Below are 115,343 nucleotides of genomic sequence, written 5' to 3'. Positions count from 1 at the left end.
AAGAAAGTCGATTTATGAGTCCATTCCAGCAGCATTTAAAAGAGCAGAAGATGCGTGGAAAATTTATGAATCTTTAGAAAAATCTGAAGAAGAACAAAAAATATGGCAGAAGTTTGTAAATGATTGGAATGTTTGGAAAGATGCTCATGAATCTGTTATTAATACTTTAAAAAAGATTGATAATTTAAGATCTCAAAATGTAGATGAAAATAGTCCAGAAATTTTAGCATTACGTCAGGAAGCAAGTAATTTATCCATAAAAGCACTGGAAAGATTTGATATTGCAAAGATGAATCTAAAAGAACTTGTAAGAATAAATGAAGAAAGAGCAAAAAGTTATACAGAATCAACACTTAATGAAGTCTCAACTGCTAAGTCAAGAACATTAATATTCATTTTGATCTCTTCTGTAATTGTATTTTCTTTTATTCCAATTATAAAGAAAACAATTGTTGAACCTATTAATACTCTGGATAAAGAGGCAAAAAAAATAATAGAAGGCAACTATGATATAACGATTAGTAATAAAGATCGTAAGGATGAAATTGGTGATTTAAATAAATCATTTGAAATAATGATTAATAAAATTCAGGATGAAATTGCACGAGCAACAAGTTTTCAAATTGGTGTGAATGGTGCATTCTTTATTGTTGATAAAGATTTAAATCTTAGATTTATAAATCAAGCAGCCTGTGATATAATAGGTCTTGAAAAGACACCAGAAGAAATTATTGGTAAAATGAAAGTTAAAGAAGTTTTTGGAACGGACTCAGTTAGTAGAAGAGCAATTGAAGGTATATTCTTAAAAGGAGAGAAAATTTCTTTAAGAAATAGAAGAGGTGAAGAATTTCCGGTTTTAGTTCAATCTGGACCAATTTATAATAGTAAAAAAGAATTTGATGGAAGTTTTGTATTCTTTACTGATCTTAGAGAAATTGAGGAAAAAAATAAAGAATATTTAAGAGAGCAAATCAAACCAATTGCAGAAATAATTGAACGATTGGCTAATGGAGATTTTACACAGGAATTAGAATTAAAATCTGATGATGTTTTGTATGAATTAGGATTGAAGATTAATAAAATGATAGTTGAATTAAGAAATGCTTTGGGAAATGTAAAAGAAGCAATCCAGTCAACAGCAAGTGCTGCAGAACAAATATCATCATCATCAGAAGAAATGGCAGCAGGAGCACAGGAACAAAATTTACAGGTCAATGAAATATCTCGTTCAATTGAGCATATGACAAAAGCAATAATAGAAATGTCAAAAAATATAACTGAAGTTGCTCAAATGTCGCAAAAATCCAGTCAGGCTGCAAAAGAAGGAACTGAAAAAACACAAAATACTAAAGAAGGAATGAATAAGATAGTAAATGCTTCTCAGGAAGCTGCCGATATCATTGCATCACTTGCAAATAAAACAGATCAGATTGGGGAAATAACTAAAGTAATAGATGATATAGCAAATCAAACAAATCTTCTTGCATTAAATGCTGCAATTGAAGCTGCAAGAGCCGGTGAGCAGGGTCGTGGTTTTGCAGTTGTTGCAGATGAAGTAAGAAAACTTGCCGAAAGAACTACTAAAGCTACTAAAGAAATTGCAGAGACAATTAAATCAATTCAATCCGAAGTTAAAGAAGCAGATAAATCGATGTCGAATGCTAAATCTTCTGTTTATGATGGAATGAAATTAACAGAAGAAATTGATACTGTATTGCAAGAAATTTATAAGTCAGCTAAAAATGTTTCTGAATTAATTGATAATATTGTTGCAGCAAGTCAACAACAATCAATAGCTGCGGATGAAATAAGTAAAAATATAGAAAACATTGCCAGTGTTTCTGAACAGAGTACTACAAGTACAGGACAAATAGCCAGTGCTGCTAATAATCTTGCACAATTGACAAATCACTTAGAAGAATTATTTAATAGATTTAATATTGGTGAGAATTTATTAACTTCTACAAAAAGAGCTTTTATGCTTGAGAGTTTAAATGTATAAATATTGTAAACATACCTTGAAGGAGAAATTTAAAACTTTTCTTTCGAGGTATGTTTACTTTTCAATTAACTCTACATTAAACATTAATTCATTGCCGTCTCTTAAAACAGTAATCTCAACTATATCACCAGCTTTATAACTTGATAATGCATACATAAAATCATAAATGTTATTAATCTTTTTCGAACCAAATTTAATTATTATATCACCACCTTTTAAGCCAGCTTTTTCAGCAGGTCCACCTTCGGTAACGCCAGAAATTTTATAACCTTCTCCGTTATAACCAAATTCTGGAATCGTACCTACTGTTACTCTTGAACGAGCAGTGTTGCGATTAAGTTGTTCAACTTTTACAAAGTCAGGTTTAATTTCACTGGATTGAATTTCGTTTGCTATGTCAAATACAAATTTTAGAATTTCTGCTTCCCCTTCATAATTAATTTTATCTGGGTCATCGCTGGGTTTGTGATAGTCCGAATGTATTCCAGTAAAGAAGAATAGAACAGGAATATTTTTATTTAAAAATGCTTGATGATCACTACCACCAGAACCTGCATCGCTGAGAGATAATTCAAAACCATATTTGTTATATTTTTTTAGCAACTCTTTCCAGATTGAAGATGTTCCAGCTCCAATAATAGTAAGTTTTTTTATTGAATCTAATCTCCCAATCATATCCATATTCAACATTGCAATTATATTTTCTTTTGGTATGGGTAAATTATTTGTGAAGTATGTAGAACCAAGAATTCCTAATTCTTCTCCAGAGAATGCAATAAATATTATACTTCTTTTCAAATGTTCTTTCTGTGAGCAAAATTTTTCTGCAAGTTCAAGTAAACCACTTGTTCCAGAAGCATTGTCATCAGCTCCATTGTGAATTTGTTTATCTTTACCTTTGTAAAGTGATGAAGAAAGTAGTTGATCAATTCCCAGATGGTCATAATGAGCACCTATTACAATATATTCATTCTTTAATAATGAATCATTCCCTTCTAAATAACCTGCTACATTTCTTGCAGTATTTTCTATTTCTTTAATCTCTGTACTTAATGATATTTTTATGTTACTCAACTCAAATGAATTAGGTATTTTTTGTTTATCTATTTGTTCCTGAATTTTTTGAAATTCAAAACCTTCTCTTTCCAGAATATTGTTTATAATATCTCTTTTGATTTGAATAACAGGGAAATCTTTTATAGCTGGTGCACCATCATATTGAAGTTTAATGAAATTATCTTCTTTTTCAGATAAAATTCCATTAACAAATATTACTCCTATTGCACCATTTTCTTTGGCAGTTAAAGCTTTATATCTAAGTGAAGAATAATTATCAAATTCAGATTGACTGCTATCATGCTCAGGATGTCCACGCATAATAAGAACAATTTTATTTTTTACATCCAGTCCTTCGTAATCATTATAATTTAATTTTGGAGCAGATATACCATAGCCTGCAAATACAAGATTTGATTCTTTCTTGGCTTTCCCGGAAAAAGGTGCTGTTATAAAATCTTTTTTTGGAATTAACTTAATTTCTTTATTCTTTATTTTAATTGTAACATTGTTGTTTTTTGTTAATTCAATTTTTTCTATAAATTGAAATTCCTGGAAATAGGAGTTTTTGAATAAAGGCTTTAATCCATAAGTAGAAAATTGCTCTTTTATATAATTGCCAGCCTTCTTTTCTTCTTTAGTTCCTGAAAATCTTCCTTTCATTTCATCAGAAGCTAAGTAAAATAAGTGTGCTTTAATATCTTCAGGAGATATTTCTGAATTGAGCCAATTCTTTTGTGCTAAAAGAGATGCGGAAAGAATAAATGTTAAAAATAGGAATGAAAATTTTTTCATATCGTTTTTCTAAGATTTATAAAAAAATTATTGGGGTACATGAACTAAAAAATATTCTTTTGCAGTTTTTCCAATTGTAGAAGCCTGTTCAATTGTCATATGGAGTTCGGTTGTAGATTCATCGTGAGCTCCTGCTTCTATTATTGCTAAATCTGATCCTTTAGCCATTTTTACAAGATTTTCACAAAATGCAGTATCGCCACCATAACAAATTGATTTAGAATCATAGAAAAATTTAAAACCGAGTGAAGGAACACTTACATATTTTCCATCTGGACTAATTTCTCTATGGTTAACTTTGAATGGTTTGATTTTTACTGAGTGTCGTGTAAATAATTTTTCGTCATTAATAGGTTTTAGAATTATTTCGTATGAAAGTTCTTTTTTATAAACTTTCAGGAATGCTTTATAAATACTTTCAATTTCAATACAACCTTTAGGATAATAAATTGAAAGAGGTTGTCTTCTTCTTAAAACAGATAAATATGTTAAAAGTGACCATACACCACCAACGTGATCATGGTGACCATGACTTATGAATATATCCGAAACTCTTAATATAGTTTCTGCCCCTACATCTTGATTTAGATCTCTTAGAATTCCATCCCCGGGATCAATAATAAAAGTAGTTTTGCTTGTAGTAAGCAAAATGCCTGTAGATACATTAGGAATTGAACTATAAATTTTTATAAAGAAATCATCTTTTCGCCAGACGAGGGGATATTTATGCAAATTAGTTTGAGTCATAATGATTTATACAATTATTTGTGCTATTATTCCACCAATTAGAAATGCACTGATCCATGTTCCAATCCATATTGAAAGACCTTCTTTCCATCCCCTTTCTTTTAACATAACAACAAACGATGCAATGCAAGGTACAAATAAAGTTATAGTAATTATTGCTACTGTAATCTGCATGGCATTTAAATTTAGATCAAAAAGTCCAGCTGCACCAAAATCTCTTCTAACCATTCCCATTACAAAAGCATTAGCAGCTTCTTTTGGAAGTTTCAACCAATAAACTGTAAGTGGTGCTAATAAATTTTGCCATACAGTTAATAAACCAGTAATTTCCATTAAGCCTATTCCAAGTGCCCCAACAAAAAACCAGAATCCTGCTTCTTTCATAAAACCATAACTACGATAAAAAGTTTTTTTGAAAACATTACTAAGTCTTGGAAATCTCATCATGGGCAAGTCAATTAAAAGTGGGGAGCTTTCACCTGGTATTAATTTATTTAGAATAGTTGAAAGTAATATTAAAACAGTTCCAATAACAGATACATAAATTAGAAGTGGTGTAATACCAGCACCGCTTAATAATACAGTAATTACTGCTAACTGAGCTGAACAGGGAATAACGAATTGAAGTATCGCAGTTACTATTGATTTTTCTCTTTCACTTCCAAGTAATCTTGTTGTTATATTTGCCATTGTAATGCAACCAAATCCAAGTATAATTGGAATTACTGCTTTCCCATTCAATCCAATTTTATTAAATGTTCTATCGAGCATTGTTGCTAATCTTGGTAAATAACCACTATCTTCCAGAAATGCCATAACAAAGTAGAATCCAATAACCAGAGGTAAAAGAAGAAAGAGCAGATAAGTTGTAGTCATTGTGATAATACCAAATTCACCAAATAATAATCTTAAGACAGGATTATAGAAATGGAAATTTGTTTCCGTATTAGTAGAGTTTGATAAATTTTTAAATTCATTTCGTAATACATAATTTTTGTGCATACCTTCAGGGAAGTAAAAACTCTTTGTATTTATTTTTTCTCCGTTATTGTTTAGGATATCTACAGTGATTTTACAATTAGAATAATCAGCTATAAAAGATTTTAAATTATATTCGAAATATCGTTTACCAAGCGTATTTTCAGTAAAATTCACAACTCTTTGCGATATAAAATCTCCAATAAATAAGTAAACAAGAAAAAGCATTACAGCCAGGATTGGAATGCCAGTTTTAGGATTAAGTGATAATCTTCCTAAATGACTGAATATCTCTCCCTTTTTTGAATCTTCATATTCTACCTGATCTACTATATCATTAACTCTATTTCTTCTACTTATATAAATTTTTTCTCGTGATTCGTGTGTATCGATTTTAATATTATATTTTTGTGCAGTATCTTCATCTCCTTCTAAGATTAAAAGGGCTTCGTCTTGTGGTATTGATTTTTCTATTAGCTGTTGTAATAATGGATAAAGCTCAAGCTGTTGATTTCCTGTTCTTGCTTTTTCAATTGCATAATCGATTTTATCAAAGCCATATTTTGATACTGCTGCTGTTTCAATTACTTCGACACCAAGAAGTTTGGAAAGCAGATTAGTATTTATTTTGATTTTTCTTTTTTTCAACTCATCAGAAAAATTTAGAAGTACAGAGACTTTTTTTCCCATATCAATTAACTGAAGTGTAAGGAAAAGATCTCTTTCAAGATGTAATGCATTAACAACATTTAAAATAATATCTGCTGAAAGGATTATTTCTTTTGCTACTTTTTCTTCGTCATTAAAAGATGAAACTCCATATATGCCAGGTGTATCGTAAATCTCTTTATCTTTATAATTACTTTTATTAATTGAGATTGTTGTTCCAGGATAATTAGATACATCTACATACATTCCACTCATATAGTTAAATACACAGGATTTACCAACATTTGGATTTCCAACTAAAACAACTTTCTTTCTATGTGTTTTTGTTGAATGATTATATGTTAATTGTTCTTGTGAACTTATATATTCTGGTTTATCATATTTCATAGCTTTTACTCTAAGATAATTTTAATTTTTTTAGCTAAATCATAACCAATTGCTATTTCCTGTCTATTTTTTTTAACTACAATTGTACCACCAGGTAATCTTTCAGAACATAAAACAGAATCTCCTTCAGAAATACCAAGCCGAATAAATTGAGCTTTTAATTTTCCTGGTGGTAAATTTACTATGGTTACTCTATTTCCTTTTTTTGCTTTATCAAGTGTCATTTTTATTATCTATTCTGTGTTTGCAATTTATGTTTGTGCATTTACCAAAAATATTGAAAGAATGTCCACTGGGTTCGAATCCTAATTTAGCAGAAATTTCTTTTACAATAATTTCTATTGTTGGTTCAGAAAATTCTACTATTTTACCACAGGTTGTACATATTAAATGGTCATGACTTTTTTTGCCATATTTTGCTTCGTAACGTGTTTTGTTCTCACCGAAATTTCTTTTGGAAAGTAAATTACATGCTGCCAGAAGTTCGAGTGTATTATAAACAGTAGCTCTCGAAACATTCGAATTATTATTTTTCATTTTCAGAAATAACTCATCTGCACCAAAATGACCATCATACTCTAAGGCATAGTCCAGTACTTCGAACCTTTCTGGCGTAATTCTGTGGTTCTCTTTTTTTAGAAATTTTCGAAATTCTTCATGTGCCGAGTTGTGATCAATGTTCATTTGTCTATAATTTAGATTAAGTCTACATAAACATACAAAGAGAGTGGAAATTTAGCAAGTTTTAAAAATATTTCTTTAATTTTTTTTGGTAAAAGAGTAGGAATGAAACTTAAATTGTTCAATTTCTGTTAACTTTTGTAAATAAACATTATGATATTTTTTAAATTTAACTTACATTTTAGTCGAATACTATTAAATAAAATTTGCAATTAAAAAAAGGAGAAAAACATGGCACTGAAAATAGGAGACATCGCACCGAATTTCACACTAAAAAACTTTAATAATGAATCTTTTTCACTTTCAGATTATAGAGGCAAAAAAAATGTAGTTATTTTATTTTTCCCTGCAGTAGGAACATCTGTTTGTGAAAAAGAATTGTGTTCTACAAGAGACAGTATGAAAGATTATGAAAATTTAGATGCACAGGTTTTTGCAATAAGTGTTGATGGTCCTTTTGCCCAAAAATTATGGGCAGAGAAGCATCAATTTAATTTTCCTTTATTGAGTGATTTTAATAAAGAGGTCTCTCAGTTATATGGAGCATTTTATGATGTTTGGCTTCCAGATAAATTTAATCTCAAAGGGGTATCAAAAAGAGCTGCATTTGTTGTTGATAAAAATGGTGTTATTCAATATGCTGAAGTTTTAGAAAATGCAGGAGAAGAACCAAACTATGAGGCAATTAAGAATACACTGAAAAATTTATCTTAAGATTTATCTGTAGAAGAAGTTATTGGAGTAACAATGCTTGAGGTAGGTAAAAAAGCACCTTCATTTTCTTTACCAGATTCCAATGGGAAAAAAGTATCACTTAAAGATTTCTTGGGACAGAAACTTATCTTATACTTTTATCCCAAAGATATGACAAGTGGATGCACAAAAGAAGCATGTGATTTCAGAGATAATTTCCCTAATTTTGAAAAGCTTAATGTGCAAGTAATAGGAATTAGTCCAGATTCGGTTGCTTCACATAAAAAGTTTGTGGAAAAATATAATTTACCTTTTATATTACTTAGTGATGAAAAGAAAGAAGTTGTTCAAAAATATGGTGTCTGGAAAGAAAAATCTTTATATGGGAAAAAATATATGGGTGTTGAACGGACTACATTTATTATTGATGAAAATGGGAAGATAATGCATATCTTTCCAAAAGTTAAAGTGAATGGACACGTTGAAGAAATATTAAAAATATTAGGATAGTAACAGTAATGATTTATTTAACCAGAAGAGAAGTATTTAGTGCTTCTCATAGAATTTATAATCCAGAACTTTCTGACGAAGAAAATTTTAAGCTTTATGGCAAATGCAGTAATCCTAATGGACACGGGCATAATTATGAAATTGAAGTTACTGTAGCTGGCGAAGTTAATCCAGAAACAGGTTATGTAATTGATCTCAATCACTTAAAAGAAATTATTCGTGAATATGTTATAGAAAAATTAGATCACAAAAATTTAAATGTAGATGTCGATTTTTTAAAAGGTAAAATACCAACTGCAGAAAATATATTGATTGCAATATGGGAACAACTAAAAGATAAAATTCCTGATGGTAAGTTATATTCTATTAAACTTTATGAAACAGAAAATAATTATGTAGAATATCGAGGAGAATAAAATTGAATCACGAATTAGTTGAAGAAAGCATAAGGACATTACTTACCGAAATTGGTGAAGATATAAATAGACCAGGATTATTAAGAACTCCCCACAGGGTAGCAAAAGCTTATGAGTTCTTAACACAGGGATATCATAAAAATGTTGAAGAAATTCTAAATGGTGCAATCTTTGAAGAAAAATATGATGAAATGGTTATGGTTAAGGATATCGATTTTTATAGTATGTGTGAACATCATCTTTTACCTTTTTTTGGGAAAGCACATATTGCATATATCCCTGATGGTAAAATAATTGGCTTAAGTAAACTTCCAAGAATTGTTGATGTATTTGCAAGGCGACTCCAGGTTCAGGAGCGAATGACACAGGAAATTGCTGATACTATTGATAAATATCTTGCACCAAAAGGTGTAGCAGTTGTAATCGAAGCATATCATATGTGTATGATGATGCGAGGTGTTCAAAAGCAAAATTCAATTACAACTACAAGTGCAATGCATGGTGTTTTTGCTGAAGATACAAGAACACGTGCAGAATTTTTAAACTTAATAGCTCAAAAAAGAATATAATGAATCTAAAAAAAGCAATCTGGATTACCGGGGCAAGTTCTGGTATAGGAAAAGCTTTAACACTTGAATTTGCTCGCAATGGTGAAATTGTAATTGCTACTTCTCGTAGAGTTAATTTAATTGAAAATTACAAACAAGAATTTGGTGATAATTCATTAAATATTATACCAGAAGAAGTAAATTTAGCTGACTTAAATTCAATAGAGAATTTTTATAATAAATATTCCGGGAAATACTTTTTTAATACCTTAATTAACAATGCAGGCATTTCATCATTCAAAAATGCTTTGGATGATTCCCTTGAAGATATTAAAAAGATTATAGAAGTTAATTTACTTGGAGCTATTTACTCAATTAAAAAAGTTCTTCCTAAGATGATCGAGATGAATAATGGAACTATAATAAATATTCTTTCTGTAGTTACACAAAAAATATTTTCCGGAAGCAGTGCATATTCAGCAGCAAAATCTGGATTATTGGCATATTCAAATTCATTACGAGAAGAAGTAAGAAAAAATAATATAAGAGTAATTAATGTAATTCCCGGTGCTACAAAAACTCCAATCTGGGATAGTAAAGTTCTGGAAAAATATTCACACAGAATGATGTCTCCAGAAGATATTGCAAAATTAATTTATCAGATTTATTCTATTAAGAACAACATAGTAACAGAAGAAATAGTAATAAGACCTATTGAAGGAGATTTAAATTAAAAAGCCCTGCATTAGCAGGGCTCTTTTTTTAACGACAACCTTTCATTCTTTGTCTATCAAAAATTTTGTTTTTAATTATCACTTTCTTGCCAAATCCAGCACCATAAGCCCAATGTTTTGCCCAGATTTCTTTTTGTTCGTCATTTAATATTTTATAAACAGCAAGCCAGTGATTAATTGAAGCAGTTCTAATATCAGATAATAATTTATTATTAGCCTGTACAAGGTCTAAAAGTTTTTTCTCATCGATCTTATTCTGCAACATCATATTTTTAATATCGAGTCTATTCTTTTGTATTTGTGCTCTTAAATCAATCATTTTTTTCTGATGTTCATTTTGCAAATTTGAAAATTGTTTCTTCTGTTCATCTGTTAAATTAAGCTTATTAATTAATCTTTCACGCATTAATCCTTTATGAATTTGCATTCCACCTGGCAGAGAAAATTCAATTACTGATTCATCAGTATCAATAGGATTATCAATAAATTCTTCTTCGCTTTCAACAAATTCATGATCAAAATCTTCATCAATGTTTTCAAAAGGTAAAGGTTGTGAATAACTTCTTATTGCAAAAAGAAAAAATAATACAACTGAAAGATATGTTAACTTTTTCATAACTACTTCTCCTTATTTGATTGGATAATCTTTTTACACGACTTTGACATCAGTTCTTATTAACCTGGTTTAATTATTTTTAATTGTTGGAAACATTTTATTAAAGATTATTTTTAAACCTTATTAAAAATATAATTGTCTATAAATTTGAACTAAAGGTATAAATGAGTTTAGATAACGATTTTGAACTTGTTCGTAAATTTAATGCAGGTGATGAATCTGCATTTAACGAGATTGTTCGAAAGTATCAAAAAAAGATTTACTGGCATGCCAGGCAAATGCTTGGAGACCATTTAGATGCAGATGAAGTAACACAGGAAGTATTAATTGTATTGTATAAAAAGTTAAAGACTTTTAATTTCAGATCATCACTTTTTACATGGATTTATAGAATTGTAACTACCAGGAGTTTGAATCAAATAAAAAGAAACCAATTAAAAAAATATATACCTTTTGAAAATACTAATGAATCTGAATTAACAGAGAAAAAAGATATAATTGATGATATTATTAATAAAGAAAAGTTGGAAAGATTAAATAAAATATTGCAAAAGATTCCACCAAAACAACGACAAATTTTTATACTCAGAAATTTTGAACAACTTTCTTACGAAGAAATATCCAAGATTACAGGTAAAAGTATTGGCGGTTTAAAAGCAAATTATTTTCATGCATTGAAAAAAGTGCTGGAGTATGCAAATGAAAAAGAATAAAGAATTGATTTTAAGATACTTAGCCGATTTAATGGACGAAAAAGAGAAGTTGGAATTTGAAAACCAATTAAAAGTATCTGAAGAATTAAAAAATGAATTTGATGAAATATCAAATATACTGGAGAACTTTCCAAAACCTGAAGAAATAAAACTTGACGAAAGATATTTTAATACTTTGTTACCAAAAGTTTATCAAAAAGTATCATCTGTTAATAAACATTTAATAAGAAGAATTGCTTATGTAATACCTGTAATAATAACTTTGCTTGTATATTTATTCTATCATAATTCTTCAGAAAATTTTGATGAACAATTACAATCACTAACACAGGAAATGATTTCATATTACAATGATTCTGAAAATCCAGAATATATTGAAGACATAACGGATGAACAGATGATTAAATTACAGGATGTAAATAATTTTGATGCAGCTTATCTTGAAGAATTAAAAATTCCAGGAGAATATGTTCAAAAATATATTCCTGGTATATATGAAGAATCACAATTTCTGCATAATTTTACTGATGATGAAATATATTTAATCTATAATAACTTAGATAAGTTTAATATTACACAGGTGAATAAATGAAAAAGTTAGTATACATACTATTTGTATTTTTTATAACTTATAATTTTATAAACGCACAGGAAGGGAAAGGAATATTTGAAAAGAGAATGTTTCATGATAAAAAAGCATTGAAAAAATTAGAGCTATTAGAAAAGTCGAAATTAATCGAATTATTAGATTTAGACGAAGAGACTTCTATAAAATTTTTTGCTCGAAGGAATGAACATTTAAAGAAGATGAGAGATATATTTGATGAGAGAGAGAAACTAATTAAAGATTTAAAAAACAGTATAGAAAATAATAAAGGCAGTGATAGTTATTATAAAGAGCAATTAAGTAAATTATTAAGCTTTGATGATAAGATGAACAACGAACGAGAAAATTATTATAATTCATTATCAGCAATTTTAACTCCCAAACAGATTGCAAAATTAGCTGTATTTGAATTTATGTTTAGAAGGGAATTGACGCATACAATTATTAAGAGAATTCCGAAAGAATAAACTATGTTCCGAAAGTTTCTATTGCATTTTTTTTCTGTGCAGTATATCTTGCAACACCAAATTTGCGGAAGTGGTGAAATTGGTATACACGCTACTTTGAGGGGGTAGTGCCCGTAAGGGCGTGCGGGTTCGAGTCCCGCCTTCCGCACAAATTATTTAATAAAAGGATATAATATGATTAAAAAAACATTATTAATTTTCCCTCTATTAATTTTATTTGTATCAGTTATACTCCCACAAGAAATGCCACCTGAAGCAGCTAAAGCTTATAATGAGGGAAATCAGTTTCTTAAATCTGGTAATTATGATGAAGCAGTAAAAAAATATAAAGAAGCACTTAATCACTCAAAAGATTATAGAATCTATTATCAACTGGGTGTAACATTAAAGAAACAAAATAAACTTGACGAAGCCGAAGCTGCCTTTAAATCTTCTATTGAAAGCAATCCTAATTTTGATTTAGCATATAATGGTTTGGGAGGAACATATTTCCAGGCTGGTAAATATCAGGAGGCAGTAGAAAGCTTTAAAAAGTTTGAGCAATTGACAAAACAAAAAGCTATTAAGGAACAGGCACAATTAAATATTGCTCGTTCGTATGTAAAACTGGCAGAAGCAAATAAAAAAGATGGCAACTATCAAAAAGCAATAGAAAATTTAAATGAGGCTATCAAATATAATAAGCTTGATGCTGCATATGTATTATTAGCTACAACTTATTACGAAAATGGCGATTACGATAAAGCTATTGAAAATGCAGATATTGTCATAAATATGAAAACAACAAAACTTAAAGGGGCAGCTTATTATTATAAAGGTCTTGCATTCAAACAAAAAAATGATATCACAAAAGCAAAAGAAAATTTTGAACTTGCCAAACGAGATCCACAATATAAGCGATTAGTTGAATATGAATTAAAACTCCTTAAATAAAATTAGCCCTCGTTAAGAGGGCTTTTTAATATTCTCTTTCATTTATTCCCTTTTTATATTTTTTTAGAATAAAATTAGAACTTTCTATAAATTATTTTTTATAAATACATAAATTTTTGATAAGAGATTAAATCATAATTATGCGTAGAATATTAATAGTTTTTTTCTCCCTAATTTTACTTAATCTTCAAGCTGCATCAAATGAAGATTTGTTTTATAAAGCACTTAAGTTTTATGATAAGAAAGAGTATGCTAATGCTTTTAAGATTTTTGAAAAATATTATTTAGATGATAACACTAACGAGATAAAAAGGCTTACTTCTAAATTCTATGCTGGTGATTGCCTTTTAAAGATGAAACAATTCGATGCAGCTGCCATTACATTTGAATCACTTTTAAATGATGAACTAATTATCTCCTACTTACGTGAAGAAACTTTATATAAGTTAGGTGAAATATATTTTAAAATTGGTAGCTATAGAAAATGCAGGGAAAGATTATTAACATTAACAATAACTTATCCACAAACAAAATTTAAAGGCTCTGCATATTACTGGATTGCAGAATCTTTTGCTGCAGAAAAAAGATATCTTGAAGCAGAAGAATATTTTCAAAAAGCAATTGAATATGATAGTAGTAATGAATTTATTGTGAATACTATTTATTCATTTGGTCAGCTTTATGAAAATATGGGAAATTATAGAAAGGCAGTTGATTATTATGATCAATTATTATCATATTACAAGACAGATACTCTTGCACCAAAAGCACAATTTAGAATAGGGATATCATATTTCAATCTAAAAGAATATGATAGTGCTATTCTGGAACTAACAAATCCTCTGATTAAAAATTTATCAAAGGATGATTTAATTCAAGCAAAATATTATCTGGCAAACTCATATCTTCGTCTTAAAGATTATCAAAATGCAATTTCGATTTTAAATGAACTTTCAAAAGAAAACTTATCATTAGAATTAACGAGAAAAATTAATTATAACATTGCCTGGGCTAAATTCCAGCTTAATGATTATGAAAATGCATTCAAAATATTTTCACAATTATCTGAACCAGAAATTGATACGATTTCTATAAATGCTTACTTCTGGAGCGGTGAATGTAAAAGATACTTGGGCGATATAAAAACAGCAGATGAAATTTATAAGAAGTTTTTAGAAAAATATCCATCGCATCCTTTAGCTTCGAAGGCACAATTGGGTAAAGGGACTGTCTATTTTACTTCAAATCAATCAAAGGAAGCTGAATCATCTTTAATAAATGCTACTGTGCTTGGTGATAATGCTACAAAGTGTAGAGCTTATACATTACTTGGCGAAATGAAATTAAATGCAAATAATTACATCGAAGCAAAAAATTATTTTACTTCAGCATTGAAATATTTTACGAATGACATCCAGCTTGCTAATCGTGCTAAACTTGGACTTGCTATAAGTGAATTTTATCTCAATAATTTTAATGCTGCTTTGATATATCTCGAAGAATTATTTAAAAAGTATAATGATTTTGAAAATGACAAAGTTAATTTTTATCTGGCAGAAACTTATTTTGCAAAAAAAGAATATGCTGCATCATTAAAGCATTATAATAAAATCAATTCTTCAAATAATTTGATAATTAAGCAAACATTGTTAGGTAAAGCATATGCATATTTTAACTTAAAAGATTTTGCTAATGCCGTCTACTTCTTTAACGATTATGTGAATAAATATCGTAACGATAAAAATATAAATGAAATAAAACTAAGACTTGCTGATAGCTACTATGCACTTAAGAATTTTGAAAAAGCAAGTATGATTTACAGTCAGTTATTCTCAAGTAATAAAACTTTTCTTGAAAATGATCAGGCTTATTATCAATACTGTCAATCATTGTATAAAGCAGGTAAAATTAATGATGCTATAAAGGAATTTTCTAATCTTCAGAAAAGATTTCCAAATTCAAAATACTCGGATGTTTCTCAATATGTTGTTGGATGGATATATTTTCAACAAGGTAATTTTTATAAAGCAATTGCAAATTATTTTCATTTAATCGAAAAATTTCCTAAATCAGATTTAATTCCTGTAGCATACTATTCAATAGGAGATTCATATTATAATCTTGGTAATTACGATTCAGCAATTGTTTTTTATAATAAAGTTCTTGATGAATTCCCTTATACACAATATGTAATAGATGCTGTAAATGGAATTCAATATTCTTATATAGCTAAAGATCAACCTGTTGAAGCAATAAATTTTATTGATCATTTTATTAAGCAAAATCCAAATTTAAAACTGAGCGATCAAATTTATTTTAAGAAAGGAGATATTTACTACAGCATCAATGATTTTAATAATGCTATAAGTTCATATAGAGATTTTATACAATTGTATCCCAAGAGTGAACTTGTTCCGAATGCTTATTTCTGGATAGCTAAAAGTTTTGCTAATATGAAAAAAGATAATGAAGCAATTGAAAATTTCAACAAAGTTCTGGAAATCTCAAAGAAATCTGATATTGGAATTTCTGCTACAATTGAACTTGCAAATATTTATTCGAATAAAAAGCAATATTCTTCTGCTATAAAAGTACTTAATTCTTCAATTGATGCTGCTCCAACATCCAATCGTGTCCCTGAGCTTTTATATTTAAGAGGAGTAGCTGAAGCAAAGAATGGAGATCTTCAATCTGCTTACTCAACATTTGAACAGATTATTACATATTATGAAGGAAATATATTTGCAGCTAAATCAAAAGTTGAATTGGGAATTCTTGAACTACAAAGAAATAATTACGAAAATGCAATTCAATTATTAAAAGAAGCAGCTGAAAATAGAATTGATGATATTGGTGCACAGGCTCAATATTATTATGGACTGGCATTGTTTAATCAAAATAAATTTGAAGAAGCCATTACTGCATTTGTGAGAGTTAGATCAATTTTTTCTGCTTATGATGAGTGGTATACAAAAGCATTACTTAGACTTGGAGATTGCTATGTAAAATTAAATGATAAAAAACTTGCTCGTGAAATGTATAGAGCAGTTCTTATTAGACATCCAAAAGGTGAATTCGCAGTAGAAGCTAATAAAAAGTTGAAACAACTATGAAAAAATTTTTATTCATTTTGTTAATTGCTAATATCTGTTTATTTGCTCAATCTGAACAGAAAAGTGTTGAACTGCCTGATTTTGTAATATTGGGTAGACAACGAATTGATGTTCCAACAATCAGTAAAAACAAACCAGAATTAGTTGGAATTGTATCCGAAGATTTTTTATTACCTAAATATTCTCCTGAAGAATTACCATTACTTATCTCCAATTTTCCTAAACCTGTTATTCCAGTAATTGATGATCTTGATAATTCATTCTTTGGAAATGTGAATTTTGGATTAGGTAGATATACTTATCCATTGGGTGAATTAAATCTTAACAAAATGCTAAATTATTATTTATTGCATGTTAAAGTTTGGGGAACTAATATTAAAGAATACATCCCATTTGCAGGTTATAACGTTTCGGGTATTAGTATTGACAATAATTTTTTTGTAAGCACAAATTCAAATTTACTTCCAGGTAGCGAAATAAAATTAAATGGAATATATACAAGAGATTCATATCATTTCTTTGGTTCAAATTCCCCTGATTCTATACGTAATACAGGTAAAAGCTCATTTAATTTTTCTTTTACTAATAATTATAATAAATGGGTTAATGCTGGTATTAATCTTAAAGCAAACTTCCTGAATATCAGAGAGAATAATTTCAAAGAAAAATTATTATTTGGTTCTGGTTATTTTGAATCAAGAATACAAAGATTCTTAATTGGTGGAAACTTTATCTATCAAAAGCAAATTCTTACAAATAATTTAAGTGGGATTGATAGCTATAACAATTATTTAGTTGAAGGGTATTCAAAAATTAATGCACTAAAAAATATTATTCTTAAATTAGGAGTAAGTTATTCAAGTACAGATAATGATAATTTTATTTCTCCTTTTGCATCTGCAAATATTAAGATTAATAATGAACTTGCTTTTAATGTTGAATTTAATCCGCATTCGGAATTTTTAACTATATCAAATTTTTTGGAACGAAATCTTTATATAACTACTAATGATTCTTTAGATAATGTCTTTATGAAAGTTCCAATCGATCTTAATGCATCTTTAAAATATGAATATAAAAATCAAATGATACTAAAAATATGGAGTGCATATAAATCAATTAAAAACTATCCATATTTTGAAGATAATAAGCAAAAAGGATTTTTCAATGTTTATACGCAAGATAATATACAATCATATGAACTTGGAACTGATATTTTATTAAATTCTTCAATATATGGTTTTATTGATGCGACTTTTAGGCTTAGCAGTATTAAAAATGAGGATAATAAATATATTCCTTACAAACCACTTTATAATTTTAATATTACTTATGGCTATAACTTTCCGATTAATATCGGGATCAATATAAAATATAATTTTATGAAGCATTATTATGCTGATTTGAATAACAGTAAATTAATTCCTGATTACCACAATCTATCATTTGGAATAAATTATAATATTAGTAATTTGTCTTTCAAAGCAGACTTTCATAATATTTTGAATAGAAGTAATTTTGTATTTGACGGATATCAAGAAAAACTCTTTGATATAATTTTAGGAGTTGAATATCGCTGGCAATAATAATGAAAAGTGAAGATGACTATTAGTGATTTGCAAACAAAAATAGCTGAAGCATTGGGTGTTTCTGTTTCTGAGAAGGAATTAGCATATGAAATTTTTATTTCCAGAATAGCAAGTCTATTAACTAATGAACTGACTATTAAAATACCTGGCATTGGTTTCTTTCAATTAAAAAAAAGCACACAACAGCATAAACCAGAAATTATTTATATACCATTGCAAGAGAATTATTTTACTGATGTAAAAAATACCTACATAGAGCTTGAAGTTCCTGATAGTTTATCATTTAAAAATAATGATGAAAATTTAGAAGATATATTTAGTATAGGAGTGGGAAAACCTTATATCCCTTTAGAAGAAAAAGTTGATAATAATATTGAAGCTTCATTTTTATCTTTAAGAAAATCTATAGAAGAAAGAGTAGAAGAAATTATTTCGGAAGCAGAGAATATTCCAGGATTGAATTTAATTGAAGAATATGAGAAACATTCCGAAAGTGAACCAGAAATATCAACTCAAGAAAAACTTTCTGAACTTACATCGGATCTACAGTTTGAAGAAAAATTAACTGAAGTAAAAGAAGATATCCTGGCAGAAAGTATTACAAAGAGTATTCTTGAAGATGAAAGGAGCAATTCTGTAACAGAAAAAATAGATGAAAGTAAAGATGAAAATTTAGAATTAACACCTACAGATTTACTACAGGATTATAAGTTTGATAACAAAAGTGAAGATGAAAAATCGATTTCGCAGGAAGTATCCAGTAAAGAAACAAGTGATGATACTGAGAATAATGAAATAGAAATTGAACTCGGTAAACACAGAAAGACAATTGATGATGAAATATTTTATGATTCTGAAATCAATTCAATAAACACAAATCATGATGTAATCGACGATGATAGAAAACCTAAATCTGATTATGATGAAATTATTGATTCTTATCTTGGCCTGAAAAAGAAAACTCCACAAAAAATTGAGTGGAATTGGGGAGATGAACTTCGAGAAGAACTTGAATCTTATTCTAATGAATATTATTCTGATAAAAAATTGATGAAAGAACCAGTAGATTTTAAAAGAAAAGAGATTGAAAACGAAAAAGTTGATGATATATTAAAGACAACAAGACCAGTATCATCGAAACTATTTGAAGAATTAGAAAGTACTATTAAAAAGGAAATAGAAAAAGTAACAAAAGAAATATCAGATTCAGAAAAACCAATTAATCGAACTAAATATGAATTTGTTGAAGTAGAAAATGAAGATAAACACTTAGATAAAATTACTCATCGAACTTTTGATGAAGAAGAAGAGAAAAGATATTATTCACGTGAGTATGGTAACAAAGAAAACTACTTTGGTAAAACATTTATAATTTTGTTTTTATCTTTTGTAATATTGAGTGGTTTAATTGTTTATCTATTTTTACCAAATAAAAATGCAAATAATTCTTTAATAACATCTAAACAAAATGTTGATAGCTCAAATAAATCAGAAGAATTAGTTACTGCATTACCAGAAACGGATTTATCTAAAACAGAAATTGTAGTACCTGAAGAGAACGATTTCCCAAGAGTTCCAGTTTTACCATCTACTAAAAAAAATGAACAGGAAGTTTCGACGTATACATCAGAAATATTAGAAACTACAGACAAAAGTTTATACAGAAATATATTAAATGATACCAGAATAAATAAGAATATCTATTTTGATGGTAAGAGTTATAATGTACAGGTTTCTTCCTGGAGAAACAGATTAAAAGCAGAACAAGAAGTTAAAAGATTACGCAACGAAGGTTACGATGCTTTTGTTTTAATAGCTAATCTTCCTGAAAAAGGTGGCATATGGTATCGTGTTAGAATTGGTTCATTTAAATCACTTGACGAAGCAAAAGAATTTTCTTCTAAAAATAATTATTAATAAAACGGAAGGTAACTATGGATTTACTCTCAATTTTTCTTAAAGGCGGATGGGTAATGTATTTTATCCTTCTTTGCTCAATAATTGCTGTAGCTGTAGTAATTGAAAAATTTATAGTTCTTCGAAAAGCAAAAATAAATGTGCCAGCTTTTCTGATTAAAATTAGAACATTATTAAAGAAGAAAGATATTGAAGGTGCTATAAATTTTTGTATGCAAGAAAGAACTCCAGTTTCAAATATTGTTCGAAAGGGACTCAGGAAATTTAGATTTGGACATCAAAGAGTCGTAGAAGCTATAGAGAGTGCAGGGAGACAAGAAATTGGTAAGCTCGAAAAAGGACTTTCTACTTTAGCAACTATTTCGGGCATAGCTCCATTACTTGGTTTTTTGGGCACAGTTACCGGTATGATAAATGCATTTATGAAAATACAGGAACTTCAAGGTTCAGTGAGTCCAGCTGATTTAGCTGGAGGTATTTGGGAAGCATTAATAACAACAGCATTTGGTTTAATTGTTGGAATTCCTGCACTGGCGTTTTATAATTATTTTGTTAATGCTATAAACAAATTAGTAATGGATATCGAACTTATTACAAATGATATTATAGATGTTCTGGATGATACATCTAAACATGGTAGCACCGAAGAAGATGAGGAAGAAATTAATTTATAGGAGTTTATAATGAAATTTGAAACATCAAATAAACCATTAAGTATTTTTGCTTATTCTTCTTTAACTGATATTGTAATGTTACTTTTAATATTTTTCTTACTAACTTCTCAATTTGTTATTCAAACAGGGGTAAAGGTTAAATTACCCGGTGCTAAGAATAATGAACAAATTGCTCCGGCTAAAATGATTGTTACAATAACTGAACAGGGTAGAATATTTTTAGGTAGTGAAGAAATCGGTATTGATAAACTTGCTGGTAAACTTGAATTAACAAAACGAACAACCAGAGAAAATAATTTAATAATACGAGCAGATAAATCTGTAAAAATCGATTTAATAATTCGAGTAATTGATGCAGCTAAAGGTATTGGTATCGATAGATTTACAATAGAAACAGAAAAAGAAACATTCTGATATGAATAAAAATCCAAGAAATATTTCATATATTATTTCAATAATTCTACATGCAATACTAATCGTGGTTTTTGCATTTATTAATTTTTCTACTGGATTGGGTGAAGAGGAATACGTTACAATTGGTTTTGGAAGTGGAATAAGTGCTGGAACTTCTGGTCCACCGGGGCAGGATATTGGAACACTTCAGCAACAACCAAAACAAGAACCATTAAAAAAAGACGAACAACAAAAAGTTGAATTACCAAAAGCTCGAACATATGATGAAGAAAACGTAATAACAAAAACTGATAAGAAAAATCAAAAAGATTTAGCTAAAGAAAAAATAAGATCGCTAAATAATAATCAACAAAAATCCGGAGGTACAGAAAACTCAGGTCAAGGAATTGGAGGATTTGGTTTTGAACTTGATTTTGGTGGTAAAGGGATACGCAAAATTTATAGTTACATTTTACCAGAATATCCAGAAGGAGTATCAAAAGAAATTGATGTTAAATTAAAGTTTACTATTTTACCTGATGGAACAGTTGGAAAAATATTTCCTTTAATAAAAGCAGATGCACGTTTAGAAATGGCTGCTATCAATTCTTTAAGACAATGGAGATTTGAGCCACTACCACCTAATGCTAAACAAGTTGAACAAACAGCAATTATTACATTTCCTTATCGTCTTCAATAGATTCATCTTTATAATAAAAGCGATAGAAAAAGAATTCTGCAATTGAAAGTAATGTAAGCGAAATTGTATCTGCATTAAAATGTATGCCTAAACCTTTTTCGTCAAAAAATATTTTAACAACAGTTGTACTAATTGACCAGCCTACAGAAAAAAGAATGATTATTAAAGCCACATTGATCAAACCAGCACTTAAAGATTCTTCCTGCCATTTTTTTGTGAATATATAAGTAATAAAAATTAGATGTGCTGCTAAAATTATTGCTGAGATCATTTTATTCTACTGTTTATTATTTGTGCACTTATTAAACCGCCAATAATACCAAAAATTGTATTTATGATAAAATTATTGATTATTATAGAAAGAGTGTAAATAAAAGAAAATCCATATTGAATAATTTCATCTCTAACAATTTGTAATAAACTTATTACCTGAGTTTTTACATTTTCATCAAAAGGGAAATTATTAATCATTCTCTGCAACTCGGGAAGCATTTCAACAATATCATTATTCTTTGTGATGAAAGTAATGATTATGTCAAACATTGTCCCAAACAATGCTGCATAAATACCAGTCATTAAGCCAATCATAAAAGCGTGCTTGGTACGTACAATACCAAAATTTTTTGTTGCTTTCCTATCTAATAGAATGGCAACATATGATGCTATTGGTATTATTAAACAACAGGTAAAACTTTTTATGAAAGGTACGACCTGTAATACTCCAGCTCCAAATCCTGCTACGAATGAGGAAAGATATTTTTTCATTTGTTAATAGATTCACTAAAAAGATTTATCAAACTTTTGTAAAAATATAAAAATAGAATTGAACCAAAAAATAGACCTGTAAAAAAAGCTAAAGTTCTGGAATAATTGTACAAATGAATTGTTGTTGATAGTGCATCTGTAACTAATAGAATTAATGCTAAATAAAAATATCTTTTATTAACAGAAGGAATCTTTTTTGTAAAAAGCAAAACAAATGAAATGATTAGTGATCCTGCATAAATTCCAGTACATCTTGAACATACGAGTAAATTGCCGCAACTAAGCTCAATTAATTTTTTAGAATCCTGATGGCATACTAAAGAATAAGTTTTTTTAATAAATGGATAATAAGAAATTAGGAATGGGAAAAATCTAATTAAACATTCATATAAAAATCCAATGCACCATATAAGTGTGATTAAAAATAATATCAGTCTAATAGTTAATTTCAAATTATTATTAATCGTTTATTAATTGAAATACATAAATAGTTTTTGGGGTAAGTATATATAGATTGTTTTTAAAAATTAAACAGTCAGTAATAAGTTCTTCAAGCAGGGGATTGAATGTTTTAAAGTCAAAATCAATAAAGTTATTTGTAATTAAAGAGTAATAGATTTTATTATCGCTACAAAATGTTACTCCCCAGTTTGTTGCATTAATATTATTAGGCTTTTCTTTCAGTTGTAATTTTGAAATTCCATTCCCAAATATATCATATATTAAAAGTAAATTATCATCAATAACCAGAATTTTATTATCTGTTATTGCAAAAGTTTTGGGATTCTTAAGAGCATATTCTCCAAATTCATTACTACCTATTTCAATAAGAAAATTTCCAGCCGATGTAAATTTCAGTATTCTTGAATTATCGGAATCTATTAAAAAAATATCACCTTGATTTGATACTACTACTCCAACTGGATATCTAAATTTGTAAAGTTCATTATCGAATGAATTAGAAGAAAGTGAAGAGATATAGTTTAGATCTTTATCAAAGATTTGTATTCTATCGTTGTACTTATCTGCAATATAAACATTTAAAGTCGTTGAGAAAATATCAATCGGGAAGTCAAATGAATTATTGTCAAAACCATAGCCACCGATTGTTTTTAGAATATTGCCAAGAGTATCTAATTTAATTATTTCATTTGTTGAAGCATCTGTTACATAAATAAAGCCTGCTGGATTAATACTAAAAGATATAGCAGAAGTAAAAGATCCAATTTGTTTTAGAAGCGAAAAAGATTGAGCATAAATTTTTACATTTAAGGAAATAAGGTTAGCTATAAGTAAAATTAACATGTAATAAGTTATTCCCCTGATTTTGGATAAATTGTTCATCGGGAATCTATAAAGTAATTTATTTGTCATTTTTTATTTTGTTATTAAAAAATAAAAATTAATATTCGATTATGAATTATGAAAATATATAATTGATTACAGGCACAAATTATGCAAGATTTTTCTTAATTAAAATAAGTTTATTTATTAAATTTAATTAAATCAATGTGGAATTATAGCCGAGGGGAAGATGAAACAAATCATATTTATATTAATTGCTATAATAGTAGTTCTTTCTTCCTGTAAGTTAAAAGAGGAAGGTGATCTTACAGGACCAGATGGGCAGGATGTTACTACCCAATTAAAAGTTTTATCCCCTAACGGAGGCGAATCAATTATAGAAGGAAGTTCTTTTGAAATAAAATGGAGCGGGAAAACCAATTCACTTATTAAAATTTTATATTCAGTAGATAATGGCTTAAACTGGACTATGATTGCTGACAGTTTGAAAAATCTCGGCATTTATATGTGGTTTCCTGTTCCAAGTATAATATCAACACAGTGCAAAATTAGAGTTGCAACAGTTGATGGAACTACGGCAGATGAAAGTGATGATGTATTTAGTATTATAAGAAGTACAAATGAAAGTTTGAAAATTACATCTCCAAATGGTGGCGAAGAATGGGAAGCAGGTAGTTCAAAAGAAATTAAATGGTTTAGTACTGGAATTGATTCAGTTGTAATAGAGTATACTACTGATAATGGGAATCACTGGAATTTAATTGCAGTCGATAGAAAAAATACAGGAATATATTATTGGGAACCAATTCCAAATACACCTTCAACATTAGCTAAAGTTAGAATCAAAGATGCAAAAGATGGAATCCCTTCGGCAGAAAGTGAAAAACCATTTAATATTTTACCAGAACCTAAAATAGCTGTAAAAATGCCTAATGGTAATGAGGTCTGGCTTGCAGGCTCATCACAAAAAATTGAGTGGGAATCAGAAAATATTGAGAATGTAAAAATTGCATACACTACAAATAATGGCTATAACTGGAATACTATAGTTGAATCTTATCCAAGTATTGGTTTCTATGAATGGAAAGAAGTCCCAAATGTAAATTCAAAATTATGTAAAATAAGAGTTTATGATGCTAAAGATGGCGAACCCTGGGATGTTTCCGATAATACTTTTGAAATAACAACTCAACTTACACAGGTAATAAGAATTATTAGTCCAAATGGTGGAGAAACCTGGCAGGCTGGAACTTCGCAAAGTATTTCCTGGTCTTCTGTTGGTATAAAAAAAGTTAAAATAGAATATTCATCAAATAATGGTTTAACCTGGAATGAAATTGTAAATAATCTAACAAATTCAGGAGCATATGAATGGAACGTCCCAAATACATTATCTACACAATGCCTTGTTAGAATTAGTGATGCAGAAGATGGCGAACCAGTGGCACAAAGTGAAAAAGTATTTAAGATAGTTCCGAAACCAGAAATTAAAGTTATATATCCTAATGGTGGAGAAAACTGGGTAGCTGGGGTGGTTGATACAATAAAATGGGAATCAATTGGAGTAGAAAATGTTACTATAATGGTTTCTGCAAATAATGGAATCACCTGGGATAAAATTGTAGATAAGACACCTTCTAATGGGATGTATGTTACAAGTTTTACAACTCCATCAAATCAATATAAAATAAGGATTTTCGATTACGAAAAAGGCTCACCCATTGATGAAAGTGATGGAACATTTACAGTTCTACCAGAACCCAGAATAACAGTATTAACACCAAATGGAAATGAAGAATGGTATGCTGGTTCAAGTGATAATATAAAATGGACATCTACAAATATTGAATATGTAAAAATAGAATATACAACTAATAATGGAGCAGTGTGGAATACAATTGTAAGTAGAACAGAAAGTGATGGAGTTTATAGCTGGAGTTCAATACCAAATGTGAGTTCGTTGCTATGCAAAGTGAGAATTAGTGATGCAGATGATGGAATTCCAGCAGATGTTTCAGATGAAGTATTTACAATAATTAATAAAGGGAATCAATTAATTAAAGTTACCAGTCCAAATGGAGGAGAAAGTTTAATAGCAGGTTCATCATACAGTATAAAGTGGGAGGCAGCAGGAATAAATGATGTTAAAATTGAATATACAACAAACAATGGAATTTCATGGAATACAATTGTAAATAGTACATCAAGCACAGGATTTTATAATTGGTCAATAATTCCAAATACTGCATCGACAAATTGTAAGATAAGAATTAGTGATGCATCGGATGGATTCCCATCTGATGAAAGTGATAATTTCTTTGTAATCGAGCCTGAACCAAGAGTTAAAGTATTGGAACCCAATGGAGGTGAAAGCTGGCATTATGGAACACCTGAAGAAATTAGGTGGGAATCAGAGAATATAAAAAATGTTAAAATAGAGTATACAACAGATGGAGGAGGTAGCTGGACAACAATTGTAAATGGTATACCGAGTACAGGTTCATATATATGGAGAGATATACCAAATATAAATTCAAATCAATGCAAAATAAAGATTAGCGATGCGGATGATGGAATACCTTATGATTTGTCTGATAATAATTTCCAGATTTCAAATCTTGTAATCCAATCGATAAGAGTAATATCACCAAATGGTGGAGAAGTATGGCAAGCTGGAACTTCAAAAAATATAACATGGGATTCAAAAGGAATAAATAATGTTAATATTGAGTATACAGTTAATAATGGTTTAAGCTGGATACCAATAGCACAAAATATTTCAAGTTCAGGTTCATATGAATGGAATCCAGTACCTGCAGTTAATTCTACTCAATGTAAAGTTAGAGTAAGAGATGCTGAGGATAATGAGCCTTCTGATGAAAGTAATGGTACATTTACAATTCAACCGAGTCAAACAATTGAAGTGGTATATCCATATTCTGGAGTTGAAATAATATCTGGTGAGAAATTCAAAATAAAGTGGAAATCAACAGGAATTGAATTTGTTAAGATCGAATTTAATCCATATAACTCTACCAATGATTATGATTGGAAAGTATTGGTTGATAGTGTAGCAGGAGTTGACGAAGGAAATGGAATTCGTTCATACGAAGCAAGCTTTTCAATTGTATCGGATAATTATGTAATTAGAATTAGTGATGCTGTGGATAGTTCACCTATGGATTATTCTGATGGTGTATTTAAAGTTAAACCTGCTCCTACAATAAAAATATTAGTACCTAATGGTGGAGAACAATGGCTCGTAAGTAAAGCCGGAGTTCCAACATCGGATGTGCAAAATTATCATCCATATGAAATTAGATGGAATGCTAATAATATTCAAAAAGTAAAAATAGAATGGTCCACTAATGGTGGTGGTTCTTGGTATGTTGTTCCTGGTGCTTCGAGTACAGAAAATGATGGAATATTTGTATGGGCTCCAGGTCATCAGGATCAAGTTAAACCTGATAGTTCTGATAATTGTAAAATTAGAATCTCTTCAGCAGATCCAGGCATAACAGCTTTAGATGAATCTGATGATTATTTCTCAATTCATTCAAGTAGAAAAATTAGAATTGAATATCCAAATGGTGGTCAATACTTTTATTTGACTCAAGATGAAATGACAGATCCAAAACCATCTGAACACTGGCCAATGTTAATTACATGGACAAGCTATGCAATATCTGGAAATGTGAATATTTATTACAGTATACAAAATGGTGCAGAAGGTACTTGGTATCCAATTGTAACAAATTATCCTTCTACTGGTGCTTATGGTTGGGATTTTGTATTTGGTTCAGTAAAAGTAACATTACCATCTACACAATTAAGAATTAAAATTGTCGATTCTTCTAATTCAAAAATATGGGATGTAAACGATAACCCAGTTAATATAAATATAATTAAGTAATTCACTATGATATAAAAAATCAATTGAGAGATTTTGGTTCGTTAAATAAACTTAGTTAATTTTGTAATACAAAATTTGCCCCGTGGTGTAATTGGCAACACGTCTGACTCTGGATCAGAAGTCTCCAGGTTCGAGCCCTGGCGGGGCAGCAATTAAAAAATCTATTTACTTACAAATCAAAAAGCCTTCTATTTTGTTTGTTAAAAAATTTCTGGAGATAATATGAATACACGTCAATTAGGTAAAAATGGTCCTTTTATTACTACTATTGGTTTTGGTGCATGGGCTATTGGAGGTCCATGGCAATACGGTTGGGGAAAAGTGGATGATGAGGAATCTATAAAAGCAATTCATACAGCATTAGATAAAGGAATTAACTGGATAGATACTGCTGCCGTTTATGGATTTGGTCATTCGGAAGAAGTTGTTGGGAAAGCAATAAAAGGAATTCGTGAAGAAGTATTTATTGCAACAAAATGTGGAATGATCAACGATGGTAAAGGTAATGCAGTTGTAAACTTAAAACCAGATAGTATTAGAAAAGAAATTGAAGATAGTTTGAGAAGATTACAAACAGACTATATCGATTTATATCAATTTCACTGGCCTGATCCAAATACTCCTGTTGAAGATTCTTGGGGAACTATGATTCAATTACAGGAGGAAGGTAAAGTAAGATATATTGGTGTTTGTAATTTTGATGTACCTTTACTTGAAAGATGTATGAAAATTAAACATGTACAATCGCTTCAGCCACCATATAGTTTATTGCGTAGAGATATCGAAAAAGAAATATTACCTTATTGTTTGAAAAATGAAATTGGAGTTGTTGTTTATAGCCCAATGCAAGCTGGTTTACTTACAGGTAAATTTGATATGAGTAAAGTTGCAGAAGACGATTGGCGAAGAAAAAATAGAATGTTCCAGGAACCATTTCTTTCAAAAGCACTCGAATTTGTAGAAAAACTTAGACCAATTGCTGCAAAAGCAAATAAAACAGTAGGAAATCTTGCTGTTGCATGGGTTCTAAGAAATAAAGCAGTAACTGCAGCAATTGTTGGAGCTAGAAATAGTCAGCAGGTACTTGAAAATATTAATGCAGATGATTATCAATTAGATGAAGAAGATGTAAATAAAATCTCAGCATTGCTGGAAGAAATGGGATTATAAAATTTTTTTATAATTGATATTAGAGATTTGTAATTCTATTTTTGAATTGTAAATATTAAATCAAAATTGTTGTTGAATTTTTTTAAACTTTGTGGTAGAATAAAACAATATCTTAATGTAATTAAGTTTTTTATGGCGCATTCGTCTAGTGGCTTAGGACGCCGCTCCGACAATGTCGGGACGGAGATCACGGGTTCTCCCAAAGGGATTCCAATGGAAGAATCCCGTATGCGCTTGGTAATAAGAGACTTGTAAAATGTTTTATGCATATATATTAAAGAGTAAAAAAGACGGGACTTATTATTACGGTTCGACCAATAATCTACAGAAAAGAATAAAGTACCACAATGCAGGGAAGATACGGTATACGAAGGGTCATATGCCATATGAAATACATTATTATGAAATGTATGAAACAAGAAAAGAAGCAATGCGGAGAGAAAAATATTTTAAGACGGTAGAAGGATATCGTTGGCTAAAAGAGAATAAAATTATTTAATTTGTTTTTTAATAAATGGCGCATTCGTCTAGTGGCTTAGGACGCCGCCCTCTCAAGGCGGAGATCACGGGTTCGAATCCCGTATGCGCTACCAATTATTTTCATTATTATGAATAATCTTGCAGAAGATAAAAAACGTATTGCTAAAATTATCAATATTCTATTAAAAGAATATCCAGAACCTAAAACAGCACTTAATTATTCTAATCCATTTCAATTATTAATTGCTACAATTCTTTCTGCACAATGTACTGATGAAAGAGTAAATTTGGTCACAAAAGATTTATTTAAAAAATATAAGAAACCACAGGACTTTTTATCAATTCCTCCCGAAGAGTTAGAAAAAGATATTTATTCAACTGGCTTTTATAAACAAAAAGCTAAAAGCATAATAAAATGTTGTACTGCACTTGTAGATAAATATAATGGTAAAGTTCCTGATAACTTTGAAGAACTTTGTAAACTACCAGGAGTTGGCAGAAAAACTGCATCTGTAGTAGCAGGTAATGCATTTAATATTCCTTCAATTGCAGTAGATACACATGTAACAAGATTAACAAATTTACTGGGTTTTGTTAATACATCAGATCCACTTAAAATTGAACTAAGATTAAGAGAGTTACTCCCTGAAAAATACTGGATTGCTTCTTCAAATCTTTTAATACTACATGGAAGAAAAGTTTGTATTGCTCGTAGACCTAAATGCGAACAGTGTGTAATTTGTAAATATTGTCCTTCATGTAAACTAACAACTAATTAAATTAATTTTATGAATAACGATCAAATGCATAATCGAGATTATTGTTTATCATTATTAAAAGAATACACAAAAAGCGAAGCATTAATTAAACATGCTCTGGCAGTTGAATCATGTGTACGTGCATATGCAGAAAAATTTGGTGAAGATGTTGAATATTGGGGCAATGTAGCTTTGTTGCATGACTTTGATTACGAAAAATATCCAACTGCAGAAGAGCATCCTTATAAAGGTGCTGAAATATTAAGTCAACTTGGTTTTGAAAAAGAATTTATTGAATCAATTATGTCACATGCAGAATATACTAATATTCCTCGCAATACATTGCTTAAAAAAGTTTTATTTGCATGTGATGAATTAGCAGGATTTTTAACTGCTGTTGCTTATGTAAGACCTTCGAAAACTATAGATGAAGTTGAAGTTAAATCTGTTATCAAAAAAATGAAAGATAAGGCTTTTGCTCGTGCAGTTAGCAGAGAAGATATTATCAAAGGAGCTCAAGAACTGGGAATCCCTCTCGAAGAACATATTCAATTCTGTATTAATGCAATGAAAAAGATTAAAGATAAATTAGGCTTATAAACTGCTTATTGAATGTTTTACTTGACAAGTAGTGTTTATTTTCTCTAAATTTGGTCTCAAAATTTGCGGAGAGATATTATAGAGAATTTTTTTACTGCTGTTGAACAATTTTGTTTATTATTAAATGTTATTAAATACTAAGTTAATTGTGATGAAAAAAAAATTCTCTATAATATTTCTCTTTTGTGTTTTAAATACTGTGGCTTTTTCTCAGGATATTAGAATTCTTTCTTCAAGTACCTCTTCACTAATATTTGAATATACTCCAGTAATATCTGATACTAATTTCTTTCAAATAAATAATGAAAAATTTATAAACATCACAATTCCTCATACTTATTTATCTAAGTTAGATCAGGGTATTGAATTACCAGTAAGAGAAGTAAACATTGGTGTCCCTTCTGAATTTGGAAATTCTATAAAAATTATTTCAGCAGAATTTACAGAGTTTGATGGTATATATATTTCTAAAAAAGATTCAGCAATTTCACTAATAAATAATTACAAAAATTTTACTTTAGAAAATGAATTAGTAACATTTGGTGAGTATGGATTAATTAGAAATCTTCCTGTGCAAAGTTTAATTATTTATCCAATTCAAATAGATTACCAGAAAAAAGTTACAAGAGTTTACAGGAAAATTGTTGTAAGCATCGATTTTAATAAACTAACTGAAAACAGAGAATTAATAAAAGATGATTTTCTTAGATATGCAGTTTTAAACTGGGATGTAGCTAAATATTGGGGATTGCCTAAAAAGTTTTATAAAACTGCAGGACCTATACTTGGCAGTGGTCAATGGTATCGTTTCGAAGTGTTAGAAGAAGGAATCTATAAAATTGACAGAAATTTTCTTCAGAGTTTAGGGATTGATGTTAATTCAGTAGATCCAAGAACAATACAGATTTTTAGTATTTGTGGTTATGCTTTACCAGAAAACTATATGAATCAAAGTAATATTGGATTTAATGAAATTGCTATTTTTATAGAAGGTGAGAACGATGGTAAATTTGATCAATCAGATTACATTTTATTTTATGGAAGAAATACAGAAGCATGGGAATATAATTCTTCAATGAGAAAGATTGTTAGAGTTAAGCATCCATATACAAAAAAAAGTTATTACTGGTTAACTTTTGGTAAGACAAACGGAAAAAGAATTAGTAAAAAAAATTCATTGAGCATCCCCAATGCTTATCAACAGCAATTTACTTTATCATATAAAAGTTATGATAAAGATAGCATAAAAGTTGGTCCTTCTGGTAGAGAATATTTTGGTGACGAATTTAGCGGTACAAGAAATAGTCGAAATTACTTAACCACATTAAATGGAATATTACCTAACTCGAAAATTAATTATAATTTTAGATTGATAAATACATCTACAGCAAATGTCTTTTATACTGTAAGTGAGAGTAATAAAATTATTTATAATGGAATGATTCCAAGAATATATGATTATTATTATGGAAGAGCAGATGCAGGGATTGCTTCTTATGAAGGAAATCTTGCAGACGAAAGAAGCAATCTTAAATTTACTCTGGGAACAACTTCAAGTGGTGTGAAAGTTTATCTTGATTATTTTGAAATTGAATATAAAAGAAAATTAGAAGCTGTTGGAGATTATTTATTATTCTTTTCAAAAGATACTTCAAGTATAATTGAATATAGAATAACAAATTTTTCTAATAGTAATATTTTAGTTTTTGATGTAACTGATAGCTGGGATGTTAAATTAATTGATGGAGCTACAATAAGTGGCGGGGAAATAAAATTTCAAGCCAGTGAGACAGCAAACAAAGTATCAAAATATATTGCAGTAAATCCAAGTGTATTTAAAACACCACAAAATGGAACAAGTATAACAACTGTGGATGTGAAAAGTAATATTTCAGGGAGTGAACTAATTGTTATTTCGAATAAATATTTCCGCAATCAAGTTGAAAGATATGTAAATTATCGAATGACTCAATCACCAAATAAAATAAATACATCAGCTTTTTATGTGGATGATATTATGAATGAATTTGCTGGTGGAATGTTAGATCCAACTGCAATTAGAAATTTTCTTAAATATGCTTATGATAACTGGCAAACTAAACCTTTATATGTATTGTTGTTTGGAGATGGCGATTATGATTATCTTAATACAATAAAAGAATCAACAGATAAAAACTTTGTCCCAACTTATCAAACTGTTGAATCGCTTGATGAGATAGCATCTTATGTTTCTGATGATTATTATGCTCGTGTATCCGGGAATGATAAAAAGGCAGATTTAGTAATGGGTAGATTACCTGTCCAATCAGAAAGCGAGGCAGATGCTGTAATCAACAAAATTATTGAATACGAAAATAACCTCGAAAAAGGTATTTGGCGATCTACAATAACACTTGTAGCAGATGATGGACCACAGGCAGTTGGAAGGGATGATGGTGATATGCATACAAGACAATCTGAGTATCTATCATTAAATATTATTCCAAAATATTTTTATCATAATAAAATATATCTGGCAGCTTATCCAACAGTTTACACTGGTTTGGGTAGAAGAAAACCTGATGTTAATAAAGCAATTATAAATTCTGTAAATAATGGTACATTGATTTTGAACTGGATTGGTCATGGTAATCCAAATACATGGGCTCATGAATATGTATTTGAAAAAGTATCCACTATACCACAATTAAAAAATAAAAATTATTTCTTTTTAACAGCTGCTACTTGCGACTTTGGTAAATATGATGATCCAAATGAACAGAGTTCTACTGAAATTATGATTGCAATGCCAAATAGTGGTGCAATTGGAGCTTTTACTGCTGCAAGGGTTGTTTATGCAGATCAAAATGCTGAAATTAATAATACATTTTATACTAATCTTTTCACTCGTGTTGATGAGAATAAATTACCAGTTAGAATTGGAATAGCATACTTCCTGACCAAACAAATACGTACACAAATGAACGATGAGAAATTTCATCTATTTTGTGATCCTACGATTAGACTGGATGAACCTGTTTTAAATACTTCAATAGATTCAATTAATGGGAAATCATTAAATACTTATGTTCAAATTAATGCACTTGGCGAAGTAAGAATTGAAGGGACTGTAAGAAATTCTAAGAATGAACCAATGAATTATAATGGTGAAGCAATTATAAGTGTCTATGATTCAGATAGACAAATTGAATTTACTGAAATGAATTATACAGTAACTATGCCTGGTGGATTAATCTATCGAGGAAGAACTACAGTTAATGACGGGAAATTTCAAACTGAGTTTGTTGTACCTAAAGATATTTCTTATGAAAATAAAAATGGTAAAATAACGGCATATATTTTTAATGACGAAGTTGATGGAATTGGATATACAAGCAATATAATTGTTGGAGGAACTAATCCTTATGCAATTAATGATGGTAAGGGACCAGAAATTGAGATCTTTTTTGATGATGAGAATTATGATAATTCCTACCTTGTCAATCCAGATTTTACTTTGATAGTAAAACTTAAAGATCAAACAGGAATTAATACAACAGGAACTGGAATTGGACACAAACTTGAAGGAATAATCAACGATGATGAAAACAATGCTATTGATTTTACAAATTATTTTATTGGAGATTTGAACTCGGCTGGTAAATCAGGCGTGATAAAATACAAATTTACTTCATTTCAGCCAGGTGATTATAAAATTAAAATTAAAGCCTGGGATGTGTTTAATAATTTTTCTTCCGAAGAAGCTTATTTTACTGTTTTATCTCCAGAAACTGGATTAAGTATTCGAGATATTTATAATTTCCCTAATCCTTTTTCTTCGAATACAACTTTTACATTTCAGCAGAATATTGCAGCTCCAATTAATGTTAAAATAAAAATTTATACAGTTGCAGGAAGATTAATAAAAGAAATAGAAGAAAGAAATATAAACGATAAATTTGTAAGAATTGATTGGGATGGCAGGGACGAAGATGGTAATTTAATTGCAAATGGAACATATCTTTACAAAGTAATTGTAGAATCTGAAGATGGCAAATTTAAGAGTAGTGCACTTGGGAAACTGGCAATTATCAGATAAATAAATTTTATATTTTAAGTCAGAAAAATTTTTTAGTTAATATTTTACAAAATATATTTAATCAGGAGGCAAGAATGAAAAGAATATTGATGTTGATGATATCGTTATTAATGATTTGGAGTTATGGAAACATCAAAGCACAAGGTGAAGCTGCTTTACCATTTTTATTGATTGCACCAGATTCAAGAGCAGGTGGAATTGGTGAATCAGGGACAGGTTTAGCTGATAATTCTGCTGCAATCTTCTGGAATCCTGCAGGAATTGCTTTCTTAACAGGAGCTGAAGTTAGTTTTACTCATAGCAATTGGTTACCAGAATTTCATCTTGATTTATTTTATGACTATGCTACTTTTCGTAAATATATCGAAGATATAAGTGGTAGCATTACTGCAAGTATTACTTATATGAACTATGGAGAATTTGTTCGTACACTTTCAAATTCACCTGAGCCTGTAGGTACTTTTAGATCTTATGATGCAGCTTTGACTGTAGGTTATGCTACAAAATTAAGTAATGATTGGGGTTTGGGTTTAAATTTTAGATTAATTCATAGCCGCCTTGCAGATAAACCAACAGAAGCCGAACAGGGGAAAGGTGTTGCTACTACTGTTAGTTTTGATATTGGAACTATGTGGCGTCCCGAACATCTTAACTTACCTTTTATAGGTGATATGGGAAATCGTTTTAGTCTTGGTATAAATCTCAGTAATATTGGTCCAAAAATTTATTATATAGATCAAGCTCAAGCAGATCCTATTCCAACTAACTTTCGACTTGGATTGGCAACAAGGTTATTCCAGGATGATTTTAATTCATTAACTCTTACTCTTGATTTTAGTAAGTTGCTTGTTGATAAAGGTCAAGCTTTCAGAGGTCAGGTTGATACTACAAATACTGTTAAGAAAAAGAGAAAAGATTTTTACGAAGCAATATTTACTGCCTGGGCAGATCAATCATTAGGTGAAGAAATTCGTGATATCAACACATCTGCTGGATTAGAATACTGGTATGGTCAGCCTGGTGATTTTATGTTTGCTTTACGTGCTGGATTTTTCTATGAAGATCCAGCTTTTGGAAATAGAAAGTTTGTAACTCTTGGTGCGGGTATTCGATATGATCTTTATGGCTTTGATTTTAGTTATTTAACAACCGATGTATTTAAGAATGGTGAAAATCATCCACTCAATAATACCTTGAGATTTACTTTATTAATTGGCTGGGGTGCTGTCCCACAAAAACAATTAGGATTTCCTCGAGGAATTTAATTCCCTATGAAAAAAATAATTTTATTTTCTTTTTTAATAGGATTGGGCAGCTTATCTGCCCAATCTTTTAATCTTACGACAAATAATTTTTCTGGTAAAGCAAAGTTTCTTAATTCATCGGATACATTGAGAATTCTTGCAGTTCTTGTTGAGTTCAAAGAAGATAATGATCCAAATACTTTTGGTAACGGAAAATTTGGTTCAATTTATTCAAAGGATTATGGTGATACAATCTTAGATCCATATCCACACGATGTAAGATATTTTGAAAATCATCTCGAGTTTGCCAAGAATTATTTTAAAAAAGTTTCTAAGGGCAAATTAAATATTTCATATACTGTATTACCTGAAATAGTTACTGTTTCTCAAATTATGAGAAATTATTCTCCACCACCAAATAACTTAGATGATTTATCGAATCTTGCAAAATTTGCTCAGGAAGTCTGGCATAAAGCTGATTCTATTTATGCAGATTTTGATTTTTCAAAGTATGATCTATTTACAATCTTTCACGCTGGTGTAGGAAGTGCATATTATCCCAATGGAAGATTGGGAATTGAAAGAGATTTGCCTTCTGTTTATTTGAGCGAAGAAAAATTAAAATCAATTCTGGGAAATAATTTTAATGGATTTAAAACCAGTAATTATTTAATTAAAAACACAATTATACTTCCTACAACAGAATCAAAAGAAATAGAATCATTCGGAGAAAAGATTTTATTTCAAATGTCGATTAATGGTTTAATAGTTGGTAACATTGCAAGTTATTTAGGATTACCAGATTTATTTGATACAAAAACTGGTGTTACTGCTATTGATAGATTTGGTTTAATGGATGGGAATGCTTTATTTGCATTCAATGGAATTTTTCCACCTGAACCTTCTGCTTGGGAAAAAATTTATCTTGGCTGGATACAACCTGTTGTAATTGATAAAGTTGATAAAAAAATAAATTTAGTTGCTCAACTGGCTGCTCAACTAAACGATACAACTGTTGTTAAAATCCCTATAAATTCTACTGAATATTATTTAATAGAAAATAGACAGCGTGATGTAAATAAAGATGGTGTGAATGTAACTTATAAAATTGGAAATACTATTCACACATTTCATGTTGATAAAGATAAACCAAGATTTAATTTTAGTAACGTTGACACATTGGCTGGTGTAGTTGTGGATGTTGACGAATTTGACTGGGCTTTGCCTGGTAATGGGATCGTGATATGGCATATCGATGAAAAAATAATTAATGAAAAAATTTCTATAAATCAAATTAATGCTGATATTAAAAACAGAGGTGTAGATGTAGAAGAAGCTGATGGAATTCAAGATATTGGTGAACATTTTACTTCGATTCTTGGAGATTTTTATGGAATTGGTAGTGAAGAAGATTTCTGGTTTGCGGGCAATAAAGCAAAATTATATAAAAACAAATTTGGACCTGATACAAAACCAGATACAAAATCAAACAGTGGAGCTCACAGTTTAATTACTATCGAAAATTTTTCTGCTTCCGATAACAAAATGTCTTTTGAAATTAAATTTGGAGATAATTTTGTAAAGCCCGTGTATTCTAATTTTATTGATTTATCTAACATAAAGGCTTTAAGCGTTCCAGCTGGAAATTATAATTACTATTATATTCTAAATGGAAATGATTTAATTGTATTTACTCGAAATGGGGAACTTTTAAATAAATATGATAATTTCAGTCAGAAAAGTATTGCATCAATCAATTATAATGGATACGATTATATCTTTGGTTCATCTGGGAATAAATTAAATTATTTGATAAAAAATCTTACGGACGAATTTTTTAAAAGTATTGACTTATCGATTGAAATAACCTCTCCAATTTTAATTTCAATTGAAGATAATCAACCTGTTGCATATGCAGGTACTTCTAATGGTTCGATATTAAAAATTTATATCCAATCATTGCAAAGTGATAAAGAAATAAAATATGAAGTTATTAATATCGCAGATGAAGAAATTCTTCAAATCAGTAAACCATTGATTAATAATAAAAATTATTTTTCATTAATTACCAGTTCAGCTTTTTATGATTCAGATAATTTTAAATTAGTGTTGCCATATAAACCATTGAGAATAGCACTACTTAATGACCAGACAAATTCAACTATTACGAATATTGTTTTATCAGAACAGAATCATTTTTATGTAATTAATAATGGAATTGTTAGTAAGGAATTTACCATTAATTCAGAAAAACAAATTAATTCTTTTTCATTGTTTGGAAATTCACAAAATGGAGAAGGGACAATATTAATTACTAATGGTAATCGAATAGAAGCATACAATCTAAATGGAGTACTATTAGATAATTATCCTATTACCGAGCCGAATGGAGAAGATTTTTTATTTGTACCATTAACTACAGATTTAAATAGCGATGGAATTATTGATATTGTTACTGTTTCAAAAAAGGGAAATCTTTATGTCTTTAATTCTGAGACTGGAAAAGTTATTGATCCTTTTCCCATTTCTATAGGTAGTGAAATAGTTGCTACACCAGTGATATTTGATTTTTTACCTCTCTCAATGTCACCAATATCATTACAATCAATTATTTTAATTGATAAAAAAAAATATATGATTCAATGGATAATAGGATTGGCTAATAGTTTAAAATCTAAAAGCTGGAATAGTGAATTCTCAAATTCAACTAACAATTCATCTATGGAGTATTCAAAAATTAATTCGAACGATAATAGATTTTTCCCGGAAGAAAAAGTTTATAACTGGCCAAATCCAGTTTATAACGATGAAACATTTATTCGTTTTTATGTTTTAGAAAATTCAGAATTTAAGGTAAGGATATTTGATTTAGCAGGAGATTTAGTTGATGAACTGAGTGGTTTTGCAAATGGTGGTTATGATAACGAAATTAAATGGAATGTTAAAAATGTATCGAGTGGTATTTATTATGCAAACATTGAAGTCAAATCGTCTTCAGGAAAATTTGCAAGTAGAGTTATAAAAATCGCAGTGGTCAAATAATCTAACACAAATCATAATTACAGATGAAAAAATTTTTATACACAATACTTTTTATACCTATTCTTATTTATGCACAATTTAATGAATACGAACCGGAATATGAATGGTTAACAATTAAAGGTGAGCATGTATTTGTACATTATCATCCAGAAGCAGAAAGAACAGCAAAAACTGTTTTAAAAATTGCAGAAGAAGTATGGGAACCAATTACTTCTCTTTATGAATATGAACCAGAACCAGTTCATTTTGTAATTAAAGATATAGATGATTATTCGAATGGAGCTACATATTTCTTTGATAATAAAATTGAAATATGGGCTTCTGCACTCGATTTTGATTTAAGAGGCACTCATAACTGGCTTCGAAATGTAATATCTCATGAGTTTACTCATATGGTACAAATACAATCAGCAATGAAATTAGGTAGAAAAATTCCTGCAATTTATTTTCAATTTATGAATTATGAGAAAAAAAGAAGGCCTGATATACTCTATGGATTTCCTAATTTTATTGCTTCGTATCCAATTGCTACAGTAAATGTACCGGCCTGGTTTGCAGAAGGAACTGCACAATATATGAGAAAAGAATTTGGTTATGATGACTGGGATACTCATCGCGATATGATTTTGAGATGTTATGCACTCGATAATAAGTTGCTAACCTGGAACCAAATGGGAGTTTTTGATAAAACAAGTTTAGGAAACGAATCAGTCTATAATTCTGGATTTGCACTTGTACGTTATATCTCACAAAAATATGGTGAAGACAAAATTCAAAAAATTTCTCGTCTTCTTGGTAAACTTTCTAACTTTACTATTGATGCTGCAATTAAAGATGTTTTAGGTATTACTGGCGAAGATTTGTATAATGAATGGACAGAATTTATTAAAAAAGATTATCGTGATAGAATAGCAGATGTAATTAATAATAAAATTGAAGGAGAAATTATTACTCCTGTTGGTTTCGGTAATTTTTATCCTGTTTTTATTGATAATACTAAAATTGCATACATATCAAACAAAGAAAACGACTACTTTGGCCTCTCCTCAATTTATTTGCTTGATCTGAAAACAAAAAAAGAAAAATTACTTGTGCCTCAGGTTCGTTCTACTATATCTAAAATTCCTGGTGAGAATAAATTAGTATATGCAAAGTTGAGTGACGATAATCCAAGATGGAATAATATTCATGATTTATATGTCTATGATATGAATACTGGTAAAAGTAAAAGACTTACTTTTGGATTAAGAGCAAACAATCCCAGTGTTTCTCCTGATGGGGAAAAAATTGTTTTCTTATTTCAAAGAGATGGAACAACCAATATAGGTATTGTTAATATTGATGGGAAAGGTTTTAAACAACTCACATTGTTTAATAGTGGCGAACAGGTTTATAATCCAAAATTTTCTCCAGATGGTAGTTTTATCGTTTTTGGCTATTCATTAAAAAACACAAGAGAAATTGCAAAAGTTAATATTGATGGATCTGATTTTTCGATATTAATTCACAATGGTTACGATAATCGAGATGCTGTATTTGATAACGAAGGGAATTTAATATTTTCATCTGATGAAACTGGAATCTTTAACTTATACAAAATGAATTTGTCTACAAAAGAAATTCATCGAATTACTAATGTTGTAGGTGGAGCTTTTCAACCAGCAATAGATAACTCAGGAAATATTGTTTATTCAGGTTATACATCTGATGGATTTAAGATTTTTTATTTATCAAAAGAAGATCAGAAAAAAGTTGATGAATCAAAAAAATATGTCTGGAGAAATAATCCTCCTCTTTCCAAAGATCAACCAAAAGGTGATTTAGATAAAGATAAAATTTATCATCTAATAAACTATGATGATACAAAATTATTGAATGCAGAATCAAAAAAATATTCAGGTTATTTTTCTCGTGTTAGTATAATTCCATTTATTCGTTATGATAATTATACAACATCAAATAATGCAATTGATAGAATTAAACCTGGCATTTACATAGCATCGAGTGATTACTTAAATAGATTCAGCTTTTTTGCAGGGGGAGCAATAAACAAACTTTTTGAGCGAGATTTATTTTTATCTTTTGAGTATAGAGATAAACTACCAATCCTTTTTAAGTTAGGTTTAAGACCAGAAGCTGGCGTTGAACTTTATAGCGTAAGTAGAAAAGCTAATACTTTGATAATCTTTGATTCGCTCGATGCTTCTTACAATACACGTACAGATGTAACTTATAATTTGTTTGAAAGTGATTTCTTTTTACGACATAAAATTATTACAGAAGGAAATAATCTTGAATTTAGATTTATATTTAGCAGCTATACTGCAACTCTTAGTAGTTTTATTTTTCCGAATTCTACATTGTTGTATCCAACAACAAATGATACTTATTTTATTGGAAAAGATTTTCAAGTCAAATATGTTCACGAAGCAATTAAACCTACAATTGATTCGGATATAAACCCTGTGGGTAGAAAAATTGAATTAAAATATGATTATGAATTTAATCGATATAATCCTGATGGTAAGTATAATGTTGAAGATGGGATTTTAAAACCAGTCTATGATAATTTTAATTTTCATCGAATCGAACTTAACTGGAAAGAATATATAGAAATATTAAAAGATCATACACTTACAGCACAATTGAGAGCTGGAACAATCTTGGGACCAACTGTTCCAGACTTTTTTGATTTTTATCTTGGTGGATTAATTGGAATGAAAAGTTATCCATTTTATTCGATTAGCGGGAATGAACTTGGATGGATTAATTTAACTTATCGATTCCCATTATTTAAAAATATCGATAAAAGAATTGGACACCTTTACATTGATAAAATTTATATGTCAGTATATGGAGATCTTGGGAATGCATGGAATGGTAAAATTCCTTCGATTAAAAATTTCAAGAAAGGAGCTGGTATAGAATTGAGAATAAAAATGAATTCATTTTATTTATTCCCGACAAGTTTATTCTTCAATGCTGCTTATTCATTTGATAAATATTCCAGGAAAATTTTAGGTGAAAATGTTACTTATGGTAAAGAATGGAATTTTTATGGTGGTATATTATTCGATTTTAATTTTTAAGTAAAGAGGTAAAAAATGAAAAAACTAATTTTATTTTTTGTTTTAAGCATAACACAATTAATTGCTCAAAAAAATGAATTAACAGGCATTTTAAAACTGGATTCTCAAATTTCATTTGAAAATTCTTTCAATAATAAATTCACTCCTTCAGGAGGAATAGAAAAGAAATCTCCATTAGTTGGTGCAGCTTTGTCTTTTGCTCTACCTGGTGCAGGACAATTTTATTCAAAAAGTTATGTAAAAAGTGTTATTTATTTTGCAATTGAAGCCACAGCAATAACAGTTGGATTAATTTATGATAAAAAAGGTGACGATCAAACAAATTATTTCCAGAACTTTGCAAATCAACACTGGAGTGTAAATCGTTATGCACTCTGGACAATAACAAATGCTACAAAAATTAATCCAGATATAAATATAAATAATTATAAAGTTTTTAATTCAGATGGTACTGTTAACTGGGTTGAGCTAAATAAGCTTGAAAGTGCAATTGGGAATTACTATTCACATCATTTAGCTCCTTTCGGAGATCAACAATATTATGAAATGATTGGTAAGTATCCTCAATTTAATGTTGGCTGGGATGACTTTGGTGATGAAAATACACCATTTAATTACGGCGATCCTTTAACACCTAATTTTATTTACTATTCTAAAGAAAGAGGTAAAGCTAATGACTTTTATAATATAGCTTATAAAGCCGTTTTAATTATTATTACAAATCATATTATTAGTGCTCTTGATGCAGCCTGGAGTGCAAGCAGATATAATAAAAGATTACAAGTATCTGCAGAATTAAAAAGATATGAAATTGGATATAGAACATTCTATTATCCACAATTAAATTTGCAATATAAATTTTAAAGTAAACTATGAAAGAGCCAGTTGTAGTTATTGTAGGAAGACCTAATGTAGGTAAATCGACTTTGTTTAATAGATTGACTAAAACAAAAAAGTCGATTGTTGATGACGTTGCAGGTGTGACTCGTGATAGAATTTATGGCGATGTTGAATGGAATGGTAGACATTTTAGATTGATTGATACAGGAGGTTTTGTACCAAATTCAGAGGATTTGTTTGAAGCCGCAATTCGTGAACAAATTAAAATTGCACTCGATGAATCTGATGTAATTTTATTTGTTGTTGATGGAAAAAGTGGGCTAACACCACTTGATAGAGAGATTGCTAATTTAATTCGTCGATCTCCAAAGCCATATTACTTGCTGGTAAATAAAGCAGATGCTCCAGAAATGGAATCGCATAAAAATGATTTTTATTCACTGGGTATTGAAAAAGTTTTTGATATATCTGCTTTGAATGGTAGAAATCTTGGAGATTTTTTAGATGATTTATTAAAACATTTACCTCCACCTCAAGAAATAGAAGAACCAGATTATAGATTGCGTCTTGCAATTATTGGTAAACCAAATGTAGGAAAATCTTCTTTAGTAAATGCTTTGCTTGGTTATGATAGAACTATTGTTACAGATATTCCTGGAACTACAAGAGATAGCATCGATTCTGTCTTAAAATATTATGGTCAGGAAATTGTGCTGGTTGATACTGCAGGTTTGAGAAGAAAATCAAGAATCAAAGAAAATATAGAATTTTTTGCAAATGTTAGAACTTATCGTGCTCTATGGGATTGTGATGTTGCTATTTTACTTTTAGATGCTGAACTCGGTCTTGAGCATCAAGACCAAAAGATTATTCAAGAAGCTGTTAGAAGAAGAAAAGGTTTAATAATTGCGATAAATAAATGGGATTTAATCGAAAAAGATACTAATACTGCAAAAAGATACGAAGATGCAATTCGTGCAAAAATGAAAACTGTTGACTATGCTCCAATAATAACAATCTCTGCTTTAACAAAACAAAGAATTTTTAAATTGATTGACCTCGCATTAAAAATTCATGAAGAAAGAAAAAAGAAAATACCTACAAGTCAATTAAATGAAGTATTACTTCCAGAAATTCAAAACACTCCTCCTCCTGCAACTCCTACAGGTAAAGAAATAAAGATAAAATACATTACTCAAGTGGGAAAACATTATCCAATATTTTTATTCTTTGCAAATCAGCACAAATATATTCCTGAATCTTATAAAAGATTTCTTGAAAGATTGATTCGTCAACATTTCGGCTTCGAAGGAGTACCAATAACAATTTCATTCAAAGAAAAATAAGTAATAATATTTCTTATCTAAACATTTTTACCATTCAGAAAGAAATTAATTATATTTCAGTTAAAATTATAAAATATTGATGTTCCCAAAACCAAATAAGATATTAGTTGTAGGGGGAAACGCTGCTGGTCCAGCTGCAGCAGCAAAAGCAAAAAGAACTTCCCCTGAATCTGATGTGATAATGTTTGAAGCAGGAGAATTTATTTCTACCGGTACATGTGAATTACCTTATGTCTTATCAAATGAAATTAAGGATTGGAAAGAAATTATTTTTTTTGATCAGCACACTTTTGAAAAAGAAAAAGGGGTTAAAGTTTATTTAAATCATTATGTTGAAAAAATAGATAGAACAAAAAGAACAATTACTGTTCTTAATAAATTATCAAATCATCGATACGAAGAACAATATGATAAATTAATCCTTGCTACAGGTTCTATTGCAAAATATATTCCTTCTTTACCAAAAAATTTGCAAAATGTATTTACTCTAAAAAATGTTAAAGATTACCTTGCTATAAAAAATTTTATTGAGAACAATCATGTAAGAAAAATTCTGATTATAGGAGGTGGGTATATAGGACTCGAAGCTTCAGAAGCATTTCATAAATTAGGTTTTGATGTTACAATTCTCGAAAAAGAAAGCTTACCAATGCCTTCTTCAGATATTGAAATCAGTCATTTGATAAAAGAAATTCTCGAAAAAAATAAAATTAATTTTCTGGGTGATGCACATGATGTGAAGTATAAAATAAGTGACGGGAAATTAAAAGCAATTACATATAAAGGCTGGGAATTTGATTTTGATTTAATTTTAATTGCAATTGGATTTGGACCAAATAATTTTTTAGCTGTTTCTTCTTCGCTTCAGGTTGGTAAATATGGTGGAATAAAAGTAGACCAAAAACTTAAGACAACAGATTTTAATATTTATGCTGCAGGAGATTGTATAGAGATTAAAAATAAAATAACAAATAAAGATGATTATATACCACTTGCAACCATAGCATATAATTCTGGACATATTGCTGGCGAAAATGCAGCTGGTGGAAATGCATACATTAAACCTGTTATAAAAAATGCAGCAGTAAAAGTATTTGATAAATATTTAGCTTATGTTGGAATTAATTCTGTAGAAGCAAAGGAAAATAAATTTAAATTTGAGTCGATTTCTGCAACAGCAAATAACTTGGTTCATGTTATGCCAGATTCACAAAAAGTTTTTGGTAAAATAATTTATGAAAAATATACACAAAAGATTTTGGGAGCATTTTTCCTTGGTGGTAAAGAAGTTTCTGGCTATGCAGATTTAATTTCATCATTTATTAATAACAATATAAAAGTAAGTGAATTGTCGAATATTAGTTTCAATTATACACCACCACTTTCTCCATTTATTAATTTAATGACAATTCTCGGTAAAAAACTCAATAAGGACTCATTATGAAAAATTTAATTATAGTAGATAATCCACTTATAAAAAGAGATGTTACAATCTTGCGTGATAAAAATACTCAACCTGCTGAGTTCAGATATGCTTTGAGTCGTATTTCATTTTCACTTGCAATTGAGATTTCTAAAAATTTTGAGCTGGAAGAATATGAAGTGGAAACACCTCTTGAAAAAACAAAAGGTTATAAATTAAAGTATCAAATTGTTTTAGTCCCTGTACTCAGAGCAGGATTAAGTATGATAGAATCTTTTTTACAAATAATTCCCGAAGCAAAAGTAGGACACATAGGATTACAAAGAGATGAAAAGACTTTGAAACCTGTAGATTATTATTATAAAACACCAAACAATCTTCATCAGTCTATTACAATACTTCTTGATCCTATGCTTGCCACAGGTGGAAGTGCAGCAGCTTCGTTCAATTTTTTAAAGAAAAATGGAGCTGGAAAATGTTTCTTAGCTTGTTTAATTTCTGCTCCAGAAGGCATTGAAAAAATGAATAATGAACATCCAGATATACTTATTTATACTGCAGCTTTAGATCGGAAACTAAATGATAATGGATACATTCTGCCTGGACTTGGAGATGCTGGAGATAGAACTTTTGGTACTTTCTAATTGAACTAAATTTATGTTTTTTTGTATAAGATTTTGAAAAATAACTTTTATGTATAAGGAATGGAAACCTCCGTTAAAATAAAACATGAACGAATGTTAGATGAATTACTTGCTGTATGTAGAAATAATTTACATTCTGTTGATGAAAATCTAATTCGTAAAGCCTTTCAATTTAGTTATGAATGTCATAAAAATGATTTCAGGGCATCTGGAGAGCCATATTTTAACCATCCATACGAAGTTGCAATGATTATTGCTAAAGAAATTCCTCTCGATGATATTTCTGTAGTGAGTGCTTTACTTCATGATGTAGTTGAAGATTCAGATATTAAGCTCGAATTCATTGCTAAAGAATTTGGTCCCGATGTAGCAGAAATTGTTGATGGCGTTACAAAAATGGGTGGTATATTCAAAGAACAAGAAATTCAGAAAACTGAAGATCAGAAAAAAGCAGAAAATTATAGAAAATTACTTTTATCGATGATAAAAGATGTGCGAGTAATACTTGTTAAATTTGCAGATAGACTTCATAATATGCGCACTCTGGAATTTGTATCACCTCAAAAACAATTAAGAATCGCAAAAGAAACTCAGGAAATTTATGCACCGCTTGCTCATCGTTTTGGATTGGGAGCAATTAAATGGGAACTCGAAGATCTTGCTTTCAAATATTTAAATAGAGAAGCTTATAATAGTTTAGCAAAAAAAATTAATGATACTCGAAAAGAACGAGAAGCATTTATTAATAAAGTTATTAAACCAATCGAAGAAAGACTTAAAGCAGAAAATCTCAAATTCGAAATTAGTGGTCGCCCCAAACATCTATTCAGCATTTATCGTAAAATGATTAAACAAAATTTACCTTTCGAACAGATTTATGATATACTGGCTATTAGAATAATTTTGGAAACTGAAGATAAAAATCAATGTTATCTTGCTTATGGAATAGTTACAGAATTGTTTAAGCCAATCCCGGACCGATTTAAAGATTTTATTTCAGTCCCTAAAAAAAATAATTACCAGTCACTTCATACTACTGTAATTGGACCAGAAGGGAAATTAGTTGAAATACAAATTCGAACAAGAAAAATGCACGAAATTGCTGAGCGTGGAGTTGCTGCTCACTGGAAATATAAAGAAGAAATCACAACAACAGATAAAGAACTTGAAGAATGGGTAAGTTGGGTTCGAGATATTTTTGAAAATGCATCTAAAGATGAAGCCACAAAAGAAATTTTAACAAGTTTTAAACTGAATTTGTATCAAGACGAAATATATGTATTTACACCTAAAGGTGAGTTAAAGCGTTTACCTATTAATTCTACTCCTGTTGACTTTGCTTATGAAATTCATAGTAATATTGGTGACCAATGTATTGGAGCAAAAGTTAATGGAAAAATTGTACCTCTTGATACAAAGTTACATAGTGGTGATATGGTCGAAATTATTACTTCGAAAAATCAACATCCTAATAAAAGCTGGTTGCAATTTGTTCAAACACAAAAAGCAAGAAACCATATAAGAAAATATCTTAATAAAGAAGAAGAAAAATTAGTTGAAGCAGGCAAAGAAATATTAGATAAAAAATTAAAAAAACTGAAGCTATCGCTTACTCCTGATGAAATAGTTAAAATATCACGCAAACATAAATTTGATAATATTAGAAGTTTTTATAAGGCAATAGCAGAAAATAAAGTTAACCTTGATGAAATTTTCAAACCTCAAGAAGAAGTTGAACAAAAACAAAGCATTGAATTACCATTTGATAAATTTGCAGACATTGCAAGATTTACAGCAGGTGGTGTTGTTGTTGAAGGTGAACAAAAAGGATTGGCAATTAGTTACGCTAAATGTTGCAATCCAATTCCAGGAGATCCAATAATAGGTTATGTAACAATTGGCGAAGGAATTAAAATACATCGTAAAAATTGTAGAAATTTAATTGATAAACTTAAAGCTGGTGATGATAGATTGGTTCCAGTAACCTGGCCAAAAGCAGATGGTTCTTATTTTATTGCTGGACTTATTATTAAAGGCGAAGATGTACCTGGAATATTAAAAGATATTTCTAATTGCATTACAAATTATGAGAATACAAATATAAAGTCAGTCAATATGAGTGCAGAAGATTCGATATTTAAAGGAACAATAACTGTGTACGTTAAAAATCTGGATCATTTAAATAAATTAATTGAAAGACTAAAAAAAATAAATGGAGTATATTCAGTAGAAAGATTTGACTCTAATAAACATTAGAAAAGAGATTATGAATCAAAATAACGAAGAAAGAATTCTTGCAATTGATTATGGCGAAAAGAGAATAGGATTAGCTATTACAGATCCATTAAATATTTTTGCATATCCACTTATAACATTAGAAAATAATAAAAGTATTTTTGGTGAATTAAAAAAAATAATTGAACAATATAATGTAAAGAAAATTATCATTGGCAATCCTTTGAAAGAAAATGGGAAACAATCACAAATATTTCCAAACATAATTAAACTAAAAGAAGAAATAGAAAAAATTTTTAATCTACCTGTTGAATTGGTTGATGAAAGATATTCATCACTAATAGCAAAGCAAAGAATAATTGAATCTGTGCCATCAAAGAAAAAAAGGAGAGACAAAGGATTATTAGATAAAAATTCTGCAGCAGTAATACTTGAAGATTACTTAAGAGAAATTTCAAATAAAAAATAAATGAAATTGACATTTTTCACTATAAAAACTATTTTGAACATAAAAATTAACCAATATTGGGAGCAAATTTATGTCACTTGATGCACTTGGAATGATCGAAACCAAAGGATTAGTCGGGGCAATTGAAGCCGCCGATGCTATGGTAAAAGCAGCAAAAGTAGAATTAATCGGTAAAGAAACAATCGGTGGTGGATATGTTACCGTTATGGTTCGTGGTGATGTAGGAGCAGTTAAAGCTGCAACCGATGCTGGAGCAGCTGCAGCTCAAAGAGTAGGTGAATTGGTTTCGGTTCATGTAATTCCACGTCCTCATTCTGATGTTGAAATGATTCTTCCGAAACGACCTAAATAATTTTTTATAATATGGAATTAGCACTCGGTTTAATAGAAACCAAAGGCTTAATTGGTGCAATCGAAGCTGCTGATGCAATGGTTAAAACTGCAAATGTGCAGTTGGTTAGCAAAGAAAAAATTTCTGCAGGACTGGTTACTGTAAAAGTAATTGGAGAAGTGGCAGCAGTTAAAGCAGCAGTAGAAGCAGGAGCAGCTGCAGCTCAAAGAGTTAGCCAATTAATTTCTGCACATGTAATACCAAGACCAGATGATCAACTGGATAACTTAATTTTTAATGATAAAATTGTTACTACTGAAAAGAATGATAATATTGCACCAAATAATAATTTAAATAATCCTACATTTTTTGATGAACAACAAATTTCCACTGATGAGCTATCTCCAAAAAAGCAAAAAAAAGAAGTAAATTCTAAAAAAGAAAAACATACTGAATACAATTCACATCTAAATAAATTGAAAACAGAAGCTTTAAAAGAATTAACAAACAACCTTCCTGAAACTGATGGCAAAGAAGCTGATGTATTAACAGAAATCCCACCTGAAGAAGAGCTTTCAAAACTAAATGTGCACAAGTTACGTCATCTTGCCAGAAGTTTTAAAAACTTCCCGATTAAAGGAAGAGAAATTTCACGAGCAAACAGGGATCAATTAATAAATTATTTTAATCAACTCAGATAACAAAATTTGGATGAACAGATTTTATAACTCCACACAATAGTGGAGTTTTTTTTATATTTTTATGTATATGAAGAACAAAATTATTCCTATAGTATTTATAATTCTTTTCTCATTAATATTATGGGGATCGGTCTCCCTTTCAGATTATTATGTCGAAACAATTACTGTCCCGATCGAAATTGTTGATTTACCAGAAAATTATACTCCAAGTTATTTATCAAATAATGAAGTATTACTAAAATTAAAAGCAAGAGGCTGGGAATTAGCAAAATTAACTCTGACCAGTAATAATACGTTTAAGGTATCAGTCCATCATAAAATTGGTAAATATAAAGTTAACTTGAGAGATGAATTAGAAAATAATATCTGGCTTTCATCTTTAGTGACTGTCCTTGAAATTAATCCACCTGTCATTTCGATAGAAATTGATAAGACTGTAACAAAAAAAGTACGTATAAAGCCTAATATTAAAATAAATTTTGCAAAAGATTATGCACTGGTTTCTGATATTATAATTACTCCCGCAGAAATTGAAGTTTCTGGACCAGCCAGTATATTGCAATTTATTAATGAAGTTGAAACAGATTCCGTAGTTTTTAATAATGTCAGTGAGAAAATTATTTCAGAAGTTAATTTAAAAAGTATTGAAGGAGTTACATTTTCGGTTACAAAGTGTAAAGTAGAATTTGATGTCCAAAAAATAGTTGAAAGAGCTTTTGATGATTTATTTGTCGAGGTAAGAAATGTTCCTAATTCGAAACAATTAATTTTATATCCACCTAAAGTTAGCATTGTTTTAAGAGGAGGTATTAACAAACTTGGAAGACTTACGAATGATAGTTTAAAAGTATATGTAGATTACTGGGATGCAGTAATGAGCGAAGAAAATGTAATTCAACCAAAAATTGAAATACCAGATTATACTGAACTGCTGGATGTTAAACCTAATAAACTTGAGTTCATAATAAAACAATTTTAAATATGTTTATAACATTTGAAGGATTAGATTTTTGTGGTAAATCCACACAGGTAAAACTTCTTGAAAATTATCTGAAAGAAAAAAAACATAATGTTATAGTAATACGAGAACCTGGCGGCACAACTATTTCAGAACAGATAAGAAATGTTTTACTTGATAAATTAAATGATAAAATGCAAAATGAAACAGAATTATTACTCTTTGCTGCAAGTCGTGCACAACTGGTTCGTGAAATTATATTACCTGCACTTGAAAAAAAATATTATGTGATTTCAGATAGATATCATGATTCGTCAATTGCTTATCAGGGATTTGGAAGAAATATGCAGATTGAATTTGTAATTCAACTTCAAAAATTTGTAATAAATAATGCAATCCCCGATATTACTTTTTTCATTGACATACCTGTTGATGAAGTATTGAAAAGAATGTCGAAGGTTAAAAATATAGATTTAGATAGAATAGAAACATCCCCAAATGGAATTGATTCAGAAAAAATTAATTTTTATGAAAGAGTAAGAAAAGGTTATTTATATCTTTGTGAAAAAGAAAAAAGAATAAAAAAAATTAATGGCTTATTGACTATCGAAGAGATACATAATATTATAATTAATCATATTGAAAATTTTAATTAAGTTTTGAAAGGAGTACTATGATGAGGAATAAAATATTATTTGCTGGAATGTTTATTCTAATATTTTCTGGTTTTGTAAGATATGATTCTGATTTTTATTTCGAGATAAATAAAAGCATCGATATCTTTGGTAGAGTCTATAAAGAAGTAGCAATTAATTATGTCGATCCAATTAATCCAAAAGAATTTATGTTAGCTGGAATTACAGGGATGCTGGAGTCATTGGATCCGTATACAAATTTTATTGATGATGTTCATCAGAAAGATATTGACATAATAACAAAAGGTAAATATGGAGGTATTGGAGCAACAGTAGGTCTAAGAAATGAAAATGTTACGATTGTAGATTTAATTGAAGGATACTCAGCTCAAAGACAGGGATTAAGAATTGGTGATGTAATTATTAAAGTGGATGATACACCAGTTAATAAAGATAATTATGAATCACTGAGTAATTTATTAAAAGGTGAACCAGGTACTACAGTTAAACTAACAATCAAAAGAGAAGGAGTAAACGAAGAATTAATATTCAATTTAATTAGAGAAGAAATTGAAGTAAAAAATCTGTCGTTTTATGGATTTGTTCCTGAGAATTCCAATAATGTTTATCTAAAATTAAGTGGTTTTTCAAGAAGTGCAGGAGAAGAAGTTAAAAAAGCTTTACTGGAATTAAAATCGAAAAAAAATATTGAATCAATAATTCTGGATTTGAGAGGTAATCCAGGAGGTTTACTTGATGCTGCAATTGATGTGTGTGAAAAATTTTTACAGAAAGGGGCATTAATAGTAACTGTAAAAGGGAGGGATAGTTCCAGTATAAAAAAATATTATTCTAATGAAGAACCAATTGCAGCAAATCCAAAATTAGCTGTGTTAATTGATGAAGGTTCTGCATCTGCATCCGAAATTGTTGCTGGTGCAATTCAAGATCATGATAGAGCTGTTATAGTTGGAACTAATTCTTTTGGCAAAGGATTGGTTCAAACAGTTATTCCACTTTCATATAATACTTCTTTGAAAATTACTACTGCAAGATATTTTACTCCAAGTGGACGATGTATTCAAAAAGTTAATTACTCTGAAAAAAATAAAGTACTTCTGCAAAATACTGTTCAATTTCAGAATGAATTTAAAACTGATAATAAAAGAAAAGTTTTTTCGGCAGGTGGAATTACACCAGATTCGATAGTTTATAATAAATCAAAATCAAAATTAATTCAGAGATTGCTTGCTGATGGAATGTTCTTCAGATTTGCAACTCATCTTTATAATAAAAAGCCTATAAATAATTTAAACGTAATTTCAGATAGCTACTTAATTCAAGAATTTAAGAATTATTTAAAAGATCAAAGATTCCAGTTTGTATCCCCAATCGAAAAAATGATTGAACAACTCAAACAATATGCAAGAGAAGAAGGATTAGGAGAGAATTTTGTAGAACAATTAAATAAAACACTCGATAAAATATCAGAGAACAACTTTATCGAAATTGATAGGTTTAAAGATGAAATTGTAAGTTTAATTAAAGAAGAATTAGCAGCAAGAACTGTTGGTAGAATAGGCAGGATTCTTGAATCATTAAAATATGATAAACAATTTGAAGTTGCTCTTTCTATTCTCAATAATTCACAACTCTATAATAAATTACTGAATGCCAATGTTCATTGATATTTTATTACTTGTCATCATATCAGCCTTTGCAGGATTATTAGGTTCATTAGTTGGGATTGGTGGTGGAATTATTATAGTTCCAGCTTTAACACTCATTTATAAAGTTCCAGTCCACAATGCAATTGCTGCAAGTCTAATATCTGTTATTGCAACATCAATAGCAGGTGCTAATAAATATGTAGAGCAAGAAATTACTAATATTAAATTAGGAATGTTTCTTGAGATATCGACTACTCTAGGAGCATTGTTAGGTGCACTTTTAGCTCTTGTGTTGCACGGCTGGATATTAAGTATAATATTTGGACTGCTGGTTTTTACGATGGCTATTTATTCTTATATAACTCGTGCAGCTGATGATTCTAATAATTTTAATACTGAGTTTAATACCGAAGACAAATTAGAAAAATTAATATCAATAAAAGATTCTTTTTATGATTTAGCATTGAATAAAAAAGTAGAATATGCAGTTCATAAACCATTAAGTGGTAGTTTTGTATCTTTATTAGCGGGCGTTGGCTCTGGATTACTAGGAATTGGAGGAGGTATAATAAAAGTTGCTGCAATGAATAGTTTAATGAAAGTACCAATGAAAGTCTCTGTAGCAACAAGCAAATTTATGATTGGAGTTACAGCAGCAACAAGTTCCACATTGTATTTTTTGAGTGGGGCAGTTGATTCGCATTATGTTGCACCTGTAGCAATAGGAACAATAGCGGGGGCAACTTTTGGAAGCAGTATAATGAATAAATTCAAGAGTAGATTTATAAAGCTTTTGTTTACAGCTGTAGCAGGTTATCTATCGATTAGAATGATTTTAAAAGGATTATCTGATGGAATGAATCTTAACATCTTTTAGAGATTATTTTATGGAAAATGCTCAATTAAATAAAACCGTATCAAGAATACTTTCTACTGGAATTTATTTGACTATATTTTTTTATGTAGCTGGACTATTGCTAATGCTCTTAAAATATGATAACTTTAATGCGGTTCAAGAAAATAAGATTCATAATTTTATTGAATTTATTCAAAATATCCTGAGGCTAGAACCAGAACCATTTTTATATTCAGGCACCATTACTTTAATAATGACTCCAATTCTGAGAGTTTTTATTTCAGTAATTTATTTCTATAAAAATAGGGATATAAAATTTTTTTATATAACATTAATTGTTTCAGTAATTTTAATTATTAGCATATTAATGGGAATATTTTTTTCATTAAAATTAGGATAGGAACAATAAAATGAGGGCATTCAAATTATTTACAAATATTAATCCATTATACATAAAATGCCCGGAATGTAAATCGGCATTAACACTTCATAGTTCTCATTCAAGAAATATGAAAGAACAAATTATAAAGAGATTGACTTTTTTTAAGATTTATAGATGTAAAGAATGTGGCTGGCGTGGTTATCTTTCAACTTATAGATTTACAAAAGATTCATTAAAAGTTTTGTTGCTCTATGGTTTAATTGTTTTATTATCAGCTTATATAATTCGTTATTTAATTATGAGGTTTGTTCCCTGATAAGGATAATTTAATTAACGATATAAAAATAATAAATCTTTAGCAAGCTCTGTTATCCCTGAATATTTACTAAGATAATGAATTTTAATTCTCTGCCTGTTTTTGCTTAACCAGCTTAAAGAAATTTTCATTTTTTCAAGATCTGCCGGTGTAACTTCATCAAAAAGATTTTTGGTACCTTCAAAATAATCTTCTAATTTTTCATCAAATAAACTTTTTTCATCAATTATAAAATTTCTAATATAAAGTTTTCCTTCAAGCATTAGAATATAATCGTTGTGCTTTGTCCCGGCAATTTCAATCAATACCTTTGCTTTATTTATGGGTTCTGAGAGTATCGAGGCTTTATGTAATTGATTCAAGATCGAATTGATTGTATCTCGTGTGGCAGCTGCTTCTTCATATTTTTTTTGTTCACTATACTGCTTCATTTTTCTTAAAAGTCTATCGATGGCAGATTGATTATGTCCACTTAAAAAATCATTCACCAGATTTAATTCGTTTTCATATTTATCTTTGATATCATAAACACAAGGGGCAAGACATCTTTCAATTTCACTTAAATAACATTTTTTCTTTTTATTGAAATCTTTATCGGTGCATTCTCTGAGTAAAAAAGTCTTATCAATTATTTCTTTAATTGAATTAGCAATATCTCTATTTGGATAGGGTCCATAGTAATCATTACCATCAAAATCGAAAGTGGATACAACTTCAACTTTAGGGTATTCATGGTTATTAGTAATTCGAATAAAGTAATTATTGGAATACCTTTTTAATAATGTGTTTAAATTTGGTTTATACTTTTTAATCAATTCGGCTTCTGCAAGAAGAGCTGTTAATTCTGTATTTGTTTTTTGAAAATCTATTCGGTGAGCTTTTCTAATAATTTCTTTTGTTTTACGGGGAACATTATTTAAAAAGTAATTGCTAATTCTCTGCTTAAGTGATTTTGCTTTCCCAATATAAATTATTTCATCTTTTGAATTCTTAAAGAAATAAACTCCTGGAGAATCTGGGATTGATGCATAATCACTTGCTAATTTCTTTTTGATAATTTTGAAAGGTTTGGATGCAGGAATATTTTGAAAATTTATGATATCAGCAACAGTATCTGCATTATGATCGTTTCGTAGATATGGAAACATTTTTAAGAATATCTTTGCAGTTGCTAAGGCATCTCCCAACCCTCGATGAATATTTTTATGACGGATTTTAAAATGTCGGGTTAAACTGCCAAGAGATTTACTTGGTAACTCAGGGAATAATCTCTTTGCAAGTTTTAATGTACATACAGTATAATTGTTTAGCATTTCCAGATTTGCATTTGCACATTCATTTCTTAAAAAGGAATAATCAAAATTTAGATGATGTGCTACTAAAATAGAATCACCTACAAATTCCTTTATTTTATAATATACTTCTTCAAAGTATGGAGCATTTGAAACATCCGAGTTTGTTATTCCAGTCATTAATGTTATAAAATATGGGACTGGTCTTCCAGGATTTATAAATGATTGAAAAGTATCTATAATTTTCCCTTTACTTATTTTCACTATACCAATTTCTATTACTTTATCTAATGATGGAGAAGTTCCTGTTGTTTCAAAATCAAATACACAATAATCAGCTTTTTCGAATGGGATTTCTTTTAAATCCATAGTTATAATTTTTTTATTGACAAATTTAATAAACACTTATTTAATTAGAGATTATAACAAGAATAAAACAAAATAATTAATGAATCGATATTAATTCTTACAAAATTTTTTTTCTTTATTTACATAGTAATTTCGTTATTCTTTCCATTTTCAATATATTTCTTATTAAAAGTTTTAGATATGGATATAAACATACTTTTTATTGGAGATATAGTAGGTCAACCAGGATTAAACATAGTAAACATGTGGCTCCCATCATTACAAAAAAAGTATAGAGCTGATGTTACTATTGTTAATGGTGAAAATGTATCTGATGGTAAAGGTTGCACCGAAAAAGAAGCCAAAATTCTTTTTGAACTTGGTGTGAATGTTATTACTGGTGGGAATCATACCTGGGATAAACATCAATCTCAAGAATTTCTTAAAAAAGATCCAAGAGTTTTACGACCACTCAATTATCCAAAAGGAACTTTTGGGAATGGATATTTTATATTAGAAACTCCAAAAGGAAAAGTGGGAGTAATTAATTTGCAAGGAAGAGCATTTATGGCTGCAATTGATTGCCCATTTAGAACAAGTGATTGGATAATTCCTAAAATTAAGCAGGAAACAAATGTAATAATTATAGATTTTCATGCCGAAGCTACAGCAGAAAAAGTTGCTCTTGTTAATTATTTAGATGGAAAAGTTTCCGCTATTATTGGTACTCATACTCACGTGCAAACAGCAGACGAAAGAATCTTTCCTAAAGGAACTGGTTATATTACTGATTGTGGAATGACAGGTCCTTATGATTCTGTTATTGGTATGAAAACAGATGCGGCAATAAATCGGTTTCTGTATCAAACTCCTCAAAAATACCAGCCGGCTGTTGATAATGTTCACTTATGTGGAGTTTTTTTAAGGATTGATTCTAATAATGGTAGAACAAAAGAAATAGAAAGAATTTTTTTCCCGGATTTTGAAAAAAAAGTTGAGCGATAAAATGGCTATATTAATCGATGGTAAAAAAATCTCAGAAGAAATTAAAAAAGAATTAAAATTAAAAATACAGGAAGTAAAAGATAAAACTGGTAAAGTACCTGGTCTTGTAGCTATACTTGTTGGTGATAATCCAGCTTCTCAATTATATGTTTCATCTAAAAGTAAAGCTTGCAATGAAATAGGTATGAATTCTAAAGTAGAAAAACTATCATCTAATATTAGTGAAGAAGATTTAATAAATATTGTAAATCAATATAACCATGATGATAATTATCATGGAATTTTAGTTCAATTACCTCTGCCTGGACATATTAGTGAGCAGAAAATCATAGAAACAATTTTACCTTCGAAAGATGTTGATGGTTTTCATCCTGTTAATGTTGGTAATCTTGTAATAGGTAACGATACTTTTTATCCTTGTACTCCTTATGGCATAGTTGAATTACTTAAAAGATATTCAATTGAAACAAAAGGTAAACATGTTGTTGTAGTTGGCAGAAGCAATATTGTAGGTAAACCTATTGCCAATATGTTATTACAAAAGAAAGATGGAGCGAATGCAATTGTAACAATTTGTCATTCAGCTGCAAAAGATTTAAACAGATATACAAAAGATGCAGATATTTTAATTGCTGCAATTGGTAAAGAAAATTTTATAACATCTGATATGGTGAAAGAAGGAGTGGTAGTGATTGATGTTGGGATTAATAGAATAGAAGATAAAAATTCGAAAAAGGGTTACAGAATAGTTGGTGATGTAAAATTTGATGAAGTAGAAAAAGTAGCATCATATATTACTCCCGTTCCAGGTGGTGTTGGACCAATGACAATAGCTATGCTTTTGAAAAATACTTTTTTAGCTTTTATAAAATCTTTAGAAAAAAACTATGGATACATCATTAATTGAAAAAATAATTTCTCAAGTGTTAATAGAAAAAGCTTTACAGGACTTTTATTGTAAAGAAGGAACCTGTGCTGGTTGGGAAAGAAATGTAATCGATCAGCCAACTGCAGTTAAAAATATAATCGAAAATGGAGCAGAAAGAATTGCAGCAGGTCCAGGCATTGGTGATGAATTGACAAATCGAGATATTGCAAAGATGATTGATCATACGCTATTAAAACCAGAAGCTACTCCAGATGAAATTAAAAAATTATGTGAAGAAGCTAAAACTTATGGATTTGCTTCTGTATGTGTTAATCCATGTTATGTAACATTATGCAGAGATTTATTAAAAAATTCTGATGTAAAAGTCTGTACTGTAGTTGGTTTCCCTTTGGGAGCAACAACAACAGAGGTAAAAAGATTTGAAGCTGAACAGGCACTTCAAAATGGTGCACAGGAAATTGATATGGTGATTAATGTTGGAATGCTTAAACAAAAAGAGTATCAATATGTTTTTAATGATATTAATCAAGTTGTATTGGTTACTAAAAAGCATAAAGGAATATGCAAGGTAATTATTGAAACTGCTCTATTAACTGATGAAGAAAAAGTAATTGCGTGCTTGATAAGCAAAGAAGCAAAAGCAGATTTCGTAAAAACTTCTACTGGCTTTAGTAAAGGAGGTGCAACCGCCAGCGATGTTGCTTTAATGAAATATGTTGTTGGTTCTTCTGTGGGTGTAAAAGCTTCTGGAGGAATAAGAACAGCAGAAGATGCTCGTTTGATGATTAAAAGTGGTGCAGATAGAATAGGAGCAAGTGCAAGTGTTAAAATAGTAAAAGGTGAATCTCAATCAGGTGGTTACTAGTGGTTTTAGATTTAATTGTTACAAAAACTGATGACGGATTTACAGCCGAAATACCTTCTTTAAAAGGTTGCGAAAGCTGGGCTCACATCGAAGAAGAAGCTATAAACAAAACCATTGAACTTTTTAAATTCTATATTCAGGCAGAATCAAATCTAAAATTAAAAATTGATAAAGCTCGAAAAGAAGGGAATAAAATTGTGTATAAAATTATATTCGATAAGAATCAATGAAAAGATTCAGAACACCTGAGAGACTAAAAAAAATTACAGCAGCTGCTACTGCAAGACAATTTTCATTAAGAGTTGTAATTGAAAATATTCATGATGCACATAATGTTAGTGCAATTTTTAGAACATGTGATGCAGTAGGTGTACCTAAGATTACTTTATTATATACAAAAGAAACTTTCCCTAAAATAAGTAAAGTTACTTCAGCTTCGGCAAATAAATGGATTGATATAGAGAAATTTGATAATGTTAATGAGTGTATTCAATCATTAAAAAATGAAGGTTTTACAATTTATGCAAGCTATCTTGATAAAAGTGCTAAAAATTTGTATGAAATAGACTTTACAAAAAAAATTGCATTGGTTTTTGGTAATGAACATCGTGGTATATCTGACGAATTAAAAATGCTTGCTGATGAATTGTTTTATATCCCAATGCGTGGAATGGTTCAAAGTTTGAATGTATCTGTAGCTGCAGCTGTTACATTATATGAGTGTCAACGTCAAAGAACTTTAGCTGGTATGTATGAGAAATCTGAATTAAACGAGAATGAACTTAATGAATTAATAGATAAATGGTGTCAAAAATGATTCAGAATTTTCATTATGTAGAAAATCTTTATGGTCAATTGTATCTACCAGGAGATAAATCAATATCTCATAGAGCAATAATGTTCTCTTCTATGGCAGAGGGGAAATCGATTGTTAAAAATTGTTCTAATGCTGATGATGTTAAGTCTACTATATCATGTTTTAAAAAGCTTGGTGTTCAATTTAAATATGATGAAGATAAAATTATTATTGAAGGAAGAGGATTTAAAAATTTCTTAAAGCCAGATGGTGAATTATATGCTGGTAATTCAGGTACTACAGCAAGATTATTAAGTGGATTATTATGTGCACAGAGTTTTGAATCAATAATTACTGGTGACGAATCACTTTCCAAAAGACCAATGATGAGAGTTGTAGAACCACTCAATTCTATGGGAGCAGATATAATTGCATCAGAGAAAGGAACATTACCACTGATAATCAAGCCTTCAAACAAATTACATCCTATTAATTATAAAATGAAAGTTGCAAGTGCTCAGGTTAAAAGTGCAATTATATTATCAGCTCTTCATCTTGAGGATGAATCGATAATTATAGAGCCAGTTCCTACAAGAAATCATACAGAAAAATTACTTGGACTTAAAACTGAAATATCAGATGAAGGGACAAAAATTTTTGTATCCAAGAAAAATTATCCAACTTGTATTGATATTACTGTACCTGCAGATATATCAACAGCAGCATTTTTTATTGTACTGGGTTTGCTATCTAAAGATTCAAATATTCTTATTGAAAATGTTTCTCTTAACGAAACGAGAACTGGTATCCTTAGTGTATTGAAATCAATGGGTGGCAAAATTTTTATCGAAAATGAATTAATTGAAAATGGAGAAAAGAAAGGTGATATAAGAATTATGAGCAGTGATTTAAAGAATGTTGATATTCCTGTTGAATTGATCCCAAATATAATTGATGAAATTCCAGTTCTTTCAATTGCTGGAGTATTTGCAGATGGGAAATTTAAAATAACAAATGCTAAGGAACTTAGAGTAAAAGAATCTGATCGCATAAAAGCTTTGTGTACTAATTTTAAAAATGCTGGCTTGAATGTTAACGAATTTGAGGATGGATTTGAAGTATATGGAAAAGTAAATGTAAAAAAGCCTGTATTTGAAAGTTATGGTGATCATAGAATTGCAATGGCTTTTGCAGTTATGTCAATGCTGCTTGAAGAAGGAGGTGATATAAATAATTTTGAGTGCGTATCTGTATCTAATCCAGAATTTTTAAATCAATTGGCAGCATTAGGCTATAATTCTAAAATCTGATGCTCAAATTTGTTAATTGCTAATTCGTTATAAATCCATTTTAGAATATCAAAACCATATTTATTTGCAAAATATATAAAGTTTAGTTCTCTTTCCTGTAAGTTATTATTTGGGTAAATAATATTTCGCACTTTTGTAATCTGGCGTATAGTTATTTCGTGTTTACTTTTTTCTAATTCCTGTGCTTTATTTTTCAAGTAAGATAAATTTTCTTCCATTCTGATCTTGGTTTTATTTGTTATATCGGATAATGATTTATCAACTTTAACTAAATTTTCTCTTAATAGTGACATTAATTGTTCAAGATTATTCAGTGTATCTTCAAATAATTTATTTATATCGATGTTAGAATTTTGATTTACGATTTTTGTTATCAGTTCATCTTCGCTTGTAAAAAGATTGATAAAATCCAAGTTATATTTTTCAAGAACTGTTTTAATATTTTTTTCTACAATTGTAGCAGAAGCACGTGGATAAATAATTGGTGGAATAATATTATAAATTTTATAAAGTGGTGTTAGCTGTGCAAAATAGCTAATCTCCGATGGCCCGGCTACATAAAATGCAGTAGGGAATAGATAATCCTGGCATATTGGTCTAAGTAAAACATTTGGACTGAATTTTTCAGGATTTTGGTTGAGTTGATTTAATAATTCTTCTTTTGTGAATCTTTTTCTTCTCCCTTTTAATCGATATTCATCGTCAACAGGTTCAATTAATAATCTCTCATTATTATCTATATAAAATAAATTAATAGGTTTAACTTTTACCTGAGCGTGATAAATTTCTTCGAGTTCAGCACTCCTATCTACAAGTTCTAAAGTATGATTTCTGTAGTTTATAATTTCTTCTGAAAAAATTGGTGATAATAATTTTTTTATCTCTGGTTCAAGCGGATTAAAGACTATTAATCCATACTCATCGAATAGCTTTATCATTAGATTTTTAAATGCATCTAAAAAAGTTGTATTGGGTTTATAAAATGCTTTTAAAAATTCTATTATAGAATTTTTGAATTCTGTTTCTCTAATATTTATCTCAATTTCTTTATATATATTCTCCAGGTTGTTGTCAAAAAATTTATGGCCTATACTACCACGATTAATTTCTTCTTCAAGTCCATCGTTATATTTTAGAGTGATTATATCGTTGTTATTATTAATTAATGTTATTTTTCTCACTTCTTCAAAATCGTGGTCATCTCCTTCGAGCCAGAAAACCGGGACAAACTGATAATTTTCGTATCGCTCTTTTAAGTAATTTGAAAGTTTAATTGCAGTAATAGTTTTATAAATTGTATAAAGAGGCCCGCCAAAAATTCCTAATTGTTGTCCTGTGCATACCACAAAGGTTTTGTTGGAATAAAGTGCTTCGATATTTGATTCAGTTTGTTTGGATATTTTAATATTTTGATACTGTTTTTTTATTAAGTTAGCTAATTCTGTACGGTGAGGACGGTTATAATTTTCTAATTCATTAAATAATTTTTCGTACGACTCAATATCACGAAAATTATTTCTATAGAATTTTTTTACATTATCAAATTCGTAAATATAATCGAGAAATAAATTTTGATAACCGGGAATATCAGAATAGTTTATATACATTCAAAACTCCATTTGTTATTTAAAAATAATTTACCTTTCCATAGAATTACATTTATATTTGAAAGTAAATAATAACTTTTCTTGTATGTAAAATAATTTATTTAAACTTTATAACAATTTAATAAAATTTTAGTTACACTGAAATTTAATATTTTTAAGAGGAGCTAATGGATAAAAGTTTTTTAATCTCAATTGATTTAGGTGGTACAAAAATTCTTTCTGCACTTATCGATAGCCAGAATAAAATTGTTGACAGATTAAAAGTCCCAACTGAAATTAATAATGGAACAGATGGATTAACAAACCTGATTTCAAATTCAGTTAATGATTTGATTTCTAAAAATAAGTTAATGCAAAAAAATATTAAAGCAATTTGTATAGGCGTGCCAGGAACTGTTAATCCTTTTACAGGTTTTATTTCTAATGCTCCTAATTTAGGTATTCAGAATTATAACATAAAAAATGCACTTTCTAAACATCTTTCTATTCCAATATTAGTAGAAAATGATGTTAATCTTGCAGGACTCGGGATTAAAAAATTTGAGTTTGATGATAATGTTAAAAATATGTTGATTGTTTTTATTGGAACCGGGATAGGGAGTGCTTTATTCTTTAATGGTCAGTTATATCGTGGTTCTACATTTTATGCTGGAGAAATTGGTCATATGCTTGTTAATAAAAAAGGTTACTTTTCTTCAAAGAAAACATTAAAGACATTTGAATTAACAGCAAGCAGGTTAGCAATTGTAAAAGCAATTAAAAAAGAAATAAAAAAAGGGAAAAAAAGTTTATTGAGTGAATTAATATCTACTGGTAAACCTATAAAAAGTAAAGATCTTGCTTATGCTGTTGAACAGAATGATCTTCTGACAGTTAAACACGTTTCTAAAGCTTGTGAAGTTATTGGAACAGTAATTGGCAGTTTAACTACTTTTCTAAACTTTGATACAATTGTATTTGGTGGAGGTGTTATTGAAGCATTGCAAGATTTTATGATGCCTTTAATAAAAGAAGCATTTCATAATTCTGTAATTGTAGATTGTGGAAAAGAAACGAAACTTGTAGCAACTAAATTAGGTGATGATGCAGCATTGTATGGTGGTATATCACTTTCGGAAGAATTATTACCTGGTAAATAATGAACTTAATATTATATTCTAAATTGTTTTTCGATCTCTTCTAATAGATTATTTAAATCTTCCCATCTCTTATATTCGTTATTTAATAATATTTTTATTTTTTCATATTCATTATTTTTTTCTTTTGCCAGTGTTGGATTGCTAAATATTTCATACTTTGTTAAATCATTTTCGAGTTGGGTCTTTAAATTTTCTAATTTAATAATTTCACTTTCACAGAGTTCTAACTGTTTTCTTAAATCTTTAGTGTTGTTATACTTTTTTTGTCTTAATTCAGCTTCAATTCTTTTCTGTTCTTTGCGTGATGCTTTATTTGTGATTTGTGGGGACTCAGAATTTTCAATTTCTGATTCTTCATTTCTTTTTTGAAGATAATATTCAATTCCACCATAATACACTTTGAGTTTGTGATTTCTTATTTCGTAAACCTTATTTACAATGGGTTTTAGAAAATCGATGTCGTGTGAAACTATAATTAATGTCCCTGTAAAATCAACGAGAGCTTTTTGCAAAATTTCTTTTGAGTTATAATCTAAATGATTTGTAGGCTCATCTAAAATAATTAAGTTACTTTTTGTTAATAAAAGTCGAGCTAAAGCAATTCTACTTTTTTCGCCACCAGAAAGAACTTTTACTTTTTTGAAAACATCATCACCAGAAAAAAGAAAAGCTCCAAGTAAATTTCTGATTTGACCTGGAGTTAATTCATCATTAATTTCTTCGAGTGTATCAATTAAATCTAAATCTGGATTCAAGCTATCTGCTACTTCTTGTTCGTAATAAGAAATTAATGTATTGTATCCATAAATAACTTTGCCAGAAGTTATATCAATTTTATTCCCGATAATTTTTGCTAATGTAGTTTTACCGGCTCCATTTGGACCAACTATTGCAATTTTTTCTCCACGTTCAATTTTTATATTAATGTCTTTTAGGACTTCATTATTGTTGTAACATTTAGAAACATTGATTAATTCTAATGGAATAGCTCCACTTTTAGGAGGCTCGGGGAATTTTATTTCAATTTTTTTCTCTTCTTCTAATATTTCTATTGTTTCAAGTTTATTAATTTGTTTAATTCTACTCTGTACCTGACGTGCTTTTGTTGCCTTGTATCTGAACCTTTCTATAAATTTTTCAATTTCCTTTATCTTTTTCTCTCGATTTTTTTCAATTGCTCTTAGTTTTATTTCTCTTTCTTTTTTGAAACTGAGATATTGATCGTAAGTACCAGGGAAAAAATTAATTTGTTTATTAAATATTTCGAGAGTTTTGCTGGTAACTTTATTAATAAAATCTCTATCGTGCGAAACAATAATTAATGCACCTTTGTAATTAATTAAGAAATCTTCTAACCATGTGAGTGTATCAATATCAAGATGGTTTGTTGGTTCATCAAGTAGAATTACATCGTTATCACCAAGTAAAATTTTAGCAAGCTGGATTCTCATCTGCCAGCCACCAGAAAATTCATCTGTTAATCTTCCAAAATCTTTTTCTTCAAAACCTAATCCTATAAGTATTTTCTTTATTTTTGATTCTACATTATAAAAATCAAGATTTTCTTTTTGATAATGTAATTCACCGAGTGTTTCAATTAATTCTATGCGATCATCTTCAGAAATGTTATTTGAATTCAACGCAGAAAGAATATCTTTTTCTTTTTCGTTTATCGATTTTAATTCAATTATAGAAGATTTTACTTCGTCGAAAAGTGTTTTGCTGTGAAATGAAATTAAATCCTGCGGGAGATAACCAATTCTAATTCCTTTTTGTTTAATTATTTCACCGCTCTCAGGTTTTTCAAGACCATAAATCAATTTCAAAAAAGTTGATTTCCCTTTACCATTAGATCCCACAAGAGCTATCTTATCATGTTTACCTATTTTAAGATTAACATTTTCAAATAAATTTTCACCTGTAAATTGAATCGATAAGTTTTTTATATCAATCATTTTATTTTCTGATTACAGCAATTTTTCCAGTTGCTACATTATTTGCTTCTTCATCATATGCAATAATAATATAGATACCACTTCCTACTAAATTACCATTTGCATCCGTTCCATCCCATAAAGCAATTTTTCCCCCGGGAGTTTTAATACTTTTAATTAGGTTCCCGTTTATATCAATAATTTTTATAAGAGAATTTCTTATCAATCCATCTATTGTTACGTAATTATTTTTCCCTTCTAAGGTGAATGGATTGGGATACACAAAAAGTTCATTGAAACTATCAACTGGTTTTATTGAACTTGTTTGTATCATTACCAGACCATAATCTGTACCTATATACACTCTACCTTTTATTTCATCAATGGCTATGCTTCTAATATCATCATCTGGTAATGGACTATTACTTGATGTATAACGTTCTAATAGTTGCAAACCATCGGATGATAATACAAAAATACCATTCTTTGTACCAACCCATTTGAGATCCAGAGCATCGACTGCAATACAAGTGATACTTTGATTTCTTAATGATGGTATTGTGATATCTGAAATTCTTGGATTTGAAGGCTCGGGAATAAAATTCATGCCTTTATTAGTTCCAATCCAAAGCTGACCTCTTTTATCTACTGCCAATGCGGTAACAACCTCTGATATTAAACCATTGTTTGTGCCTAAATATCCATATTTGTCATCATTAAGATTTTCAAAAGTTCCGTTTTCATTAAAATAATAGAGTCCAAGTTGACCTTTCAACAGTAAGAACCATTTTGTGTCATATTGATCTATTACTAATTTAAATATTACATCATTTTCTGTTAATGTTGGATTAATAAATGAATAACTATACCATTTTTTTTCTTTTGTAAATACACTTAATAATTTTCTACTTATAGTTTCTGAATTTGCAATCCACACATTTCCTTTTGAATCCTGTTTAATATCTGGTATTGCGATAAAATTTGTGTCTTTTGAAATTCCTATAAGAGGACTATTGTCTTTTTTGTAAACTTCAATATTGCCGTCCTTAAAAATTGTAATTCCATTACCCCAATTTGCAAGATAGATCGTATTATCAAATCCAGCGTATACATTGAAATAATCGTTTGATGGTAGTTGTGGATAATTTTGTTTATTGAATAATGTCCACTTCTCTCCATCAAATTTCATAAAACCAATACCAGCTCCATCTTTACCTGTTGCTACCCAGAGATTGCTATTACCATCAACAGCTAAATTGATAAACAAATTTTTAGGTGGACCTTCTGGTGATATTTCCTTAATTGTGTTCCCATTTATTTCAATTAAGCCTTTGTTAGAGCCGATATAAATTTTTGAATTACCATAAATTACAGAAGTAAATGTACTGGAAAAATCTTCGTAAATTATTTTTAATTCATTATCAGAATATTGATATAAGGAATTATTTGTAATTATAAAAAGATTATTTCCGTTTGCATAAATATCATTAACATTATTCTCTTGAAGAAGAAATGAATTCCACTTATTATTTTCGAATAAGAATATTCCATTATCAGTAGCAATTAAAATTTTATTATTCCACTCTACAATTTTATTTATCGAAGAAGCTGGAATATCACTATAAAGTTTAAAAGTAAGCCAGGATTCTGGTGCAGATAAATTGATAGTGCCTGGCTTTTGAATAGCAATGCCATTAACAGTGCATGCATAGATTAATGAAGTTTTTATAGCAGATTTAATTTTTAACTCTGAAGGAAAATCTCCCAATTTCAAAAAAGTATCATAAAGAAAATAGTTTCTGGAGTTTATTAAAACCAATCCAAAATCTGTTGATACAATAATCGTATCACTTTTTGTATAAATATTATTAATTCTTTTTTGTGATTTACCAGATTTATAAATATCAAGTATGTTTTTTACTGATTGCTCAATGGGATTATATGAAATTATGTATCCTTCGAAAGTACCAAACCATATTTTACCATCGTTATCAACATTTATTGCTGTCAAAATCTGGCTATTTAATTTTTCTGCTTTTGTTAATGTAATGATAGATTCATCTAAAAAATTATATTTAAATGCTCCTCCTGTAGTAGCAGCCCATATTCCATCATTTGTTTTTGTTATTGCTTGAACATCTTTCATATCGGAAAAAATTTTCCATTCACCAATATTTTGAGCTTTTAATGAAGACAATAAAATAACTGATATTAATAATAAATTTTTCATAAATCCTCTTTGATTAAGGATATAATTTCACTATTAGGAATAAACTGTTTGTCAAATTTAGAATTTTTTTGTTATAAATAAGAAGTGCAAAAGAAAATAAATTATGCAGTATTTCTTAGAAGCATTTTTCTCATTGCTTCAACTTGATTAAGTGAGATTGTGAATTTTCCAAAGTTCTCTTCATCGTTCTTTTTTCCACCGTGAAAATCTGAACCACCTGTTTCTAAAAGACAATATTGATTTACAATACCACGATAAAAGTTAATCTGATTTTCGTTGTGACTTGGATGTATTACTTCAATTCCATCAATTCCTGCTTTAATTATGTTAAGTAGAATAGATTCTTTCATATATCCAGGATGAGCAATAAATGAAAGGCCACCAACTTCGTTAATAAGTTTTAATGCACTTGTTGGTGAGATGTGAATTTTTCTTTCGTATGCTGGACAATTATCCCCTAAATATTTTTCGAATGCTTCGGTATAATTTTTTACTAATCCAAGATCTACAAGTGTATAAGCAATATGTGGTCGACCAATTGCAGAATTTTTTGCTCTATCTATTACATCATCTATTGTTATAGATAAACCAAGATTACGAAGTTTCTGAATAATCCTTTTTGCACGATATAATCTTTCTTCTCGAAAAAAGTTTAGGTATTTCAATAATTCTTCATTTTCATAATCAATAAAATATGCAAGCAGATGCACTTCCTTATCTTCTAAATCGGTACTGAGTTCTAAGCCAGGAATTACTTCAATACCTTTTTCTTTTCCATAATTTATTGCTTCTTTAATTCCATTAACACTATCGTGATCTGTAATGCTTATAATACTTAAACCTGATTGGTGAGCTTTTTCTATTATTTCAAAAGGAGTATAAACACCATCTGAATATACTGTATGAATATGCAAATCGACTTTAAGTGACATTAACTGTAAAGTTCCTTAAATTTTTCATAATCAATAATACGAATTTTGGAACCGTCAATTTCAATTAGACCTTTTTTAGCAAATGCATGTAATGTTCTTGATATTGTTTCTCGAGATGTACCTGCCATATTTGCTAAATCTTGTTGATTAGGTAAATTTTCTAATTCAACCTGACCATGTTTAATTTTTCCAATATCATCAGCTAATTGAAGAAGAACGGTTGCAACTTTACCTTCTGCATCTTTAAGAGAGAGAGCTTTAATTTTAACATCAGCAGCTCTTAATCTTTTTGTTAATTCCTGAAGTAATGCTATTGATACTTCAGGATGTGTTGATAAAAGATTTAAGAAATCATTTCTCTGAATTATAAATAGTTCAGTGTCTTCCATAGCAATTACTGTAGCCGAACGAGTTTGTCCATCTAATATTGCCATCTCTCCAAAAAAATCATTCTCACATAAGATAGTTAATATTACTTCTTTTCCATCAGCACTTGTTCTCGCGACTTTAACTTTACCTGATACAATAACAAAAAGTGCTGTTCCAGCTTCGTCTTCCTTTAGAATAATTTCATTTTTTAAATATTTTTTTTTGCTTCCTATTTTTTCAATTTTTATTAATTCATCAGTCGGAAGTTCAGAAAATATTGGTACAAATGATAAAAACTCAGAGGTGTTCATCATTCAATCCAAGTAATTTTATTTATTCAAGTTGAAAAATAAACTTTTTTAAATTTATCACAAATCTCTTTTTTCAAAAAAATAAAAGAGTAAAAAGCAAATATCCCTTATTTTATAAGTTAAATTCAGTATTTAACTAAAATTATTAAAATAATTATGTTTGTAAATTGAAAATTCTTTAATTATTAACTATATTGCAAGCCAAATTTTACATTAATACGATTATGGAGGTATAATAATGGCAACAAAAATCGGAATCAATGGATTCGGTAGAATTGGCAGACAAATTATTAATGTATTAGCCGAAAAAGGATACCTCGGCAAAGAGGTTGATGTAGTTGCAGTGGTAGATGTTGTCAATGATGCAAAATATTTTGCATATCAATTAAAATATGATTCAGTACATGGTAAATTTAAAGGAACCTTAGGAAGCGAAAAAAGTGATTCTTCATTAGAAACAGATGATGTTCTTATTGTTAATGGTCATAAGATTAAATGTTTACTTGCACAAAAGGATCCATCGCAATTACCATGGAAAGATTTAGGTGTAGAATATGTTCTGGAATCTACAGGATTATTTACAGATTCTGAAAAAGCAAAAGGTCATCTTGCTGCTGGAGCCAAGAAAGTAATTATTACTGCACCAGCTAAGGGAGATGTAAAAACTTTTGTTATGGGTGTCAATGATCATGAGTATGATCCAGAAAAACATCACATCGTATCTAATGCATCATGTACAACAAACTGTCTTGCTCCAATTGTTCACGTATTAATAAAAGAGGGAATTGGAATCGAAACTGGATTGATGACAACAATTCACTCTTATACAGCAACACAAAAAATAGTAGATGGTCCTTCTAAAAAGGATTGGCGAGGTGGTCGTGCTGCTGCAATTAATATTATTCCATCTACAACTGGTGCAGCTAAAGCTGTTGGTGAAGTTCTTCCTCAAACAAAAGGTAAATTAACTGGAATGTCTTTTAGAGTACCAACTGCAGATGTTTCTGTAGTAGATTTAACATTCAGATCAGAAAGAGAAACATCGATTCAAGAAATAGATGAATTAATGAAGAAAGCTTCTGAAACATACTTGAAAGGAATTCTTGGATATTGCAATGAAGAAGTTGTTTCTACAGACTTTATACATGATGATCGTTCATCTATATATGATTCTCTGGCTACATTACAAAATAACTTAAAGGGCGAGAAAAGATTCTTTAAAATTGTTTCCTGGTATGATAATGAATGGGGTTATTCATGCCGAGTAGTTGATTTGTTGATGAAAATGATAAATACAAAATAATATTATAAAAACTTTGTAAAGACGCAGTCCGAATTATATCGGCTGCGTCTTTTTTGTATATATTGTTACTATCTTCTAATTTTCGAATCAGAAAAATCCCAAAACAGGAGGATTAAAATGAAAAAACTGAGTATTGACAAAGTTAATCTAAAAGGACAGCGAGTTCTTGTTCGTGTTGATTTTAATGTCCCTTACGATGAAAACATGAATATTACTGATGACCTGAGAATTACAGCTGCTTTACCAACTATTAAGAAGATCATTAATGAAGGTGGTAAATGCATTTTAATGAGTCATCTTGGAAGACCTAAAGGAGCTCCTAATCCAAAGTATACATTAAAACCTGTTGCAGTTCGTTTAGGTGAATTGCTTGATATGGAAGTGAAATTTGCTCCTGATTGTGTTGGCGAACAGGTTAAAGCGATTGTTGATTCATTGAAAGAAGGAGAAGTTTTGCTTTTAGAAAATTTACGGTTCCATGCCGAAGAAGAAAAAAATGATCCTGCTTTTGCTCAGCAATTAGCAGAACTGGGAGATGTATATATTAACGATGCTTTTGGAAGTGCACATAGAGCTCATGCTTCGACCGAAGGTGTTACAAAATTTATTAAAGTATGTGCTGCAGGTTATCTTATGCAGAAAGAATTAAATTATCTTGGAGAAGCAATTGCTAATCCTGTAAGACCATTTACTGCAATACTTGGAGGTTCTAAAATTTCTGGTAAGATTGATGTTATTGAAAATTTATTACCAAAAGTTGATAACCTTTTAATTGGTGGTGGAATGGCTTATACTTTTTATAAAGCAATGGGATATGAAATTGGAACTTCTCTTCTCGAAGAAGAAAAACTTGAATTAGCAAAAGAAATGCTCGAAAAATTCAAAAAGTCCAGTGCAAAAGTTTTATTACCTGTTGATAATGTAGTTGCTTCTGAATTTAAAAATGAATCACCTTCAATGATTGTTGATTCAGATAAAATTCCATCAGATAAAATGGGACTTGATATTGGACCTAAAACTATTGAAGAATTCCGAAAAGTAATTCTTGAAAGTAAAACAATTATCTGGAATGGTCCACTTGGTGTATTTGAATTTGATAATTTTGCAAAAGGTACCGAAGCAATTGCAAAAGCTCTGGCAGAAGCAACTGAAAAAGGTGCTATAACAATTATTGGTGGTGGTGACTCAGCAGCTGCTATTAAAAAAGCTGGACTCGAAGATAAAGTATCACATGTATCAACAGGTGGTGGTGCTTCACTTGAATTTTTGGAAGGGAAGGTTCTTCCTGGAGTTGCGGCATTAAACGATGATAATTAATCAAAGAAAGAGCAAGATATAACTCTTGCTCTTTTTTATTAATGTTTGAAAAACTACCTAAGAAAAACTAAAAATTGTTGGCAGATTTTTATTTTAATTAAGTGAAAATATATTTCAGAATTTTATGTTTATAAATACTAAAAAGTAAATAATAATAACTGCAAATAATCAAGTAAAGTTTAATTATAGCTTCGATTACCTAAGTACAAATCAAAACATTATGTACGATGTATTAAAGAAAAAATACAATGGTTTGGATATTTTGGAAAAGAAATTATAATTTTATAGTTGAACTGTAAATAAGGAAGTATATGAGTTTAGATTCGAGAGATTATTATCGGCCTTCTGGTTTTGGAGGATTTTCTTTTTTCCCACCAGTAATTAAAAATCTATTGATTATCAATGCTGGTGTATTTCTGATACAAATAATTTTTGATAGTATCAGTTTTGGTGGTGTTCCAGGCTGGTATATTTTAAATAGATATTTTGCTTTAAATCCTATTACAGGTATTGATAGTGCAGGTATGCCATATAATTTTAAGATATGGCAATTTTTAACTTATCAATTTATGCACGGCGATTTCACTCATATTCTTTTCAATATGTTTATGCTCTGGATGTTCGGGATGGAATTGGAAAATATTCTTGGGTCAAGAAAGTTTTTAATTTATTATTTGCTGTGTGGATTTGGTGCAGGTCTATTTCAATTATTTTTAGCACCTTTATTTTCTGAATCATTGGCTCCAACTATTGGTGCATCTGGTGCTGTGTTTGGTATTATGATTGCCTTTGCAATGTTTTTCCCTGATAGATATATATTTTTATATTTCTTAATTCCAATTAAGGCAAAATATTTAATAGCATTCTTAGTAGTTATCGAATTCTTATCCGTTAACGAACCAACATTAGTAGCTCATCTTGCTCACATTGGTGGAGCTGTTACAGGATTTTTATTTATTCTTATCGATAGAAGATATGACTTTCAATTTAGGAATATATTTAGCACGTATCATAAGAAATCTAATTTTAAATTTTCTTCAAGATTCAGAAAACCATCCTTCTCAAAAGATATTGAAGAAGCAGAGTTTTATGATATCGATTCAAAAAGCAAAGAGGAAGAAATTACTCAGGAAGAAATTGATAGAATACTCGATAAAATAAGCCAAAGTGGTTATAAAAATTTAACCGAACGTGAAAAGAGAATTTTATTTGAAGCAAGTAAAAAGAAATAATCACATTGTATTATTTGCTATTTCTATTCTGCTTTTAATTGTTAACTGCTCAGAAAAAAAAATTGATGAAGATACTGCTATTCGTATCTATGTAGAAAATATCATACTGGAAGAAAAATATTCTTATAATTTAGATTCACTTAAGATAAATCAGAAAAAACTTTATGAAAAATATAATACCAGTAGAGAAGAATTTGAGAACTATTTGAAAAATTTAAAAACAGACATTGAGAAGTGGCAGAATTTTTTCAAAAAAGCTAATACATACCTGCAGGATTTAAAAAATACTAATGTGATTAATTAACTCTTTTCTTTGCAAGAGCAATTCTAAGTTTAGCATAACTTACTTTTTCATTCAACGCTTTTCTTAATTCTTTAAGATCAGTAAAGCCAGCTTCAATTTTATTATTGATTTCATTCAACTCATCTTTTTCGAATAAAGAATCAATTTCTAAGGAAGGAATTGCTTCTATTAATGTTTCAATTTGTATGGAAAGAACAGATTCTGGAATCTTTGTTATTGAAACAATATCTTCTAACGAATACTTTTTTTGTATTAATTCCAGTATCTGAAATGAAGTTTGTGGAAGATTTTTTTCTTTGATTTTATTAGAAAGACTTTCATCTTTTTCAAATTCTTTTATTGCAGCAATAAATTCTTCTCCAATTTTGTTAAACATTCTTTTGTTGAATCCATCAATTTCAAGAAATGCTGAATAGGTTTGAGGTCGTAACTTTGCAATTTCTCTTAAAATATTGTCGGGACAAATTATTTGTGCTGATTGATTAAATTTTTCTGCAACTTCTTTTCTTATTTGTCTTAATATGTTGAAAAGTTTTAAATCACTTTCATAGTTTTTTTGAATATCTACTTCTCTGTCGATTAATAAATTTGAAAAAGATTGATAATTAATTAAATCATTTTTGGATGTTATTACTTTTTCTATTTCCATATTGGATAGAACATTATCTATTTCAATAGTAGAAAAAAGTTCACAAGAACCATAAGTAGAAATGTGCTGATATTTCAAATCTTTGCCAAGTAGAATTTTTATTAACTCTTTTTTATCGATTGGTTTTTTAATTTCTTCAAGAGTAAGAAGAATGTGGTTTCGTAGAAATTCATCATCGGATAATTTGAATGTTCTTCCCGAACAATTATCGCATCTTCCACATTTATAGTTGTCTTTAAATTCACCAAAATAATTTAAGATATATGAGAATCGACATTCAGTAGTTTGAATATAGCCCAATATTTTTTCGAGCTTAATTTTATTATGTTCTATTAACTTTTTTGTCTTTGTTAAATCAAGAATTAATTCATTACCTTTTAGTCTCGGTTTAGAGAGAGAAACTGTTGGATAGGGAGATGGAGCTTCATATGAAATAATACTTGAATTGTTGAGTAACTTAAGATATTCAATTAAACTGTTTGAATCAGCTCCAAGAATTTCTGATAATCTCAGAAGATTAATATTCACACTGTAACGAAAAATATTACTACCATAATCTCTTACAAGTAATAAAACTAAGTCTTTTAATTCATTATCTTGAATTTTATTTATTAATGAGTTCAATTTGTCAGGTTCGACTAAAAATTGCACTTTGTAATTTTTATATATTTCTGGATTATACTTAATATAACCAGACTCACCAAGAATTCTTATCGAAGCATCAATCAATGCCTTATTTAATCCTTTTGATTGTAAAAATGAAATTAAATTTAGATCGATAGGAATATTTTTCTGAGAAACACTTCTTAACGCAATATTACCATAATCACAAATTGCATTGTAAACAAGTTCTATCTGTTCTTTTTGTGGAATAGAATTTTTAATGAAGTATTCCTGAATAGATATATCTTTCTCATCAAATAGCAAAAAAATATTTGATGGATTTCCATCACGACCAGCTCTACCAATTTCTTGATAATAATTTTCGATATTAGAAGGAAAGTTATAATGTATTACAGTTCGAATATCACTTTTATCTATTCCCATTCCAAAAGCATTTGTAGCAACAATAAGATTAATTCTACCTTCCAGAAAATCATCTTGAATTAATCGTCTCATTTCTGCATTTAAACCAGCGTGATAATATGCAGATTTAATTCTTTTTTGTTTTAAAAATTCATGAACATTTTCTGCTATACTTCTTGTGGCTGTATAAATTATTGCAGGTATAGATGCTGGAGTGATGAGTTTTAATAATATATCTTTTTTATCTTTCGTTTTAATTACGTTAAGATATAAGTTCTTTCTTTCGAAGCCATAGACAAAAACTTTAGCATCAATAATTCCCAATTGTTCAATAATATCATTACGAACATCTTCAGTAGCGGTAGCTGTAAATGCAGAAATTCTTTTAATATTTATAAAATCAGCAAACTGCTTGATTTTTCTATAACTTGGTCTGAAGTTATGTCCCCATTCACTAATGCAATGTGCTTCATCAACAAAAAGATAAGAAGGTTGAAGAGATTTAATAATATCTGCAAATTGAATATTATCTAATTTTTCTGGAGAAACATAAAGTAACTTAATTTTATTGGTTGATAGTTCATTTAATATCGATTGAATTTCCTTATGATTTAAAGTACTATTAATAAATGCTGCGACTTTCCCTTTTTTATTTAATGAATCAACCTGATCTTTCATTAAAGCAATCAATGGTGATATAACTAATGATACAGAATTTGATAATAAAGCAGGAATTTGATAACACAGAGATTTACCCCCACCTGTTGGTAAAATAGCTAATACATTATTTCCGTTAATTATTGAATCAATAATTTCCTTTTGATAAGCTTTAAATTCAGAAAAGCCAAAAAAATTTTTTAAAACATCGTAAGGAGTCATACTATTGTATTTTTTTAGACAAATAAATATAATTTTGATTTAAAGATTAAATAAAAGTTTAATTTCATAATAATTTATAATAAGTTTTTCAAAATATTTGTTTCAAAGGTAAGAATAATGATAACAGTAAAAAACAAGTAAAAATATTTTACTATAAACACAGATATTAAATTGACTTTTATAGAAATACTCAAATTCTTTATTTAATATCAAAACGCAATAGTCAAAAAATAAGCTTTTGATAAAAGTTTCAATACAATTCTAAAATTATAAAAGATTAATTGTGCAATAGGTATTTTGATATTAAAGCAGGTGCTGAATATGTCGTCAAAATATATTAATAAATAGTAAAATCTCAGAAATGCAAAAATTAAAATTCATAATTCCTTGACATTATAAAACTATAGAAATATATTTGAAACCTTTGAAAAGTATATTTTTGTATTTGGAGGAAATCTTGAAGCAAGAAAAGATTACAAAATTTATAAAACCTGAAGAAGCAAATCGAAAATGGTATATTGTTGATGCTAAAGATCAGGTTTTAGGTAGATTGGCTGCTAAAATAGCAAGAATTATAAGAGGTAAACACAAAGCAGTTTTTACACCCAACATGGATACAGGAGATTATGTTATTGTTATTAATGCAGATAAAGTACGTGTAACAGGGAAAAGAGAATCCCTTAAAACATATTTCTGGCATACGATGTATCCAGGTGGAGTTAAAATAAAAAGTTTTTCTGAATTAATGGCTACAAAGCCAGAATTTGTAATTGAACATGCTGTTAAAGGGATGTTACCTAAAAATCGTTTAGGTAGAAAATTAATTAAGAAACTAAAAGTTTATGCTGGGGAATCTCATCCTCATGCAGCTCAAAAACCTGAAGTATTAAGTTTATAATGGAGTGATTTGATGGCAGATAAAATATTTGTCGGTAGAAGAAAAAATGCAGTAGCCAGAGTTTATTTAAGAAATGGCTCGGGCAAAGTTACTGTAAACGACAGAGAATTTGAAAATTATTTTCCACTGAAAGAACATCGTGATAATATCTTATTACCTTTTGTTGTTACTCAAACATTAGGTAAGTATGATGTTTTTGCAAATGTTTCTGGAGGTGGAGTTTCAGGTCAATCTGATGCAATACGACTTGGTATTGCTCGTGCATTAGAAGATATTAATCCAGATTTTCGTCCTATACTTAAAGCTGAAGGTTTATTGAAACGCGACCCTCGTATGGTCGAACGCAAGAAATACGGACAGAAAAAAGCAAGAAAGAGATTCCAGTTCTCTAAGAGATAATCAACTAATTTGTTTAACCATTCATACTCTCGTATTTGCTTCCTGTGTCCCGTTTGGGATGAAAAGCAAACTTATCCATTATTGAAGGATAAGATGAGAGTAGAAGATAAAACAGGAGAATATTATGCCAAGAGTACAACTTACAGAACTAATTGAAGCTGGTGCCCATTTCGGTCACTTGACTCGCCGTTGGAATCCCAAAATGAAACCATACATTTTTATGGAAAAAAATGGGATTCACATTATTGATCTGAAAAAAACACAACAAGCTATTGATAGAGCAGCTGAAGCTGTTACTGAAATAGTAGCTCAGGGTAAAAAGGTACTATTTGTAGGTACTAAAAAGCAAGCTAAAAATACTATTGCTGCAGAGGCAAAAAGGTGTGATTCTAACTGGGTTAGTGAAAGATGGCTCGGTGGAATGTTAACTAATTTTGCAACTATACGTAAAAGTGTAAAGAGACTTCAAAATATTGAAAAAATGGAAAGTGATGGTACTTTTGAGAAAATTACCAAAAAAGAAAGATTACACTTTACTAGAGAAAAAGAAAAACTTAGAAAAGTTCTCGATGGTGTAGAAACAATGACCAAATTGCCTGGTGCTTTGTTTGTTGTTGATGTTAAAAAAGAAGCAATTGCAGTTAAAGAAGCTGTTAGATTGAATATCCCTGTAATTGCTATTGTCGATACAAATTGTGACCCTGATCCGATTGATTATGTAATTCCTGCTAATGATGATGCTTCGCGTACTATTGAAATTATTACTAAAGTAATTGCCGATGCAGTAATTGAAGGTAATGAAAAAGCTAAAGAACTAAAAGCTCACGAAACTGCTGAAAAAGAAAAAGAGAAAAAGGTTACAGAAGAACAGGAACAGGATACCGAGAAAAAACAAGCTAAAAGTAGAATTAGAAGAGTAAAATTCAATAACGATGATAGAAAAACTGAACAGAAAAAGAAAACTCAAAAAGCTGAACAAAAACCAACAGAACAAAATGAAAATATAATAGAAGAAAAAACATCATCACAAGAAACCAATAATTAATTTTGAAATTAAAGAGGAAATTATGGCAATAAGTGCAACTCAAGTAAAGGAACTAAGAGAGAAAACTGGTGCAGGAATGATTGACTGCAAAAAAGCTCTTGAAGAAGCTAATGGAGATTTCCAGAAAGCAATAGAATTGCTTCGTAAAAAAGGAGCAGCTGTTGCAGCTAAAAGAGCTGAAAAATCTGCTAATGAAGGATTAATTTTAACCCGCGTATTCAATAATGGAAATTCTGCTGTGATTTTCGAAATAAATTGTGAAACAGATTTTGTAGCTAAAAGTGATGACTTCGTTAAGTTTGCCAATTTTATAGCTGAAGTATTGGTCACAAATAAACCAGCTGATATTGATTCATTATTACAATCGAACTTGGATGGTAAAAATGTTCAGGATGAATTGAATGCTTTAATTGGTAAAATTGGTGAAAAAATTGAAATATCAAGATTTGCTTTTGAGAATGTAGAAAATGGTTTAATTGTTGATTATATACATCACGGCTCTAAACTTGGTGTAATTATAGTAGCAGAAAATGTTCCTCAAGATAAAGTTCCAGAATTTCAACCTGTATTAAAAGATATTGCAATGCAAATAGCTGCAATGAGACCAATATCGATTTATAGAGAAGAAGTTGACAAATCAATTATCGATAAAGAACTTGAAATCTATAAAGAAGTAGCACGTAAAGAAGGAAAACCTGAACAGGTTCTCGAAAAAATCGCAATGGGAAAACTAAATAAATTCTACGAAGAAAATTGTTTAATTGAACAAATCTTTGTAAAAGATAACACAAAAAAAGTAGGTAATTTGATTGAAGAATTTAATAAGCAAAATAATACTCAAATAAAACTTTTAAGATTTAAACGCTTCCACTTAAGCGATGAAAAGAAATGATTATTAAAAGGTCTTATTTCAAAATAAGACCTTTTTTTTTATATTGACTTAAGTAAATGAAATACACTACCTATGAACCACAATTTAAAATACAAAAGAATATTACTTAAACTTAGTGGCGAATCATTAATGGGTGACCAGAATTTTGGGATTGACCCAAAAGTCCTAAATTATTTCGCTGATGAAATAAAAAAAGTTCACGATCTGGGTGTTCAAATTGGAATAGTAATTGGTGGTGGTAATATTTATAGAGGATTAAATGCATCTTCTCAAGGAATTGATAGAGTTACTGGCGACCAGATGGGAATGCTCGCTACAATTATTAATTCATTAGCATTGCAAAATGCACTGGAAAATAAAGGAATTTATACACGACTGATGACAGCAATAAAAATGGAAGAAGTTGCAGAACCTTATATTAGAAGAAGAGCAATTCGTCATCTTGAAAAAGGTAGAGTAGTTATTTTTGGAGCTGGAACAGGTCATCCTTATTTTAGTACAGATACAGCTGCAACCTTAAGAGCCGTAGAAATCGAAGCAGATGCAATCTTTAAAGGTACACGTGTAAATGGTGTTTATGATTCTGATCCAGAAAAAAATCCAAATGCTAATATGTTCGAACAAATTTCTTATCTGGATGTTCTTAAATTGAATTTAAGAGTGATGGATTTAACTGCAGTCAGTATGTGCCAGGAAAATAACCTTCCAATTATTGTATTTAATATGGATGTGCCAGATAATTTATTGAAAGTTGTTACTGGTGAGAATGTAGGTACTGCTGTAGGTAATTTCCCTTCATAAAAATTTTCGACCATAAATAGCGAGGCAAATATGATGAATAATCCTGTAATTAAAGATGCCAAACAAAGAATGGATAAAACAATAGAAGCCTTTAGAAACGAAATTTCAAAGATTAGAACTGGAAAAGCTACTACAGCACTTTTAGATGGAATTAAAGTTGATTATTATGGCAAATTAACCCCACTTAATCAATTAGGTAATTTATCTGTACTCGATGTTCATACTCTATCTATTACACCCTGGGATAAGAGTATGGTTAGTGTTATAGAAAAAGCCATTCTTACTTCTGACCTTGGATTAAATCCAGTAAGTGATGGAACAAATATTAAAATTCCTATTCCACCACTAACAGAAGAAAGAAGAAAAGAGCTTGTAAAGCTTGTAAAAAAATTCGGTGAAGATGCTAAAATAGCACTACGAAATGTAAGAAGAGATGCAAATGAACATCTTAAAAAAATGGAAAAGAATAAAGAACTCACAGAAGATGAATTGAAAGAAGCAGAAAAAGAAGTACAGAAGATTACAGACGATCATATTGCTAAAATTGATGATCTAATTAAACATAAAGAAAAAGAAATTATGGAAGTTTAATAAGTTTTTGAAAACTGCAATTTTACATAACTCTGTTAAAAACAGGGTTTATTTTTATATAAACTGTATTGGAAAATTTCTTGACTTGCCAATTTTAAATTGGTTATTTTTGATATCATAATTAAATATTTTTTAAACTTAGGAGAATAAATGAAACAAGTACTTATTTATCTAAGTATATTAGGAATGGCATTAGGAATTACAGCATTCCAGTGCGCATCTGCCGAACTAACTGGTGCTAAACTTTATATTAACCAGAAACAATACGATAAAGCAAAAGAAACTTTATTAAAAGAAGTTCAGAAAAACCCAAATAGTGACGAAGGCTGGTATTTGTTGGGATATCTTTATGGTGAAGAAGGTAATATTCCCAAAATGTTGGAAGCTTTCGATAAGTCACTATCAATTAGTAAAAAATTTGAACAACAAATTGTTGAATCAAAAAAATATTATTGGGCAACTGGATTTAATAAAGGTGTAAGCTTTTTTAACAAAGCTACAAAAACTACCGATAAAGATTCTATGAATATGTTTTTTGAAAAAGCTGCGGAAAATTTTAATAATGCAATTTTATGTGAACCAGATTCAGCTGGAGCATATATTAATCTTGTTTATACTTATTTGAATATGAATAGAATTGATGATACTATTGCTCCTCTTGAAAAATTAGTTAGTATTGGTACTGCCCCCGAAGCTTTCGCAATGCTTGGACAAATTTATACTGAAAAGGGGAATCAATTAATTGATAATTATAAAACTTCAAAAAATCCCGCTGATAGTATTCAAGCATATGAAAATTTCAATAAAGCTATTGAAGTGCTGGAAAAAGGACAGGCTAAATATCCCGATGATGGTGAAATTTTATTAAGATTATCTAATGCTTACATTTCTGCTAATAAGTTAGATGTTGCGATGACGGCATTTAAAACTGGAGTAGAAAAAGAACCAAATAATAAATTTTACAGATACAACTATGGTGTTCTTTTATTGAATGCTGATAAATATCCTGAAGCCGAGGAACAATTTAAAGCAGCTATTGAGCTCGATCCAGATTATACCAACGCAGTTTATAATTTAGCTGTTACTTATATTCGTTGGGGTGCTAAAATGAGAGAAGAAATGGAAGAGAAAGGAGAGGTTTCGGATGCATACAAAGAAAAATTTAGTGCTGCAATTCCTTACCTCGAAAAATATTTATCAGTAAATCCTCAAGAACCTACTATATGGGAATTGCTTGGTAAAGTTTATGCAAATCTTGGTATGAAAGAAAAATCTGAAGAAGCATTTAATAAAGCTGATCAATATAGAAAATAAATTTTATGAGCCCACACTACAAACTGTGTGGGCTTTTTCTTTTCATTACCTCTCAAGATAGATTAATAAATAATTGGAGTATATTATGGAACACGATGAAATAAAACCACAACAAATTAATATTGAATTGGGTGAAAAAGAAGCAGAAGGAATTTATTCGAATTTAGCTATCATAACTCATTCTCCAGCTGAATTTATAATTGATTTTACAAGAGTAGTTCCGGGTGTTCCTAAAGCTAAAGTATTAGCAAGAATAATTACTACTCCTCAACATGCAAAAATGTTAATGCGTGCCTTAAAAGATAATATTGAAAAATATGAAGCTCGTTTTGGTGAAATTAATATCGATTTACAGCCAGCTCCACAATTTGGATTTATTAATCCGGGAAAAGAACCAAAAGTAAATTAATTTTTTTATTCTGGAGGGGGGCACTTCTCTTAAAATAGTAATTTTATTTATTACAATAAAAATTTACTCCTACTGTTTCAAAACTATTATCCAGTCACTGTAGTTTAGTTTAAATCACAAATTTAGTCTTGTTATAATTCAAATAAATATTTACTTTATTTAGCAGATATTTATATTTGGAATTAATTTATAGGAGGGAATGTATGGAAGACGTTTTAAAACGAATATGTTATTTTTTCTTTTTTATTTTATATATATCAATAGTTAAAGCTCAAACACCAACTATACAATTAAATATCCTTGGCGATTTATCTACTATTGATTTTGCTGCATTGGCTATTGAAGAAAATCTTCAAAACCAGCCACGAATTATGCAGGTAATTATTAATCCTCCAGGTATAGAAGTAATTGTTGAAGGTAAAATTGAATGGAGGAAAGAACTAAATAAAGCACCTGTAAAAGTAGCAGAGTTTAGAACTAAACCATTTATTTCAAGGATATTTAGTAATGACGAACTAAATAAAGATATTGAACTGGTAAAAAAAGAGTATAATGATAATATAGTTTCTGAAATTAGAGAAATAGCAAAACCAACAGGGATTTTTAATATTGAAGTAAATCTTTATTATCCTGTTGATAATCCTACCTTGGTAAGTAGCGATTCAAAAGAATTGATATTTCTGAATCCTTCTCCCCCAATTATTTTATCTCCAAATGAAGGGAGTGTTGAAAATATTGGTTCAATACTGGTTACATGGACGAAATCTCTTGGTGCTAATTCTTACAAAATTTTAGCTAATTATCTAAAACCGGGTGAGACTTATGAACAAGCTCTTAATTCAGGAAATCCTCTGGTTAATAATAAAGAAGTTGAAGATACTTCCAGTATTAATTTAGTTGATTACCTCGATAGGGAACTTATTAGTGATACAACTATTGTTCTGGCTATAAAAGCAGTTGTGAATAGGCCTGGTGGTCCCGATGAGTTGATGAGCCCTATAGTTTCATTTAGAATTGGGAAACAAATATCAGATGCCAGTGAAATTACAAATATAGAAAAAGTAACTAATATAGAATTAGAACGATTAATAAATTTACTTCGGGATCATATAGATGAAGATGCTTTAAATATTCTTAGAAGTGGTAATATTAATTTTGAACAAATACAATTCTTTGATGAAAATGGGAATGCTATAAGTTTCTCTGATTTAACGGGAATTTTGAATCATTTAGAACTGGATAGAACTTCTATCATATCTGGAAATTTTCGTCCAAGATGAAAAATAGAAGGGGATAATATGAAAGAGAAATTAATAATTTTATTTTTTATTGCTTTTTATATATCAATCTTTCCTGAAGAAAAAAATGAGAACAACAAAGCAAAAAACTCAAATTCTTCTGATACACAGGTTGCATTAGTAACTAAAGTTTATAAAGATGTTAATTATAGAAAAACTGCAGATGAATCGGACTGGCAAAAAGCTAATATTGGATTAGTGCTTTATGATGGGAACGAAGTTAAAACTGGTTTTAAATCTTTAGCACTTGTTAAATTTACTGATGGTTCGGGTTTATTACGTGTACGGGAAAATTGTATTCTACATATTTTTGGTGATAAAAAAGAAAAATTAATGAATAAAAATACTTTCATTCAAAAGGGATTAATTAGTTTTGATGTTAAAAAACAATCTGAAAATGAAGAATTTAAATTTACTACTCCTACCGTTGTTGCTTCAATTAGAGGGACAAGTGGATTTTTAGAGTATAGCGAAGATAGCACATTCACAATGTCCTTAGAGTCAGGTTCTGCATTGCTTAATTTTACTGGGCCACAGGGAGGTGAAGGAACTTTAACAGAAGGTAATACAGTTACTATTTCGAAAGATGGCACTTTTGATTTTCGTGAACAGACTGATCAAGATAAAAAGTTAATGCAAGAATCTCGAAGAACAAATATTAAAAAGATTATTATTCAAACTCCACAAGGCGATTTTGAAATAGAATATTACGGTCCCGAAGAATAATTTTTTTTAAAAGGGGGTAAAATGAGATTAAAGTTTCTATTAAGATATATTAATATTTACATTCTACTCACTTATTTTATATTCTTAGCAAAAGTAGATGCTCAAGAAAGTCTAATTCTAAATGTAAAAACAAGCGAAGCAAAAGTTAATACACCATTAAATTTTTCTGTTGAATTAATTTCAACAGAAAATATCTTATCAATTGATTTATTATATAGATTATTCGGTCAAAATGAATTTCAAAAGGTGGAAATGCAAATTGTTGGTAATGCTGCAACTTATACTATTTCATCTGATGTAATAAAACCACCAACTTTAGAATATTACTTTGTTATTAACCTTAAGGACGAAACACAACAAACCTATCCTTCAGGTATTAACGAAGGAGCTTCTCCATTTCAACTGGCTATTCAAGGAGCTTCAGAAAAAGATAAAGAAATTATTGTACTTAATCCCGATGAAGGCGAAATAGTAACTCAGGATAACTTTTTAATTTCAATCTCGTTTATGAGAGCACCTGAAAATATTGATATAAGAAGAACAAAAATTTTTCTAAATAATATTGATATTTCGGGTAGTGCTCTTATTGCGGGAGACCTGGTTGTAATTAGTAATGAGAATATTAGTAATATTAAAACTGGTGCTACTCAAATTAAAATAGAAGTTTTTGATAACGAAGGAAATTTATATCATTCAATAATAAGAAATATTCAGTTTGTAACACGTGAAGTTGCTACCAGATTAGAACAAAGGTGGAAAGTCAATGGAAACTTGAAAGCTGAATCGAGAAATGAAAATTATAGCGAGATTTCAAAATGGTATAATAATTTAAATGCAGAAACAAAAATTACTTCAGGAGATTGGTTTTTTGGTGGTCAACTTTATGTAACTTCAGAGGAAAAGAAATATCTTCAACCATACAATAGATATAATTTGACTATTCGCAATGGAGATTTGCTAAATTTACAAATTGGTGATTCTTATCCTCAGTTTCCAAATTTAATTATGAGTGGTAAAAGAATTCGCGGAATAAATGGAGCATTAAATCTTAGTGCTTTCAATATTCAAGCAACATATGGTGAAATACTCAGAAAGGTTGAGGGGACTTTATTAGAAAAGTATCTTAAAGAAAATGCTCCACTCGCGTACAATGTGATACCAATTGATGAAAATAAATATGGATTTCCATTTGGTAGAGTTCAACTGGGAACTTATAGCAGGAAATTATTTGCCATTCGACCATCTTTTGGAAGTGGTGAAAATTTTCAATTGGGATTTACTTATCTTCACTCAAAAGATGATCCCAATTCGGTTGAATTCTCTGCACGACCACAAGAAAATGCTGTTGTTGGAACAGATTTAATGTTTGCTTTTGATGAACAAAATATTCTTTTTACATCACAGGCAGCATTCAGTATCTATAATAAAGATATTTCTTCAGGTACATTATCAGATGAAAAAATAGATTCTATTTTTGGAGAAGGAAAAGCTTTTGATATTGATCCAGATAAAATTAAAACAATCAAAAAATGGCTTGGTAAAATTATTACTGTAAATCAATATATCGGTCCTCTTAATCCTCAAAAGTTGGCATCTTTAGTTGGCGAAGCAGCACTAAGTCTTAATTATTTTAATAACTCTCTCAAAGCTTCTTACATTTATAGAGGGAATGATTATTTCTCATTTGGACAATCATTTATTAGAACAGATGTAAAAGGATTTAATTTTGTTGATAGAATTAGAATGTTCGATAACCAATTCTTCCTTTCTTTTGGTTATGAGAAGTTAGAAGATAATCTACAAAAAACTAAAATAGCCACAACAACATTCGAAACCGTTAGTGCAACAGCATTACTTTTTTTAAGAACTAATTTCCCAAGTATCACAATAGGTTACAATCGATATAAAAATAACAATGGGATAAAAATAACAGATACAATTTATAGCAATTATGTGATTGATGATATTACAGATAAATTTACATTATTATTTTCATATGATATAAAATTAGGAGTGCGTCACAATACTTCATTGTCAATAACAACTCAGAAAAGGGAAGATAAAAGTCTGAATGATATTGATGCAAATTATAATTCAGTATCATTATCAATTAATAGTTTTTGGGAAAGAAATTTTAACTCAATCTTTCAACTGCTTTATAATTCTACAGAAATTGCGAATAAACAATATAAATATGTTACCTTAACATTAGGGCTAAAACGTAAATTACTTGAAGATAAATTACTCCTTTCAGCTACATTGAGCCCAAGTTTTGGTGATTATAAAAGACAGTCATTAGAGCTTATTGCAGATTATAATTTAATTTCAAGATTAAATGTAGCTTTTCAAACAAGAATTTTTAGGTTCCCTGGAAAGACTACAAATTCAATTATTGGCTTAACTACTCGTTACACATTATAATTTATTATGAATGGCAGTAAAAAGATTGTAAATGCTTTAAAACAGTTAGTAATAATTTTAACAGCTGCTATTCTAACTATTTTAATTACTCAAGATTATCTTTTGCCAATCACACCTTTAAGGGAATTAGAATTAAAATTAATTGATAAAAGATTTTCAGAAAGAGGAATAGTTGATTTAGGAGATTCTTCTGATGTTATTATTGTAGAAATAACTCAGGATGCTTACGATCAAATCCCGCCACCATATAATCGCTGGTCTTGGCCAAGATTTGTTTTTGCAAAAGTTATAAATAATCTGACAAATGCAGGTGCAAAAGCAATTGGTATTGATATAAATTTTACAAACGAAGATCAATGGTCTCCTTCAAATGATTCATTAATGTATCAATCAATTTTAAATTCCAGAAAAGTAGTGTTATCAGGCAAAATTGATATTGAAAGTGAAAGATTACTTGAAGAAAATAAAAGTTACATAAAAAATCTTAAAGAAAATTTTGGTAATTATTTTTATCATGTGGATAGTTCAATAGGAATAGTTCAGGTTCCTGCAGATAATGATGGAGTGTTTAGAAGATATCTTCCATATGTTAAGTCGAATTTAATGAATAAATTAATTCCAAGTTTTGGTTTTGCTGTCCTTAATAAATTTTATAATCTTCCCAAAGATTTTACTGCTATTCGTCATGATGAGTTCTTTCAAATAAATGGAAGACTCATTCCACAATTCGATAAAAATAGTATCTTAATTAATTTTTATGGACCAAGTGGAACTTTCCCGCGTGTAAAATTAATTGATGTGCTCGATGATAAAGAATTTAAAACTATTGATGAACTTGAAATTGGAGAGGACTTAAATACCTGGGATAATCCCGATGGTGGCTTACTTTATACGAATAAATTTAAAGATAAGATTGTTCTTATTGGTTCTACAATGCCAGAAGATAGAGATATTTTACCAATTTCTTTTGCAAAAGGAAAACAAAAAGGAGATAACTTAATTTATGGAGTTGAATTTCACGCTAATATAATTCAAAATGTTATAAGAGGAGATTTTTTATATAAACAATCAAATTTGAGTGAAATACTCTTAATAATTTTGTTAACAACTTTTTCATTTGTTATAACATCATTACTCAGGAAAGTCAAATTACATTTAGGATTATTAATTGAATTATTAAATATAATTATAATCGGGCTATCAATTTATCTGTTCTATCGCCTGAGCGTTTTTTATTTTATAGAAAAAAAATTAGTTATTGCAATTGTAAGTCCCTCACTTGCACTAATTGTTGGATATTTTTCGAGCACAGCTTATCATTTTTTAAGAGAGCGGCAACAAAATGTTTTGATAAAAGGAATGTTCAGTCATTATGTAAGTAATACGGTAGTGAATGAGTTAATATCTAATCCAGACAAATTAAAATTAGGTGGCGAAAAGAAAAATTTAACAATTATGTTTAGTGACATTGCTAATTTTACAACATTTGCAGAAAAAAAACAGCCTGAAGAGCTGGTTAGTTTTATTAATCAATTTTTAAGTGAGATGAGTGAAATTATTATTGCCAACGATGGAACACTTGATAAATATCTTGGTGATGCTGTAATGGCATTCTGGGGTGCTCCAGTTGAAGTGCCTGATCATGCTTATAAAGCTTGCTTGACAGCTCTTCAAATGCAAAATAGACTTGCTCAACTAAGAGAAATTTGGACTAATAAAACTGAATCTTCTATCTACATTAGAATTGGAATTAATTCGGGAGAAGTTATTGTTGGTAATATTGGTGGCGAGAAAAGATTTGATTATACAGTTCTTGGTGATAATGTAAATTTAGCTTCAAGACTCGAAGGAGCAAATAAAGAATATGGTACGAGTATAATGATAAGTGAATCGACATACGAATTGGTTAAAGATAAATTTCTTGTTAGATATCTTGATGTTGTGAGAGTAAAAGGAAAAACAAAACCAACAGCTGTTTATGAATTAATTAATGAACTTGGAGATAAAAAAGCTCAAGAAGCTTTTGAGAATATGGATTTTTATTTTCAAGGAATTGAATTATACAAGCATAAATATTTTGAAGAAGCTCTTGATTATTTCAAACGTTCTTATGAAAAATTAAAAGACTATCCATCTAAAGTATATATGAATAGATGCGAATTTTATTTATCGAATCCTCCTGATGATAACTGGGATGGAGTTTTTGAATTAAAAACAAAATGAATTTTTATTTGGTTAATTCATATTCATTTAGTTACTAATTTTTGATGTGAGAGAAAAATCTATATTTATTTCATTGCTCTTTTAATATTATAAATTGCAGCAATTAAAAATATGAAGTTCGAAAACCAGGCAGTAATGAATGGATCGAGAATTCCATTTTTTCCAAAAGCCTGACTTACCTTCATAAAAACCAGATAAATAAAAGTAATAAGTAGATTAATTCCAAAGTGAAGTGCAAGTCCTCCTCTTCTTCTTGCAGAAATTGGTAAACCAAATAATACTACTATTACACTCGAAAAAGCATAAGCAATTCTCGATTGATACTCAATTTGAATTTGAGTTGGATCGTTTCCGGTTCTTATTTGTTCATTTGCTAATTCAGCTAACTCTGGTAAAGTTAATTCTTCGGGTTTTCGTTGCTTTTTAATTACGTCCTCTGGCTTAAAATTCAAGTTGCATAATTCTTTTGTTACAAATTTTTCAACTGTTTCAAGTGAATCCTGAAATGTTCTTTTAAATCCATTATATAAAATCCAGCAGGCTTTTGCTGAGTCATACTTCATTCTAAAAGCATCTATTCTTTCAAGTAATTTTGTTTTATCAATTGGATCAAATTCTTGAATACTTACCTGATTTGCCTGATCATTTGCTAAATCATAAATATTTATTGTTACTATTCTGGTTTTTGTATCCTGGAAATAAATATTACTCCCAAAATAAACAATTCCTTTTTTTAAATATGTTTGTTCTATAAAAACTTTATGTTTATTAGCTGCAGGAACAATATAACCACCAAAATAAACAGAGAATAAACTTATAATAAATGCTGTAACAAAAAATGGTAATATGAATCTATAAAAACTTATACCTCCAGCTTTAATAGCAGTCAATTCATTTTGATTTGATAGTTTACCAACTGTGAAAAGACTTGCAAGAAGAACTGCTACTGGAGTCATAAGCCTAATAATTTCTGGAGTGAAAACAATGTAATATTGAATAATCATATTAGTATCAACATTCTGATCGATAAAATCACCTAACTTTTCCATCATATCAATTACTACAAAGAGTAAAGTAAATGCAATTAAACCAAAAAAAATTGATTGCAAAAATTGCTTAACAAGATAACGATCAATTATTTTCATATTCTTCTTCTGGTTTTAACCATGATTTTGGAATATATTTAGTTAGGAAAGAGAAGTCCAAAGTGATTTTTTCTCGTGCACTTTTTACTGTCAAGATAATTCCAAGAATACCCAATAAGATATTTGCACTCCACATTCCCCAGAATGGTGAAAGTAAACCTCTGTCAGCTAATTTTTCTCCTCCAATAAGAAATGCCCAGTAGATTAAAAAGAAAACCAAACTTATTCCAGCTGCCATTCCAAATCCACCCTTTCTTGTCATTGTTCCAAGTGGAGCTCCAATTAAAACAAACACTAAACATGCAAATGGAATAGAATACTTTTTATGAATCTCAACCCAATAACGATTAATTTCTTTTTTATAATAATCAATGCTATATAAAACATTTAATATGGAACTTTCATCAGCTTTTATTCTCTGATTTACCCGCACATATAAATATTTTGAAAAAAGATTATCTTCAAGAAAAGATTTAGTTGTTATAAGATTATTACCAGCTAATTGAGAAATTTTTTTATTTAGATTCTGTTGGGTTTTATCAAAGATTACTTCGAGACTATCAACAATTTTTAGCATATCTTGTGCACCTAATTCTCTGTCACCTCGCGGTCCTCCCGGAGTTGATTGCTCAAATGTAAATTGATCTGCTGGCATTGCAATTTTATGATGCTGAAATCTTAATCTTCTATATTCTAATGGATTTGAATTATCTGCTTCATGAATTTCACCATTAATCAAATCCATAATTAGTTTTTTTTGATTCCTTGATAAATAAATTTTCCCTTTTGATGCTGTGACAATATTTACTTTAGGTAAATTTGAGTAATCATAAATAGTTAATTCTTCCAATTCATTTTTTTGAGTATCAACTTTTCTTGCAAGAATAGAATAATTCGGTACATCTTGTGAGAATACACCGGGTACTAAAGATAAAGTTGGTTTTTGTCGCGATATATCTTCCATTAAAATTCTTGCTGCATGATTTGCATCGGGGTAAATATGATTATTAAAATAAACTAAAAGTATTGCAATAACTATACTTGAGATAAATGGTGGTAGCATCATTTTATATAAACTTATTCCTGTTGCTTTGAGAATGGTAATCTCGTTGTTTTGAGACATATTTCCGAAAGCCATTAGAACAGCAACAAGTACAGACATTGGGATTACAAGTACAACCATCCATGCAAGGTTGTAAGCAATAAGTTTAATTATTACCCAGGTGCTTAAACCTTTACCAACCAATCTATCGGCAAATTTCATTAGAAATTGCAAAATAAAAATTGCTATAAGAGTCAAAACAGAAAATATGAAAGGTGCAAAGTGGTTTCTAAGGATGTATTTTATTAATATCATTTAAAACAAAATTTTTATTAATAAATTTACCAACTTTATATGGTAAATAGAAATTAGAGAATAATTAACTTGAATACGGTTAAAATGAGGTGTAAATTTAAAAGCAAAAGAATTTGTTCTTTATTTATCCTAAATAAATTTGAGGTTTAATATGGAATCAGTAATAAACTATATAAACAGTAATCTTCACAATTATATTAATGAGTTAATAGAATACTTAAAAATACCGAGTATAAGTACATTAGAATCTCATAAAGAAGATGTAAATAAATGTGCAGAGTTTATAGCAAATAAATTAAAAGATGCTGGAATGACACGGGTTGAAATATTTCAAACAGAGAAACATCCCATTGTCTATGGCGAATGGTTAGGAGCTCAAAATAAACCTACGGTTTTAATCTATGGACATTATGATGTTCAACCTGTAGATCCTTTAGAACTATGGAAATCGCCACCGTTTGAACCTGTAATTGAAGATGGAAAAATATGGGCTCGTGGAGCTAATGACAATAAAGGTCAACATTTTGTACATGTAAAAAGCGTGGAATCATTTTTCAAAACTCATGGATCATTACCATTAAATGTAAAATTTATTATAGAAGGCGAAGAAGAAATTGGGAGTGACAGTTTATATTCATTTATTAAAAATAATAAAGAATTACTTAAATGTGATGCAGTATTAATTTCAGATACAAGTATGTATGATAAAAATGTTCCTACTATATCTTATGGATTACGTGGTTTATTATATACAGAAATTGAAGTAACAGGTCCAAAAGCTGATTTGCATTCAGGTACTTTTGGTGGTGCAGTAGCTAATCCAATTAATGAGCTGGCTAAAATAATTTCTAAACTTCACGATAAAAATGGTAAAGTTACAATCCCAAATTTTTATAAAGATGTATTGAAACTAAGTAAGGAAGAGAAAGAAAATTTTAATAGACTAAAATTTTCTGATAAAAAATTTGCAAAAGAACTTGGTGTTAAAGAACTTCAGGGGGAGAAAGGATTTTCAACTTTAGAACGTTTATGGGTTCGTCCAACTCTTGATTGTAATGGTATTGTAGGTGGTTTTACAGAAAAAGGCGCTAAAACAGTACTGCCTTCTAAAGCAATTGCAAAAGTAAGTATGAGATTGGTGCCTAATCAAAATCCACACAAAATATTTAAAGAATTCAGCAATTATGTTAAAAGTCTGGCTCCAAAAAGTGTTAAAGTTGATGTTAGAATGTTACATTATGGATATCCTGTAATCACTCCGTTAAATAGTAAAGCTATCGAAGCAGCTTCAAAAGCGGTTTCAAAAGCATTTGGTAAAAAAACTGTTTTTACTCGAGAAGGTGGTTCAATACCAATAGTTGTAGAATTTATGAAACATCTTAAAGCACCAGCAGTTTTAATGGGATTAGGTCTTGATACAGATAATATTCATTCCCCGAATGAACATTTTCATATAGAAAATTTTGAAAAAGGAATTTTAAGCTCTGTATATTTTATTGATGAGTTTTCTAAAGTGTAATTATTTACTAAAAATAAAATGAATATTAGGTGGATAATATTACTCTTGATTGTATCAGTTGCCTGTACATCAAATAAAAAAGATGGAGATGCTGCTACATCTGAGAGTAAAGAAAAAGAAATAAGAGAGTATAATATTGATGTTGCAAAAGAACAATCTAAAAATAGATTTCCCTGCGATACAATAGCATTGAGAGAATATTTACTTGAAAATTATCCACCAGGTTCATATTTATTAGAAAATGAACCATCAACAATTTATGGTGTACCAAAAAGTGCAGTTATATATTTTAAAGATGGTGGGAATTTTATATTAGCTTTAATAGCTCGTTCCAAAGAATCAGAAAGATTTATTGAAAAGAAAAACATACAGGGTTACGAATCAAGTTTTGTTACACTTGATAGTACAAAATTGGGAACTGCTTTCTTCTATTTAACGTTGTTTGAATGTAAAGAAAATAATTTTGAAAAAATCTGGGAAGCCGAAGTACCAATTCATGGTGGATTTAGTAAAATGTCAATTAAAAACTGGGCTCCAAAAAATATAAAATATGTTGAACTATTTTATGAAGATGGTATTATTTCAGGACATAGAAAATATAATTTCTTTTTAGTAAATGGTTGGCGAAATCCACCTCATCTACTCGAAACATATGTTGGTATTGTTCATAAAAGAACATTAGCAAATATTAATAATGATAAATATCCTGATTATTATGAATATCGATTTATTGAAGACTCAATGAGAATCAGGGTTCGTGATTCGATCCCATTTTACTGGAACGAAAAACGTCAGTTATATGTAACTGATAAAAATCCACGCTGGTTCAGAAAATATTGATCTTTTTCTATTCTTAATTATCTCGCAAACTTGGCGATTTAATTGTTTATCAGAGGTCGCAAAGTTTATTAGTATTTTTTGGTATTTATGACAATTAATTAAAATAACTCTATGTATAAAGAAAATTATTCAGGAAAAATTATGAAAGAAGTTCTAACGAGTAAATTTCCAAATTGCATTTATGAAAATTCAACATTGAAAATTGTTAATAATTGTAAAGATGAATATTATTCACTTCGATATGGTGTAGCTCTTAGAATTTATAATCCAGTTATAATTCAAATGATAGGAAAAGATTCACTTGAATTTCTTCATAGAGTATCTACTAATGATTTTAAAAATCTTCAACCATTTCAAAAAAAGAATACACTCTTCTTAAATGAAAAGGGGAGATTAATTGATAGAACAACTTTATTAAACCTTGAGAATAAATATTTTCTTATTGGTCTGCGTGATGAAACAAATAAGTTAATTAACTGGATTAATAAATACATTATTACGGAAGAAATAGAGATAAATAATATTTCTAATGAATATTTACTGATAGATGTAATTGGTCCTCAGGCAGAATCATTCTTAACTTTAATTGTCGGTGAAAAACTAAATGAATTAAAAGATGAAAACTTTCTTGATATATCTGAAAGTAATTTAAATTTTCGAATTTTCTTACAAAAAGAAAAATATGATTTAAGAATTTACAAAATATTAATAGGCATAAATTATTTGAGTGATTTTATTGATTATGTTTTAGATAACAAAAGTATTTTCGATCTTAATTTTGTTGGTGAAGATTCATATAATATCTTTAGAGTTGAAATGGGTTTGCCAGATGTTACTGAAATTAATCTAAATTTCAATCCACATGAAATTGATTTAATTAATGAAATTAGTTTTACTAAAGGATGTTATATCGGTCAGGAAGTTATTGCACGACTCGATACTTATAATAAAGTTCAGCGAAAGCTTTGTGGAATTATACTTAATAACGATAATTGTGAATTTACAATTCCTGCAGAAATCCAGAACGAAAATGGAGAAGATATTGGATTCATTACAACCACCGTTAATTCAGAACTATTAAAGAAAAAAATTGGTTTGGCTGTTATAAGGAAAAATTATTTAGAAAAGAATAATTGCGCAGCTCTTATAAATAATAAAAAGATTAATTTTACAATAACTGAATTGCCATTTTCAAAATGAAAATATATACAAAAAAAGGGGATAAAGGGGAAACTTACTTATTAGGTGGACAAAAAGTTTGGAAAGATGACCGTAGAATTATGGCTTATGGCACAGTGGATGAATTAAATTCCGTTCTTGGAATTTCTATTCTGGAATGTAATTCAAAGGAACTAAAAGATGTTTTAACTGGTATACAGTCCGAACTTTTTAATATTGGAGCGGATTTATCATTACCAGTTGAAAATAAGAATTCTAGGATATCTCGTATAGATGAAAATTATGTTAAGAAACTTGAAGAATTAATTGATAAATTTGACAAAAAGCTACCAGAACTAAAAAATTTCATTTTACCGGGTGGAACAAAAGGAGCGGCATATTTACATTTAGCAAGAACTGTTTGCAGGAGAGCTGAAAGAGAAGTTGTAGCACTGATGAAAGATGTAGAAATTAATCCTCAAATACAAGTATATTTAAATAGGCTTTCAGATTTATTATTTGTTCTTGCTCGTTATGAGAACAATTTTTCAGGAATTGAAGATATAAAATGGAATCTTTGAAATTTTGGGGGTGACGTGGTTTCGACGAAGTTACTCGTTCTTTGAACTGCACACCGTGTTCACCGTAGACACGTTAAACGACGGTAAAAAAATAAGTGCCGAATATAACTACGCATTAGCTGCTTAATAATAAAAAGCAGCCGTTCTTCAAATCCTCTCGTATCGGGATTTGATAGAACGTCGTATTAGATACGATAGCCGAGTCGAGTGTCCGTGTAGACGAGGCGAAATTCTAACGGAATAGTCTCGTTAAAACCTGCTTATCGGTGTTAACGAGATGAAACTTAAAAGATAAGCTAAGTGTGTAGATGTTCATAGAAAGGTAACTTCGGACCGGGGTTCGACTCCCCGCACCTCCACAATCATTTTTATTCTTAAATTTTTCCCGCCTCATTAGTCTCCCTACACTCAATGTCTAAACTTAAAATTACTTTGAAATCATAAATTTTATTCCAATAATTGAACAATTCTTTATTGAATAAATATTTCATATTTGTTATTTATAAAAAGTGATTTTTATAATTTTTTAAAAATATTTTTTAATTGATATATGCAGACTATATCACTGGAATACTTAAAGAAAAAATTACACACCAATAAAAACATAAAACTGCGAGAAGTAAGACTAATAAACCGTATGATTAACAGGATAAACGAAGATGTATTTTTAAATTTTGGTGATATATGGGCATTACACGATAGACACATTAGTTTTGGTCAGGAAAGAAGAAATTATAAGGATGCTAATAGACCGGTTGTAATACTTGATAATAGCGTTCCTTATACCGATTATCATACTGTTCTATTTGCACCCGGTACTACAAGAGTTCATAAATATGAACCCACCATTTTAATTGCAAAAGTTCCACCCGAAAGATTAAAAAAGACCACATTTTTTCTTATACATTATAAAGAATATAGATATACCAGATTATTTGAAAGGAAATTAACAGAGCTTAGTTATAAACTTAAAAATAAATTAACAAATATTCTGGATACATCTTATGGGGGCAGAAATTCAAATTCCTGACATTATTAGAGAAATTATTTCCAATAATGCTACCATCAATTACTTTAAGGAGCTTGTTAAGCAGACTGAAAATATAGTCAGAAGTTTTCTTAATGATAGGAGAGTATTTGATAAGGAAATAATTCACGAACTAACTCAAGAAACAATCGCAACTCTTTTAGAATCTTTTCAGAAAAATGAATTCTGGAAAGAAAAGCTAATGAAGAGCGATGCTAACGATAAGGTAATTGTATCTTATGTTAGTAATGTTATTAAATCCTGTTATAGAAAAATTAGTAATAAAGGACTGATAGCAAGCGAATATCCGAATTTGAAAAATCTTGTAATAAAAGCACTTGAAAGGTTGCTTGATGAAAACAAAATAATTCGTAAAAATCAGTATTACTCTGTGAGTAATTCTAAAAATAATAAAGTCTATGATGGATATGTTGAAATCAGAAAATTCTTTATCCTTCGACAGAATAGTGAAGATACACTTGGGAAAATAAATGGTCAATCGGTATACGAAGCAGTTTATGATATTCTTAAAAATTTAGAAAATTATTATCTAACAGTCTCTGATATAGTAGAGATACTTTTAAGTAATAGTGATGTTAATAAATTTTCTATTGTTATTATTGACGAGAAAGATGAAGATGATAATTCCTTTTCCTTATCTGAAACTAATCTTGAAAGCAATGAAAAATTAGATTTAGATTATATAGACCTGGATAAATTTGTAGAAGTAAGTAATAAAAGAATTACTTATTACTTACAGAACGATACAAAATCTAAATTTTATAAAATATGTTTTTATCTTTACTATAAAGCAGGTTTTACACTTCAGGAAGTAAGCGATTATATATTATTGAGATTCAATAAAAAATTATCTTTACAAACTATTAAAAATTATCTATCAGATATACTATTAATTTTAGATCTTAAAAATCTATTTGAATCCGACGATATACAATTATATCAAGCAATCGAAAAATTTATGGATCATATTGAATCTGAATTTAATCTGAGTGATATATAAATAAGATTAGGAAAATATTTTTATGGCAAATGAATATAAATATTTAGAATACATGCTAAACCCACCAAAGGAATTAAAAACTGGTCAAATGTGGAAATGCCCCTCTAAAGGAGTGGATTTTATTATTACTGAAATTATCTCAGATAAAGTAGTAAGAGCTTCTTTGATAACACCTATCAAATATCTTGCAGATGAAAATGATGTCTCACTAAAAGATGATTCAATTGCCAATGAAGTTTTTGCAAAAGAAAGATTTGTAATAAGGATAACTGATGGTGTAATCCCTACTGAAATCTTGAGTGTTTACATTGGCACAGTAGAACAACAAACTATATTAAAAATTAATAATTCATTGAAAATTACAACTTTTAATTATGATGAAGTGCAGAAAATACTTTTAAATGAATTGTTAGAGTCATTAACAAGCTTGCGTGAACGAGCATTAGAGATTTATGAAGAAGATGCTACTGAACCTATAATTATAACTTTACCAAAAATTGAAAATTATGAATCAGCAGATTATTATTTACTTGCTGCACATGATTCTAAATCTGAATACAAAAACATGGAATTCTGGGATAAAGAAAGAGTAAGCAATTTTAAAAATGAGTTGCCAATTAATATTTCTGATATGATTTTAAGATTATCATGTGTTGACGATAAATATTACTTGATTATCATTACAGATAAACACAAAAACATAGATAAAATAGAAATATTAGAAAATGGGGAATCATTCTTAATTGCTGATAAATTAATCATTCCTGATACTAATCGATATTCTTTACCAATAAATAAACAATTTGATGACGAAGCTTTTTATACAATCACATTAACTATTGATGATAAAGATTATTATGCTAATTTCTTAATAAATTATGAATGAGATAGAAAAATTATTCAAAGAAGGGAAATTCATTTCTGCAATAAATTTATGTGAGAATTGCAAAACCAGTAACCTTGATGATAAAATATTTTTTGAAAACAAGAAAAATACTATTAAAAAATTTTATAAAGAATTTATAGATAATAAACCAGGCGAAACATTCCTTCCTTTAGTTGATGTTCAAAAAAATGATGGGATAATACAAAAAATTAAAGTTACAGATTCTTATAGCTCTGATATAAAAATTATTGATGATTGGAATAAGCATATAAATCTTAGTATTGAATTAATAGAAAGCTATCTTAAAGAAGAATTCCCTGAGTTATTGATTCTTGAATGGGATTTAAGCGAGCTTAAGTGCGGCATTAAAACATTCTCATTTATGGATAATAATTTTCATCTTGAAGGTGATTCATATAAATTACCTTTGGTCTTATCAATCATTTCATTTATAACCGGAAAGGAAATTTCTAATGAATACTGTTTTACAGGTGATATAGAAAGAGTAGACAATAAATTTATTTTAAAAAAGGTTGAAGGGATTGAACAAAAATTTAAAACAATTAAAAATGAGTTCCCTGATGTAAAGTATTTTATATATCCGGATGATGATAACAAAGAATTAAATACAATAATCGCAAAGATATTTGATGAATCGATTAAAAAAATTTATAAATCCAAATTTGTCAAACGATATATTTTATTAGAAAAAAGACTGGCAAGCTCTGAATTCGGAGAACACAAAGTTGTTTCTTTTCAACCCACTAATATATCGATTAAAATAAATGAGTTTACAAAAATTAATTTGTTTATTAGAAATAATCTTATGCTATTTAAGGATGAAGGAAATGGAGTTATAATTGATGGTCGTGCCCCAATTTCTGTTTATACAATGATTTTTAGTTTCCCTGAAATAATTAATTCATTACCAAACTTTTTAGCTGTTAATTATCCCAGTTATAAAGAAGCAGATAAAAATACTGCAATTGTAATTAGAACATCTAATAGTGGTGTATCAAAATTAAAACCGGGGGAGTATTTTTTCTTTCGAATAGAAGGGAATTTTTAATTTTTTGCTTTCAATAAAATTCGAAAAAATTTTACAGTTGTTGTTACTATTAAATAAAATAAATGAGGGTATATGATTAATTTAATTATTGTTTTTTCCTAATCATCCAGCCTTTTTATTGTATGAATTATGTTCAGTTAATTCTCACCAAAAAATAATAAATATTTCTTCTTATATATTATTAATTACATAAAAACATCGAAAAAATTTTTAAAAGTGGATTCTATACACCTCTTATTAATTAAGAATTACTTAAGGAATAAGTATATGATAGAAAGAATTTATAACTGTAAAGTAATTACACCTATGTTTTTAGGTGGAGCTAACAATAAAGAAGCAGAACTTAGAGCTCCTTCTTTTAAAGGAGTTTTGAGATATTGGTGGCGTGCTATGCATGGAAACTTATCCATCGAACAATTACATCAAAACGATATTAAAATTTTTGGTGGGAGTAATAATGACAATCAAATGAAAAGCAAAGTAATTATAAGAATTGAACAAAATAATATAGAGTGTCGAAGAGAAAATTTTCCGTTGCATAATAAAGAAGTAGAGGTTAAAGGTAAATACATAAATATGAACATATTGAATTATTTATGTTTTGGGATAGTTGAACCCAGAAATGGAATTTCAAGAAAATATATATGCCCAGATAGTTCCTTTAAACTAATTTTTAATTATGACAATTTATCAGATAAGCAAATTACAGAAATAGAAAATGCACTACTATTAGCTTCTATCGTTGGAGGGCTAGGCTCAAAGTGTAGAAATGGTTTTGGGAAGTTTAAGATTAATGATTATGGATTAGATAATGTAGAAAAAGTTATAGAAATATTGAATAATTTAAAAACTATATTACCAGCAAAATATACTGCGATATCTAATAATACAAAAGTATTTAAACTACATCAAAGTTGTGAAACATGGGATAAAGCATTAGCAAATTTAGGTGATATTTACCATAAAGTAAGAACAGGATTAGAAGGTAAACATGTATTTAATAAGCGACAGTATATTAGTGCTCCAATAATAGATAATAAAAAAACTATGACTTATATAGAACGCCATGCAAAACCATATTTCCTTTCTGTTTTTCAAAATAAAGATAATCAATATGAGGGTTATATTTTTTGCATACCATATAAATATCCAGATAACCTGCATAAAAATCTAAATAACCAAGCTTACAATAAAGTAATAGAAGAATTTAATAATAATCTTGCAAATGAAATGGAGACTATTTTATGAATAGTTATCTTTTTGTTTTTACTATAAGTCCTGTTCAATCTTTTATTGCCCAGGCAAGAAAAACTAAAGATTTATTTACAGGGAGTCAGTTAATTTCAGATTTAATAAGAAACGCAATGAATCATTTTAATGATAATGAAATTATTTTCCCCTTTAAATCAAATAAGCATTTGCCCAATAGATTCTTGGCACTCATCAATAAAGAAAATGATGAAGAAGTTCAAAAACTTGGAGAGATAGTTGAAAATTCAGTTCGAAATTATTTTAAAGAAAAAGCTAATGAAATTTTCATTAAATATCTTAAGCTGGATTTAATAAGTAATAAAATTTTTATAAAGCAAATTGAATCGTTTCTCGAAATTTACTGGACAGCTATTAATTTAAATAGTGATTACTACGAAGATTATGAAAATGTTGAAAAGCAATTATCTTCAATTAAAAATTATAGACCTTTTATTCAGTTGGAAGAACGTGGTAGAAAATGTTCTATATGCGGGCAACGTAATGTAATTATAAAAAATGATGACAATAAAATTTCTGATCAAATAAAAGGTCTTATCAATCCTGGAGAAGGATTATGTGCTATATGTTTTACTAAAAGGTTTTACATTGATAAAAGTTATCCATCAACAGCTGAAATAGCATTAAGTGATACTATTAATAAAATAGAGAATAATGACGAAGGGAAAAATATACTTAATAAATTCCAACAATGTTTTGGTAGTTTATTTGATGCCCAGCTTTATTACGAAGAAAATCTTAATAAAAAGTATTTTGAAAAACAGGGCTTCAGTTCACTTATAAAATCTATTGATGAAATAATTAAATGTCATAGGGAATTAAAAAAATATGCAACATCTAAAAACCTTACTTTCCCATCTTACTATTCACTTGTTATGTTTGATGCAGATTCAATGGGGGATATAGTCGCTGGCAAAAAACTTAAAGAAAATTATAAACACGAACTAAAAGAATTTCAAAAAACTTTAGCTAAATCATTAAATGATTTTATAAATCAAACAAAGTTACATGAATCTGCTGGTAGCATAGTTTATTCTGGTGGCGATGATTTTATGGCTTTTATGAATTTGAATTATTTGTTTACAGAATTAAAAACCCTGCACAAAAATTTTGATAATATTATTAATTCACAGGTTAATAATTTTTTGAAAGATAAAATTACGTTTTCTGCTGGTATAGTTATAGCGCATTATAAAACCCCATTAAATGTTGTAATAGATGAATGTCGTAAGCTAGAAAAAGATGCAAAGAATATTTCCAGTGAAAAAAATGCATTTGCAATTTCTGTTATGAAGCATTCTGGAGAGATTATTAAGACAATCTATAATTGGCATAGAGATAACATTTTTGTTTTAGACCATTTTAATTTATTATCAAAGATTCTTAATTCAAATGAAATATCTAACAGCTTTATTAAGAATTTCCAGATAGAATTTTCAGAAGCTATTCATAAAAAAGAAAAAGTTCACGATAAAATGATTTTGACGGAACTGGAGAGATTAATAAAAAATTCAAAAGCTGCAAAAGAAAAAAAGGATGAGATAATTCAAAAAGTAATTGATAATGTTTTTGGATTATATTATTCAAGTACATCACTGAAAAATTTCGTATCCGCACTTAATATAATTGACTTCATCGCAAAGTATTTAAATGGAGGCAGTAATGAAAATAAAAATTGATGCCATAGATACTTTGTTCTTTAAAGATGGAAAACCATTTGCAATGGGAGAAGAAAATTGGGCTAATGGAATTTTTCCACCCGCTCCATCTGTGTTTTATGGTGCTTTGAGAACTTTATATTTCTCAAAACATTTGGATTTACTTAGTAAAGCAAATAAAGATGACGATCCAACATTAAACCTGAAAATCAAAGGAATTTATTTTTTTATTGATGACAATTTGTTTCTACCAGCACCCGCTGATTTGGTTACTGATGTTCAAAAAATCGATGATGATACGCTACCACTTTATAAATTGTCATTAACAGATAAACCTGCTATAAGCAATTACCAACTCGATAGATTTTTATTTAATTCAACTAATCTAAAAGTTGAAAAACCTCAGGAAGATGTACTTTTGGGCTTATCTTATTTTAATAGTTATCTATCCGGAGATTTTAATAAGCTGCCAGCTGTTAAGTTAAGTAAATATATAACAATTGAACCTAAGATCGGGATTGGAAGAAGTAACATTACAAAATCTGCTGCAGAATCAATGCTTTATAGAGTTGGAATGAGACGACTTGAAAAAAATGGATTAAAAATTTCCTTTGTTATCGATTTTAATGGACTTGATGTTGAAAGTAAAGGCTTATTAAAATTAGGTGGTGAAGGAAAAGCTGCATGCTTTAAATCGATTGTTGATGAACTGTCTATCTCTAAACCTCAATTAACTTCCAATATTGTGAAACTTTATTTACTCACCCCTTCAATTTTTAAAAATGGTAGCTTACCAGATTTAGAAAAACCTTTATTTAAGAAGTACAATATGAAATTGATTGCTGCAGCAGTTCCCGGCTTTAAATCAATAGGAGGTTTCGATATGGAGAGTAATAAACCCAAGCCTATGTATCGAGCAGTTAAAGAAGGTTCAGTTTATTATTTTACTTATGAAGGCGATGCCCAAACATTAGTGGATGATTTTTACTTAAATTCAATTTCTGATTATAATCTTGATAAATTAGGTTTTGGAATAACATTGGCAGGAAATGTAATATGATAACTCTAATTACTTCAATCGGAACAAGTCTCATTTCAAAATTTAATGAGACGAAAAGAAAATATGTAGATCTTATTGACGATATGAAAGATAGAACTTACGACGAAAAATATATTGACAATAACAAATATCAAATTGATAAATTGAAATCAGATCTAATTTCCTTACTACAAGAAGATAAAAGCTCTTCTGCAGAAGTTATAAGCACACTAAAATTATATGAAAAATTAAAAACAAGAATTAATATTATACCTATTGTTACAGATACTCTACTATCAAACATATGCTCAGATGTAATTTCGGAAGTGCTCCCTTCATATCAAGATTTTCAAGTATCAGATAAAATTTTAGTTAAAGGCTTGCAGGTTTATGATAACAAAAAATTTCTAAAAGAGGGAATGCCAAACTTAATTAATAAACTTGAATATTATAGCTCACTTCGCAATGTATATTTGAACTTTACAGGTGGTTACAAAGGTGTTATTCCTTATCTAACATTGTGGGCTCAAGTTAACAATATTAAAATGATTTATCTCTATGAAGAAAGTAATGAATTAATTGAGATACCACAGGCACCTATTGATATAAGCTGGAGTATCTTTCATAAATATTATCATATTATTCAGCATTTAAAAAATGGTATTGAAATTTCTAAAGAGGAATTTCTAAGGAAAAATAACTTACTGTATTCTGATTTTCCTGATATTATTGATGAGATTTCAGATGGAGAATTTCATTATTTGTCGCTTAATAGCATTGGTTTAATATTTCTAAATAAATTTGAAAGATATAATGTTTTCTTCATACCTGTTACTTCTCAATATTTTTCAGAAGAACAGAATAACAAATCAATTTTGAATAAAGCAATCTCAACTTTGATTAATAGACTTAATTCATTGGATATCGATTTTAATTTGTTTGCAGATAAATATTTCAAGCATACTCATTTAAAAGATAATACCTGGATTTATAAATATCACAATAATGATACTCAAATAAGAATACATTACAAATATGAAAACATGAAGCTAACTGTCTATAACTATAAGTTTATTAGGTCAAGATATGATGACAATAATTATTCTACATCTCTTGCTAAAGAATATGAAATATTAAAAAATTCAGAATTAATAAGTATACCATTACAAAAGGAGATATAACTATGTATAGTCAAAAAGCAATTTTACTTATAAGAAACATTACACCTATGCACGTAGGCAGTGGAAATGAATTAGGCATTGTCGATTTGCCGATACAGAGAGAAGGACACACTGATTTCCCCAAAATTGAAGCTTCGTCTTTGAAAGGTAGTTTGAGAGAAGCATTTGAAAATAAGTTAGGCGAAGATAATCTGGATATTCACTTGGTTTTTGGCTATGATGAAGATGCAGACGCTAATCAAAAAATTAAAACCATTCTTAATAATACAGAATATGCTGGTGCAGTTTCTTTTTCTGATGCACGCATTTTGTTATTTCCTGTCAAAACTCCTAAAGGTGTTTTTGCTTGGATAACTTGTCCTTATGCATTAAAACGCTTTGACGAAGATTTAAAAATTGCAGGACTAAAAAAACTAAATCTACCTAAAGAACTTAATAACATTCAAAATAACCCGGAAACATGTATTGTCGCTTCTAATAATTTATTAATAAATCATAAGATGATTTTAGAAGAATATTCTTTTACTGCAAGTGTAGATACAAATTTTGCTCAAAATTTATACAATTACCTCAAAATAGATGATCTTAATAATAAACTTGTTATTGTTTCTGATGAAATATTTACCAGCTTTGTTAAACTATCAACAGAAATAATAACAAGAACTAAAATAAATAATAGTACAGGTACTGTTAAAGAAGGAGCTCTATTTAACGAAGAATATTTACCCGCAGAATCCGTATTATATCTACTAGTATTTACAGCACCTATTTTTAATACTGTGAAAAGTAATTTTACAGACGATCTAAGTGTGATGAAATTTATTAAAGATAATTTACCTGCCTATATTCAGATTGGGGGAAATGCTACTTTAGGTAAAGGAATTGTAAAAGCAAATTTTATGGAGGTTTAATATGAGCAGTAAATTAGATAATGGAAGAGCTTCATTTGCTTTCCAATGTGCAGATACTACAAAACAGTTAAGCTATGCAAAAGAATATAAACAGTATTCTAAAAAATTACCGATGATGATTAAAACTAATGGTCTTGCAGCTACATTTGCTTTTATGCTTTCTAAAGATCAAAATAAAAATGAGGGTAAAGCTTATCATAAGTTAGGTGACGATATTTTATATTGGCTTAAAACATGCAATACTACTAATGATATTTTTCAAAATAAGAGTACATTTAAAGACCTTGTTCAAGATGTAATAAATCTGGATTCATTTAAATATAATCTTATAACTCAAGAAACTATAAACTTTTTACTCTGGCTTAGAAGATTTACAGAGGGATTAATCAATGACTAATGTAAAAAATACATCGTCTGAAATAAATGAAATTATCCTTGTACCTGAAGATACAAGAGAATTAGTAAAATCTTTATTATCTAAAGTGGATAATTTTTCCTTAAAGTATAATAAATACATCTTAACAGATAAAGAAGGCAAAATAAATAAAAAATCTGCTATGAGTTCTTCTTTTGCTTTCCCTGCAAAATTATTAAATAATAAAATAAGTGAACTGGAACAGGCAGCTAAAAGTTTATTTGGCACTAACAAAGTTATATTCACAAAATCAGTTGTAGATAAGTTAATTGTTGGACTTGGAACAGAGTCTGTTTTAGAAACTTCGATAACTTTGCATCATATTTATGGGTTCCCTTATATCCCTGGACAAAGTATAAAAGGAGCAGTTAGAAATTATGTAATTAAATTTTATTTTGATTCTGATGAAGAAAAAGCACTTACACAAAGTAAAACATTCTGTTTACTTTTTGGATGTAACAAAGAAACTGAGAGTAAGAAAAAATCTGCATTAAACGAAGATTATGAAGGGAGTGTAGTTTTCTTTGATGCTTTCCCTACTTTTTTAGATAATCAAGTTATTTCTATTGATATTATGAATCCTCATTATGGTGAATATTATCAAGATTTAGAACCTCCTGCAGATTACTTGCAACCTACCCCAATTAATTTTTTAGTAGTTACAAATACAGATTTCAAATTTATACTAGGTACATATAAAAATATAGAAGTAGAATGGAATGATAATAAACTTAGCTTACTAGAATTAGCAAGACAATTTACAGAAGAAACATTAACTAAATATGGCATAGGAGCAAAAACATCTGTTGGATATGGATACTTTAAATAATTTATTAAAAACAGAATTGCCAATACATAAATATTTATTTCGTTTTCATGTAGAAGATGAAATGAAAATGCTTCCTCCATTTAAGGGTTCGATGTTAAGAGGTGCATTCGGAAAATCCTTAAAGGGAACTGTCTGTATATCTGACGATAAAATATGCGAAGTGTGTTTACTTAAAAAAAGATGTTATTATTTTACAGTCTTCGAAACTGAAATTGAAGAAAATAATTTATGGTTTTTAAAAGGTGTTAGGAAACAACCACATCCATTTGTTATAGATTCCACAACAGCTAACAAGGTAGATTATTCTAAAGGTGAATTTTTCGACATAGGAGTTTCATTGTTCTCATTATTCCCTGAACCGCTTCCTTATTTCATACTAGCATTCGAAAAATTAGGCCGAATAGGCATTTCTTTTAAAAGGTATAGATTGAAACTTCAAAAAGTTTTTTCAGTTACAAATGATGATATATTAATTGAAATTTACAATGCAAAATCCAGAAAATTAAAAGAACTATTGGAACCTTATATGATTGTACCATCAATGCTTAATATAAATGCAAGTAAAGTTTTACTCACATTTCTTTCACCACTTCGTCTACAAAATAATTCAAGTATTTTGAAAAACAAGGAACAAGTAACTGCCGAAATTGTATTAAGAACAATTTTAAGAAGAGTTTATGTTGTTCTTAATTTATTTTATCAAGTTTCACTCAAAGAAGTAATAACAGATTTTTCGGGGGTAAAAATTTCCAAAAACGAAATTTATTACAATGAATTTATGAGATTTAGCAATCGTCAAAAGAAAAAAATGGAATTCGGTGGTTTTTTAGGTTCTATTGAATTAGAGGGTAAAAACTTGTCTAATTTTATTCCTTATATAATCTTGGCTACACATTTTAATATAGGTAAAAATACAGTTTTTGGATATGGTAAATATTCTATAAAGATTATTTAATTTTTTTAAAATAGTTCTTTGACATGTTGTTTGACGATTATTTTCTAATCGTAATTAATGATAATGCAGAGTATATTCTTTTTTTGTTTATATTATAGCTTATTATCAGGCTTTAATATTAATGCAATTAAAATCAATATGAAAAACATTTTAATACTCACTGCTCAAAGTACCTGTATTTCGCAAAAAGGGAAAAGAATAATAATAAATACCAATGAGGCGCAACAAGAAATAAAAATAAAAGATATCTCTTCTTGCATCTTTTTTGGAAATATTCAATTTACAACACAGGCATTACGACTTTTTGCAAAAGAAGGTATTCAAGTTACAAATCTTTCGTATGAAGGAGAACCTCGATATATAATTTTACCAGCTTATCATATTAATTATGATTTAAGAATAAGACAATATGAAGCATATTTTTCAGAAGAACTGAGATTTAAAATTGCCAGATTTATAGTATCAGAAAAAATAAGACTTTCTTACGAATTTATTAGTAGAAACAAAAGCAGACATAAGAAATTCTCAATTCGCAATTTGAGTAAGGAATTTAATAAAACGAAAGAAAAGATAATGAAAGCAGAAAATGTAGATGAATTATTAGGATTGGAAGGCAACTTTTCAAAAATTTATTTCAATTACTTAAAAGAACTATCAAAAGGGAAAATCAGATTTATTGAACGAAGTAAAAGACCACCACGCGACGAAGCAAATGCATCTTAAGTTTTATTTATACTTTAACCTATTCTTTAATAAGTGGAATAACTTTTGCTGCAGGTTTTGACCCCTATATAGGATTTTTGCATAGAGAAGATTATGGCAGAAATTCTTTTGCACTTGATATTCTTGAATTCTTTAGAGCAAATTTTTGTGATAGGCTGTTTCTAAATATTACAAATAAAAATTTATTAACTACAGAACATTTCGAGAAAACAAAAGAAGGTGGTTTTATTATGAACTCGGAAGGGAAAATTAAATTTTTTAGGATCTGGCAAAAGGCTGTTTATGATTATAAAAAGCCTTCTGAGAGTGTAATATATGAAATAGAGAAGAAACTGAACATATTTTCCAAATTATTTAGAGGGCAATAAAGTGAATAAAATATTAGTAACTTACGATATACCTTCTGATAAACGCCGTAAAAAAATTTGTGAGATAATGAAAGACTATGGAAATCATGTTCAATATTCAGTTTTTGAATGTGAATTGACAAATAAATATCTAGATATTATGAAAAAAAGAATAAAGAAGTTTTTAAGAGAAAAAGAAGATTCTTTCAGGATTTACTACTTATCATCAAAAGAACCGGTAGTAATAGAATTAGGTGTAGACAGAATAGAAAAGTTAGATGGAGTAATTATAATATAATGATTGCAGGAGCATTTTTATTTTAATTAATGCTCCTGCAGAAAATTAAGTTATTTAATTAAAATAACTTAGCTTCAAATTTTACAATTAATATAAAAAAGTTATATTAGTAAGCAAAATGCAGAAAATAATGCCTGTAAGTTGTTCATTGAAAATGAATTACAAAAGAGGCTATTAAAATTTATTTCCTTGCTAAAGAAGGATTGAGACATATCATTTTGCTTTTCCTTAAACTCAGCATAACTCATAAGCAATTAAAATTTATTTCCTTGCTAAAGAAGGATTGAGACATGCTGAGACACGAATGAATTCCTCGTCTTCATGTTGACCAACGATTAAAATTTATTTCCTTGCTAAAGAAGGATTGAGACCCCGTATCTAAAGCAAGCTTATTACGTGCATATTCACCTATATCATTAAAATTTATTTCCTTGCTAAAGAAGGATTGAGACTTATAATAGTGAATCAATTGATTCACCGCTTTCTCGTAGCCGCATTAAAATTTATTTCCTTGCTAAAGAAGGATTGAGACAATGAATCGTCATTATCAGCGCCGCCATGTCGTTTGAGGAATATTAAAATTTATTTCCTTGCTAAAGAAGGATTGAGACAACTTACATTTTAACCGGCCTCGGCTATCACAAATGTTTGCGATAATTAAAATTTATTTCCTTGCTAAAGAAGGATTGAGACTTATGAAAGCTGCTAATCTCCAGTTAGTTTCGTCGCCTGTGGATTAAAATTTATTTCCTTGCTAAAGAAGGATTGAGACTTGATAACTTCATCCGTTGTTTGTTTGGCAAGACCATACTCTTGCATCATTAAAATTTATTTCCTTGCTAAAGAAGGATTGAGACCCTTGCATTTTTATTGAGCGCCAATCATTCGTGTCGACACTATTAAAATTTATTTCCTTGCTAAAGAAGGATTGAGACAGTTCACTTTGGGCATTGCAGCTGCCGGAAAAATCCAATGCAAGAAATTAAAATTTATTTCCTTGCTAAAGAAGGATTGAGACTTTGCATTCTTGGTGGTTAAGTTAAAATGAAACCGCAAAGGATACTATTAAAAGTAAATCCCCGATTAAAAAGAATTGTGACAAAATCAAATAGTAAAAAACTTCATCATATTGACCTTTTTTCAACAATAAAATTTATCCTCTAATAATAAAATTCGACTTACTCTGGAAAAATCAGTCATTTTTAATATGATAGAATTCAGTGTTTAGGTTTGAACACTCTATTATATTCAACCTTTGTATTAAATATGATAAAATTGAAAAAAACTTTAAGTAAAACTGGGGATGTTTAATGGACAAAAAAGAAAAAATCTTAATTAATATTTCAAACTACAAAGTTGACAATCCCGAAGATTACTTTAATCTTACATTTAAAATACCATTTCCTTCTAATTCTATTTCTCCAGATAAAATAAAACAATCTTTGTGGCATCATCTTACTACCAGAGATGAAGAATTAGATAAGATATTGCTTAAAGGAATTTTCTCTGTTGGTTTTGATATTGATGTAATAATTGATGGTAAATTTAATTATACAATTACAGAAAAAGATAATGATAAGCTTTATAGCCTGAACTTCAGTGAGACTGGAAACTTTACAATGCCACCTGTAGATCCGTCTATATTAGGTGATTACTCCATCGATAACTTGAATATTAATGTACTGCGTGAGAGTATTAAAAATATTATTATAAGTGAAATTGTCCGACGTGTTATCGTTATATATATTGATGATTGCAATAGAGTTTATAAACAGCTTGAACAGGAAGGCAATGATAATGATACTAATGAAACAAAAATAATACTTAAAAAGAAAATTAAAGATTTAGAAAATTATTTAAAACTCTTAGAGAATAATTATTATGGTGAAGCTTAAGTAAACAGGGTATTTACTTTTTCTAAACAAGGATTGAACAATTGCTGTTGCATTCAGGCAACGGATTATGTAAAATTTAGTTCATACATTAAATGATCAAAGCTTGCATTTTCTATTAGATTAATTTGGTTAAAAAAATTTTGAAAAATTTATAATAGCATACTCTTATTTAATGAGAATTGAGGGAGAAATGGAAATTATATTAAATTATCAAAATACTAACACCTTTAATCAATTAATAGCAGAACTTAAGTATGCACTTAATTCATTAAACGAAAAAGATCTATTGAAAATACTTCTTTCACTTTCAAAAGATTCAATTAAAGATACATTTCGAAGTAAAAAAGAAATTTTAATTGCTTTGAAAAATATGACATCGAAAAAAATAAATGAGTATCGAGAAAATGGAGTAATAAATTCTTTAGAAAAAGATTTTAGAACGACTAAAGATTTTATATTGAATATTCCAGATAAAGCTAAAGATTCTGTAAGTGCTTTTAAGAAATTATCAAGAGAAGAAAAAATTGAATTACTTGTTTCTATAATTCTTGGTTTGACTATATTCTTTGTTGCTGCTGGGGGTAGTGATATTGAAGGTGGAATCCCGGATCTTGACTTAAAGCTTGGTTCAATTGCAATGCATAGAAGTATCTGGTTCCATTCAATTATTGCTGGGTTTACATTTGAATTTTTATTAAGACTTGCATACAAGATAATCGAAATAGTAATTGAACATTTACCTGTAAATCATCACAACTTGTGGGATAGAATTGCCGAATTTATTTCCAGAAATAAAAATATGACAATCTCAGCATTATGGCTTGGTATTGCTGCACATTTAATTAAAGATACTGGTTTATTAACAGGGAAATTTAAAGCTTATGCAGATTTACCAGTTACAGGTTTAAGTATAGAATATCATAAAGCAATTATGGGAGCCAATGGTTTGGCATCTTCATTAATTGGTGTTAATAATCTTAAAAATAATTATGTGAAATAATATGTTAATAAATTTATCTAATCATCCGTTTAGTACATGGCAGGAAAACCAAAAAAAGATTGCAAAAAGTAATTATGGGAAGATAGTGGACTTAGAGTTTCCACTTATTCCACCGGAAGAAGGGTTAGAGTATATTAAATCATTAGCAAATAAATATCTTCAAGAAATTGAGAATATACTTATTAAAGAAAAATATGATAATAATGCTGTGCATATTATGGGTGAACTTACATTTGTTTATGTTTTAGTAAATTTATTAAAAGAAAAAGGAATAAAAGCAATAGCTTCAACAACAAAAAGAAATGTAATCGAAACAGAAGAAGGTAAGTTATCAAAGTTCGAGTTTATTAGATTCAGAGAATATTTTTAATAATTAACATTTTTTTATTGCTTATATAAAAAGCTAATTTTAAGTTGCTTTTAAGAATTAAGTTTTTGAAAATAAATTCGAATATCTAATGCGGTTAAAATTAAAACTTAGTTCACATAATTCCACGAGGGTAGCAATTAATTATAATTATAGCTTATCCAGTGCTATTTATCAATTACTTAATTTTGGTTCAAGTTCATTTTCAAAATTTTTACATGACATTGGTTTTGTAACAAGTAATAAAACATACAAGTTATTTTCATTCTCATTGCAATTAGAAAAATATTTACTTGACGAAGATGCGTTTATATTAAAAAGTCCAGTTGCATATTTATATATCACCACACCACTTGTAGATGATTTCATTAAAAATTTTGTAATAGGCACATTTGAGAATCAAAGAATTGAAATAATGGCAGATAATATATTCACATATTTCAAAATCACACAGGCGGAGATACTCCCTTCTCCTGTATATACACAGGAGATGAAATTTAAAATGATCACACCACTTGTACTTTCGACTGGTAAATTAGTAAATGGGAAATTCAATCAATATTATTTTAGATATAATGATAGTATGGAAGAAATCAACAGAGTATTTAATCAAAATCTTATTAATAAATATAAAGTAATTCATAAAAAAGATTATAGTGGAACAGGAGTAAAAATAAACTGGGATGAGGGTTATATAGAAAAAGCCTTGAAGAAAGATAAAAGATTATCAAAGAAAGTGTCGATTCTAAAAGACATAAAAAATCCAGTTGAAGTTATAGGAATATTTTGTCCATTCACAATTAGAGGGGATATTGAACTCATCAAAATTGGTTATGAATGTGGTTTTGGCGAAAAGAATTCAATGGGTTTTGGGATGGTAGATGTTTTTAATTAATAATTAATAATTATAGAAAGGATTCAAGAGAAGTGTAAAATAAATAAACATAAAACAACAAGAGGGAAAAATGAAGATTACAAGAATGAGCAAATTAAACAGCGAGGGCAAAACCTTAGCATTTCTGGATATCGAAACAGATGATGGAATAATCATAAAAGGGTTTCGTTTAGTAAATGGCACAAATGGAATCTTTTTAGCCTTACCGGATGCCAAAGGGAAAGATGGGAAATTTTATGAGACAGTAATATTACCCAAAGAAATGAAAAAGCAATTAGAAAAGATTGCAATAGAAGAATACAAGAAGTAAGAAATATTTTGAAAATATTTCTAAACTCGGATTAGAGAATAATAAAAGATAAATTAGGAATAAAAATAGGGATATGTCTATGACACCAGAAGAAAAAACCCTTCTACTTGGTGCACTATTTCATGATATTGGAAAGTTTGAAAAAAGAGGGAATATAAACTGCAAAGAAAATCATATAATCCTTTCATCAGGATTTGTGAATCGTACCTTTAATAATGAAATGCTTGCCAATATTGTAAGCAATCATCACGAAAAGGATTTAAGAGAATCGATTTTAAAAGGTAAAATTAAAGGTCCAGAAAGAGTTATTGCTGAAATTATTTGTGAAGCAGATAATCTAGCAAGTGGTGAAAGACAACCAGATCCAACTGTTAAAAATCAACAACCACTTGAATCAATCTTTTCTAAAGTAGATTATGGTAAATCAAATCAAAAACTATATCTGCAGGATATTTGTGAGTTGTATTACAATGAGTATAAGTCCCCAGAAAGTAAAGATGCATACAAATTAGATAATCTAGAAGAAAAATATGCTAATTGGTGGAAAAAATTTGAAAAAGAAATTAACAATGTAAATAAGGATGAATTTGAGACTCTCTATTATGTACTTAAAAAATATTTATGGTGTGTTCCATCCTCGTCATATAAAACCCGTTCGGATGTTTCTCTTTTCGAACATTCCAAAATAACAGCTGCAATTGCAATT

At 29.0% G+C, this 115,343-nt stretch carries 104 protein-coding genes, 3 tRNA genes, 1 other RNA gene, 2 pseudogenes and 1 CRISPR repeat array (2 of these 111 cut by a window edge); of the genes and pseudogenes, 91 read left to right on the top strand and 19 right to left on the bottom strand.

Features of this window, described 5'->3' with window-relative positions:
• On the top strand, positions 1 to 2,002 hold the 3' portion of the coding sequence (locus VJY38_RS02265) for a methyl-accepting chemotaxis protein (protein ID WP_353679043.1). It extends 251 nt beyond the left edge of the window; the window shows 2,002 of its 2,253 coding nt (coding positions 252-2,253); its start codon lies beyond the left edge, outside the window; its stop codon occupies positions 2,000 to 2,002.
• Positions 2,003 to 2,056: 54 nt separating this feature from the next.
• On the opposite strand, the gene VJY38_RS02260 is transcribed toward VJY38_RS02265, so the two are convergent.
• Genes VJY38_RS02260 through VJY38_RS02240 form a run of 5 tightly spaced genes read right to left on the bottom strand, consistent with a single transcriptional unit; the run spans position 2,057 to position 7,318 of the window.
• The gene (locus VJY38_RS02260) at positions 2,057 to 3,853 is read right to left on the bottom strand and encodes a M28 family peptidase (protein ID WP_353679042.1); all 1,797 of its coding nucleotides are present in this window, start codon (positions 3,851 to 3,853) and stop codon (positions 2,057 to 2,059) included.
• A 27-nt stretch (positions 3,854 to 3,880) separates the two neighbouring features.
• Positions 3,881 to 4,600 (bottom strand): MBL fold metallo-hydrolase, encoded by a 720-nt coding sequence (locus VJY38_RS02255; protein ID WP_353679041.1) that lies wholly within the window; start codon positions 4,598 to 4,600, stop codon positions 3,881 to 3,883.
• Positions 4,601 to 4,606: 6 nt separating this feature from the next.
• A complete protein-coding gene (locus tag VJY38_RS02250; RefSeq protein WP_353679040.1) occupies positions 4,607 to 6,634 on the bottom strand; it encodes a FeoB small GTPase domain-containing protein in 2,028 nt (675 codons plus the stop codon).
• A gap of 5 nt (positions 6,635 to 6,639) precedes the next feature.
• On the bottom strand, positions 6,640 to 6,858 hold the full coding sequence (locus VJY38_RS02245; RefSeq protein WP_353679039.1) for a FeoA family protein: 219 nt from the start codon (positions 6,856 to 6,858) through the stop codon (positions 6,640 to 6,642).
• Entirely contained in the window at positions 6,848 to 7,318 is a 471-nt protein-coding gene (locus VJY38_RS02240; RefSeq protein WP_353679038.1) for a Fur family transcriptional regulator, read from the bottom strand. Before VJY38_RS02240 ends, VJY38_RS02245 begins: the two co-directional genes overlap by 11 nt.
• Before the next feature lie 228 nt (positions 7,319 to 7,546).
• Between VJY38_RS02240 and VJY38_RS02235 the strand changes: the two genes are divergently transcribed.
• Genes VJY38_RS02235 through VJY38_RS02215 form a run of 5 tightly spaced genes read left to right on the top strand, consistent with a single transcriptional unit; the run spans position 7,547 to position 10,216 of the window.
• Positions 7,547 to 8,029, top strand: coding sequence for a redoxin domain-containing protein (locus VJY38_RS02235; protein ID WP_353679037.1), 483 nt, complete (start codon positions 7,547 to 7,549; stop codon positions 8,027 to 8,029).
• 33 nt (positions 8,030 to 8,062) lie between these two features.
• On the top strand, positions 8,063 to 8,518 hold the full coding sequence (gene bcp / locus VJY38_RS02230; protein ID WP_353679036.1) for a thioredoxin-dependent thiol peroxidase: 456 nt from the start codon (positions 8,063 to 8,065) through the stop codon (positions 8,516 to 8,518).
• 8 nt (positions 8,519 to 8,526) lie between these two features.
• Positions 8,527 to 8,934: a 6-carboxytetrahydropterin synthase gene (locus VJY38_RS02225; RefSeq protein WP_353679035.1), complete on the top strand. Its 408-nt coding sequence runs from the start codon at positions 8,527 to 8,529 to the stop codon at positions 8,932 to 8,934.
• A 2-nt stretch (positions 8,935 to 8,936) separates the two neighbouring features.
• Positions 8,937 to 9,503 (top strand): GTP cyclohydrolase I FolE, encoded by a 567-nt coding sequence (folE, locus tag VJY38_RS02220; RefSeq protein WP_353679034.1) that lies wholly within the window; start codon positions 8,937 to 8,939, stop codon positions 9,501 to 9,503.
• Positions 9,503 to 10,216: an SDR family NAD(P)-dependent oxidoreductase gene (locus VJY38_RS02215; protein ID WP_353679033.1), complete on the top strand. Its 714-nt coding sequence runs from the start codon at positions 9,503 to 9,505 to the stop codon at positions 10,214 to 10,216. The genes folE and VJY38_RS02215 overlap by 1 nt, the downstream gene beginning before the upstream one ends.
• A 28-nt stretch (positions 10,217 to 10,244) precedes the next feature.
• Here the strand turns inward: VJY38_RS02215 and VJY38_RS02210 are convergent, their stop codons facing one another.
• Entirely contained in the window at positions 10,245 to 10,832 is a 588-nt protein-coding gene (locus VJY38_RS02210) for a Spy/CpxP family protein refolding chaperone (protein WP_353679032.1), read from the bottom strand.
• A 164-nt stretch (positions 10,833 to 10,996) separates the two neighbouring features.
• Between VJY38_RS02210 and VJY38_RS02205 the strand changes: the two genes are divergently transcribed.
• From VJY38_RS02205 to VJY38_RS02155, 11 genes are all read left to right on the top strand, one after another.
• Complete coding sequence (locus VJY38_RS02205) at positions 10,997 to 11,545, top strand: RNA polymerase sigma factor (protein WP_353679031.1); 549 nt, start codon at positions 10,997 to 10,999, stop codon at positions 11,543 to 11,545.
• Positions 11,532 to 12,137 carry a hypothetical protein gene (locus VJY38_RS02200; RefSeq protein WP_353679030.1) on the top strand — a complete coding sequence of 202 codons (606 nt, stop codon included), beginning with the start codon at positions 11,532 to 11,534 and terminating at the stop codon, positions 12,135 to 12,137. Before VJY38_RS02205 ends, VJY38_RS02200 begins: the two co-directional genes overlap by 14 nt.
• On the top strand, positions 12,134 to 12,619 hold the full coding sequence (locus VJY38_RS02195) for a hypothetical protein (protein ID WP_353679029.1): 486 nt from the start codon (positions 12,134 to 12,136) through the stop codon (positions 12,617 to 12,619). The genes VJY38_RS02200 and VJY38_RS02195 overlap by 4 nt, the downstream gene beginning before the upstream one ends.
• A gap of 64 nt (positions 12,620 to 12,683) precedes the next feature.
• Positions 12,684 to 12,767: transfer RNA gene (locus VJY38_RS02190), tRNA-Leu, on the top strand.
• A gap of 26 nt (positions 12,768 to 12,793) precedes the next feature.
• Entirely contained in the window at positions 12,794 to 13,552 is a 759-nt protein-coding gene (locus VJY38_RS02185; protein ID WP_353679028.1) for a tetratricopeptide repeat protein, read from the top strand.
• Positions 13,553 to 13,692: 140 nt separating this feature from the next.
• Positions 13,693 to 16,665 (top strand): tetratricopeptide repeat protein, encoded by a 2,973-nt coding sequence (locus tag VJY38_RS02180; RefSeq protein ID WP_353679027.1) that lies wholly within the window; start codon positions 13,693 to 13,695, stop codon positions 16,663 to 16,665.
• On the top strand, positions 16,662 to 18,251 hold the full coding sequence (locus VJY38_RS02175; protein WP_353679026.1) for a porin family protein: 1,590 nt from the start codon (positions 16,662 to 16,664) through the stop codon (positions 18,249 to 18,251). The genes VJY38_RS02180 and VJY38_RS02175 overlap by 4 nt, the downstream gene beginning before the upstream one ends.
• 15 nt (positions 18,252 to 18,266) lie before the next feature.
• The gene (locus VJY38_RS02170; RefSeq protein WP_353679025.1) at positions 18,267 to 20,171 is read left to right on the top strand and encodes an SPOR domain-containing protein; all 1,905 of its coding nucleotides are present in this window, start codon (positions 18,267 to 18,269) and stop codon (positions 20,169 to 20,171) included.
• A 17-nt stretch (positions 20,172 to 20,188) separates the two neighbouring features.
• Complete coding sequence (locus VJY38_RS02165) at positions 20,189 to 20,845, top strand: MotA/TolQ/ExbB proton channel family protein (RefSeq protein WP_353679024.1); 657 nt, start codon at positions 20,189 to 20,191, stop codon at positions 20,843 to 20,845.
• Positions 20,846 to 20,854: 9 nt separating this feature from the next.
• Positions 20,855 to 21,259, top strand: coding sequence for an ExbD/TolR family protein (locus tag VJY38_RS02160; protein ID WP_353679023.1), 405 nt, complete (start codon positions 20,855 to 20,857; stop codon positions 21,257 to 21,259).
• Between the two features lies 1 nt (position 21,260).
• Positions 21,261 to 21,938, top strand: a complete 678-nt coding sequence (locus tag VJY38_RS02155) for an energy transducer TonB (protein ID WP_353679022.1) — start codon at positions 21,261 to 21,263, stop codon at positions 21,936 to 21,938.
• On the opposite strand, the gene VJY38_RS02150 is transcribed toward VJY38_RS02155, so the two are convergent.
• Genes VJY38_RS02150 through VJY38_RS02135 form a run of 4 tightly spaced genes read right to left on the bottom strand, consistent with a single transcriptional unit; the run spans position 21,913 to position 24,077 of the window.
• The gene (locus VJY38_RS02150) at positions 21,913 to 22,209 is read right to left on the bottom strand and encodes a hypothetical protein (RefSeq protein ID WP_353679021.1); all 297 of its coding nucleotides are present in this window, start codon (positions 22,207 to 22,209) and stop codon (positions 21,913 to 21,915) included. The genes VJY38_RS02155 and VJY38_RS02150 overlap by 26 nt on opposite strands.
• Entirely contained in the window at positions 22,206 to 22,703 is a 498-nt protein-coding gene (locus VJY38_RS02145; RefSeq protein WP_353679020.1) for a hypothetical protein, read from the bottom strand. The genes VJY38_RS02150 and VJY38_RS02145 overlap by 4 nt, the downstream gene beginning before the upstream one ends.
• Entirely contained in the window at positions 22,700 to 23,155 is a 456-nt protein-coding gene (locus tag VJY38_RS02140) for a DUF2085 domain-containing protein (RefSeq protein ID WP_353679019.1), read from the bottom strand. The genes VJY38_RS02145 and VJY38_RS02140 overlap by 4 nt, the downstream gene beginning before the upstream one ends.
• Before the next feature lie 7 nt (positions 23,156 to 23,162).
• Entirely contained in the window at positions 23,163 to 24,077 is a 915-nt protein-coding gene (locus VJY38_RS02135; RefSeq protein WP_353679018.1) for an NHL repeat-containing protein, read from the bottom strand.
• Positions 24,078 to 24,237: 160 nt separating this feature from the next.
• On the opposite strand from VJY38_RS02135, the gene VJY38_RS02130 reads away from it, so the two are divergent.
• The 26 genes and pseudogenes from VJY38_RS02130 (at position 24,238) to VJY38_RS02005 (ending at position 55,188) form a co-directional block, all read left to right on the top strand.
• On the top strand, positions 24,238 to 27,921 hold the full coding sequence (locus VJY38_RS02130) for a hypothetical protein (protein ID WP_353679017.1): 3,684 nt from the start codon (positions 24,238 to 24,240) through the stop codon (positions 27,919 to 27,921).
• Between the two features lie 76 nt (positions 27,922 to 27,997).
• A tRNA-Gln gene (locus tag VJY38_RS02125) sits at positions 27,998 to 28,070 on the top strand.
• Between the two features lie 73 nt (positions 28,071 to 28,143).
• Entirely contained in the window at positions 28,144 to 29,091 is a 948-nt protein-coding gene (locus tag VJY38_RS02120; RefSeq protein ID WP_353679016.1) for an aldo/keto reductase, read from the top strand.
• Positions 29,092 to 29,225: 134 nt separating this feature from the next.
• A pseudogene (locus VJY38_RS02115) lies at positions 29,226 to 29,327 on the top strand.
• A 20-nt stretch (positions 29,328 to 29,347) separates the two neighbouring features.
• The gene (locus VJY38_RS02110; RefSeq protein WP_353679015.1) at positions 29,348 to 29,590 is read left to right on the top strand and encodes a GIY-YIG nuclease family protein; all 243 of its coding nucleotides are present in this window, start codon (positions 29,348 to 29,350) and stop codon (positions 29,588 to 29,590) included.
• Between the two features lie 17 nt (positions 29,591 to 29,607).
• Positions 29,608 to 29,684: transfer RNA gene (locus VJY38_RS02105), tRNA-Glu, on the top strand.
• Between the two features lie 15 nt (positions 29,685 to 29,699).
• Positions 29,700 to 30,350, top strand: coding sequence for an endonuclease III (gene nth, locus VJY38_RS02100; protein WP_353679014.1), 651 nt, complete (start codon positions 29,700 to 29,702; stop codon positions 30,348 to 30,350).
• A 9-nt stretch (positions 30,351 to 30,359) separates the two neighbouring features.
• Positions 30,360 to 30,929 (top strand): HDIG domain-containing metalloprotein, encoded by a 570-nt coding sequence (locus VJY38_RS02095; protein ID WP_353679013.1) that lies wholly within the window; start codon positions 30,360 to 30,362, stop codon positions 30,927 to 30,929.
• Between the two features lie 151 nt (positions 30,930 to 31,080).
• Positions 31,081 to 35,007, top strand: coding sequence for a type IX secretion system sortase PorU (gene porU, locus VJY38_RS02090; RefSeq protein ID WP_353679012.1), 3,927 nt, complete (start codon positions 31,081 to 31,083; stop codon positions 35,005 to 35,007).
• Positions 35,008 to 35,081: 74 nt separating this feature from the next.
• On the top strand, positions 35,082 to 36,272 hold the full coding sequence (porV, locus tag VJY38_RS02085) for a type IX secretion system outer membrane channel protein PorV (protein WP_353679011.1): 1,191 nt from the start codon (positions 35,082 to 35,084) through the stop codon (positions 36,270 to 36,272).
• A gap of 6 nt (positions 36,273 to 36,278) precedes the next feature.
• Positions 36,279 to 39,293, top strand: a complete 3,015-nt coding sequence (locus VJY38_RS02080) for a T9SS-dependent M6-like inactivated metalloprotease (RefSeq protein ID WP_353679010.1) — start codon at positions 36,279 to 36,281, stop codon at positions 39,291 to 39,293.
• Positions 39,294 to 39,316: 23 nt separating this feature from the next.
• Positions 39,317 to 42,382 (top strand): TolB family protein, encoded by a 3,066-nt coding sequence (locus VJY38_RS02075; protein WP_353679009.1) that lies wholly within the window; start codon positions 39,317 to 39,319, stop codon positions 42,380 to 42,382.
• Between the two features lie 15 nt (positions 42,383 to 42,397).
• Entirely contained in the window at positions 42,398 to 43,246 is an 849-nt protein-coding gene (locus VJY38_RS02070; RefSeq protein WP_353679008.1) for a hypothetical protein, read from the top strand.
• A gap of 8 nt (positions 43,247 to 43,254) precedes the next feature.
• On the top strand, positions 43,255 to 44,568 hold the full coding sequence (gene der / locus VJY38_RS02065) for a ribosome biogenesis GTPase Der (RefSeq protein WP_353679007.1): 1,314 nt from the start codon (positions 43,255 to 43,257) through the stop codon (positions 44,566 to 44,568).
• A gap of 79 nt (positions 44,569 to 44,647) precedes the next feature.
• Positions 44,648 to 46,012, top strand: a complete 1,365-nt coding sequence (locus tag VJY38_RS02060) for an FAD-dependent oxidoreductase (protein ID WP_353679006.1) — start codon at positions 44,648 to 44,650, stop codon at positions 46,010 to 46,012.
• Positions 46,009 to 46,635, top strand: coding sequence for a uracil phosphoribosyltransferase (gene upp, locus VJY38_RS02055; RefSeq protein WP_353679005.1), 627 nt, complete (start codon positions 46,009 to 46,011; stop codon positions 46,633 to 46,635). Before VJY38_RS02060 ends, upp begins: the two co-directional genes overlap by 4 nt.
• A 60-nt stretch (positions 46,636 to 46,695) precedes the next feature.
• Positions 46,696 to 48,891, top strand: a complete 2,196-nt coding sequence (locus VJY38_RS02050; RefSeq protein WP_353679004.1) for a RelA/SpoT family protein — start codon at positions 46,696 to 46,698, stop codon at positions 48,889 to 48,891.
• Positions 48,892 to 48,901: 10 nt separating this feature from the next.
• Positions 48,902 to 49,339 carry a Holliday junction resolvase RuvX gene (gene ruvX, locus VJY38_RS02045; protein ID WP_353679003.1) on the top strand — a complete coding sequence of 146 codons (438 nt, stop codon included), beginning with the start codon at positions 48,902 to 48,904 and terminating at the stop codon, positions 49,337 to 49,339.
• 70 nt (positions 49,340 to 49,409) lie between these two features.
• Entirely contained in the window at positions 49,410 to 49,691 is a 282-nt protein-coding gene (gene eutM, locus VJY38_RS02040) for an ethanolamine utilization microcompartment protein EutM (RefSeq protein WP_353679002.1), read from the top strand.
• 11 nt (positions 49,692 to 49,702) lie between these two features.
• Positions 49,703 to 50,371, top strand: coding sequence for a BMC domain-containing protein (locus tag VJY38_RS02035; protein WP_353679001.1), 669 nt, complete (start codon positions 49,703 to 49,705; stop codon positions 50,369 to 50,371).
• A 67-nt stretch (positions 50,372 to 50,438) separates the two neighbouring features.
• Positions 50,439 to 51,350 carry a CdaR family protein gene (locus tag VJY38_RS02030; RefSeq protein WP_353679000.1) on the top strand — a complete coding sequence of 304 codons (912 nt, stop codon included), beginning with the start codon at positions 50,439 to 50,441 and terminating at the stop codon, positions 51,348 to 51,350.
• Positions 51,351 to 51,352: 2 nt separating this feature from the next.
• A complete protein-coding gene (tmk, locus tag VJY38_RS02025; protein ID WP_353678999.1) occupies positions 51,353 to 51,985 on the top strand; it encodes a dTMP kinase in 633 nt (210 codons plus the stop codon).
• A 17-nt stretch (positions 51,986 to 52,002) separates the two neighbouring features.
• Complete coding sequence (locus VJY38_RS02020) at positions 52,003 to 53,652, top strand: S41 family peptidase (protein WP_353678998.1); 1,650 nt, start codon at positions 52,003 to 52,005, stop codon at positions 53,650 to 53,652.
• Positions 53,642 to 54,511 carry a sulfite exporter TauE/SafE family protein gene (locus tag VJY38_RS02015; RefSeq protein WP_353678997.1) on the top strand — a complete coding sequence of 290 codons (870 nt, stop codon included), beginning with the start codon at positions 53,642 to 53,644 and terminating at the stop codon, positions 54,509 to 54,511. Before VJY38_RS02020 ends, VJY38_RS02015 begins: the two co-directional genes overlap by 11 nt.
• A 10-nt stretch (positions 54,512 to 54,521) precedes the next feature.
• Positions 54,522 to 54,890: a DUF1634 domain-containing protein gene (locus tag VJY38_RS02010; RefSeq protein ID WP_353678996.1), complete on the top strand. Its 369-nt coding sequence runs from the start codon at positions 54,522 to 54,524 to the stop codon at positions 54,888 to 54,890.
• A 10-nt stretch (positions 54,891 to 54,900) separates the two neighbouring features.
• Positions 54,901 to 55,188: a hypothetical protein gene (locus tag VJY38_RS02005; RefSeq protein WP_353678995.1), complete on the top strand. Its 288-nt coding sequence runs from the start codon at positions 54,901 to 54,903 to the stop codon at positions 55,186 to 55,188.
• 14 nt (positions 55,189 to 55,202) lie between these two features.
• On the opposite strand, the gene VJY38_RS02000 is transcribed toward VJY38_RS02005, so the two are convergent.
• Positions 55,203 to 56,849 (bottom strand): exonuclease domain-containing protein, encoded by a 1,647-nt coding sequence (locus VJY38_RS02000; protein WP_353678994.1) that lies wholly within the window; start codon positions 56,847 to 56,849, stop codon positions 55,203 to 55,205.
• Positions 56,850 to 57,029: 180 nt separating this feature from the next.
• Here VJY38_RS02000 and VJY38_RS01995 point away from each other — a divergent pair, with 180 nt between their 5' ends.
• From VJY38_RS01995 to aroA, 6 genes are all read left to right on the top strand, one after another.
• On the top strand, positions 57,030 to 57,833 hold the full coding sequence (locus VJY38_RS01995; RefSeq protein ID WP_353678993.1) for a TIGR00282 family metallophosphoesterase: 804 nt from the start codon (positions 57,030 to 57,032) through the stop codon (positions 57,831 to 57,833).
• Between the two features lies 1 nt (position 57,834).
• Positions 57,835 to 58,740 carry a bifunctional methylenetetrahydrofolate dehydrogenase/methenyltetrahydrofolate cyclohydrolase FolD gene (gene folD, locus VJY38_RS01990; protein ID WP_353678992.1) on the top strand — a complete coding sequence of 302 codons (906 nt, stop codon included), beginning with the start codon at positions 57,835 to 57,837 and terminating at the stop codon, positions 58,738 to 58,740.
• A 193-nt stretch (positions 58,741 to 58,933) separates the two neighbouring features.
• Positions 58,934 to 59,587, top strand: coding sequence for a deoxyribose-phosphate aldolase (deoC, locus tag VJY38_RS01985; RefSeq protein WP_353679931.1), 654 nt, complete (start codon positions 58,934 to 58,936; stop codon positions 59,585 to 59,587).
• The gene (locus VJY38_RS01980; RefSeq protein ID WP_353678991.1) at positions 59,587 to 59,817 is read left to right on the top strand and encodes a type II toxin-antitoxin system HicB family antitoxin; all 231 of its coding nucleotides are present in this window, start codon (positions 59,587 to 59,589) and stop codon (positions 59,815 to 59,817) included. Before deoC ends, VJY38_RS01980 begins: the two co-directional genes overlap by 1 nt.
• Positions 59,814 to 60,404 (top strand): TrmH family RNA methyltransferase, encoded by a 591-nt coding sequence (locus tag VJY38_RS01975; RefSeq protein WP_353678990.1) that lies wholly within the window; start codon positions 59,814 to 59,816, stop codon positions 60,402 to 60,404. Before VJY38_RS01980 ends, VJY38_RS01975 begins: the two co-directional genes overlap by 4 nt.
• Entirely contained in the window at positions 60,401 to 61,693 is a 1,293-nt protein-coding gene (gene aroA, locus VJY38_RS01970) for a 3-phosphoshikimate 1-carboxyvinyltransferase (RefSeq protein WP_353678989.1), read from the top strand. Before VJY38_RS01975 ends, aroA begins: the two co-directional genes overlap by 4 nt.
• On the opposite strand, the gene bshC is transcribed toward aroA, so the two are convergent.
• The gene (gene bshC, locus VJY38_RS01965) at positions 61,675 to 63,300 is read right to left on the bottom strand and encodes a bacillithiol biosynthesis cysteine-adding enzyme BshC (RefSeq protein WP_353678988.1); all 1,626 of its coding nucleotides are present in this window, start codon (positions 63,298 to 63,300) and stop codon (positions 61,675 to 61,677) included. The two genes, aroA and bshC, sit on opposite strands and share 19 nt — an antisense overlap.
• A gap of 167 nt (positions 63,301 to 63,467) precedes the next feature.
• Between bshC and VJY38_RS01960 the strand changes: the two genes are divergently transcribed.
• The gene (locus tag VJY38_RS01960; RefSeq protein ID WP_353678987.1) at positions 63,468 to 64,439 is read left to right on the top strand and encodes an ROK family protein; all 972 of its coding nucleotides are present in this window, start codon (positions 63,468 to 63,470) and stop codon (positions 64,437 to 64,439) included.
• A gap of 11 nt (positions 64,440 to 64,450) precedes the next feature.
• On the opposite strand, the gene VJY38_RS01955 is transcribed toward VJY38_RS01960, so the two are convergent.
• The 4 genes from VJY38_RS01955 to VJY38_RS01940 form a co-directional block, all read right to left on the bottom strand.
• Complete coding sequence (locus VJY38_RS01955; RefSeq protein WP_353678986.1) at positions 64,451 to 66,394, bottom strand: ABC-F family ATP-binding cassette domain-containing protein; 1,944 nt, start codon at positions 66,392 to 66,394, stop codon at positions 64,451 to 64,453.
• A 1-nt stretch (position 66,395) separates the two neighbouring features.
• Positions 66,396 to 68,603 (bottom strand): type IX secretion system anionic LPS delivery protein PorZ, encoded by a 2,208-nt coding sequence (porZ, locus tag VJY38_RS01950; RefSeq protein ID WP_353678985.1) that lies wholly within the window; start codon positions 68,601 to 68,603, stop codon positions 66,396 to 66,398.
• Between the two features lie 101 nt (positions 68,604 to 68,704).
• The gene (locus VJY38_RS01945; RefSeq protein ID WP_353678984.1) at positions 68,705 to 69,535 is read right to left on the bottom strand and encodes a PHP domain-containing protein; all 831 of its coding nucleotides are present in this window, start codon (positions 69,533 to 69,535) and stop codon (positions 68,705 to 68,707) included.
• Positions 69,535 to 70,218 (bottom strand): Crp/Fnr family transcriptional regulator, encoded by a 684-nt coding sequence (locus VJY38_RS01940; protein ID WP_353678983.1) that lies wholly within the window; start codon positions 70,216 to 70,218, stop codon positions 69,535 to 69,537. Before VJY38_RS01940 ends, VJY38_RS01945 begins: the two co-directional genes overlap by 1 nt.
• 235 nt (positions 70,219 to 70,453) lie before the next feature.
• On the opposite strand from VJY38_RS01940, the gene gap reads away from it, so the two are divergent.
• The 4 genes from gap to VJY38_RS01920 all read left to right on the top strand — a co-directional run bounded on the left by gap (position 70,454) and on the right by VJY38_RS01920 (position 74,371).
• Positions 70,454 to 71,518, top strand: a complete 1,065-nt coding sequence (gap, locus tag VJY38_RS01935) for a type I glyceraldehyde-3-phosphate dehydrogenase (protein WP_353678982.1) — start codon at positions 70,454 to 70,456, stop codon at positions 71,516 to 71,518.
• Between the two features lie 117 nt (positions 71,519 to 71,635).
• Positions 71,636 to 72,835 carry a phosphoglycerate kinase gene (locus VJY38_RS01930; protein WP_353678981.1) on the top strand — a complete coding sequence of 400 codons (1,200 nt, stop codon included), beginning with the start codon at positions 71,636 to 71,638 and terminating at the stop codon, positions 72,833 to 72,835.
• A 311-nt stretch (positions 72,836 to 73,146) separates the two neighbouring features.
• Positions 73,147 to 74,067 carry a rhomboid family intramembrane serine protease gene (locus tag VJY38_RS01925; RefSeq protein ID WP_353678980.1) on the top strand — a complete coding sequence of 307 codons (921 nt, stop codon included), beginning with the start codon at positions 73,147 to 73,149 and terminating at the stop codon, positions 74,065 to 74,067.
• On the top strand, positions 74,045 to 74,371 hold the full coding sequence (locus VJY38_RS01920; protein ID WP_353678979.1) for a hypothetical protein: 327 nt from the start codon (positions 74,045 to 74,047) through the stop codon (positions 74,369 to 74,371). The genes VJY38_RS01925 and VJY38_RS01920 overlap by 23 nt, the downstream gene beginning before the upstream one ends.
• Here VJY38_RS01920 and VJY38_RS01915 read toward each other — a convergent pair.
• Positions 74,364 to 76,925: a RecQ family ATP-dependent DNA helicase gene (locus VJY38_RS01915; protein WP_353678978.1), complete on the bottom strand. Its 2,562-nt coding sequence runs from the start codon at positions 76,923 to 76,925 to the stop codon at positions 74,364 to 74,366. The two genes, VJY38_RS01920 and VJY38_RS01915, sit on opposite strands and share 8 nt — an antisense overlap.
• Before the next feature lie 457 nt (positions 76,926 to 77,382).
• Here VJY38_RS01915 and rplM point away from each other — a divergent pair, with 457 nt between their 5' ends.
• The 12 genes from rplM (at position 77,383) to VJY38_RS01855 (ending at position 89,942) form a co-directional block, all read left to right on the top strand.
• Entirely contained in the window at positions 77,383 to 77,823 is a 441-nt protein-coding gene (gene rplM / locus VJY38_RS01910) for a 50S ribosomal protein L13 (RefSeq protein WP_353678977.1), read from the top strand.
• Positions 77,824 to 77,835: 12 nt separating this feature from the next.
• Positions 77,836 to 78,222, top strand: a complete 387-nt coding sequence (gene rpsI / locus VJY38_RS01905; RefSeq protein WP_353678976.1) for a 30S ribosomal protein S9 — start codon at positions 77,836 to 77,838, stop codon at positions 78,220 to 78,222.
• Between the two features lie 124 nt (positions 78,223 to 78,346).
• Positions 78,347 to 79,267, top strand: a complete 921-nt coding sequence (gene rpsB, locus VJY38_RS01900) for a 30S ribosomal protein S2 (protein WP_353678975.1) — start codon at positions 78,347 to 78,349, stop codon at positions 79,265 to 79,267.
• Positions 79,268 to 79,289: 22 nt separating this feature from the next.
• Entirely contained in the window at positions 79,290 to 80,159 is an 870-nt protein-coding gene (gene tsf / locus VJY38_RS01895; RefSeq protein WP_353678974.1) for a translation elongation factor Ts, read from the top strand.
• Between the two features lie 72 nt (positions 80,160 to 80,231).
• Positions 80,232 to 80,960, top strand: coding sequence for a UMP kinase (gene pyrH, locus VJY38_RS01890; RefSeq protein WP_353678973.1), 729 nt, complete (start codon positions 80,232 to 80,234; stop codon positions 80,958 to 80,960).
• Between the two features lie 33 nt (positions 80,961 to 80,993).
• A complete protein-coding gene (frr, locus tag VJY38_RS01885; RefSeq protein WP_353679930.1) occupies positions 80,994 to 81,551 on the top strand; it encodes a ribosome recycling factor in 558 nt (185 codons plus the stop codon).
• A gap of 150 nt (positions 81,552 to 81,701) precedes the next feature.
• Positions 81,702 to 82,865: a tetratricopeptide repeat protein gene (locus VJY38_RS01880; RefSeq protein ID WP_353678972.1), complete on the top strand. Its 1,164-nt coding sequence runs from the start codon at positions 81,702 to 81,704 to the stop codon at positions 82,863 to 82,865.
• A gap of 85 nt (positions 82,866 to 82,950) precedes the next feature.
• Positions 82,951 to 83,274: a DUF3467 domain-containing protein gene (locus VJY38_RS01875; RefSeq protein WP_353678971.1), complete on the top strand. Its 324-nt coding sequence runs from the start codon at positions 82,951 to 82,953 to the stop codon at positions 83,272 to 83,274.
• Between the two features lie 203 nt (positions 83,275 to 83,477).
• The gene (locus VJY38_RS01870; RefSeq protein WP_353678970.1) at positions 83,478 to 84,554 is read left to right on the top strand and encodes a hypothetical protein; all 1,077 of its coding nucleotides are present in this window, start codon (positions 83,478 to 83,480) and stop codon (positions 84,552 to 84,554) included.
• An 18-nt stretch (positions 84,555 to 84,572) separates the two neighbouring features.
• Positions 84,573 to 85,298 carry a FecR family protein gene (locus VJY38_RS01865; protein WP_353678969.1) on the top strand — a complete coding sequence of 242 codons (726 nt, stop codon included), beginning with the start codon at positions 84,573 to 84,575 and terminating at the stop codon, positions 85,296 to 85,298.
• Positions 85,299 to 85,319: 21 nt separating this feature from the next.
• Positions 85,320 to 87,719, top strand: coding sequence for a hypothetical protein (locus VJY38_RS01860; protein WP_353678968.1), 2,400 nt, complete (start codon positions 85,320 to 85,322; stop codon positions 87,717 to 87,719).
• 6 nt (positions 87,720 to 87,725) lie between these two features.
• Positions 87,726 to 89,942 carry a CHASE2 domain-containing protein gene (locus VJY38_RS01855; protein WP_353678967.1) on the top strand — a complete coding sequence of 739 codons (2,217 nt, stop codon included), beginning with the start codon at positions 87,726 to 87,728 and terminating at the stop codon, positions 89,940 to 89,942.
• Positions 89,943 to 90,007: 65 nt separating this feature from the next.
• Here VJY38_RS01855 and VJY38_RS01850 read toward each other — a convergent pair whose 3' ends face one another.
• Positions 90,008 to 91,087 carry an LptF/LptG family permease gene (locus VJY38_RS01850; protein WP_353678966.1) on the bottom strand — a complete coding sequence of 360 codons (1,080 nt, stop codon included), beginning with the start codon at positions 91,085 to 91,087 and terminating at the stop codon, positions 90,008 to 90,010.
• Positions 91,074 to 92,444: an LptF/LptG family permease gene (locus VJY38_RS01845; protein WP_353678965.1), complete on the bottom strand. Its 1,371-nt coding sequence runs from the start codon at positions 92,442 to 92,444 to the stop codon at positions 91,074 to 91,076. Before VJY38_RS01845 ends, VJY38_RS01850 begins: the two co-directional genes overlap by 14 nt.
• Positions 92,445 to 92,595: 151 nt before the next feature.
• On the opposite strand from VJY38_RS01845, the gene VJY38_RS01840 reads away from it, so the two are divergent.
• The 25 genes and pseudogenes from VJY38_RS01840 to cas10 (VJY38_RS01720) all read left to right on the top strand — a co-directional run.
• Positions 92,596 to 93,963 carry a dipeptidase gene (locus VJY38_RS01840; RefSeq protein WP_353678964.1) on the top strand — a complete coding sequence of 456 codons (1,368 nt, stop codon included), beginning with the start codon at positions 92,596 to 92,598 and terminating at the stop codon, positions 93,961 to 93,963.
• A gap of 45 nt (positions 93,964 to 94,008) precedes the next feature.
• Positions 94,009 to 94,803 (top strand): hypothetical protein, encoded by a 795-nt coding sequence (locus VJY38_RS01835; protein WP_353678963.1) that lies wholly within the window; start codon positions 94,009 to 94,011, stop codon positions 94,801 to 94,803.
• Between the two features lie 141 nt (positions 94,804 to 94,944).
• Positions 94,945 to 96,003 carry a CAF17-like 4Fe-4S cluster assembly/insertion protein YgfZ gene (ygfZ, locus tag VJY38_RS01830; RefSeq protein ID WP_353678962.1) on the top strand — a complete coding sequence of 353 codons (1,059 nt, stop codon included), beginning with the start codon at positions 94,945 to 94,947 and terminating at the stop codon, positions 96,001 to 96,003.
• Complete coding sequence (locus VJY38_RS01825; RefSeq protein WP_353678961.1) at positions 96,000 to 96,542, top strand: cob(I)yrinic acid a,c-diamide adenosyltransferase; 543 nt, start codon at positions 96,000 to 96,002, stop codon at positions 96,540 to 96,542. Before ygfZ ends, VJY38_RS01825 begins: the two co-directional genes overlap by 4 nt.
• A 6-nt stretch (positions 96,543 to 96,548) precedes the next feature.
• Positions 96,549 to 96,904: a transfer-messenger RNA gene (ssrA, locus tag VJY38_RS01820) on the top strand.
• Positions 96,905 to 97,092: 188 nt separating this feature from the next.
• On the top strand, positions 97,093 to 97,572 hold the full coding sequence (locus VJY38_RS01815; protein ID WP_353678960.1) for a hypothetical protein: 480 nt from the start codon (positions 97,093 to 97,095) through the stop codon (positions 97,570 to 97,572).
• Positions 97,547 to 98,590, top strand: coding sequence for a hypothetical protein (locus VJY38_RS01810; RefSeq protein ID WP_353678959.1), 1,044 nt, complete (start codon positions 97,547 to 97,549; stop codon positions 98,588 to 98,590). The genes VJY38_RS01815 and VJY38_RS01810 overlap by 26 nt, the downstream gene beginning before the upstream one ends.
• A 22-nt stretch (positions 98,591 to 98,612) precedes the next feature.
• A complete protein-coding gene (locus VJY38_RS01805) occupies positions 98,613 to 99,476 on the top strand; it encodes a hypothetical protein (RefSeq protein WP_353678958.1) in 864 nt (287 codons plus the stop codon).
• A complete protein-coding gene (locus VJY38_RS01800) occupies positions 99,469 to 100,545 on the top strand; it encodes a hypothetical protein (protein ID WP_353678957.1) in 1,077 nt (358 codons plus the stop codon). The genes VJY38_RS01805 and VJY38_RS01800 overlap by 8 nt, the downstream gene beginning before the upstream one ends.
• Positions 100,546 to 100,812: 267 nt before the next feature.
• Complete coding sequence (gene cmr1, locus VJY38_RS01795) at positions 100,813 to 101,793, top strand: type III-B CRISPR module RAMP protein Cmr1 (RefSeq protein WP_353678956.1); 981 nt, start codon at positions 100,813 to 100,815, stop codon at positions 101,791 to 101,793.
• Positions 101,790 to 103,493, top strand: a complete 1,704-nt coding sequence (cas10, locus tag VJY38_RS01790; RefSeq protein WP_353678955.1) for a type III-B CRISPR-associated protein Cas10/Cmr2 — start codon at positions 101,790 to 101,792, stop codon at positions 103,491 to 103,493. Before cmr1 ends, cas10 (VJY38_RS01790) begins: the two co-directional genes overlap by 4 nt.
• On the top strand, positions 103,477 to 104,532 hold the full coding sequence (gene cmr3, locus VJY38_RS01785) for a type III-B CRISPR module-associated protein Cmr3 (RefSeq protein ID WP_353678954.1): 1,056 nt from the start codon (positions 103,477 to 103,479) through the stop codon (positions 104,530 to 104,532). The genes cas10 (VJY38_RS01790) and cmr3 overlap by 17 nt, the downstream gene beginning before the upstream one ends.
• A complete protein-coding gene (locus tag VJY38_RS01780) occupies positions 104,529 to 105,692 on the top strand; it encodes a hypothetical protein (RefSeq protein ID WP_353678953.1) in 1,164 nt (387 codons plus the stop codon). Before cmr3 ends, VJY38_RS01780 begins: the two co-directional genes overlap by 4 nt.
• A 2-nt stretch (positions 105,693 to 105,694) precedes the next feature.
• Entirely contained in the window at positions 105,695 to 106,603 is a 909-nt protein-coding gene (gene cmr4 / locus VJY38_RS01775; protein WP_353678952.1) for a type III-B CRISPR module RAMP protein Cmr4, read from the top strand.
• A gap of 1 nt (position 106,604) precedes the next feature.
• A complete protein-coding gene (gene cmr5 / locus VJY38_RS01770; protein ID WP_353678951.1) occupies positions 106,605 to 107,000 on the top strand; it encodes a type III-B CRISPR module-associated protein Cmr5 in 396 nt (131 codons plus the stop codon).
• Positions 106,993 to 107,847 carry a type III-B CRISPR module RAMP protein Cmr6 gene (gene cmr6, locus VJY38_RS01765; RefSeq protein ID WP_353678950.1) on the top strand — a complete coding sequence of 285 codons (855 nt, stop codon included), beginning with the start codon at positions 106,993 to 106,995 and terminating at the stop codon, positions 107,845 to 107,847. The genes cmr5 and cmr6 overlap by 8 nt, the downstream gene beginning before the upstream one ends.
• Positions 107,831 to 108,802: a CRISPR system precrRNA processing endoribonuclease RAMP protein Cas6 gene (cas6, locus tag VJY38_RS01760; protein WP_353678949.1), complete on the top strand. Its 972-nt coding sequence runs from the start codon at positions 107,831 to 107,833 to the stop codon at positions 108,800 to 108,802. Before cmr6 ends, cas6 (VJY38_RS01760) begins: the two co-directional genes overlap by 17 nt.
• Before the next feature lie 57 nt (positions 108,803 to 108,859).
• Positions 108,860 to 109,893, top strand: a pseudogene (cas1, locus tag VJY38_RS01755) (CRISPR-associated endonuclease Cas1).
• Position 109,894: 1 nt separating this feature from the next.
• Entirely contained in the window at positions 109,895 to 110,170 is a 276-nt protein-coding gene (cas2, locus tag VJY38_RS01750; RefSeq protein ID WP_353678948.1) for a CRISPR-associated endonuclease Cas2, read from the top strand.
• Between the two features lie 173 nt (positions 110,171 to 110,343).
• A CRISPR array of direct repeats spans positions 110,344 to 111,188; the repeat unit is 37 nt; unit sequence ATTAAAATTTATTTCCTTGCTAAAGAAGGATTGAGAC.
• Positions 111,189 to 111,480: 292 nt separating this feature from the next.
• Positions 111,481 to 112,065, top strand: coding sequence for a hypothetical protein (locus tag VJY38_RS01745; protein ID WP_353678947.1), 585 nt, complete (start codon positions 111,481 to 111,483; stop codon positions 112,063 to 112,065).
• Between the two features lie 190 nt (positions 112,066 to 112,255).
• On the top strand, positions 112,256 to 113,065 hold the full coding sequence (locus VJY38_RS01740) for a hypothetical protein (RefSeq protein ID WP_353678946.1): 810 nt from the start codon (positions 112,256 to 112,258) through the stop codon (positions 113,063 to 113,065).
• Position 113,066: 1 nt separating this feature from the next.
• On the top strand, positions 113,067 to 113,435 hold the full coding sequence (locus tag VJY38_RS01735; RefSeq protein WP_353678945.1) for a hypothetical protein: 369 nt from the start codon (positions 113,067 to 113,069) through the stop codon (positions 113,433 to 113,435).
• Positions 113,436 to 113,523: 88 nt separating this feature from the next.
• Positions 113,524 to 114,327 (top strand): CRISPR-associated endoribonuclease Cas6, encoded by an 804-nt coding sequence (gene cas6, locus VJY38_RS01730; RefSeq protein ID WP_353678944.1) that lies wholly within the window; start codon positions 113,524 to 113,526, stop codon positions 114,325 to 114,327.
• 70 nt (positions 114,328 to 114,397) lie between these two features.
• Positions 114,398 to 114,637, top strand: coding sequence for a septation protein SpoVG family protein (locus VJY38_RS01725; protein WP_353678943.1), 240 nt, complete (start codon positions 114,398 to 114,400; stop codon positions 114,635 to 114,637).
• A 79-nt stretch (positions 114,638 to 114,716) separates the two neighbouring features.
• Positions 114,717 to 115,343, top strand: the 5' end (the start) of a protein-coding gene (gene cas10, locus VJY38_RS01720; RefSeq protein WP_353678942.1) for a type III-A CRISPR-associated protein Cas10/Csm1. The gene runs 1,908 nt beyond the window's last position; 627 of the gene's 2,535 nt are visible here — the first part of the coding sequence; it begins with the start codon at positions 114,717 to 114,719; its stop codon lies off the right edge, out of view.

This window comes from Rosettibacter firmus (assembly GCF_036860695.1).
GTDB lineage: Bacteria > Bacteroidota > Ignavibacteria > Ignavibacteriales > Melioribacteraceae > Rosettibacter > Rosettibacter firmus.
Note: the sequence above shows the minus strand (reverse complement) of the source record. Positions and strands in the feature narration are given on the sequence as shown.

Bases quoted from the DNA above. Each gene is read 5' to 3' on its own strand.
- VJY38_RS02170 (WP_353679025.1), top strand. From the start codon at position 18,267: ATGACTATTAGTGATTTGCAAACAAAAATAGCTGAAGCATTGGGTGTT.
- ruvX (WP_353679003.1), top strand. From the start codon at position 48,902: ATGAATCAAAATAACGAAGAAAGAATTCTTGCAATTGATTATGGCGAA.
- VJY38_RS02010 (WP_353678996.1), top strand. From the start codon at position 54,522: ATGGAAAATGCTCAATTAAATAAAACCGTATCAAGAATACTTTCTACT.
- VJY38_RS01930 (WP_353678981.1), top strand. From the start codon at position 71,636: ATGAAAAAACTGAGTATTGACAAAGTTAATCTAAAAGGACAGCGAGTT.
- VJY38_RS01805 (WP_353678958.1), top strand. From the start codon at position 98,613: ATGGCAAATGAATATAAATATTTAGAATACATGCTAAACCCACCAAAG.
- VJY38_RS02095 (WP_353679013.1), top strand. From the start codon at position 30,360: ATGAATAACGATCAAATGCATAATCGAGATTATTGTTTATCATTATTA.
- VJY38_RS02110 (WP_353679015.1), top strand. From the start codon at position 29,348: ATGTTTTATGCATATATATTAAAGAGTAAAAAAGACGGGACTTATTAT.
- nth (WP_353679014.1), top strand. From the start codon at position 29,700: ATGAATAATCTTGCAGAAGATAAAAAACGTATTGCTAAAATTATCAAT.
- VJY38_RS01925 (WP_353678980.1), top strand. From the start codon at position 73,147: ATGAGTTTAGATTCGAGAGATTATTATCGGCCTTCTGGTTTTGGAGGA.
- VJY38_RS01945 (WP_353678984.1), bottom strand. From the start codon at position 69,535: ATGTCACTTAAAGTCGATTTGCATATTCATACAGTATATTCAGATGGT.
- VJY38_RS01940 (WP_353678983.1), bottom strand. From the start codon at position 70,218: ATGATGAACACCTCTGAGTTTTTATCATTTGTACCAATATTTTCTGAA.
- rpsI (WP_353678976.1), top strand. From the start codon at position 77,836: ATGGCAGATAAAATATTTGTCGGTAGAAGAAAAAATGCAGTAGCCAGA.
- tsf (WP_353678974.1), top strand. From the start codon at position 79,290: ATGGCAATAAGTGCAACTCAAGTAAAGGAACTAAGAGAGAAAACTGGT.
- der (WP_353679007.1), top strand. From the start codon at position 43,255: ATGAAAGAGCCAGTTGTAGTTATTGTAGGAAGACCTAATGTAGGTAAA.
- VJY38_RS02050 (WP_353679004.1), top strand. From the start codon at position 46,696: ATGGAAACCTCCGTTAAAATAAAACATGAACGAATGTTAGATGAATTA.
- VJY38_RS01840 (WP_353678964.1), top strand. From the start codon at position 92,596: ATGGAATCAGTAATAAACTATATAAACAGTAATCTTCACAATTATATT.
- VJY38_RS01880 (WP_353678972.1), top strand. From the start codon at position 81,702: ATGAAACAAGTACTTATTTATCTAAGTATATTAGGAATGGCATTAGGA.
- VJY38_RS02210 (WP_353679032.1), bottom strand. From the start codon at position 10,832: ATGAAAAAGTTAACATATCTTTCAGTTGTATTATTTTTTCTTTTTGCA.
- VJY38_RS01875 (WP_353678971.1), top strand. From the start codon at position 82,951: ATGGAACACGATGAAATAAAACCACAACAAATTAATATTGAATTGGGT.
- VJY38_RS02260 (WP_353679042.1), bottom strand. From the start codon at position 3,853: ATGAAAAAATTTTCATTCCTATTTTTAACATTTATTCTTTCCGCATCT.
- cmr6 (WP_353678950.1), top strand. From the start codon at position 106,993: ATGACTAATGTAAAAAATACATCGTCTGAAATAAATGAAATTATCCTT.
- frr (WP_353679930.1), top strand. From the start codon at position 80,994: ATGAATAATCCTGTAATTAAAGATGCCAAACAAAGAATGGATAAAACA.
- VJY38_RS01810 (WP_353678959.1), top strand. From the start codon at position 97,547: ATGGGGGCAGAAATTCAAATTCCTGACATTATTAGAGAAATTATTTCC.
- VJY38_RS02030 (WP_353679000.1), top strand. From the start codon at position 50,439: ATGAAGAACAAAATTATTCCTATAGTATTTATAATTCTTTTCTCATTA.
- VJY38_RS01815 (WP_353678960.1), top strand. From the start codon at position 97,093: ATGCAGACTATATCACTGGAATACTTAAAGAAAAAATTACACACCAAT.
- VJY38_RS02245 (WP_353679039.1), bottom strand. From the start codon at position 6,858: ATGACACTTGATAAAGCAAAAAAAGGAAATAGAGTAACCATAGTAAAT.
- VJY38_RS02020 (WP_353678998.1), top strand. From the start codon at position 52,003: ATGATGAGGAATAAAATATTATTTGCTGGAATGTTTATTCTAATATTT.
- VJY38_RS01855 (WP_353678967.1), top strand. From the start codon at position 87,726: ATGAATGGCAGTAAAAAGATTGTAAATGCTTTAAAACAGTTAGTAATA.
- VJY38_RS02150 (WP_353679021.1), bottom strand. From the start codon at position 22,209: ATGATCTCAGCAATAATTTTAGCAGCACATCTAATTTTTATTACTTAT.
- VJY38_RS02180 (WP_353679027.1), top strand. From the start codon at position 13,693: ATGCGTAGAATATTAATAGTTTTTTTCTCCCTAATTTTACTTAATCTT.
- VJY38_RS02060 (WP_353679006.1), top strand. From the start codon at position 44,648: ATGTTCCCAAAACCAAATAAGATATTAGTTGTAGGGGGAAACGCTGCT.
- VJY38_RS02215 (WP_353679033.1), top strand. From the start codon at position 9,503: ATGAATCTAAAAAAAGCAATCTGGATTACCGGGGCAAGTTCTGGTATA.
- VJY38_RS01860 (WP_353678968.1), top strand. From the start codon at position 85,320: ATGAGATTAAAGTTTCTATTAAGATATATTAATATTTACATTCTACTC.
- VJY38_RS01915 (WP_353678978.1), bottom strand. From the start codon at position 76,925: ATGACTCCTTACGATGTTTTAAAAAATTTTTTTGGCTTTTCTGAATTT.
- VJY38_RS01735 (WP_353678945.1), top strand. From the start codon at position 113,067: ATGTTAATAAATTTATCTAATCATCCGTTTAGTACATGGCAGGAAAAC.
- VJY38_RS01725 (WP_353678943.1), top strand. From the start codon at position 114,398: ATGAAGATTACAAGAATGAGCAAATTAAACAGCGAGGGCAAAACCTTA.
- rpsB (WP_353678975.1), top strand. From the start codon at position 78,347: ATGCCAAGAGTACAACTTACAGAACTAATTGAAGCTGGTGCCCATTTC.
- porV (WP_353679011.1), top strand. From the start codon at position 35,082: ATGAAAAGAATATTGATGTTGATGATATCGTTATTAATGATTTGGAGT.
- VJY38_RS02145 (WP_353679020.1), bottom strand. From the start codon at position 22,703: ATGAAAAAATATCTTTCCTCATTCGTAGCAGGATTTGGAGCTGGAGTA.
- eutM (WP_353679002.1), top strand. From the start codon at position 49,410: ATGTCACTTGATGCACTTGGAATGATCGAAACCAAAGGATTAGTCGGG.
- bcp (WP_353679036.1), top strand. From the start codon at position 8,063: ATGCTTGAGGTAGGTAAAAAAGCACCTTCATTTTCTTTACCAGATTCC.
- VJY38_RS02235 (WP_353679037.1), top strand. From the start codon at position 7,547: ATGGCACTGAAAATAGGAGACATCGCACCGAATTTCACACTAAAAAAC.
- deoC (WP_353679931.1), top strand. From the start codon at position 58,934: ATGATTGATCATACGCTATTAAAACCAGAAGCTACTCCAGATGAAATT.
- VJY38_RS02000 (WP_353678994.1), bottom strand. From the start codon at position 56,849: ATGGATTTAAAAGAAATCCCATTCGAAAAAGCTGATTATTGTGTATTT.
- VJY38_RS01800 (WP_353678957.1), top strand. From the start codon at position 99,469: ATGAATGAGATAGAAAAATTATTCAAAGAAGGGAAATTCATTTCTGCA.
- VJY38_RS02165 (WP_353679024.1), top strand. From the start codon at position 20,189: ATGGATTTACTCTCAATTTTTCTTAAAGGCGGATGGGTAATGTATTTT.
- VJY38_RS01995 (WP_353678993.1), top strand. From the start codon at position 57,030: ATGGATATAAACATACTTTTTATTGGAGATATAGTAGGTCAACCAGGA.
- VJY38_RS02175 (WP_353679026.1), top strand. From the start codon at position 16,662: ATGAAAAAATTTTTATTCATTTTGTTAATTGCTAATATCTGTTTATTT.
- VJY38_RS01845 (WP_353678965.1), bottom strand. From the start codon at position 92,444: ATGATATTAATAAAATACATCCTTAGAAACCACTTTGCACCTTTCATA.
- VJY38_RS01745 (WP_353678947.1), top strand. From the start codon at position 111,481: ATGGACAAAAAAGAAAAAATCTTAATTAATATTTCAAACTACAAAGTT.
- pyrH (WP_353678973.1), top strand. From the start codon at position 80,232: ATGAACCACAATTTAAAATACAAAAGAATATTACTTAAACTTAGTGGC.
- VJY38_RS02205 (WP_353679031.1), top strand. From the start codon at position 10,997: ATGAGTTTAGATAACGATTTTGAACTTGTTCGTAAATTTAATGCAGGT.
- porZ (WP_353678985.1), bottom strand. From the start codon at position 68,603: ATGAAAAATTTATTATTAATATCAGTTATTTTATTGTCTTCATTAAAA.
- VJY38_RS02155 (WP_353679022.1), top strand. From the start codon at position 21,261: ATGAATAAAAATCCAAGAAATATTTCATATATTATTTCAATAATTCTA.
- VJY38_RS01975 (WP_353678990.1), top strand. From the start codon at position 59,814: ATGAAAAGATTCAGAACACCTGAGAGACTAAAAAAAATTACAGCAGCT.
- VJY38_RS02250 (WP_353679040.1), bottom strand. From the start codon at position 6,634: ATGAAATATGATAAACCAGAATATATAAGTTCACAAGAACAATTAACA.
- upp (WP_353679005.1), top strand. From the start codon at position 46,009: ATGAAAAATTTAATTATAGTAGATAATCCACTTATAAAAAGAGATGTT.
- VJY38_RS02195 (WP_353679029.1), top strand. From the start codon at position 12,134: ATGAAAAAGTTAGTATACATACTATTTGTATTTTTTATAACTTATAAT.
- VJY38_RS02135 (WP_353679018.1), bottom strand. From the start codon at position 24,077: ATGACAAATAAATTACTTTATAGATTCCCGATGAACAATTTATCCAAA.
- VJY38_RS01960 (WP_353678987.1), top strand. From the start codon at position 63,468: ATGGATAAAAGTTTTTTAATCTCAATTGATTTAGGTGGTACAAAAATT.
- VJY38_RS02240 (WP_353679038.1), bottom strand. From the start codon at position 7,318: ATGAACATTGATCACAACTCGGCACATGAAGAATTTCGAAAATTTCTA.
- VJY38_RS01870 (WP_353678970.1), top strand. From the start codon at position 83,478: ATGGAAGACGTTTTAAAACGAATATGTTATTTTTTCTTTTTTATTTTA.
- VJY38_RS02080 (WP_353679010.1), top strand. From the start codon at position 36,279: ATGAAAAAAATAATTTTATTTTCTTTTTTAATAGGATTGGGCAGCTTA.
- VJY38_RS01740 (WP_353678946.1), top strand. From the start codon at position 112,256: ATGGAAATTATATTAAATTATCAAAATACTAACACCTTTAATCAATTA.
- VJY38_RS02185 (WP_353679028.1), top strand. From the start codon at position 12,794: ATGATTAAAAAAACATTATTAATTTTCCCTCTATTAATTTTATTTGTA.
- VJY38_RS02225 (WP_353679035.1), top strand. From the start codon at position 8,527: ATGATTTATTTAACCAGAAGAGAAGTATTTAGTGCTTCTCATAGAATT.
- gap (WP_353678982.1), top strand. From the start codon at position 70,454: ATGGCAACAAAAATCGGAATCAATGGATTCGGTAGAATTGGCAGACAA.
- VJY38_RS02255 (WP_353679041.1), bottom strand. From the start codon at position 4,600: ATGACTCAAACTAATTTGCATAAATATCCCCTCGTCTGGCGAAAAGAT.
- VJY38_RS02070 (WP_353679008.1), top strand. From the start codon at position 42,398: ATGAAAAAACTAATTTTATTTTTTGTTTTAAGCATAACACAATTAATT.
- VJY38_RS02120 (WP_353679016.1), top strand. From the start codon at position 28,144: ATGAATACACGTCAATTAGGTAAAAATGGTCCTTTTATTACTACTATT.
- porU (WP_353679012.1), top strand. From the start codon at position 31,081: ATGAAAAAAAAATTCTCTATAATATTTCTCTTTTGTGTTTTAAATACT.
- folD (WP_353678992.1), top strand. From the start codon at position 57,835: ATGGCTATATTAATCGATGGTAAAAAAATCTCAGAAGAAATTAAAAAA.
- VJY38_RS01955 (WP_353678986.1), bottom strand. From the start codon at position 66,394: ATGATTGATATAAAAAACTTATCGATTCAATTTACAGGTGAAAATTTA.
- tmk (WP_353678999.1), top strand. From the start codon at position 51,353: ATGTTTATAACATTTGAAGGATTAGATTTTTGTGGTAAATCCACACAG.
- VJY38_RS01780 (WP_353678953.1), top strand. From the start codon at position 104,529: ATGATAACTCTAATTACTTCAATCGGAACAAGTCTCATTTCAAAATTT.
- cmr4 (WP_353678952.1), top strand. From the start codon at position 105,695: ATGTATAGTCAAAAAGCAATTTTACTTATAAGAAACATTACACCTATG.
- VJY38_RS02005 (WP_353678995.1), top strand. From the start codon at position 54,901: ATGAGGGCATTCAAATTATTTACAAATATTAATCCATTATACATAAAA.
- aroA (WP_353678989.1), top strand. From the start codon at position 60,401: ATGATTCAGAATTTTCATTATGTAGAAAATCTTTATGGTCAATTGTAT.
- cmr3 (WP_353678954.1), top strand. From the start codon at position 103,477: ATGAAAATAAAAATTGATGCCATAGATACTTTGTTCTTTAAAGATGGA.
- VJY38_RS02015 (WP_353678997.1), top strand. From the start codon at position 53,642: ATGTTCATTGATATTTTATTACTTGTCATCATATCAGCCTTTGCAGGA.
- VJY38_RS02075 (WP_353679009.1), top strand. From the start codon at position 39,317: ATGAAAAAATTTTTATACACAATACTTTTTATACCTATTCTTATTTAT.
- cmr5 (WP_353678951.1), top strand. From the start codon at position 106,605: ATGAGCAGTAAATTAGATAATGGAAGAGCTTCATTTGCTTTCCAATGT.
- VJY38_RS02200 (WP_353679030.1), top strand. From the start codon at position 11,532: ATGAAAAAGAATAAAGAATTGATTTTAAGATACTTAGCCGATTTAATG.
- VJY38_RS01865 (WP_353678969.1), top strand. From the start codon at position 84,573: ATGAAAGAGAAATTAATAATTTTATTTTTTATTGCTTTTTATATATCA.
- VJY38_RS01850 (WP_353678966.1), bottom strand. From the start codon at position 91,087: ATGAAAATAATTGATCGTTATCTTGTTAAGCAATTTTTGCAATCAATT.
- ygfZ (WP_353678962.1), top strand. From the start codon at position 94,945: ATGAAAGAAGTTCTAACGAGTAAATTTCCAAATTGCATTTATGAAAAT.
- cas6 (WP_353678949.1), top strand. From the start codon at position 107,831: ATGGATACTTTAAATAATTTATTAAAAACAGAATTGCCAATACATAAA.
- cas10 (WP_353678955.1), top strand. From the start codon at position 101,790: ATGAATAGTTATCTTTTTGTTTTTACTATAAGTCCTGTTCAATCTTTT.
- VJY38_RS02035 (WP_353679001.1), top strand. From the start codon at position 49,703: ATGGAATTAGCACTCGGTTTAATAGAAACCAAAGGCTTAATTGGTGCA.
- VJY38_RS02160 (WP_353679023.1), top strand. From the start codon at position 20,855: ATGAAATTTGAAACATCAAATAAACCATTAAGTATTTTTGCTTATTCT.
- cas6 (WP_353678944.1), top strand. From the start codon at position 113,524: ATGCGGTTAAAATTAAAACTTAGTTCACATAATTCCACGAGGGTAGCA.
- VJY38_RS02130 (WP_353679017.1), top strand. From the start codon at position 24,238: ATGAAACAAATCATATTTATATTAATTGCTATAATAGTAGTTCTTTCT.
- cmr1 (WP_353678956.1), top strand. From the start codon at position 100,813: ATGATAGAAAGAATTTATAACTGTAAAGTAATTACACCTATGTTTTTA.
- VJY38_RS01825 (WP_353678961.1), top strand. From the start codon at position 96,000: ATGAAAATATATACAAAAAAAGGGGATAAAGGGGAAACTTACTTATTA.
- bshC (WP_353678988.1), bottom strand. From the start codon at position 63,300: ATGTATATAAACTATTCTGATATTCCCGGTTATCAAAATTTATTTCTC.